General features: G+C 45.9%; 101 protein-coding genes, 1 tRNA gene and 1 riboswitch (2 of these 103 cut by a window edge). Of the genes, 81 read left to right on the plus strand and 21 right to left on the minus strand.

Annotated features, from left to right (window positions below; genetic code table 11):
• A protein-coding gene (gene odhB / locus CXK86_RS00295) for a 2-oxoglutarate dehydrogenase complex dihydrolipoyllysine-residue succinyltransferase (protein WP_076252469.1) crosses the window boundary here: on the plus strand, positions 1–1,089 show its 3' portion. The gene continues 183 nt to the left of window position 1, outside the view; 1,089 of the gene's 1,272 nt are visible here — the last part of the coding sequence; its start codon lies off the left edge, out of view; its stop codon occupies positions 1,087–1,089.
• Between the two features lie 126 nt (positions 1,090–1,215).
• Here the strand turns inward: odhB and CXK86_RS00300 are convergent, their stop codons facing one another.
• From CXK86_RS00300 to mnmL, 4 genes are all read right to left on the minus strand, one after another.
• Positions 1,216–2,196, minus strand: coding sequence for an alpha/beta fold hydrolase (locus CXK86_RS00300; protein ID WP_101313293.1), 981 nt, complete (start codon positions 2,194–2,196; stop codon positions 1,216–1,218).
• Between the two features lie 41 nt (positions 2,197–2,237).
• Positions 2,238–3,215 carry a type I phosphomannose isomerase catalytic subunit gene (locus CXK86_RS00305; RefSeq protein ID WP_076252465.1) on the minus strand — a complete coding sequence of 326 codons (978 nt, stop codon included), beginning with the start codon at positions 3,213–3,215 and terminating at the stop codon, positions 2,238–2,240.
• A 189-nt stretch (positions 3,216–3,404) separates the two neighbouring features.
• Complete coding sequence (gene mnmM, locus CXK86_RS00310) at positions 3,405–3,989, minus strand: tRNA 5-(aminomethyl)-2-thiouridylate-methyltransferase MnmM (RefSeq protein WP_036610195.1); 585 nt, start codon at positions 3,987–3,989, stop codon at positions 3,405–3,407.
• Positions 3,990–4,943, minus strand: a complete 954-nt coding sequence (mnmL, locus tag CXK86_RS00315; RefSeq protein ID WP_036669734.1) for a tRNA modification radical SAM protein MnmL/YtqA — start codon at positions 4,941–4,943, stop codon at positions 3,990–3,992.
• A gap of 439 nt (positions 4,944–5,382) precedes the next feature.
• On the opposite strand from mnmL, the gene CXK86_RS00320 reads away from it, so the two are divergent.
• Both CXK86_RS00320 and trmB read left to right on the plus strand, forming a co-directional pair.
• Entirely contained in the window at positions 5,383–5,583 is a 201-nt protein-coding gene (locus CXK86_RS00320; RefSeq protein WP_036610190.1) for a hypothetical protein, read from the plus strand.
• Positions 5,584–5,735: 152 nt separating this feature from the next.
• The gene (trmB, locus tag CXK86_RS00325; protein WP_076252463.1) at positions 5,736–6,491 is read left to right on the plus strand and encodes a tRNA (guanosine(46)-N7)-methyltransferase TrmB; all 756 of its coding nucleotides are present in this window, start codon (positions 5,736–5,738) and stop codon (positions 6,489–6,491) included.
• 129 nt (positions 6,492–6,620) lie between these two features.
• On the opposite strand, the gene CXK86_RS00330 is transcribed toward trmB, so the two are convergent.
• Positions 6,621–8,873: an AraC family transcriptional regulator gene (locus CXK86_RS00330; RefSeq protein WP_076252461.1), complete on the minus strand. Its 2,253-nt coding sequence runs from the start codon at positions 8,871–8,873 to the stop codon at positions 6,621–6,623.
• A 408-nt stretch (positions 8,874–9,281) separates the two neighbouring features.
• Here CXK86_RS00330 and CXK86_RS00335 point away from each other — a divergent pair, with 408 nt between their 5' ends.
• From CXK86_RS00335 to CXK86_RS00345, 3 genes are all read left to right on the plus strand, one after another.
• A complete protein-coding gene (locus CXK86_RS00335; protein ID WP_017689672.1) occupies positions 9,282–10,187 on the plus strand; it encodes an ABC transporter permease in 906 nt (301 codons plus the stop codon).
• Positions 10,188–10,283: 96 nt separating this feature from the next.
• Entirely contained in the window at positions 10,284–11,147 is an 864-nt protein-coding gene (locus CXK86_RS00340) for a carbohydrate ABC transporter permease (RefSeq protein ID WP_370511436.1), read from the plus strand.
• Between the two features lie 100 nt (positions 11,148–11,247).
• Complete coding sequence (locus tag CXK86_RS00345; RefSeq protein ID WP_076252459.1) at positions 11,248–12,801, plus strand: ABC transporter substrate-binding protein; 1,554 nt, start codon at positions 11,248–11,250, stop codon at positions 12,799–12,801.
• A gap of 140 nt (positions 12,802–12,941) precedes the next feature.
• Here the strand turns inward: CXK86_RS00345 and CXK86_RS00350 are convergent, their stop codons facing one another.
• Complete coding sequence (locus CXK86_RS00350; RefSeq protein ID WP_036669745.1) at positions 12,942–14,093, minus strand: UDP-N-acetylglucosamine--LPS N-acetylglucosamine transferase; 1,152 nt, start codon at positions 14,091–14,093, stop codon at positions 12,942–12,944.
• Between the two features lie 50 nt (positions 14,094–14,143).
• A complete protein-coding gene (locus tag CXK86_RS00355; protein ID WP_017689668.1) occupies positions 14,144–14,671 on the minus strand; it encodes a phosphatase PAP2 family protein in 528 nt (175 codons plus the stop codon).
• A gap of 711 nt (positions 14,672–15,382) precedes the next feature.
• On the opposite strand from CXK86_RS00355, the gene CXK86_RS00360 reads away from it, so the two are divergent.
• The 9 genes from CXK86_RS00360 to CXK86_RS31935 all read left to right on the plus strand — a co-directional run bounded on the left by CXK86_RS00360 (position 15,383) and on the right by CXK86_RS31935 (position 24,227).
• Positions 15,383–16,621, plus strand: coding sequence for a glycosyltransferase family 2 protein (locus CXK86_RS00360; protein ID WP_036610177.1), 1,239 nt, complete (start codon positions 15,383–15,385; stop codon positions 16,619–16,621).
• A gap of 336 nt (positions 16,622–16,957) precedes the next feature.
• Positions 16,958–17,452, plus strand: coding sequence for a translation initiation factor IF-3 (gene infC, locus CXK86_RS00365; protein WP_017689666.1), 495 nt, complete (start codon positions 16,958–16,960; stop codon positions 17,450–17,452).
• A 24-nt stretch (positions 17,453–17,476) separates the two neighbouring features.
• A complete protein-coding gene (rpmI, locus tag CXK86_RS00370) occupies positions 17,477–17,680 on the plus strand; it encodes a 50S ribosomal protein L35 (RefSeq protein WP_017689665.1) in 204 nt (67 codons plus the stop codon).
• Positions 17,681–17,768: 88 nt separating this feature from the next.
• A complete protein-coding gene (gene rplT, locus CXK86_RS00375) occupies positions 17,769–18,128 on the plus strand; it encodes a 50S ribosomal protein L20 (protein ID WP_017689664.1) in 360 nt (119 codons plus the stop codon).
• Positions 18,129–18,707: 579 nt separating this feature from the next.
• On the plus strand, positions 18,708–19,748 hold the full coding sequence (locus CXK86_RS00380; RefSeq protein WP_076252456.1) for a BMP family lipoprotein: 1,041 nt from the start codon (positions 18,708–18,710) through the stop codon (positions 19,746–19,748).
• A gap of 299 nt (positions 19,749–20,047) precedes the next feature.
• Entirely contained in the window at positions 20,048–21,586 is a 1,539-nt protein-coding gene (locus CXK86_RS00385; protein WP_036610171.1) for an ABC transporter ATP-binding protein, read from the plus strand.
• Positions 21,579–22,658, plus strand: a complete 1,080-nt coding sequence (locus tag CXK86_RS00390) for an ABC transporter permease (protein WP_076252454.1) — start codon at positions 21,579–21,581, stop codon at positions 22,656–22,658. The genes CXK86_RS00385 and CXK86_RS00390 overlap by 8 nt, the downstream gene beginning before the upstream one ends.
• Complete coding sequence (locus CXK86_RS00395; protein ID WP_036610165.1) at positions 22,659–23,621, plus strand: ABC transporter permease; 963 nt, start codon at positions 22,659–22,661, stop codon at positions 23,619–23,621.
• Between the two features lie 216 nt (positions 23,622–23,837).
• Positions 23,838–24,227, plus strand: coding sequence for a hypothetical protein (locus CXK86_RS31935; RefSeq protein WP_076252452.1), 390 nt, complete (start codon positions 23,838–23,840; stop codon positions 24,225–24,227).
• A 6-nt stretch (positions 24,228–24,233) separates the two neighbouring features.
• Here CXK86_RS31935 and CXK86_RS00405 read toward each other — a convergent pair whose 3' ends face one another.
• Positions 24,234–24,677, minus strand: coding sequence for a GNAT family N-acetyltransferase (locus tag CXK86_RS00405; RefSeq protein ID WP_036611020.1), 444 nt, complete (start codon positions 24,675–24,677; stop codon positions 24,234–24,236).
• Positions 24,678–25,281: 604 nt separating this feature from the next.
• Here CXK86_RS00405 and ilvB point away from each other — a divergent pair.
• From ilvB to CXK86_RS00425, 4 genes are all read left to right on the plus strand, one after another.
• The gene (gene ilvB, locus CXK86_RS00410; protein WP_036610160.1) at positions 25,282–27,033 is read left to right on the plus strand and encodes a biosynthetic-type acetolactate synthase large subunit; all 1,752 of its coding nucleotides are present in this window, start codon (positions 25,282–25,284) and stop codon (positions 27,031–27,033) included.
• Entirely contained in the window at positions 27,030–27,512 is a 483-nt protein-coding gene (gene ilvN / locus CXK86_RS00415; protein WP_024628317.1) for an acetolactate synthase small subunit, read from the plus strand. Before ilvB ends, ilvN begins: the two co-directional genes overlap by 4 nt.
• Before the next feature lie 261 nt (positions 27,513–27,773).
• On the plus strand, positions 27,774–28,766 hold the full coding sequence (gene ilvC, locus CXK86_RS00420; RefSeq protein WP_101313295.1) for a ketol-acid reductoisomerase: 993 nt from the start codon (positions 27,774–27,776) through the stop codon (positions 28,764–28,766).
• 139 nt (positions 28,767–28,905) lie between these two features.
• Complete coding sequence (locus CXK86_RS00425) at positions 28,906–30,447, plus strand: 2-isopropylmalate synthase (protein ID WP_017689653.1); 1,542 nt, start codon at positions 28,906–28,908, stop codon at positions 30,445–30,447.
• 261 nt (positions 30,448–30,708) lie between these two features.
• Here CXK86_RS00425 and CXK86_RS00430 read toward each other — a convergent pair whose 3' ends face one another.
• Positions 30,709–31,689 carry an aldo/keto reductase gene (locus tag CXK86_RS00430; RefSeq protein WP_036669756.1) on the minus strand — a complete coding sequence of 327 codons (981 nt, stop codon included), beginning with the start codon at positions 31,687–31,689 and terminating at the stop codon, positions 30,709–30,711.
• A 233-nt stretch (positions 31,690–31,922) separates the two neighbouring features.
• On the opposite strand from CXK86_RS00430, the gene leuB reads away from it, so the two are divergent.
• The 14 genes from leuB (at position 31,923) to CXK86_RS00500 (ending at position 52,597) form a co-directional block, all read left to right on the plus strand.
• The gene (gene leuB, locus CXK86_RS00435; RefSeq protein ID WP_036669759.1) at positions 31,923–33,008 is read left to right on the plus strand and encodes a 3-isopropylmalate dehydrogenase; all 1,086 of its coding nucleotides are present in this window, start codon (positions 31,923–31,925) and stop codon (positions 33,006–33,008) included.
• 277 nt (positions 33,009–33,285) lie between these two features.
• Positions 33,286–33,825, plus strand: a complete 540-nt coding sequence (locus CXK86_RS00440; protein WP_036610146.1) for a peroxiredoxin — start codon at positions 33,286–33,288, stop codon at positions 33,823–33,825.
• Between the two features lie 357 nt (positions 33,826–34,182).
• Positions 34,183–34,599: a hypothetical protein gene (locus CXK86_RS00445; RefSeq protein WP_017689649.1), complete on the plus strand. Its 417-nt coding sequence runs from the start codon at positions 34,183–34,185 to the stop codon at positions 34,597–34,599.
• A 447-nt stretch (positions 34,600–35,046) separates the two neighbouring features.
• Entirely contained in the window at positions 35,047–36,153 is a 1,107-nt protein-coding gene (locus CXK86_RS00450; protein ID WP_036610143.1) for a PAS domain-containing sensor histidine kinase, read from the plus strand.
• A 121-nt stretch (positions 36,154–36,274) separates the two neighbouring features.
• Positions 36,275–37,240: an AAA family ATPase gene (locus CXK86_RS00455; RefSeq protein WP_017689647.1), complete on the plus strand. Its 966-nt coding sequence runs from the start codon at positions 36,275–36,277 to the stop codon at positions 37,238–37,240.
• Between the two features lie 4 nt (positions 37,241–37,244).
• Positions 37,245–38,360 (plus strand): DUF58 domain-containing protein, encoded by a 1,116-nt coding sequence (locus tag CXK86_RS00460; RefSeq protein ID WP_047842250.1) that lies wholly within the window; start codon positions 37,245–37,247, stop codon positions 38,358–38,360.
• Entirely contained in the window at positions 38,357–39,670 is a 1,314-nt protein-coding gene (locus CXK86_RS00465) for a DUF4129 domain-containing protein (RefSeq protein ID WP_101313296.1), read from the plus strand. The genes CXK86_RS00460 and CXK86_RS00465 overlap by 4 nt, the downstream gene beginning before the upstream one ends.
• An 83-nt stretch (positions 39,671–39,753) precedes the next feature.
• Positions 39,754–40,710, plus strand: coding sequence for an aldolase catalytic domain-containing protein (locus tag CXK86_RS00470; protein ID WP_036610133.1), 957 nt, complete (start codon positions 39,754–39,756; stop codon positions 40,708–40,710).
• A 289-nt stretch (positions 40,711–40,999) separates the two neighbouring features.
• Complete coding sequence (locus CXK86_RS00475) at positions 41,000–43,126, plus strand: bifunctional diguanylate cyclase/phosphodiesterase (RefSeq protein WP_076252446.1); 2,127 nt, start codon at positions 41,000–41,002, stop codon at positions 43,124–43,126.
• 160 nt (positions 43,127–43,286) lie between these two features.
• Positions 43,287–43,357 (plus strand) — tRNA-Gly (locus CXK86_RS00480).
• A gap of 519 nt (positions 43,358–43,876) precedes the next feature.
• Entirely contained in the window at positions 43,877–45,769 is a 1,893-nt protein-coding gene (abc-f, locus tag CXK86_RS00485) for a ribosomal protection-like ABC-F family protein (protein ID WP_076252444.1), read from the plus strand.
• A 410-nt stretch (positions 45,770–46,179) separates the two neighbouring features.
• Positions 46,180–47,214, plus strand: a complete 1,035-nt coding sequence (pheS, locus tag CXK86_RS00490) for a phenylalanine--tRNA ligase subunit alpha (protein WP_017689641.1) — start codon at positions 46,180–46,182, stop codon at positions 47,212–47,214.
• Between the two features lie 82 nt (positions 47,215–47,296).
• A complete protein-coding gene (pheT, locus tag CXK86_RS00495; protein WP_076252442.1) occupies positions 47,297–49,750 on the plus strand; it encodes a phenylalanine--tRNA ligase subunit beta in 2,454 nt (817 codons plus the stop codon).
• A gap of 138 nt (positions 49,751–49,888) precedes the next feature.
• Positions 49,889–52,597 (plus strand): hypothetical protein, encoded by a 2,709-nt coding sequence (locus CXK86_RS00500; protein WP_076252440.1) that lies wholly within the window; start codon positions 49,889–49,891, stop codon positions 52,595–52,597.
• A gap of 104 nt (positions 52,598–52,701) precedes the next feature.
• On the opposite strand, the gene CXK86_RS00505 is transcribed toward CXK86_RS00500, so the two are convergent.
• Together CXK86_RS00505 and CXK86_RS00510 are read right to left on the minus strand one after the other, a co-directional pair.
• Positions 52,702–53,094: a cupredoxin domain-containing protein gene (locus tag CXK86_RS00505; RefSeq protein ID WP_036669784.1), complete on the minus strand. Its 393-nt coding sequence runs from the start codon at positions 53,092–53,094 to the stop codon at positions 52,702–52,704.
• Between the two features lie 220 nt (positions 53,095–53,314).
• Positions 53,315–53,674 carry a phage holin family protein gene (locus CXK86_RS00510; protein ID WP_036610114.1) on the minus strand — a complete coding sequence of 120 codons (360 nt, stop codon included), beginning with the start codon at positions 53,672–53,674 and terminating at the stop codon, positions 53,315–53,317.
• Positions 53,675–53,861: 187 nt separating this feature from the next.
• Here CXK86_RS00510 and CXK86_RS00515 point away from each other — a divergent pair, with 187 nt between their 5' ends.
• The 4 genes from CXK86_RS00515 (at position 53,862) to CXK86_RS00530 (ending at position 58,749) form a co-directional block, all read left to right on the plus strand.
• Positions 53,862–56,228 (plus strand): endonuclease MutS2, encoded by a 2,367-nt coding sequence (locus tag CXK86_RS00515; RefSeq protein ID WP_076252437.1) that lies wholly within the window; start codon positions 53,862–53,864, stop codon positions 56,226–56,228.
• Between the two features lie 50 nt (positions 56,229–56,278).
• Positions 56,279–56,719 carry a DUF350 domain-containing protein gene (locus CXK86_RS00520; RefSeq protein ID WP_082219034.1) on the plus strand — a complete coding sequence of 147 codons (441 nt, stop codon included), beginning with the start codon at positions 56,279–56,281 and terminating at the stop codon, positions 56,717–56,719.
• 119 nt (positions 56,720–56,838) lie between these two features.
• Entirely contained in the window at positions 56,839–57,405 is a 567-nt protein-coding gene (locus CXK86_RS00525) for a hypothetical protein (protein ID WP_036669791.1), read from the plus strand.
• Between the two features lie 129 nt (positions 57,406–57,534).
• Positions 57,535–58,749, plus strand: coding sequence for an MFS transporter (locus CXK86_RS00530; protein ID WP_076252435.1), 1,215 nt, complete (start codon positions 57,535–57,537; stop codon positions 58,747–58,749).
• Positions 58,750–58,844: 95 nt separating this feature from the next.
• Here CXK86_RS00530 and CXK86_RS00535 read toward each other — a convergent pair whose 3' ends face one another.
• Entirely contained in the window at positions 58,845–60,065 is a 1,221-nt protein-coding gene (locus CXK86_RS00535; protein ID WP_076252433.1) for an NAD(P)/FAD-dependent oxidoreductase, read from the minus strand.
• Between the two features lie 97 nt (positions 60,066–60,162).
• Between CXK86_RS00535 and CXK86_RS00540 the strand changes: the two genes are divergently transcribed.
• The 7 genes from CXK86_RS00540 to CXK86_RS00570 all read left to right on the plus strand — a co-directional run bounded on the left by CXK86_RS00540 (position 60,163) and on the right by CXK86_RS00570 (position 64,428).
• On the plus strand, positions 60,163–60,399 hold the full coding sequence (locus tag CXK86_RS00540; protein WP_036610100.1) for a hypothetical protein: 237 nt from the start codon (positions 60,163–60,165) through the stop codon (positions 60,397–60,399).
• A 31-nt stretch (positions 60,400–60,430) separates the two neighbouring features.
• On the plus strand, positions 60,431–60,826 hold the full coding sequence (locus CXK86_RS00545; protein ID WP_017689630.1) for a spore coat protein: 396 nt from the start codon (positions 60,431–60,433) through the stop codon (positions 60,824–60,826).
• A 160-nt stretch (positions 60,827–60,986) separates the two neighbouring features.
• A complete protein-coding gene (locus CXK86_RS00550) occupies positions 60,987–61,487 on the plus strand; it encodes an Lrp/AsnC family transcriptional regulator (RefSeq protein WP_024628343.1) in 501 nt (166 codons plus the stop codon).
• Between the two features lie 13 nt (positions 61,488–61,500).
• A complete protein-coding gene (locus tag CXK86_RS00555; protein WP_036610094.1) occupies positions 61,501–62,709 on the plus strand; it encodes an aminotransferase class I/II-fold pyridoxal phosphate-dependent enzyme in 1,209 nt (402 codons plus the stop codon).
• 188 nt (positions 62,710–62,897) lie between these two features.
• Positions 62,898–63,119, plus strand: a complete 222-nt coding sequence (locus tag CXK86_RS00560; protein WP_179198508.1) for an aspartyl-phosphate phosphatase Spo0E family protein — start codon at positions 62,898–62,900, stop codon at positions 63,117–63,119.
• A gap of 177 nt (positions 63,120–63,296) precedes the next feature.
• Positions 63,297–63,848: a type 2 periplasmic-binding domain-containing protein gene (locus CXK86_RS00565; protein ID WP_076252431.1), complete on the plus strand. Its 552-nt coding sequence runs from the start codon at positions 63,297–63,299 to the stop codon at positions 63,846–63,848.
• 37 nt (positions 63,849–63,885) lie between these two features.
• Positions 63,886–64,428, plus strand: a complete 543-nt coding sequence (locus CXK86_RS00570) for a bifunctional adenosylcobinamide kinase/adenosylcobinamide-phosphate guanylyltransferase (RefSeq protein WP_036610092.1) — start codon at positions 63,886–63,888, stop codon at positions 64,426–64,428.
• 85 nt (positions 64,429–64,513) lie between these two features.
• Here the strand turns inward: CXK86_RS00570 and CXK86_RS00575 are convergent, their stop codons facing one another.
• On the minus strand, positions 64,514–65,125 hold the full coding sequence (locus tag CXK86_RS00575; RefSeq protein WP_036610090.1) for a DedA family protein: 612 nt from the start codon (positions 65,123–65,125) through the stop codon (positions 64,514–64,516).
• Between the two features lie 148 nt (positions 65,126–65,273).
• Between CXK86_RS00575 and CXK86_RS00580 the strand changes: the two genes are divergently transcribed.
• The 8 genes from CXK86_RS00580 to CXK86_RS00615 all read left to right on the plus strand — a co-directional run bounded on the left by CXK86_RS00580 (position 65,274) and on the right by CXK86_RS00615 (position 72,589).
• Entirely contained in the window at positions 65,274–65,849 is a 576-nt protein-coding gene (locus CXK86_RS00580; protein WP_036610088.1) for a cob(I)yrinic acid a,c-diamide adenosyltransferase, read from the plus strand.
• Positions 65,846–66,829 (plus strand): RluA family pseudouridine synthase, encoded by a 984-nt coding sequence (locus CXK86_RS00585; protein WP_076252429.1) that lies wholly within the window; start codon positions 65,846–65,848, stop codon positions 66,827–66,829. The genes CXK86_RS00580 and CXK86_RS00585 overlap by 4 nt, the downstream gene beginning before the upstream one ends.
• Positions 66,830–67,232: 403 nt before the next feature.
• Entirely contained in the window at positions 67,233–67,598 is a 366-nt protein-coding gene (locus CXK86_RS00590; RefSeq protein WP_047842267.1) for an arsenate reductase family protein, read from the plus strand.
• A 139-nt stretch (positions 67,599–67,737) separates the two neighbouring features.
• A complete protein-coding gene (locus CXK86_RS00595; RefSeq protein ID WP_017689620.1) occupies positions 67,738–68,631 on the plus strand; it encodes a 5'-3' exonuclease in 894 nt (297 codons plus the stop codon).
• 5 nt (positions 68,632–68,636) lie between these two features.
• The gene (locus CXK86_RS00600; RefSeq protein ID WP_306068570.1) at positions 68,637–69,743 is read left to right on the plus strand and encodes a phosphodiester glycosidase family protein; all 1,107 of its coding nucleotides are present in this window, start codon (positions 68,637–68,639) and stop codon (positions 69,741–69,743) included.
• Positions 69,744–69,773: 30 nt separating this feature from the next.
• Positions 69,774–70,460 (plus strand): MOSC domain-containing protein, encoded by a 687-nt coding sequence (locus CXK86_RS00605; RefSeq protein WP_076252428.1) that lies wholly within the window; start codon positions 69,774–69,776, stop codon positions 70,458–70,460.
• Between the two features lie 72 nt (positions 70,461–70,532).
• Positions 70,533–71,411, plus strand: a complete 879-nt coding sequence (locus CXK86_RS00610) for an ROK family protein (RefSeq protein ID WP_047842269.1) — start codon at positions 70,533–70,535, stop codon at positions 71,409–71,411.
• A gap of 176 nt (positions 71,412–71,587) precedes the next feature.
• Positions 71,588–72,589, plus strand: a complete 1,002-nt coding sequence (locus CXK86_RS00615; protein ID WP_076252426.1) for an HRDC domain-containing protein — start codon at positions 71,588–71,590, stop codon at positions 72,587–72,589.
• Between the two features lie 70 nt (positions 72,590–72,659).
• On the opposite strand, the gene corA is transcribed toward CXK86_RS00615, so the two are convergent.
• Positions 72,660–73,595 (minus strand): magnesium/cobalt transporter CorA, encoded by a 936-nt coding sequence (gene corA / locus CXK86_RS00620; protein WP_047842270.1) that lies wholly within the window; start codon positions 73,593–73,595, stop codon positions 72,660–72,662.
• Between the two features lie 451 nt (positions 73,596–74,046).
• A riboswitch (SAM riboswitch) is annotated at positions 74,047–74,170 on the plus strand.
• Positions 74,171–74,406: 236 nt separating this feature from the next.
• On the opposite strand from corA, the gene metA reads away from it, so the two are divergent.
• The 6 genes from metA to CXK86_RS00650 all read left to right on the plus strand — a co-directional run bounded on the left by metA (position 74,407) and on the right by CXK86_RS00650 (position 81,304).
• A complete protein-coding gene (gene metA / locus CXK86_RS00625; RefSeq protein ID WP_036610071.1) occupies positions 74,407–75,324 on the plus strand; it encodes a homoserine O-acetyltransferase MetA in 918 nt (305 codons plus the stop codon).
• A gap of 24 nt (positions 75,325–75,348) precedes the next feature.
• On the plus strand, positions 75,349–76,536 hold the full coding sequence (locus tag CXK86_RS00630) for a PLP-dependent transferase (RefSeq protein WP_076252424.1): 1,188 nt from the start codon (positions 75,349–75,351) through the stop codon (positions 76,534–76,536).
• Entirely contained in the window at positions 76,533–77,705 is a 1,173-nt protein-coding gene (locus CXK86_RS00635) for a trans-sulfuration enzyme family protein (protein ID WP_036669808.1), read from the plus strand. The genes CXK86_RS00630 and CXK86_RS00635 overlap by 4 nt, the downstream gene beginning before the upstream one ends.
• A 241-nt stretch (positions 77,706–77,946) precedes the next feature.
• On the plus strand, positions 77,947–79,083 hold the full coding sequence (mqnC, locus tag CXK86_RS00640) for a cyclic dehypoxanthinyl futalosine synthase (RefSeq protein ID WP_047844209.1): 1,137 nt from the start codon (positions 77,947–77,949) through the stop codon (positions 79,081–79,083).
• Between the two features lie 233 nt (positions 79,084–79,316).
• Positions 79,317–80,294: an aldo/keto reductase gene (locus CXK86_RS00645; RefSeq protein ID WP_036610063.1), complete on the plus strand. Its 978-nt coding sequence runs from the start codon at positions 79,317–79,319 to the stop codon at positions 80,292–80,294.
• Positions 80,291–81,304, plus strand: coding sequence for a zinc-binding alcohol dehydrogenase family protein (locus tag CXK86_RS00650; protein ID WP_076252422.1), 1,014 nt, complete (start codon positions 80,291–80,293; stop codon positions 81,302–81,304). Before CXK86_RS00645 ends, CXK86_RS00650 begins: the two co-directional genes overlap by 4 nt.
• A gap of 85 nt (positions 81,305–81,389) precedes the next feature.
• Here CXK86_RS00650 and CXK86_RS00655 read toward each other — a convergent pair whose 3' ends face one another.
• The 4 genes from CXK86_RS00655 to CXK86_RS00670 form a co-directional block, all read right to left on the minus strand.
• Complete coding sequence (locus tag CXK86_RS00655; RefSeq protein WP_051447155.1) at positions 81,390–82,295, minus strand: YitT family protein; 906 nt, start codon at positions 82,293–82,295, stop codon at positions 81,390–81,392.
• Positions 82,296–82,408: 113 nt separating this feature from the next.
• Complete coding sequence (locus CXK86_RS00660; RefSeq protein ID WP_036610060.1) at positions 82,409–83,647, minus strand: cation:proton antiporter; 1,239 nt, start codon at positions 83,645–83,647, stop codon at positions 82,409–82,411.
• A 4-nt stretch (positions 83,648–83,651) separates the two neighbouring features.
• Positions 83,652–84,146, minus strand: coding sequence for a cation:proton antiporter regulatory subunit (locus CXK86_RS00665; RefSeq protein WP_036610059.1), 495 nt, complete (start codon positions 84,144–84,146; stop codon positions 83,652–83,654).
• 294 nt (positions 84,147–84,440) lie between these two features.
• Positions 84,441–84,845, minus strand: a complete 405-nt coding sequence (locus CXK86_RS00670; RefSeq protein WP_051447154.1) for a hypothetical protein — start codon at positions 84,843–84,845, stop codon at positions 84,441–84,443.
• Positions 84,846–85,025: 180 nt separating this feature from the next.
• Between CXK86_RS00670 and CXK86_RS00675 the strand changes: the two genes are divergently transcribed.
• The 16 genes from CXK86_RS00675 (at position 85,026) to CXK86_RS00750 (ending at position 103,379) form a co-directional block, all read left to right on the plus strand.
• The gene (locus CXK86_RS00675; protein ID WP_124113713.1) at positions 85,026–85,970 is read left to right on the plus strand and encodes a putative sporulation protein YtxC; all 945 of its coding nucleotides are present in this window, start codon (positions 85,026–85,028) and stop codon (positions 85,968–85,970) included.
• 415 nt (positions 85,971–86,385) lie between these two features.
• On the plus strand, positions 86,386–88,323 hold the full coding sequence (thrS, locus tag CXK86_RS00680) for a threonine--tRNA ligase (protein ID WP_036610058.1): 1,938 nt from the start codon (positions 86,386–86,388) through the stop codon (positions 88,321–88,323).
• A gap of 428 nt (positions 88,324–88,751) precedes the next feature.
• Positions 88,752–89,291 (plus strand): 3D domain-containing protein, encoded by a 540-nt coding sequence (locus CXK86_RS00685; protein ID WP_081595013.1) that lies wholly within the window; start codon positions 88,752–88,754, stop codon positions 89,289–89,291.
• Positions 89,292–89,403: 112 nt separating this feature from the next.
• Positions 89,404–89,619: a hypothetical protein gene (locus CXK86_RS00690; protein ID WP_036610057.1), complete on the plus strand. Its 216-nt coding sequence runs from the start codon at positions 89,404–89,406 to the stop codon at positions 89,617–89,619.
• A 198-nt stretch (positions 89,620–89,817) separates the two neighbouring features.
• Positions 89,818–90,846, plus strand: coding sequence for a cell wall-active antibiotics response protein LiaF (gene liaF, locus CXK86_RS00695; RefSeq protein WP_036610055.1), 1,029 nt, complete (start codon positions 89,818–89,820; stop codon positions 90,844–90,846).
• 3 nt (positions 90,847–90,849) lie between these two features.
• Positions 90,850–91,875, plus strand: coding sequence for a HAMP domain-containing sensor histidine kinase (locus CXK86_RS00700; protein ID WP_076252420.1), 1,026 nt, complete (start codon positions 90,850–90,852; stop codon positions 91,873–91,875).
• Between the two features lie 18 nt (positions 91,876–91,893).
• The gene (locus CXK86_RS00705) at positions 91,894–92,556 is read left to right on the plus strand and encodes a response regulator (protein ID WP_017689597.1); all 663 of its coding nucleotides are present in this window, start codon (positions 91,894–91,896) and stop codon (positions 92,554–92,556) included.
• Between the two features lie 148 nt (positions 92,557–92,704).
• A complete protein-coding gene (locus CXK86_RS00710) occupies positions 92,705–94,369 on the plus strand; it encodes a S1C family serine protease (protein WP_036610051.1) in 1,665 nt (554 codons plus the stop codon).
• Positions 94,370–94,544: 175 nt separating this feature from the next.
• A complete protein-coding gene (locus CXK86_RS00715; protein WP_036610048.1) occupies positions 94,545–95,234 on the plus strand; it encodes a response regulator transcription factor in 690 nt (229 codons plus the stop codon).
• A 1-nt stretch (position 95,235) separates the two neighbouring features.
• Positions 95,236–96,696, plus strand: a complete 1,461-nt coding sequence (locus CXK86_RS00720; protein WP_036610045.1) for a sensor histidine kinase — start codon at positions 95,236–95,238, stop codon at positions 96,694–96,696.
• A 67-nt stretch (positions 96,697–96,763) separates the two neighbouring features.
• Complete coding sequence (locus CXK86_RS00725; RefSeq protein WP_036669829.1) at positions 96,764–97,717, plus strand: 4-hydroxy-3-methylbut-2-enyl diphosphate reductase; 954 nt, start codon at positions 96,764–96,766, stop codon at positions 97,715–97,717.
• Between the two features lie 286 nt (positions 97,718–98,003).
• Positions 98,004–99,068: a 3-deoxy-7-phosphoheptulonate synthase gene (gene aroF, locus CXK86_RS00730; RefSeq protein WP_036610039.1), complete on the plus strand. Its 1,065-nt coding sequence runs from the start codon at positions 98,004–98,006 to the stop codon at positions 99,066–99,068.
• Positions 99,069–99,481: 413 nt separating this feature from the next.
• Positions 99,482–100,906, plus strand: coding sequence for a type I glutamate--ammonia ligase (gene glnA / locus CXK86_RS00735; protein ID WP_036669830.1), 1,425 nt, complete (start codon positions 99,482–99,484; stop codon positions 100,904–100,906).
• A gap of 397 nt (positions 100,907–101,303) precedes the next feature.
• Positions 101,304–102,392 (plus strand): 3-phosphoserine/phosphohydroxythreonine transaminase, encoded by a 1,089-nt coding sequence (gene serC / locus CXK86_RS00740; RefSeq protein ID WP_076252731.1) that lies wholly within the window; start codon positions 101,304–101,306, stop codon positions 102,390–102,392.
• A gap of 97 nt (positions 102,393–102,489) precedes the next feature.
• Positions 102,490–102,957, plus strand: a complete 468-nt coding sequence (gene trmL / locus CXK86_RS00745) for a tRNA (uridine(34)/cytosine(34)/5-carboxymethylaminomethyluridine(34)-2'-O)-methyltransferase TrmL (protein WP_017689589.1) — start codon at positions 102,490–102,492, stop codon at positions 102,955–102,957.
• A gap of 167 nt (positions 102,958–103,124) precedes the next feature.
• Complete coding sequence (locus CXK86_RS00750) at positions 103,125–103,379, plus strand: AbrB/MazE/SpoVT family DNA-binding domain-containing protein (RefSeq protein WP_036610032.1); 255 nt, start codon at positions 103,125–103,127, stop codon at positions 103,377–103,379.
• Positions 103,380–103,480: 101 nt separating this feature from the next.
• Here CXK86_RS00750 and CXK86_RS00755 read toward each other — a convergent pair whose 3' ends face one another.
• The gene (locus CXK86_RS00755) at positions 103,481–104,398 is read right to left on the minus strand and encodes a serine hydrolase domain-containing protein (RefSeq protein ID WP_076252418.1); all 918 of its coding nucleotides are present in this window, start codon (positions 104,396–104,398) and stop codon (positions 103,481–103,483) included.
• Between the two features lie 515 nt (positions 104,399–104,913).
• Here CXK86_RS00755 and CXK86_RS00760 point away from each other — a divergent pair.
• The 6 genes from CXK86_RS00760 (at position 104,914) to CXK86_RS00785 (ending at position 112,534) form a co-directional block, all read left to right on the plus strand.
• The gene (locus tag CXK86_RS00760) at positions 104,914–105,636 is read left to right on the plus strand and encodes an alpha/beta hydrolase (RefSeq protein ID WP_257467745.1); all 723 of its coding nucleotides are present in this window, start codon (positions 104,914–104,916) and stop codon (positions 105,634–105,636) included.
• 11 nt (positions 105,637–105,647) lie between these two features.
• Positions 105,648–106,607 (plus strand): ABC transporter permease, encoded by a 960-nt coding sequence (locus tag CXK86_RS00765; protein WP_017689585.1) that lies wholly within the window; start codon positions 105,648–105,650, stop codon positions 106,605–106,607.
• A gap of 18 nt (positions 106,608–106,625) precedes the next feature.
• A complete protein-coding gene (locus tag CXK86_RS00770) occupies positions 106,626–107,528 on the plus strand; it encodes a carbohydrate ABC transporter permease (protein WP_036610027.1) in 903 nt (300 codons plus the stop codon).
• A 52-nt stretch (positions 107,529–107,580) separates the two neighbouring features.
• Positions 107,581–109,176 carry a type 2 periplasmic-binding domain-containing protein gene (locus CXK86_RS00775; RefSeq protein ID WP_076252415.1) on the plus strand — a complete coding sequence of 532 codons (1,596 nt, stop codon included), beginning with the start codon at positions 107,581–107,583 and terminating at the stop codon, positions 109,174–109,176.
• A gap of 98 nt (positions 109,177–109,274) precedes the next feature.
• Positions 109,275–111,440, plus strand: coding sequence for a beta-glucosidase BglX (bglX, locus tag CXK86_RS00780; protein ID WP_076252413.1), 2,166 nt, complete (start codon positions 109,275–109,277; stop codon positions 111,438–111,440).
• 77 nt (positions 111,441–111,517) lie between these two features.
• The gene (locus CXK86_RS00785; protein ID WP_076252411.1) at positions 111,518–112,534 is read left to right on the plus strand and encodes a LacI family DNA-binding transcriptional regulator; all 1,017 of its coding nucleotides are present in this window, start codon (positions 111,518–111,520) and stop codon (positions 112,532–112,534) included.
• A gap of 298 nt (positions 112,535–112,832) precedes the next feature.
• Here the strand turns inward: CXK86_RS00785 and CXK86_RS00790 are convergent, their stop codons facing one another.
• Positions 112,833–113,897, minus strand: a complete 1,065-nt coding sequence (locus CXK86_RS00790) for a phosphodiester glycosidase family protein (RefSeq protein WP_076252409.1) — start codon at positions 113,895–113,897, stop codon at positions 112,833–112,835.
• Positions 113,894–114,304: a uroporphyrinogen-III C-methyltransferase gene (locus CXK86_RS00795; protein ID WP_051447152.1), complete on the minus strand. Its 411-nt coding sequence runs from the start codon at positions 114,302–114,304 to the stop codon at positions 113,894–113,896. The genes CXK86_RS00790 and CXK86_RS00795 overlap by 4 nt, the downstream gene beginning before the upstream one ends.
• A gap of 439 nt (positions 114,305–114,743) precedes the next feature.
• Between CXK86_RS00795 and CXK86_RS00800 the strand changes: the two genes are divergently transcribed.
• On the plus strand, positions 114,744–115,343 hold the 5' portion of the coding sequence (locus tag CXK86_RS00800; RefSeq protein WP_017689577.1) for a response regulator transcription factor. Its footprint extends 57 nt past the window's final position; the window shows 600 of its 657 coding nt (coding positions 1–600); it begins with the start codon at positions 114,744–114,746; its stop codon lies beyond the right edge, outside the window.

The following is a 115,343-nucleotide window of genomic DNA, read 5'->3' on the forward strand; positions in this document are numbered from 1 at the left end:
GAAGGAGAGACGGTCGTGATCGGTGAAACGATCGGTACACTCTCAGCTGGTTCTGGAGGAGGAAGCGGTGCACCCGCTTCCGAACCAGCAGCTGAAGAGAAAAAGGCCGTTACTCCTGCACCTGAAGCTCCAACACCACCACCAGCACCTGTTGCGGCAGCACCGGAGTCATCCGATAGTGCCAAGACGGCTTCACCGTCTGCCCGTAAGCTTGCACGTGAACGTGGTATCGAACTGGATCAGGTTCAGAGCAAAGATCCGATTGGACGGGTATACCAGGATGATGTGAAGAGCCATAACAATCAGGCGCCTGCACCTGCTGCTCCACCTGCGAGTAAAGCTCCAGCAACACCAAGTGCGCCGGCAGCTGGAAGTTCTACCTATACCAAACCAGTGGAGCGTCAGCGGATGTCTCGCCGTCGTGCAACCATTGCGAAACGTCTGGTAGAGGCTCAGCAGACAGCAGCCATGTTGACTACGTTTAATGAAGTTGATATGACTGCCATCATGGATGTACGTAAACGCCGTAAGGACAAGTTTAAAGAGAAACATGAGATTAACCTGGGCTTCATGTCCTTCTTCACTAAAGCGGTTGTGGGGGCTCTGAAAAAGTTCCCTACAATTAACGCAGAGATTGATGGCGAAGATGTTGTACTCAAAAAGTATTATGATATCGGCATCGCCGTATCTGCGAAGGAAGGACTGGTTGTACCGGTTGTGCGTGATGCAGATCGTCTGGGCTTTGCCGAGATCGAGAAGAGCATTGCGGATCTGGCATCCAAAGCTCGTTCCAACACGCTGGCGTTATCTGATCTGCAAGGTGGAACGTTCACCATCACCAATGGTGGAACATTTGGTTCCTTGTTGTCTACGCCAATTCTGAATACACCTCAAGTGGGTATTCTGGGGATGCATAAGATCCAGCTTCGTCCAGTGGCGATTGATGCAGAACGGATGGAGAACCGTCCAATGATGTACATCGCGTTGTCCTACGATCACCGGATTATCGACGGTAGTGAGGCTGTTCGCTTCCTCGTAACCGTGAAAGAACTGCTTGAAGACCCGGAATCCCTGTTAATTGAAGGTTAATCCATAACGTTTGATTATAGCTATTATTCATATCGCTTAACAAGAAAACCCCTGAACTGGTGCGCAGCGTGAGCTGTACATCCGATTCAGGGGTTTCTTTTTGCTCTTGATATGTCTCCGACTCTATTATATAGAGTCAGCCGTCTCAGTCAGGTTCAACGGACTAGAGTGTGTATTCGGGCCAGAGGTATTCCGCTCTAACCAGTTCACAACATGCTGAGCCACTTCTGTCCGGTTGATCTCATGCAGCATTTCATGCCGTCCATCCGGATACAGGCGATACTCAATGTTCTCCAGCCGAAGCTTCTTATACTGCGAGACCAGATTAAGAACGCCTTTGCCATGAAGTCCGACAGGGTCCTTCTCACCTGAGAACAGGTATACGGGTTTGTGTTTGGGTATGCGCTCCATATTGTGTGGAAGATGGACTTCAAGCAGCAATTTGAAGAAGTCGCGGAAAAAGCCTGCTGTACAGACTGCTCCGCACAGGGGGTCATCAATGAATCGCTGAACCTCTTGTGAGTCCCGGGACAACCAATCAAACGGTGTCGTTGCAGGGCGGAAAGAGCGATTAAATCCACCAAATACAATCGCGTTGAGCAGCATGCTGGGGTGGGTAGCCCCCTGAATGCCGCATTGTAAAAAGGCGAGTTTCTCTCCAAACCGGAGCAGACCGCGTCTGCCGTTTGTCCCGGATAAAATAAAGGCATGGTACTGCTCATGACCAGCGTACATGAGATGTTGTACCAAGAATGAGCCCATGCTATGTCCCATTAGAAATAGGGGCACCCCAGGATTCTCTTTGGCGGCTACTTCGCCCAGATTGATCATATCACTCGCCATCCAGCGGAAGGCATCGATACCAGCATTACCAAGCAACTTGGCATTCTCCACAGTTTTGCCATGACCCCGATGGTCATTGGCATAAACCGCATAGCCATTTTGGGTAAGGATGTCGGCAAATTCGGCGTATCGGGCTGCTGTCTCGCCCATGCCGTGTGCAATTTGCACTACACCTTTAACGTTGCATTCCGGATCGGGAAGCCAGCGGTACACATGAATACGGGTACCTTCACTAGCGACCAAGGCAAAGGTAGATTCCTGCATCTCGTGTAATTCCTCCTTCACAGGTTACATATAAGCTTGATTTAGGGCAGATAAGAGCGAAGAACAGTGGTATTCCCGTTCAATGTATAAGAACCCAGATTGGCTGGCAAGAGATAACATTGTCCAGCTTTCAATTCAATGCTGTCTGATTCAGCATGTGCCCACTCCAAAGTTCCTTCTCCTTCACAGACAACGAGAATCGTGAAGCTGTCAGGATTGGTGGAGAGTTCCCAACGTTTATTCACAATACCTTTTTCAACTACAAAATAAGGGCATTCCGCAAGCTTGAGCCATTCACCAGGAGTAGCGTTATTTGTTTTCATCGTTGAGGCACCTGCGCCCTCATAGGCGGTGACATTTAATGAGTCTTCAACATGCAACTCACGTGGTTTACCATCCAGCCCTGGACGATTATAATCGTATATGCGGTACGTCGTATCCGAGTTTTGCTGAATCTCAGCGACAACGACACCTGCACAGAGCGCATGCACTGTTCCGGCAGGGATAAAGAACGTATCGCCGGCCTCTACAGGTACCTGACGAAGGGTATCCATCACCGTGCCGTTTTCCAATGCTTCTTTTAATGTTGCCCGATCAACGCCTTCGTTCAAGCCATAGATGATGTGTGCGCCCGGTTTTGCGTCGAGTACATACCACATTTCTGTTTTGCCAAGCTCGCCTGGAGGAAGTGCCTCATAATCGTCTGTTGGATGAACCTGAACGGACAGGTCATCGTTGCAGTCAAGCAGCTTAATCAGAAGGGGGAAACGGCCGCCTTTTTCAGAGACACCTTTGGTTCCAAGCCATTCGGTGCCCAGTTGTTCACGAACTTCATCCAGACCCTTGCCAGCCAGTGCTCCATTTAATACCTTGGTTGTACCGTTGGGATGATCTGCAATCATCCATCCTTCTCCGATATGTCCTTCAGGGGGCGTAAGGCCGAATTGCTCCAGCGCACGACCGCCCCACACACGTTCTTTGAACTCAGGTTGGAATTGTAATGGGTATGGCGTAGACATCAGTAATCTCTCCTCTAGTATATGAAATGGTGGATCGCTTTAATCAGTCATGGGCATGTAGTCGCCATGAGCAAACAAGTGAATACGTTTGCATATGTAGATGTAGAACACAGATCGCAGTAAGAAAAAGCCGTTAATAGCTCGCCTTGCGATTGTGTCTAGTTTATTGTATTTGGTGAACAAAGGAAATTATTTTTTCTCGATTCCGATCAGAAAAGGAGAAGTTTCTCGCTGCAATTGGCGATAGATCACAACCTGTGCCTGTTCCACCGGCAGCGCAGAGGACCAGTCCAATACAGCTTCTGCTTCCTGTGCCCCTCCGTCATGACCGGGGTAGAGCACAACCGTAATAATTCCGCGAGGACGTAATAAAGCGAGTGCAGCCTCGAGTGCAGCGATCGTGCTGTCAGTCTCGGTGATGATGGAGGAATCTGCACTTTCTGAAGGCAGGTACCCCAGATTGAACATAACTGCACCAACCGTACCAAGCCATGACTCAGGAACTGCTTCTGCCATTCGATCATGGCTTAGTTGAAGCATGGAGATGGAGCCAAGCTTGGCTTCATCATTTTGTTTTCGAATCCGGGCCTGTGCCAGCGTGAGGGCTTCACTTTGAATATCGAATCCAATGACTTGACCACGCCTGCCTACTTGTTGTGCCAAAAATAGTGTGTCTGCTCCTGTACCCACCGTTGCATCTATCGCCAGATCACCTGGCTGCAGACGGGAAGCAATCCACTGATGCGCACAGCTGAGAACCGAAAGAAAGCCCATCTATGCTCGCCTCCAATACTTACCTTGCCATGAATCCCGCTCTCGCAGCTCACGATCAATGGAGTTTAACACTTCCCATTTGTTCATGGACCACATCGGTCCAATCAACAGATCACGTGGTGCGTCGCCTGTAAGACGGTGTACGATCATTTCCGGTGGAAGCATCTCCAGTGTATCTACGATCAGCTTGATATACTCGTCCTGATCCAGAAAACGTAAAAGACCAGCTTCGTATTGTTTCACCATTGGTGTTTTGCGCATCAGATGCAGCAGGTGAATCTTGATTCCCTGTACATCCATATTGGCAACTGCCCGTCCAGTGTCCAGCATCATCTCATGTGTCTCTTGAGGCAGACCATATATGATATGTGTGCACACACGTATATTCCGTTTGCGCAGTTTCTCAACCGCTTCTTCATAACACTTCGTGTCGTGCGCGCGATTAATCAATGTTGATGTGGAATCATGGATGGTTTGAAGCCCCATCTCAACCCACAGGTAGGTGCGCTCGTTCAGTTCAGCCAAATAATCAACAACGTCATCTGGCAAACAGTCCGGGCGAGTGGCGATGGACAAACCAACAACACCGGGTTGCTCAAGAATTTCTTCAAAATATTCGCGCAGCTCCTCAACCGGAGCATACGTATTCGTATAGGCTTGGAAGTAGCCAATATAATGGGCTTTAGGCCACTTGAGGTGCTGTTTATCTCGAATTGTATTGAATTGGGTGACCAGATCTTCACGTCTGCTGCCAGCAAAATCGCCTGATCCACGCGCACTGCAGAATGTGCAACCACCTTTGGCAATGGAACCGTCGCGGTTGGGACAGGTGAATCCAGCATCCAGCATCACTTTGAAAACCTTATTGTTAAATTGATCTCGCATCTCATAATTCCAGGTATGGAATCGTTTATCTCCCCACAGGAGAGGGGACTGTAATGCAGGTGCATTCATCTTCAGGGTACTCCTTTGGCTGTCGAATTACCGTAATCATACGTGAACAAAAGAAGAAGCGCTATGCGATTTCCGTCATAGACGATGGATAGCGATTATAGGTGTCTTCATGAACTTTAGCATTTTGCATTATTCGATTTCAATCGCTCACGGGTACAAGATATGGACAGGAAAAAGCATCCTGATCCATATCTTGCTGATTGGAAGACGCTTATGGGATTTATGCAAAATGCTCACTTTATCATTGTATCAAAAAACTAAAAAAAAAGGGAATCGAAACGCAAAAATAGGCCGTAAAATCAAGGTTTTCTCCTTGCTATAGTTTACACCTTATGTTATATTTAAATCAGCGTCAGACACCATCTAATGGGTATTATTCATCATAGCATTTGAATCAACGTTGACGTCATGGACCATACTATACCGTGAGGTGATATGAATGAATTCCCAAGTTAAAAACAATGAGTTGAATCATGTGTCTGTTGAATTGACGGCAGAAGAAGCACTGGCTTTAACAGGTGTTCGTTTTAATGGAAATCCGAAAGTGAAAGCGGCTGCAAGACAAAAAGTTCGCGATGCTTTCGAAAAGACATTTGATTTTTCACACCAAGATAAGGTAGACTATGAACTACTAAAGTAGTTGGACCCCAATTCCAAATAAATCGAAGAGGGAATCTTTGAGATTTGCCCAAAGTGGCAGATCCGAAGATTCCCTTTTCATTGCTCTTTACAATTTGCCAGTTCTTCGGCAAAATAAGTCTGAGACAAGTATGGGACAAACGGAGGAATAAAATGCGTTTACGTGGCAGAAAAGGGATAAGAGAAAATCTGGAGCAACAAGTTGATCTTGTTGTACTGGACCCCAAGCAACATAAAGGAAAATGGTCTGAACTGTTTGGCAATGATCACCCGATCTTCGTGGAATTTGGTATGGGTAAAGGTCAATTTATCAGCCAAATGAGTTATAAATATCCGGAATTTAATTTCATCGGTATTGATATGTATGATGAACTGGTGCGTCGTGCCAGTGAGAAAGCTCGTAATGCGTGGAGTCAGGCTGATGTGGAGACACCCCCTAACCTGAAGCTTGCGCTGGCAAATATCGAACAGATCGAAGAAGTTTTTGAACCGGAAGAACTGGAGCGCATTTATTTGAACTTCAGTGATCCTTGGCCAAAAGCAAAGCATGCACGTCGTCGGTTGACGCATCCGCGCTTCCTGAAGAAATACACGGAATTGCTTAATCCCAAAGGTCAGATTCATTTCAAAACCGATTCGGAGACGCTGTTTGATTTCTCACTCAACGCCATTGCCGACTTCGGCCTACAAATGACCAATATTTCTTTGAATCTGCATCGTGATGGTTTGAATGAAGAACATGTGATGACGGAGTACGAGCAGAAATTCATGGGTAAAGGTATGAACATTCACCGGGTTGAAGTGATTGTGGGTGAAGAGGCCCTGCGTGAGTATCAGCAGACACGTCTGGACAAGTATAAAGTTCGTGAAGCTTCGGATGAGTCTGGTGAAGATCAGGAACAGGAATAAATCGAAATCTAACTTAAACTCATTAAATAAGAGCGACACATGAGGTGAATGATTCATTCTCATAGGTCGCTCTTTTTCTGCATTAACAATCGATGTGCATTACTCCATAAACTCAAGTCTGGGATGATTTCAAAAGTTTTCTGAATGAAATTCTTTGCGGCGATAATCGTTTGGTGTAACCCCATTGAACTTTTTGAACATGCGATAGAAGTATGAACTGTTGGTGAATCCGGTCCTCTCGGCAATGTCGGCAACGGAGTTTTCTGTCTCCACCAGCAGATGCTGGGCCTTGGCTATGCGGGTTTCGTTAATTACGTCCGTGAGCCCTTTCAGGGTGAGCTGTTTGTAGAGCCTGCTTACATAGATGGGCGACATGCCCAACTCATCTGCGATAGAAGTTAGACATAGATTGGGGTCCGCATAGTCCCGCTCAATAATGCCATTGATTTTACGAATCAACTCTTCGTGCTTCAGTGTACGTTTCTCCTCGACTTTGGAACCAAGCTCATCAAACATCCGATAGAAGTGTTCATGTACTTCACTGATGTCTTCCGCGTCTTTGACAGGCAGCATTAGACCATCCGAGACTGAATCAAGCGTGAGTTGATTATTCTTCTTGAGGGTATTTCGTACATGGTTCAGTGTCATCGTCAGATGGGATAAGGCTAGCTGGAAGACGGTAAATGGATATGCAGCTGTTTCGCCCACGATATCTGCATAGACTTGTTTTGCTTCTTGCGTCTTACCTGTCATTAGATGATCAACAAGTTGTCTTTCCTTACCTGCTGGGAATGCGTACTCCTTGGCGTGATAAGCCATGATGTCAGAGGTATAGATCAGACAGCCCGGTCCCATGAACAAACGATGCAGTGAGGCTTCGGCTGATCTGGTGTAGGATGCAATACTGTCTTCCAATGAATCTTCTTCCGTGCCGATCGTACAGGAGATGGAGCATTTCAAATGGGTCATTACAGCTGCCTGCATCATACGTAGCAGCTCTTCGATCCGGTTATGAGCAGGTTGCTCAAGTTCATGGCTTTCCGCTTTTTCATTGAAGATGAGTGTGATCAGATCACCGCCCATGTCCACAGCTTCCGCATTGTAGTGGAGATCGGCTGTCTCGGTGCAGATGTTCATCATGGCGTATTTTACAAGTTGGGTCTCATCACGATACGTTTCGCTGAATTCGGTAAAATGGTCAATACGCAGCAATACCAGTCTGGATGCACGCTGAACATCAATGGAGGAACCATAGAACTTCATCCGTTCTTCCAGCATACCTCCAGTTACTGTTTCGCGGCCCTGTAGGGCCCCTCGTAGAAAATCCTGCCGTAACAAATGAAGACTGCCACGTCGCTCTGCTTCCATTACACGTAAACGAACAAGCACCTTATCAATAGGGTGATATAGTTTTCGGGACACAAGGTAAGAGAGCAGTAACCCTGCGAAGAAAAGTCCAACACAAAACAGAACGGTATGTGTGCGCATACTCCGTATATCTGAGGTAATCAGATCATAAGGTGTTATTCTTACATAACGCCAACCTAGGTCATCGGGAGCGGTATAGGTGATGAGAGATTTTTCTCCGTCGACCTTCTCGGTAAAGTAAGCTGATTGCCCCGTATCCTGCAAAATTGGCTTCATAAAAGCTTCGCTGGAGAGATTTTTCATCAATGCACGGTCGCCAAAGTCAGATAAAAGGTCTCCATTCTCATTCACGATAAAGGTTTTGCCGGGTTGATCCACAGCATTCATATTTGGACTGAGCCAATCATCCTTGATATTAACGATGACAGCATAGTTTAGCTTCGCGTTATCATTAATTGTGTCATAACAGAGATAGGTGTAGCTGTTAACCTCTGTTGCTTCGGTAGAGCCGACCTGATATGTACGCGGGATGGGCACAAAAGGTTTATAGTCATGGAAGCGTTGGAGGATGCTTGTAATCCCCTGATCATCGATCTCCGAGACGGACTGCTGCCCATTGCGCACGTCGGAACTGATAAAGAATTCATTGCTTTTGGAGTTATATACATAGATGGATTCGATAAAGGGAAGGGACATACGGTAGTTGTCTAGCTGCTCCATCGCCGATGTGATCTCATAAATATTTGGTTTGGAATAGAGCAGTAATGAAGAGATGGTGTAGTCCTGATAAATCTGATATGACAATGATTTTGCAGTCTCGGTCATTTTGGCCACTTCACGGCTGGTTTGAGTAAGACTGTTCATATCTGTACGATACACCTGACGAAGAGCAATCCGATTATAGTTGACGTACAAAATAGAAGAAACCACAAGTAAGGTAGCGACGGTACTGATAATAATGCCGATCAGAATCCGTGTGAAGACCTTTTGACTGTCCTCTGAACGTTTACGCATTCTTCTTCCCCCTCGAACCTCCTGTTTTGGGTGAACAACATAGAATTTCATATACATACGTGAGGCTTCATAGTTGGATGAGCAGAAGAGCAAGAGTAACTTGAATTATATATTATGTATGCGTTTACATCAATGATGGACAGGTTGTTTTGCCTGTTTTCTCTACATAAAGTTCAGCTTTCGCTGGATTGTTCACTAGGTGTAGCCTATGCACGATATCAACATTTGTGAACAGATGTGTGTCGATGTCTGTTCATTTCATGGTTCGTTCGTTTTGTTCATAGTTCATTTCGCAGAATCGTTCATTTTCTGACGGGAAGCTTCAGTATTCGTGAGTGAAGAGAGCATCTACAATAAAAAGAGAGCTCCACCACGCAGCACCGCAAGAAATTCGGGAGGGATCGAGCCATGCTCAAAGAATTGAACAAAAACAAAATCATGTTTCTGATGCTGTTGCCCACGCTGATCTTTTTTCTGATTAACTCGTATTTTCCGATGGTCGGCATCTATTATGCGTTCACCCGGTATGATTTTGAAGGCGGATTATTTGGTAGTCCATTTGTCGGTCTGGAGAACTTTAAGTTCCTGTGGCAATCCGGAATGCTGCTGAAGCTCACAACCAACACTGTGGGTTACAATCTCGCCTTCATTATATTAGGAAACGGTCTGGCGATCTTCTGTGCGATCATGCTTAGCGAAATCCGGGGCAGGTTATTCAAAAAAATCACGCAATCCGTCATGTTTTTGCCGTATTTCATCTCATTTGTACTATTAAGTGTAATCGCTTACAACATGTTCAACTACGAGTCGGGTTTTGTGAACACGGTGCTCAAACGTTTTGAGGCCGGCCCGGTCGACATTTATAACACACCCTGGATCTGGGTGTTCCTGATCATCATCTTTTATCTGTGGAAAAATCTTGGATACAGCATGGTCATCTATCTGGCCGCCATAACGGGTATCAGTGATGAGTATTATGAGGCTGCCCGAATCGACGGGGCCAATATATTTCAGCGGATCTGGTACATTACAGTACCGATGCTGAAGCCAACCTTTGTCATCCTGTTGTTGTTCTCACTCGGCAGCATTATGAAGGGGCAGTTTGACCTGTTCTATCAACTGATCGGCAACAACGGGGTGTTGTACAACGCTACAGATATTATTGATACGTATGTGTATCGTTCACTGAAAGTAACGTTTGATATCGGGATGGCAACGGCTGCTGGTCTGTATCAGTCCTTGTTTGGATTCATTTTGATCATGACCGTCAACTATATTATCCGCAAAGTAAATGAGGATTACGCCTTGTTCTAGAACGCCCGCAGGGCAGGAGGGAGAACGATCATGAACACGCCAATGAATACTCACACTCGTACGAATACTCGTCTCAGAGATTCGGAATTCACTTTCATGTTTCAACTGATTTCCTACAGCTTCATCATCATTTTATCAATCATGTGCTTGCTACCGTTCCTGCTGATTCTATCCGGTTCATTCAGCAGCAACGAGTCCATTGTGAGGGATGGTTATCACCTCTTTCCAACGGACTTTTCCCTGGAAGGTTACAAAATGGTGTTCAAATTCCCGACTCAGGTACTCAAGGCTTATGGAGTAACGGTCTTTACAACGGTGGTGGGGACTACGCTAGGGCTGTTCCTCATCACGATGGCCGGATTTGTGCTCCAGCGTAAGGATTTTAAATATCGGAACACGTTCTCGTTTTTTATCTACTTCACAACCCTGTTTGGTGGGGGACTTGTGCCTTGGTACATTATGCTGGCGAACTACTTCAATCTCACAGATACGTACACCGTACTTATTTTCCCGGGGTTGATGACGCCATTCCTCATTATCCTGATGAAAAACTTCATTCGCTCGGCAGTGCCGGATGAATTGATTGAGTCCGCCAAAATTGATGGAGCGAATGACTTCCGCATCTATTTCAGCATTGTGTTGAAACTGGCGATGCCTGGTATCGCCACCGTAGGGCTGTTTTTGGCACTGGGTTACTGGAATGACTGGTTTACCTCATCCCTCTTCATTAACAACCCGGATATGTACCAACTTCAATTTTATCTCTACAACACGATGAACACGATTACATTCATTGACCAGATGGCGATTGGCACAGGGATCACACTCAGTCAGGATGTGCCTACCGAATCAACCAAGATGGCAATGGCTATCGTTGTAACGGGACCGATTTTGTTCCTGTATCCGTTTGTACAACGTTATTTTGTTAAAGGACTCACCATTGGTGCAGTGAAAGGTTAGAACGTGAACGCGCTGTGGGCGTCAGGCCACTGATATCATTTCAGGTCTGAAACATGGCGAGTCTGCGCTAACATATAAAGGTTCACCACAAAAAGGGAGGATGCGTATGCGTAACAAAACAATTCGGCACCTGTCTCTGGTACTTGCCCTGATGTTGTTCGCCGGGGTACTTGCCGCATGTAATAACGATTCGGGGGGATCGACGCAAGGAAGCGAGCAGGGAGGAACATCCGGGAACAAAGGCGAGAAAGTCACGCTCCAATTTTACATGCTTGGGGATGCTCCGAAAGATCTACCTGTTATTGAATCCGAGATCAATAAGCTGGCGGAGGCTGATCTGAACGTCAATGTGAAATTCAACTACACCTCATGGACCGACTGGGATCAAAAATATAAACTGCTGCTGTCTTCCGGACAGCCGATCGATCTGATCTTCACAGCGGATTGGACATTCTACCAGTCCTATGCCAAGAAGGGCGCGTTCCTGCCACTGGATGAAATGCTGCCTACGGCAGCGCCGGCGCTGAAAGCTCATGTACCTGATGACATGTGGAATGCTGTCAAAATCAATGACAAAATCTATACTGTTCCATCAACTTGGATTGAGTATGTAACCGAGGGAATTGCGTACCGTGAGGACTTGCGCGAGAAGTACAATCTTCCAAAACCGGAATCCTTGGAGACGCTAGAAGCGTATCTGGAGGGCATCAAAGCCAACGAACCCAATATGATTCCGATTGCGGATAGCAATGCCAACCATACCCATGGTATTCGTCAATTGACATCCAAGCTGGTTAATACAGCAGGTCAACTTCCATATGGACTGGATATTATGTATGAAACACCAACAACCGTGACGTCCTACTGGGGATCGGCGCAACATCTGGAAGACCTGAAAACATACAAACGCTGGATGGATAAAGGCTTTTTCCCGAAAAACGTACTGAATGTAAAGGATACTTCCAACTCATTGCTGCAAAATGGAAAAGCGGCTGTTGTTCTGTCCGGGGAGAACCCGAACAAATTTAATGCAGATGTTATCAAGGTGCAGTCTACTCATCCAGATTGGAAACTGGCTTATTTCCCGTACCCGAATGCGAAAGGGTTTGCACAACCGGTTCACCCGATCCACAATGGTTTTGCGATTCCGCGTAGCAGTAAAAACCCGGAAAAAGCATTGGCATTTTATGAGAAACTGGTGACAGACAAACGATATAATTGGTTGACTGAATACGGCGTTGAAGGCAAAAACTTCGAGGTAGATAATGGATACTACAAAATGGTCGGAGATGCACAAACCAACGGCTTCCCGCGTGAAGGCATGAATGGCTGGGCTTGGCGTAATCCGGAATTCATGCTCTATGACAAAACCTTTGATGACGTGCTGACCATGTTTGAAGATCTCGACAAAATCAAGAAGCCGGATATTTATACCGGATTTGCTGAAGACTGGACACCGTACCAAGCCGAGAAGGCTGCATTGGAACAAGTGGAAAAACAATATCTGTATCCGCTTAATGTAGGTTTGGTGGCAGACGTAGAGGCTGGATTGAACACATTTATGGAGAAGGCTAAACAAGCAGGATTGGAAAAAATTCAGACAGAATACACCAAGCAGTGGCAGGAGTATTTGAAGTCAGCAGGCACTCAATAGTTTGTACTTTCCTTCATAAAGAAAAGGTGCCTTCAGGTTCGAAGGCACCTTTTCAATGTGGTTGCAGGCTTGTTTGAAGCCGTTGGTTAGAGGCATGATTGGACGAAGAATACGGGAAGCGACATCCTAATGGGATAAATTCATAAACGGGCCTCTTCTGCGGATGAAGGACGAACGTCCTCCAGCAGATCGATAATACTTTGAGCGCTCTGCATTGGATGAACCTTGGCGATTTCCGCCAGATGACGTTTGCGTTTACGTACAACATCCGGGTAGTGATGCAACAGCTTGTTCATCCATTTAACCACTACGTCGGGCGAAGTTATGGGTTCTCCCAACCCTCTTGCCGTAAAATAATGGACGTTTTCTTCTTCCTGACCAGGTATAGGATTGTGGAACAACATGGGAATTCCTTTGGCCAAGCCTTCACTGCATGTCATTCCCCCAGGTTTGGTAATCAGAAGGTCGGATACTTCCATTAATTTGTCCACTTCGTTGGTGTATCCCATAATGTGAATGTTTTCTTTGCGATACATGGGGTTCTGTTCCATGCTGATCCGTGTTTTATCGTTGCGACCGAGACAAAAAATGATCTGAATATCTTCATGCCAGCGTGTCAGCAGCGGATGGACCAGCTTGTCGCTGAGCATTCCCCAACCGCCGCCCATCACCAGTACAGTAGGCATGTTCTTGAGGTTAAATCTGCTTCGGATCTCTTCTCGCCCGGGATGCTCCCAAAAATTTGGATGCACCGGAATGCCCGTGACTCGAATGTTGTCTGCAGGTACGCCTCGTAGCATTAGTTTGGACTTAACCTCATCTGAAGAAACCAGATAAAGGTCTACTTCACGGTTAATCCACGTCCCATGTGCATCATAGTCGGTGATGACTGTGCATAGGGGAACCTGTACACCCAGACGTTTCAGTCTGGATATGACAGCACTTGGAATCGGATGTGTACAGACAATCGCATCGGGACGTAACTGGCGCACAACGCTGCGTGTGTGTGTATAGAACAGTTTATGCAACGCCAGTGTGGTCAGCCTGTTCAATGATTTTTTATATTGGTGTCTGTATACGTATCCGAAAAGTTTGGGTTGGTTGGTAACCGTTTTTTTGTATGCTGTTATAATCAGAGGTGCAACCTTTGGATTTAAGAAACTTCCCAATTCAAGCACTTTTGTCTGCACGTCTGGCGAGAGCTTTCGCAAATTGCTGGACAGTGCATAGGCGGCTTGAGTATGACCCGTACCAAAGCCTTCAGATAATAGTAATACTCTTTTTTTCTCCACGCTTACTTCACCTGTTCCTGCTAGGTTTTTCTGAGTCTAACATATCGGCTTTAAGACCAGAATGCAACTGTTGCAAGTGCGACTAAAGTACCTATTGTGGCACCCGCCAGAACATCGGAAGGATAGTGTAACCCCAGATAAATTCGAGAGAATCCGACAATAAGGGCCACAGGCAACAATATTAGCAATAAGATTGGATCAGTGGTCATAAAGGGAACTGTGACCGAAAAAATGGCAGTTGTGTGCCCTGAAGGAAACGAGTGATCCGTCAGGGGATTACGGAACGTAATTGTATCCGGCAAGGCCAGATAAGGTCGAATGCGGGGATACAATTTTTTCGCGATGGCTACAGGGATGTGGCTGACCGCAAGGGCGATACATGCCTGGAGTCCTGTTGTGCTCCATGGAGCTGGAGCAAGCAGCCAGATTAACAACGATATTGCAATAGATGAAGTTGCTCCACCCAGATGGGTGAAATAATACAGCCAAAAATTCATAAAACGATTATGAAGTCGGCCGTTGATCCACATAAAAACATTTCGATCATAATCTTGAAACTTTAAGAATAAACGGCTCATATTGGCCTCCTGCCAGTCAGGCCGCCCGTAATGGCGGCATTATTTCCGGTGATTTTCTGCATCCGGTTTCGTCCTGATTAGTATATAACCGTTTTTCATGAACTTGAGGTTATTTCAGGTATATGTTTATCATATTTTTAAATGTTGTCCTTTTCAAGAAGAACCCATGTAAAGAAAGTGAAATTCATGTTAAAGAGTGGATATATACCCATCTTAACTTTTTGACTTGGGTCAGCCAAAAAAGATACAATGATTCAACATGGCTGAAATGAGGTAAAAAAAATGTGAGTTCTGTTTCAAACTTTTTGAGGTCTGTTTGCGTTATTTGTTATAGAGCCTCTGACGAAGAATAACATGCTGATGAAAAAAGCAGGGACTTTAGAAATAAAAATCAAGTAAACGGCTGAAAATAAGATATAACAGGCATGAATGCGAGGTTGTGGTATCACGAAGTGTCTATTCAGCGTTTAAAGATCACATTTCTGCTTCAAAAAGTGGAATTGGGGTTTTGACAAATGACTGAAAAGGATACAGAATCGATAAAGCAGCCAACTGATAGCAACCAAGCTTTGAAACATTGCCTGATATATTCACGTAGTACACAAAAGAACAGGGTCATATTCTGCAGATCAAAAAAAAATAAATTGCAGAATCAGGAAGAGAAATGCTTGAGTAAACTGGGTTTTGAAAAAAAGGGGGTAACAGAGAACGATGTTGGACGCTATATTCGTCACGATGCAGGTCATTCTGGCACTGCTAGCCGTGTACCAATTCACGTTTTCGCTGTTCGGTCTGATTAAGAAAAAGAAAAAGAAACATTATCCGGCGACAAAATCATTCGCTGTACTCGTCGCAGCACACAATGAGGAACAAGTCATTGGTGCCTTGATGGAGAACTTGAAACAACTTGATTATCCGGAAGATCTGTACGATGTGTTTGTCATCTGTGACAACTGTACGGATGGAACGGCTCAAATTGTCAGAGAGCATGGATTAAACGCCTGTGTACGTACCAATGCCGATTTAAGAGGTAAAGGGTACGCCATCGAATGGATGCTTAAGTACCTGTGGAAATTGCCACGTCAGTATGACGCAGTTGTTATGTTTGACGCGGATAACCTGGTTGACCGTAACTTCTTGCTTGAGATGAATGATGACTTGAACAATGGTTCGCGTGTTATCCAAGGATACATTGATACGAAAAATCCGGAGGATTCCTGGATTACAGCAGCTTACGGTGTATCTTACTGGTACATCAACCGTCTGTGGCAGTTGTCTCGTCATAACTTGAATATGGCGAATTTCCTCGGAGGAACCGGAATGTGCTTTGAGACCAACCTGTTGAAGGAAATTGGTTGGGGTGCAACAAGTCTGGTTGAGGATCTGGAGTTTACGATGCGCAGTGTGCAACGTAATGTGTATCCTGTTTTCAACTATGACGCCAAAGTATTTGATGAGAAGCCATTAACATTTAAAGCTTCAGCGAGACAACGTCTGCGCTGGATGCAAGGTCACTTTACAGTTGCACGTAGATACTTCTTCCCGCTGTTATGGCAGTCCATTAAGGAAAGAAGCCTGGTGAAATTTGACCTTGCTATCTACGGAGCCAATGTCTATGTGGTGTTGCTTACGTTCCTGATGACGGCTGTGATGTGGGTAGACATGGCTATATTCAGTGGTCCGCACATTGCTAATATTTATGGATACTTCCCGTTATGGGTTGGGTTCGTGGCTATTGGTTTGAACATTCTGACGTTCCTGTTGTCCATGGCGCTGGAGAAGGTTACCTTTGCCAAAGTTTATCTATATCTGATTTTGTTCCCGATCTACCTGCTGTCTTGGTACCCGATTACGTTCTACGCTTTCTTTACGCAGAACAACAAACAGTGGAGCCACACTCAACATACACGTGTTGTACGGTTGGATGAGGTACAGAGCAAGCAAGGGTAAGGAACATGCGTGCGATACTTTGTTGACATCTGATATAACAAATGTATAATTTGCGAAAAAAAAGTTGTGAAAAATGTTGACAATGTGTTTCATGGGTGATATAGTATTCAAGTGCCTTAAAACGAATAGTAATGGAATCACAAGCAGAAGTCCGACTTCTCACCTGATCAACAAACATGTTGGCTGGTCAACGATCCCAATAATTTATGAAGTGTATACTCATGAAGAATTGTGTTGATTACAGGGATGTCGGTAGCTTGACCGGCATCCCTTTTATTTTTGTGTAACTGGATATTCAAAATGACCTGGAGGTGGACGATTATTAGTAAAGATCACATGATTAATGATGAGATTCGGGCGAAGGAAGTACGCCTTGTCGGAGCTGAAGGAGAACAAATTGGGATTACGCCCATTCGCGAAGCACTGCAAATGGCGATTGACCTGAATTTGGATCTGGTCAATGTGGCACCACAGGCTAAACCGCCGGTGTGTCGTATTATGGACTATGGCAAATTCCGCTATGAGCAACAAAAGAAAGATAAAGAAGCCCGTAAGAACCAGAAAATTGTTGATATTAAAGAAGTATGGTTCCGTTCCAATATTGAGGAGCACGATTATCAAACGAAGCTTCGTAATGTAGTTAAGTTTTTGAACGAAGGCGACAAAGTGAAATGTTCTGTTCGTTATCGCGGACGTGAAATTGCACATGCCGCGATTGGTCAACGGATTTTGGAGCGCGTTAAGGTAGAAGTTGCAGAACTTTGTACTGTTGAACGTCAACCGAAATTGGAAGGCCGCAGTATGATCATGATTTTGGCTCCTAAAGCCTGATAACATTGGAGGAGGAAACACAAAATGCCTAAAATGAAAACACACAGCAGTTTGAAAGGACGCTTCAAAATTACCGGTTCCGGTAAGGTCCTTCGTTACAAAGCTCACAAAAACCACTTGCTTTCCCACAAATCCAAACGTGCTAAGCGCGTTCTGAACGGTAACCCAGTTATGGCTGCCGGGGATGTTAGACGTTTGAAACAAGGCTTGGCTAACTTGAAAGGCTAATTTTAATTAGTACATTCCGTATGGGGGATCGGCTACGGCCGTACACATACCACGGATACATTTATATTTATTTGGGAGGTTCTTTAATATGGCAAGAGTAAAAGGCGGTTTTGTAGTACGTCGTCGTCATAAAAAGGTTTTGAAACTGGCAAGAGGTTATTTCGGTTCCAAACACCGTATTTTTAAAACAGCTAACGAGCAAGTAATGAAATCCCTGGTATACGCATACCGTGACCGTCGCAACACGAAACGTAACTTCCGCAGACTGTGGATCGTTCGTATCAATGCTGCAGCACGTATGAATGGTTTGTCTTACAACAAACTGATCCATGGTTTGAAACTTGCTGGAGTAGACATGAACCGCAAAATGTTGGCTGATCTGGCCGTTAACGACATCAATGCGTTCAACTCTTTGGCTACTGTAGCTAAAGGCAAAATCAACGCTTAAATTGTATGATACAAGCCGCCGTACCTATATGGCGGCTTTTTTTACGGCTTGGAAGAAATTAGAAGATGAATCTCTGAATGAGTAGAGCGAATAGGCTGTAGTCTGGAAGGGAACAATGAAACCAGATAACTGGTGAATAACGGTCCATTGGAATACATAAAATACGAACGGTGAAATAATACAAATAAAAACAGGTAAATCCCTCTCATCACTAAAGTTCACGATATGTTTTTGTTATATAACATCACATCGTTGTAACGTTAGTGTGTTAAATCGCTAAATTATTAAGCGTTTTCAATAAAAAAAGAACAAAAATATGTGATTTTTGGTGATGAAACATCTGGATTTTAACACTGGTTGATTGTATAATCACCTCTAGTAGGCTAGTCCTAGATTTTTCTCTCCATGTCATAATGTTCGGTTTTTCGACAGATGATAGGATGCTTCAAGGGTGAGAATGCGCTTTTAATGTCGAAGAAACCATACATTCTGCATAAAAGTCATTCCTGCTATCTGTTAACCGTTCAATTGTAGGCTGGATTGGAATGAGGGATATATCATTAAGGGGGAAAAAGAGAAATGAAAAAGATGCTCAGCTTGTCTTTGGTAATGTTGCTGGCGGTATCGGTTATGCTCGCAGGTTGCGGTAGCAAACCGAAAGAAGAAACAAATGCCGGAGGAGATACAGGTGGCACATCCACTGAAGCGAAATCCGACCTCAAAATCGGTATGGTTACTGACGTAGGTGGAGTTAATGACAAATCCTTTAACCAATCCGCTTGGGAAGCTCTGCAAGCGACTGAAACAGAAACAGGTACTGCTGTTAAATACCTGCAAAGTAAATCCGATGAAGAGTACATTCCTAACCTGAACGAATTCGTTAAAGGCGGATATGATCTGACTTGGGGTATCGGTTTCCAATTGGCTGATGCAATCAAAACTGTAGCTGAGCAAAACCCTGATGCTAAACTCGCGATCATCGACAGTGTTGTTGATGCTCCTAACGTTAAATCCGTAACATTTGCTGAAGAAGAAGGATCTTACCTGGTTGGTGTTGTGGCTGGTCTGACAACAAAATCCAACAAAATTGGTTTTGTAGGCGGTATGGAAAGCCCACTGATCAAAAAGTTTGAAGTAGGATTCAGAGAAGGCGTTAAAGCAGTTAACCCTGATGCTCAATTCATTTCTAACTACACAGGTGCATTTGATAAACCTGACTTGGGTAAAGCAGCAGCAGCAACACTTTACAATGAAGGCGTAGATATTATTTTCCACGCTTCTGGCGCAACAGGTAACGGTGTGTTTAACGAAGCAAGTGCTCGTAAGAAACAAGGTCAAGATGTATGGGTTATCGGTGTAGACAAAGATCAATCTCTTGAGTTTGGTGATGAGATCACTTTGACTTCCATGATCAAAAAAGTTGACGAAGCAGTTAAGCGCGTTAACAAAGAAGTAGTTGATGGTACATTCGCTGGTGGTTCCGAGAACCTGACTTTGAAAGAAAACGGCGTAGGTATTGCTGATACCTCTACTGCCAATGTATCTGCTGATACACTTGCAAAAGTAGAAGAGTACAAAGAAAAAATCATCAGCGGCGAAATCAAAGTTCCTACAGAGTAATTTTGATCTAAGTCGCAAATGAATAATCATTGGGGCCGGTCTTGACCGGCCTTATGATTGCAAGAACAGGAACATTTGATCAAGTCATCATAACAATTGTACAAGGTCACTGTGCACCAACGCTCCGGTAGGAGCTTTTCTTAAGATAATGGAATTGAGTTGTTCTTAATGAGCTGAACCATTCGATTATCGCAAGAAAAACTTCAGCTAAGCGCGGTCTGTCTTCTTTGAAAGTACGTCGATAGACGTTTTTTTTTACGTTTGCGGAACCACACTATATCAGTTATAAGGGTGATTACATGGGTGCAGCAACCCCCGTCGTTGAGTTAAAACAAATTACGAAGCGTTTCCCAGGCATTGTTGCCAACGACGCCATCAGCCTTCAGCTTCGTAAGGGCGAGATCCATGCGCTACTGGGCGAAAACGGCGCTGGTAAGTCAACGTTGATGAATATTGTATTTGGTCTCTATCAGCCAGATGAAGGTTCCATTGAAGTGAATGGCAAGCCTGTCATCATCGACAGCCCTAACCGAGCGATCGATCTTGGCATAGGCATGGTGCATCAGCATTTTAAACTTGTACAGCCGTTCACGGTAACAGAGAACATTATTTTGGGATCTGAACCAACGAAGGGTCTCAATATTAACTATAAAAAAGCAGCCGCTGAAGTTCAGCGTCTTTCCGAACAGTATGGACTGAAGGTGAATCCTCATGCCAAAATTCATGATATTTCTGTCGGAATGCAGCAACGTGTAGAGATTGTTAAAACGTTGTATCGCGGTGCAGACATTCTGATATTTGACGAGCCTACAGCCGTATTGACTCCTCAAGAGATCAAAGAACTGATGATCATCATGAAGAAGCTTGTAGCTGAAGGAAAGTCCATTATTTTGATCACGCACAAACTGAAAGAAATCATGGAAATCTCCGATACGGTAACGATTATTCGTCGGGGTAAAGTGATTGATTCGGTCAAAACTTCGGAAACAAATCCGAATGAGCTGGCAGAGAAAATGGTGGGGCGGAATGTCACATTCAAAGTGGACAAAAAACCGGCTACACCTGGAGCCAATGTGCTCGAAGTCAGTAAATTAACGGCCAAGAATAAAGAAGGTATTTCGGTTCTGAACCAACTTAACCTAAACGTACGTGCAGGAGAGATTGTCGGAATCGCAGGCGTGGATGGTAACGGGCAAAGTGAACTGATTGAAGCTCTTACCGGACTTCGTAAAGTAGAGAGCGGTTCGATTCTTTTGGAAGGCAAGGAGCTGTCCAATCATTCTCCGCGCCATATCTCGGAGTCGGGTGTAGCCCACATTCCGGAAGATCGCCATAAACACGGACTTGTACTTGATTTTTCAGTGAGCGAAAATATCGTTCTGGAATCGTATTATAAAGCACCATACACCCGTAAAGGGTTCCTTAACTTCGATGCCATCAAACAGCAGGCGAAGCGGCTTGTTGAGGCATTTGACGTGCGTACACCAAGCATCGAGACCAAAGCTCGGTCCTTGTCCGGAGGAAACCAGCAAAAGGCCATTATCGCCCGTGAGGTAGATAAAAACCCTGAACTGCTTATCGCTGCGCAACCAACACGTGGTTTGGATGTAGGGGCTATTGAGTTCGTGCAAAAGCAACTGATTGCACAGCGCGACCAAGGGAAGGCTGTTCTGCTGATTTCATTTGAGCTTGATGAGATTATCAATGTATCTGACCGAATTGCAGTTATTTATGAAGGACAGATCGTTGGCGAGGTGCTGCCGGAAGAAACCAATGACAGGGAGCTCGGCTTGATGATGGCGGGCAGCACCCAAAAGAGAGGTACTGCGCATGAATAACGTATTGAGATGGTTTACCCGAGATTCATTTATTTTGCCTGTAGTAGCTATTATTATGGGTCTTATTCTCGGTGGAGTTGTCATGCTGATTGGTGGTTACAATCCAATTGAAGCCTATGGTGCATTGTTCACCAAGGTATTTGGCGACATGTACAACTTTGGTGAAGCAGTACGGGAAATGACGCCACTGATCATGACTGGACTCGCATTTGCATTTGCATCACGTGCAGGGTTGTTTAACATTGGTGGAGAAGGTCAATTTCTCGTTGGTATGACCGCTGCAACATTTGTTGGTGTTAAGTTTGCAGGTTTGCCGATCTACCTTCATGCGCCACTGGCTTTGATTGCCGGTGCATTGTTTGGTGGTCTGTGGGCCGCGATTGCTGGTTATCTGAAAGCAGCGCGTGGGGTCAATGAAGTTATCAGTAGTATCATGTTGAACTGGATTGGTCTATATCTCGCCAACCTTATCGTTCGCCAATTCTTGCTGTTGAAGGGCGAGAATCGTTCCGTGGATATCAGCGAATCGGCTTCGATTAGTTTGACATGGCTCTCTGAGCTGATGGGCAATTCCCGTGTACACATGGGGACGTTGATTGCCCTTGTGATGGCTGTGCTCTTTTATATCTATATGTGGAAAACAAAACAAGGTTATGAAATCCGCGCGGTAGGTTACAACCCTAATGCCGCTGAATATGCAGGTATGCATGTTAACCGGAATATCGTAAAAGCGATGTTTATCAGTGGTATGCTAGCCGGTCTTGGTGGTGCATTCCAGGTTCTTGGTGTGTTCCAATACCAAACCGTAATGTCGGGTTCACCGGGAACAGGCTTTGACGGAATTGCAGTTGCCCTGATTGGTTTGAATCATCCGTTTGGGGTGTTATTGGGGGCAGTGTTGTTTGGTACCCTCACGTACGGATCTGCAGGTATGAGTTTTGCTGCGGATGTTCCGCCTGAGATTATTCGGATTGTGATCGGTTCGATTATCTTCTTCATTGCGGCACAAGGCATCGTGCGCTGGATACTTAAACCGTTCTATTCGAAGCGTAAGAAAGAGAAGGTGTTGTAGATGGACTTGTTGACAATTGGGCAAATTATCAATACGACGCTTGTCTTTGCTACGGCATTGATTTTTGCATCACTCGGCGGAATTTTTTCGGAAAAATCAGGTGTAACCAACCTTGGACTTGAAGGTTTTATGGTCTTTGGTGCCTTTGCAGCTGGAATCGGGGCGCATTATGCTCAAGAAGCGGGCATGGGCGGAACGACATCGGCCTGGATGGGGGTTTTGCTCGCGATTGTATTGGGCGTAATGGTATCTCTGATTCATGCCGTTGCGTCTATCACATTTAAGGCAGACCAGATTATCAGTGGTATCGTCATTAACTTTTTGGCAGCAGGAAGTACGTTGTACTTGGTTAAACTGTTGTTTGAAGGTTCTGGTGATTCACCGTTGGTTCAAGGCTTCAGCAAGTTTGATGTGCCATTGTTGAAAGACATTCCTTTGCTTGGAGAAGCCTTCTTCAAGAACGTATATCCAACAACATATCTGGCCATTCTGTTCGTATTCCTGACGTATTACATCATGTTCAAAACGCCATTTGGTCTGCGCCTTCGTTCTGTAGGTGAACATCCAAGTGCGGCTGATACGGTTGGTGTTAAAGTGCTTCGTTATCGCTATATTGGCGTTATGATCAGTGGTGCGCTTGCGGCTATTGGTGGAGCTGCGATTACGTTGACGACTACGGGTACATTCTCACACAATACGGTTTCCGGCCAAGGTTATATTGCCATTGCAGCTATGATTTTTGGTAAGTGGAATCCGATTGGTGCCTTTGGTGCGGCTGTCTTCTTTGGATTCTCACAAGCGATCCGAAACTATGTACAGTTGTTTGAATGGTCACAAAGTATTCCCCAGGAAATTATTTTCATGTTGCCTTACCTGCTTACCATCATCGTTCTCGTTGCAGCGGTTGGACGTTCTTCGGCTCCGTCTGCACTCGGTGAAGCATATGATCCGGGGAAAAGGTAACAACCTTTTCTATATCAGTTTAGCTATTCAGAGTTTTGATAAAGGGTCCGCCTTGTGCGGGCCTTTTTTGTTTTTTTGAGCGTCACCAAGCCACTTTTTCACGTTTAACTTGGTTCTCGTGCAGATACCCATATTTTCAGGTAGGGACAAAGAAACAGGCGAATTCAGTGATGGACGAATACACTGTTTTGAACGATCCGAGGAGGAGGGGAAAGTATGAAACAACAAGTTACGCGTGATGAAGCGATGAAATTAATAGGCAAAAATATTGTTGCAATCAAAAAAGACGGCACTCGGGTTACGGGAAAGCTGTTGAAAGTATCGGGCAACAAACTGGTACTCAAGCGTTTGAATGGCAAAAAAGTACGTACAAAAGCGATTCTGCCACTGGTATTGTTTGATCTGCTCGCTATTGCCACACTGCCTTATGCTTATGGAGGTGGTCCCGGCTTCGGTCCCGGATATGGACCTGGACCAAAACCAGGCCCTGGATATGGTCCAGGCTACGGACCGGGATATGGACCTGGAGGATCTGGTGGCGGATATGGACCTGGTCCTGGATTCGGCCCTTATGGTCCAGGTCCACGCCCACCAGGATTTTTCTAGGACATTCTATAATGTTTTTTCCAATTCGTAGCAGCGGCTTATCATGATGTATCGAATCGCGCTGTATCCATTTTTTTGATAAAACTGAAGCCCTTTGGTATTTCCCTCATCCACCATCACTTTAGATCTTCGACAACCCCGAGATACCGCAAAGCTCTCTGCTTTGAGCAACAAAGTTTGCCCGTAACGTTTGCGTTGTTCTTTCGGACTAACGGCCATCATATCGACATAGAGCAATTCCCCATGCATGAGAAAATGGATGAATGCCACAGCAGCTTTGTCTGGCTCCGGCGAGACAACAAAGGTCATGCCCCTGTTCATTCGCAGGGGTATTTCTTTGCGGATTTTATTAATTTCCTTTTCGCTCATATGGGATAAAGGAACAAGTTGAGTGTCAATCAGCTTCATGATGGCGCCATCATCCAGCTTGGATGTGCGTTGCCGAATCACCATGCGGAGCCTCCTTTCAGGACCAGTCGTGCTGCTCGTATATCCTATGCCTGAAGTAAGATAAAAGGTGACTGAATGAAGCGCTAGGATTAGGGCAACCTTATAGGCTGAAGAGGGAGGAAGGAAGGTTCTCTGAATTTTTATGCAAAACAGGTATTGACTTATCGGTTGGAGGAATCATATAATGTTCCTAACATTTAACGAGAATATTTCATCGGCTATGAAGAGGACGAAGTTTTAAGGGCTCTTTTGCTCAGAGAGTGGCTGGAATTGCTGAAACCACCACCATTATCCCTTATATACGAGCTCACCTCGGAGCTGTTTTCCTGAAAAGCACTGGATGTCACTCCTTTCGCGTATTAGGGAAAATCGTATGTCTGCGTTACAGACAACAGGTATGGGAAACGACTATGTTCGTTTGAGCTATTCGTTTTGTTGTACCTGGTAAGGTCCGTTATTGCGAAATTTCGGGCAAAGTTGGGTGGTACCACGGAAGCGATAACCTTTCGTCCCTCGCAAGCATGAACTTGTTTGCAGGGGATGGAAGGTTTTTTTTGTAACTTTAAATGTCAGAATGGTGTAAATTCCGAGAGGAGGATGACTAATGGGAGCTCAAATTCCAGAAGTACGATCGACAGATGAATTACGTGAAAAATGGATGAAGCCGGAGGTCATTAGCGGTTCCGAGATTCTGCTGAGAAGTTTGTTGCTTGAAGGTGTGGATTGCGTATTTGGTTACCCGGGTGGCGCAGTGTTGTACATTTACGATGCAATGTATGGTTTCGAGGATTTCAAACACGTCTTAACCCGTCACGAACAAGGTGCAATTCATGCAGCTGACGGATATGCACGTGCAAGCGGCAAAGTTGGTGTTTGTATCGCTACCTCCGGGCCGGGAGCAACCAATCTGGTTACTGGAATAGCCACGGCATATATGGATTCTGTGCCGCTGGTTGTCATTACGGGAAATGTTAATTCCAGCCTGATCGGCTCGGATGCTTTCCAGGAAGCGGATATTACCGGGATTACAATGCCGATCACCAAACACAGCTATCTGGTAAAAGATGTTAAGGATTTGTCGAGTATCATTCATGAGGCATTCCATATTGCCAACACCGGCCGTAAAGGTCCTGTACTGATCGACATTCCGAAAGATGTCTCAGCCAACAAAACCTTGTTTGAACCAAGTACTGAACCTGTTACATTAAGAGGGTACAATCCACGGACAGTACCAAACAAACTGCAGGTTGACCGTTTGGCTCAGGCCATTCAGGAAGCAGAACGTCCAATGATTCTGGCCGGTGGCGGTGTGGTATACTCGGGAGGACATGAAGAACTGTTCGAGTTTGTTGAGAAGACAGGTATTCCGATTACGACAACCCTTCTGGGGCTTGGTGCATTCCCAAGTGGGCATGAACTATGGACAGGGATGCCAGGAATGCACGGAACATACACATCCAACCTGGCCATCCAACAGTCGGATCTGCTGATTAATATCGGCGCACGATTCGATGATCGGGTAACAGGTAAGCTGGACGGATTCGCTCCACATGCCAAAATCGTTCATATCGATATTGATCCGGCTGAGATTGGTAAAAACATTGCAACCGATATTCCAATCGTTGGTGATGTGAAGACCGTACTTGAAATAGCCAACAAAGAAGTTGGACGTGCAGAGCGTGCAGATGCATGGAGAGACCAGATCAAACAGTGGAAACAAGAGAAGCCATACAGCTATACGGATTCAGACGAAGTGCTGAAACCGCAGTGGGTTGTTGAAATGTTGAATGATACAACCAAAGGTGAAGCGATTGTGACTACGGATGTGGGACAACATCAGATGTGGGCGGCACAATATTACAAGTTTAATCAACCACGTTCATGGGTAACTTCGGGTGGTCTAGGAACGATGGGCTTTGGATTCCCTTCTGCAATTGGTGCTCAGATGGCCAATCCGGACAGACTCGTTATCTCCATTAACGGTGACGGCGGAATGCAGATGTGTTCCCAAGAACTCGCAATCTGTGCCATTAACAATATACCGGTAAAAATTGTGATCATTAACAATCAGGTACTTGGAATGGTTCGCCAATGGCAGGAACTCATCTATGAGAACCGTTACAGCCACATTGATTTGGCAGGAAGCCCGGATTTTGTAAAACTGGCTGAAGCATATGGCGTGAAAGGATTGCGTGCAACGAATAAGGAAGAAGCAGCGCGTGCTTGGCAGGAAGCTTTGGATACACCAGGACCAGTCGTTGTAGAATTCGTAGTACGCAAGGATGAAAATGTGTATCCAATGGTTCCGCAGGGAGCAACAATTGATCAAATGCTGATGGGGGATGCTGACGAATGATTAGACATACGATTTCAATATTGGTAAACGATCAGCCAGGCGTCCTTCAGCGTGTGTCAGGGTTGTTCGGTCGACGCGGATTTAACATTGAGAGTATTACCGTAGGTCAATCGGAAGAACCAGGACTCTCCCGGATGGTTATTGTCACCATTGGTGACGATAAAACGCTGGAGCAGATTGAGAAACAATTGTATAAAATCATCGATGTTATTAAAGTGGTTGATTTCAGCCTGAAACCGATGGTAGCCCGTGAACTCGCTTTGATTAAAGTGAAAGCAGAGCCTTCCGAGCGTCCTGAAATTCTGGGTGTGGTAGAAACATTCCGCGCATCCGTTGTAGATGTTGGTCCAGGCAGCCTGATTGTGCAGGTAGTCGGAGATACGGACAAAATTGATGCTATGATTGAATTGCTCAAGCCATATGGCATTCGCGAATTGTCCCGTACAGGCATAACTGCATTGGTACGCGGCAACGTATAAAGTTATAATGAATGAAGAGGGACGACGGTTAGCTAACATATACAGTTGATCTTATGTGAGTGTCAGTCCCTTAACAGTTGTAATTTAACATTTTAGTGATGTAACGCTTGAAAATATAGCTACATTCCCGCATTAATGGGCGGGTGTCTGAACGGATCGGATCAGACCAGAGATGCTTTTGACACTCCAAGCGAGGCGGTCCCTTGAGACACCCGCTCATTAATGAAGGGTTCTTTACAATACAAAGGAGGACTTATAAACATGCCAGTAACTACTTATTATGAACAGGATGCAGAGCTTAACGTATTGAAAGGAAAAACGATCGCGGTAATCGGTTATGGTAGCCAGGGCCACGCCCAAGCTCAAAACCTTCGTGATAGTGGATTGAACGTAGTCATCGGACTTCGTGAAGGTAAATCCTTCGACACTGCAAAAAATGACGGATTTGAAGTTCTGTCCCCGGCTGAAGCAACAAGCCGCGCAGATATAGTTCAAATCTTGCTGCCAGATGAAACTCAAGCTTCTGTATACAAAAACGAAATCGAACCAAACCTGAAAGAAGGCGCTGCATTGCTCTTCTCACACGGTTTCAACGTTCATTTCGGTCAAATCGTTGCTCCAAAAAACAGCGATGTATTGCTGGTAGCTCCTAAGTCCCCTGGTCACATGGTACGTCGTACTTATGTGGAAGGTTTTGGTGTACCGGGCCTGATCGCGATTGAGCAAGATGCAACGGGTAAAGCTAAAGAAATCGGTTTGGCTTATGCTAAAGGTATCGGTTGTACACGCGCAGGGGTTATCGAAACTTCCTTCCGTGAAGAAACAGAAACAGATCTGTTCGGTGAGCAAGCTGTTCTGTGTGGTGGCGTGAGTGCATTGGTAAAAGCTGGATTCGAAACATTGACAGAAGCGGGTTACGCTCCTGAAATGGCATACTTCGAATGTCTGCACGAACTGAAGCTGATCGTTGACATGATGTATGAAGGCGGACTTTCAAGCATGCGTGATTCCATCAGTAACACAGCTGAGTACGGTGACTATGTAACTGGACCTCGCGTTGTAACTGAAGATACGAAGAAAGCAATGAAAGAAGTCCTGACAGATATCCAACAAGGTAAATTCGCACGCGACTTCATTCTGGAAAACCAATCCGGACGTGCATTCTTGACAGCAACTCGTCGTAACGAAGCTGAACACCCAATCGAAGTGGTTGGCGGACAATTGCGTGAGATGATGCACTGGATCAAGAAGTAAGCATTAACTTCTAGAGCATGCACTTTAAGGTAATCAAGTAAACTTAGAGCTTTAACTGGGAATAGCGGCCGTGCTTATGCGTGAGCCGCTATTGCTGGTTCAGAGAAACATATAATAACAAGTACAGGAGGTGCGAAGCGTGCGTAAAATCTATGTATTTGACACAACGCTGCGTGATGGAGAGCAATCCCCGGGAGTCAATCTGAACACTCGTGAAAAGGTGGAAATTGCCCATCAGCTCGAGCGGCTTGGCATTGACCGGATGGAAGCGGGTTTCCCGGCGGCATCTCCAGGTGATCTGGCAGCTGTCAATGCAGTAGCAAATGCGGTCAAAAATGTGACTGTAATTGGCTTGTCCCGTTCCAGAGAGCAAGACATTGATGCGGTTAAGGAAGCACTTAAAGGTGCACAGGACCCGTGCATTCACGTTTTCCTGGCAACTTCACCTATTCACCGCCAACATAAATTGCGTATGGACAAAGCGCAGGTACTGGATACAGCTCGTTCCGCGATTCGTTATGCAAAGAAAACATTCTCGAAGATCGAATTCTCCCTTGAGGATGCAGGTCGTACCGAGTATGATTTCCTCGTGGAAATGGTGAATATGGCTGTTGAAGAAGGTGCAGCTGTCGTGAATATTCCGGATACGGTTGGTTACCTGAGCCCATATGAATACGGAAACATTTTCAAACATCTCAAGGAGAATGTACACGGTATTGAAAAGGTACAGCTGAGTGCCCACTGCCATAATGACTTGGGTATGGCGACGGCCAATACACTTGCAGCCATTCTCAACGGAGCCGATCAGATCGAAGGTACGATCAATGGCATTGGTGAACGTGCCGGAAACACGGCGATCGAGGAAATTGCTATGGCGCTGGAGACACGTCAGGAATTTTTCCAGGCGAAAACATCGCTGCAGTTGTCTGAGATTGCACGGACCAGTCGTTTGGTTAGCCGTTTGACAGGTATGGTTGTGCCTGGAAACAAAGCCATTGTTGGGGCAAATGCCTTCGCACATGAATCCGGCATTCACCAGGATGGTATGCTGAAGGAAAAAACCACGTACGAGATCATGACCCCAGAGTCCATCGGTCTGAAGGAAAGTAAACTTGTACTGGGTAAACATTCTGGTCGTCATGCCTTCCGTGAACGGTTGATTGATCTGGGATATGAGCTGGAAGAAGAAGCATTGAATCGGGCTTTCGCCCAGTTCAAAGATCTGGCTGATAAGAAAAAAGAAGTTACTGACGAAGATCTGCTTGCCGTAATTGAAGAGAAATTGCAGGATGCACCTGAGGTGTATAAACTGGAATCCATCTTCGTAACGTACGGAGATGAATCGGTACCAACGGCCAAAGTCCGCATTGCAACGCTTGACGGGGATACGCTTGAGAAGCAAGCAGAAGGTAACGGATCGGTAGATGCGATCTACAATGCGATTGACCAAGTGAGTGGGGAAGATGTAACGTTGTCTGACTACTCCATCAAATCGGTAACGCACGGTAAAGATGCATTGGGTGAAGTACATGTTGTGCTGACTCAGAATCAGGTTTCGGTACAAGGACGTGGCGTAAGCACAGATATATTGGGTGCAAGTGCACGTGCCTATGTAGACGGCCTGAATCAATTGATTGAGAAGCGCAAGACATATACGAACCGTGTAAACGTTAATCTGTAGGCTCCAATGCAAGAAGCACGCACCCTTCATTGAACTGAACTTTAAGCTGAGATACATGTATGCTGCTAGAATGATATATCTTTAATTTAATGGATATAGAAGATAGTTCGGCTTGCTTTGTTACGTTTAGTGAGGTACGTAAAGAGTCTGACTCTCCTGTGGAGGGTCAGACTCTTTTGCTTATTATTTATATAATTATGGAAGTAAAACACAGTACATTTTCTACAATTACCTATTGTATTGGCTTACGCTATCAAGCTATTACCACGCGTATGCATTAGGTGCATGTCCACCTGGACCCGGGAAAATCTCATCCAGACGTTTGAGCACGGCTTCATCCAAAGTCACGTCCAGACATTTGAGTGCGGTCTCAAACTGCTCCAGCGTACGTGGTCCGATAATCGGGGCGGTCACTGCCGGATTGGCTGCAACCCATGCCAAAGCCACCGTATCCTGTGGTTCACCGAGATCACGACACAGTGCGGCAAAGTCTTCAAGCTGAGTTTGCTGCTGCTCGATCCGTCCAGCGATGCCCCCGCTGCGTGTTCCTTCCAGTTTCTGCAGAGCGTTACGTCCCAGTAATCCACCATCCAGTGGACTCCATGGAATGACGCCGAGGCCCAGCTCTTTGGCTGCGGGCAGTACTTCTAACTCAGGCAAACGACAGTTGAGACTATATTTATGTTGTTCGGAAACCAGGCCGAGGAAATGACGATTCTTGGCTTCACTTTGAGCGATTGCAATCTGCCATGCAGCAAAGTTACTCGATCCTACATAACCGATTTTACCCTGATGAACGGCATTCTCGAACGAACCCCACAGCTCGTCCCACGATATGGCAGGGTCTACATGATGCATCTGGTATAGCTCGATATGATCGGTCTGTAAGCGGCGGAGGGAGCCCTCCAGATGCCGTCTGATTTTGTAGGCGGAGAGGCCAGCTTCGTTGTTGGGGCCATCTGTATCATCATGCATGGAGCCATAGACTTTGGTGGCCAGAACTACTTTTTCACGTCTGCCCCCACCCTGGTTGAACCAGCGTCCGATAATTTCTTCGGTAAGGCCGGAATTTTCACCCCAGCCGTAGATGTTAGCGGTATCAAAAAAATTCACGCCTGCATCGAGTGCTGCGTCCATAATGCGGAAAGCTTCTTTTTCATCTGTAGCAGGCCCGAAATTCATGGTACCGAGACAGATTCGGCTGACCTTGAGGCCTGATTTACCCAAATACGAATATTGCATGTTGCTTATCCCTCCTACGTACCTGATTTGAATTCAGCTATATTTTAACCCAGCCGGGAGGTCAGAACAACTTGGAAAGGCCAATCTCTATTGGCTTATAGGTAAAATCTATTAAAGTCATAGATTGTATATCTTGGTCAAATGACCTTGGAATATGATACAAAGGAGAGAGTTAATATGAGACGTTACTTTATGAATAATTAATGAATGAAATATAAGGAGTGGACAACCCAATGGCAGACGTGAAAAAAATTGCAGTTATTGCAGGTGACGGAATTGGCCCTGAAGTCGTAGCTGAGGCTGAGAAAGTTCTTAAACGTACGGAGGAAGTATTCGGTTATCGTTTTGAAACAGAGCATGCGTTGTTTGGCGGAATCGCGATTGATGAGAAGGGTACACCTCTTCCTGAAGAAACACTGACTGTATGTAAAAGTGCAGATGCAGTCCTGCTTGGAGCGGTTGGTGGTCCAAAATGGGATAACAACAGCAAGGAGCTTCGCCCGGAAACAGGCCTGCTGGGTATTCGCAAAGCACTTGGATTGTTCTCCAACCTGCGTCCGGCTGTTGTATTTGATTGCTTGAAGGATGCTTCAACTCTGAAGCCTGAAGTACTGGAAGGTACAGATCTGATGGTGGTACGTGAGTTGACAGGTGGGATCTACTTCGGTGAGAAATTCAGACGTGAAAGTGCACAGGGCGAAGAGGCAGTAGATACGTGTGCATATAATGTAACAGAAGTGGAGCGGATCGTTCGTCAGGCATTCGAAATTGCGCAAGGACGTCGCAAAAAGCTGGCTTCTGTAGACAAAGCCAACGTATTGGAAACTTCCCGTCTCTGGCGTGAAGTCGTGAACCGGGTAGCACCGGATTATCCGGATGTTGAACTGGAGCATGTACTGGTAGACAACTGCGCGATGCAATTGCTGCGTCGTCCGTCCAGCTTCGATGTCATCGTAACGGAAAACATGTTTGGAGATATCTTGAGTGATGAAGCAGCGATGTTGACAGGTTCCATCGGTATGCTCGCATCTGCATCACTGGGAGAGGGCAGCTTCGGACTCTATGAGCCGGTACACGGTTCTGCACCGGATATCGCAGGTCAAGGCCTCGCTAATCCGATTGCAACCATTCTCTCTTTGGCATTGATGTTCCGTACAACCTTTGGTTATACAGAAGGTGCGGATGCCATTGAAGCGGCTGTATCGGATGTATTGAACGCAGGACACCGCACAAGTGATATTGCTGTAGACAAGAGCACAGCGATCAGCACGACCGAAATGGGCGATTTGATCGTGGCGGCTATTCAGAAACAGGCGTAATTATATTACCAACTACAGGCAGCCCTTTGTTTCCAGTTATGGAATGTACAGAGGGCTGTTCCTTTATCATTTTTGCCACGAAAAATCCTTATTTATAATGATTATAAAAAAATAATGTTTATAATCTTGACTTTGGGAAGTCCGGATGATAACATTTTACTTGTACTTGTTATCAAGTATCAAATCATTTTAATTACAGGAAAAGCGTACGCGTTTTTCTTGATGATGAGCAATCCGCAAGGATGCTTACATAATCCCAAAGGAGGAATTTTTAGTTATGGCAGAACGTTTGGTAGGTAGACCAGCACCGGATTTCGCAATGGAAACAGTATCGGGAGACGGACAAGACTTTGGTTCCGTTAAACTGTCCGATTATCGTGGCAAATGGCTTGTATTCTTCTTTTATCCTTTGGACTTCACATTTGTGTGCCCAACTGAAATTACAGCTTTGAGCGTTGCTTCCGAGCAATTCAAAGCTTTGGATACAGAAATTCTTGGCGTGAGCGTAGACTCCGTACACAGCCACAAAGCATGGATCAATACACCTGTAGACAGCAATGGTCTGGGTCAATTGAACTTCCCGCTGGCTTCCGATATCACGAAGCAAGTGGCTAAAGATTACGGCGTTCTGATCGAAGAAGAAGGCGTAGCATTGCGCGGTCTGTTCATCATCGATCCAGAAGGCGAATTGAAATATCAAGTGGTTAACCACAACGATGTAGGCCGTAGTGTTGAAGAAACACTTCGCGTACTGCAAGCACTGCAATCCGGCGGATTGTGTGCAATGAACTGGAAACCAGGCGACACTAACCTGTAAGCCAGATTAACTTGAACGGTTTTTGTTCAAGCCCTCATCCCGTTAGGGATTGAGGGCTTTTTGCACCCTTTTGACGGAAGTTATCACGAAGTTAATCAAAAGTGTTTGAACAAGCAGCTAAGCGTGTTAATAATATATTAGAAGAAAGTCTTCTTTTTATCTGTTGAAAGAGGAATTGATGGCCTTCAAGGCGAATAGGGTATGGAAACCCGGTAAATATTCCGGTGCTCTGCATTTATAATCTGTACATGAATGTGATACACTGATGGAACTATTCCTTTTTGGAAGTGCTGTAAGTGTACGGGATGGCATTTTAACAAAAAAAGTCCCGGCACGTAATAAGGAGGGTGAACAAAAATGAGTTACTGTTGTGGGGCAAGTATGGTTGGAACGAAGGGCACGCTGAAGCATTACCGCACCCAGGTTCATAATGTTCCCCTGCTGTTTTGCCCGGTGTGTCACCGGGTTGAGGTGCATTATAAAGTGGAAAACGAATACGAAATTCTGGCTGAATATGCGCATGGAGACGGTGCATCCGAGATTGACTTTCAAGATTATGTTACAGAAGATGAGGATGCGATTTTTGAAAACTGTGTAAACCGTGAGAGCGAGGATGCCATGGTCATTGTGCAGCGCCAGATTGATATGGCTCTGGATTTGCTCAGGCTCGCGAAGGAAACCAAAGACGAGAAGTGGGAAAGCGAACTTAAACGTCGATTAGCTGTGATGAGTCAGCGCAGACTGAAAATTCAGCATAATAAGACCGGACTATAGATGATCTCGGATATATCACCAATTAAAGATATTAAAAACGAAGCTGATTTGCCTACTGGGTGAAACGGCTTCGTTTTTGTGCTGTGTTCTGGAACTAATTCGAGGTTTTTTTTAAAATAATTTCCATTCGACACTTTCTCCGATTGACTCTCTTCTATAAACTTGTCTATGATAAAAACAGACTTGCAAAAGAGGCGGAGCAAAAAATGTTCGTGTTTGGGAATAGGAGAAGGTCAGAATGGGACAAACGTATATGATTTTCCGGATCGACTGTTGGTTACCGGGAATAGACCAGCTTGAGTTCCGGCCATGCCATCCATATTTTCGGCTCAGCCCCCCAACGAAAGGGCACCGGTAATGAAAAATAAAATCGGCCCTTCCTGTTTCTGTGATGATATGATGTCCGAATGGCAAGTTTATCATTTACGTGAAAAGGAGGAACCTGACATGATTAGTGAATTTCAGGATACAGTGCCTCAACCAACGGATGGTTTCCCGCCTGTGCATCTGGATAACAACAAGTACGAGAATGTACTGGAACATCTGGATAGCGGTATTATGTTGTTTGACAGTCACGGTGTATTGACGTTTATTAACGTTCAGATGGCAAAGTTGTTGGAACTTCCAAGAAGTCTGTTGAGCGGCTGCACCCTGATGCAAATGCTGCATCATCCGCAGATGAGCCGATTCAAGAAAAAGAAAATTTTACGTATCTATCGGGAAACTATTTTTCATCGTAAGCGCTATCATGAGTTGATTGATGAATACGGAAGGCATTGGCTGGTTACTGTGACGTACGGTGATCAGATGGATGGCGACTTCTTGTTCAGCGTCAAAGATGTATCTGATTATAAACAAATTGAACAGACCGCTTATCAAAATGACAAACTTGCGATGCTGGGGCGAATTTCAGCATCTATTGCTCATGAAATTCGTAATCCGTTGACTGCAATCCGTGGGTTCATTCAACTGCTCAGGCCCCATTTGCTGCAGCTCGGCAAAGACGAGTACGCTCGAATCATACTGACGGAGATTGATCGGGCGAATGACATCATCTACGAATTTTTGAATTCTTCCAAACCGTCAGCTCCACAGAAGACCGTGATATCCGTCGACTCTTTGCTCAAAGAGGTGGTCTTGCTGACCGAAAGCGAAGGGTTGATGAAGGGATGCGAGATCGTACTGGATGAAGGGGATGCCCCGCTGAATGTGTCCATTGATGTCAAACAGATTAAGCAGGTTATTTTGAATATGGTGAAAAACGCAATGGATGCCATTGAGGAAGTTGGCGAAGAACATACGGGTCTAATTCGAATATCTACCGCCACGGAAAACAAATTCGTGCAGATCTCCATCGCGGATAACGGTCATGGGATGGACCATAACACGCTTGTACGTCTGTTTGATCCATTCTTCACGACCAAGGAGAGCGGAACGGGGCTTGGACTTTCGGTGAGTTACCGGATCATCAAGAACCATGGAGGCACTATCTCTGTGGATAGCAAAAAGGGCGAAGGCACGCGGTTTATAATTATGTTACCCTTGGTATATTGAGAAAAGCGGGGAGTTAAGGAGTTGGCCATTTGCCAACTCCTTTGTTTTATGTTGCCAATAACGGTTATAGTTAGTAATGAATGCGAATACATAAGCTCCATAACGGAAGGATGAGATGCAGATGGAAATCCAAGGAATGGAACGAATGAATCAACAACTGATGGATCACGTGGGAAAAGTGATTGTGGGAAAAGAGCATACGATAGAGCTGGTGATGACAGCGATCATAGCGTCAGGACATGTGCTGCTGGAGGATGTACCGGGTACTGGGAAAACGATGCTCGCCAAATCGGTAGCCTCTTCATTGGACTGCACATTCCAACGGATACAGTTTACACCGGACTTGCTGCCCTCTGACTTAACAGGGATTCATTTTTTTAATCAAAAAGAAGGGGATTTTGAATTCCGACCCGGCCCCTTGTTTGCCAATCTTGTACTAGCCGATGAGATTAACCGGGCTACACCGCGTACACAATCAAGCTTGCTGGAGTGTATGGAAGAGCGCCAGATCAGTATCGACGGTTCAACGAGACAGTTGGAACGGCCATTCATCGTTATCGCCACCCAGAATCCTGTAGATAACCAGGGAACTTTTCCACTACCTGAAGCGCAGATGGATCGTTTTATGATGAAAATTCGCATGGGTTATCCAAGCAGTGAAGAGAGTGTAGAAATTTTGAGACGTACGGTAGCCAGTCGTTCTGTTGATGATCTCTCGGCAGTGATCAGTCGTGAAGAACTTTTGAAGGCGCAGGATACGTATAAAACAGTGCAAATCAACGAAGATTTGCTACGATATATCATTCAGTTAACCGAAGCGACAAGGCAACATCCTGAGCTTTCGCTTGGCGTAAGTCCACGAGGGGCTCAGGCATTACTCAAGGCAAGTCAGGCATGGGCTGCACTGCATGGCAGAGACTTTGTTTTGCCTGATGATATTAAAGTACTGGCGGAACCTGTGCTGGCGCACCGACTGGTATTCCGTAACCGGATCAGACAACAAGAGGGCTTGGCGGAGCGTATCATCCAGGAACTTCTGAATCAGACAGAAGTGCCTACGGAGAATCTCGCTACAAGCGGGCGTTAATCTTATGGCATTATTATGGCTTGTCCTTGTTGGAGGCATTGTCGTTGTTATACATGGTGTGTGGTTTGGACGACCTGCACTGCGAAAACTCAAGTACAGCAGACAATTCAGCAAGCTACGTTGTTACGCTGGAGATGAACTTGAGATGGTGGAGACGATATCGAATGAGAAACGAGTCTCCGTACCGTGGCTCAGACTTGAATCGATGATGCCAGTGTCGTTTGTATTTCGTTCCGGCTCAGGTATGGATATTAGTCAAGGCGAGATCTATCAGAACCATAAGAGTATTTTTACGTTAAAACCGTTTACTCGTATTACGCGCAAGCATCCTTTCACATGTACTCAGCGTGGAATTTATCCATTAAATACAGCAACGATGACAGGTGGGGATCTCTTTGGCGTGTGGCGTTCCACCAAACCGATTCCTTTGCAAATGTCTATGATTGTGTATCCCTCATTAGTGAATGCAGAGGATCTTCCTGCAATTTATCAGGTATGGCAGGGAGAAGTGGAAGTATCACGATGGATCGTTGAAGATCCTTTCTTGATTCTGGGTGTTCGGCCTTATGGTGCAGGCGACCCCATGAATCGTATTCACTGGAAAGCGAGTGCACGTACAGGTGAATTACAAGTCTACAAACAGGGATGGACGGCTGATCCGCAATCCTGGATTGTAGTCAATATTCAGGAATCTGCAGATATGTGGAGTGTTGTTACTCGACCGGAAAAGATTGAACGGGCACTTCGTTACGCTGCCACGGCTGCAGTGGATGCCATCGGGAGAGGGTTGCCGGCAGGCTTCGCCCATAATGGTTATCATGTGGGTGGAGGCCGCGATACACTTCGGATTGAGCCGGATTATGGCACGCCCCATCTGGAACGGTTACTGGAAGCTATGGCCGAGACAGAGTTAAAATGTATGGTGCCCATGGAGCAATTCCTGAATGATGAAGTACGTCTGAATGAAGAAGCACAGCAAATCCGCAGCTATCTGCTGATTACATCCTATGTATCTGCCGCTATGGAGCACGAGATTGCACGTCTGCACGAACAAGGACATCGTGTAACGATTCTCCCGGTAGAGGACGTGAAGGGTAATACGAAGGCGGTGAGTGCATGAGGAACAGACCGGTAGCGACGACCACAGGACTCATAGCAATGCTTGCCGTCTTGATGGCTGGTATATACCTTTTTCCGATATTTACGCTTGCTTCATTCTACGCAATGGAACATTTGCCGTACACATTATTCATCTTGGTTGTTCTTGTAGGTTGGTTGGGACAGTTCATTCAGCATAAAATTCCAGGTTTTAGCGAGAAAAGTACACTCATTCGTGGACTAGCGGCACTAGTCATAGGATTTCTCTTCGCACTCGTTGTTGGGATGAGCCTTATTCTCCCGTTGCCGGATATCATCACATTGGTACTGTGTGGAGTCATCTCGGCTTATGCAGGTCTGACCCTCCAGCCAGTCTTTCATTCTGTATTGTTATGGCGCTTGCAGATTATGGGTGTAATCAGTGCGATCGTGCTTATGATTGCTTCGAACTCGTTGGAATTCATGCAGCCGATACGAACCTATACCCTATGGATCTATATTGCCGGAGTGATCAGCTTTGCCTTTTGGCTAGTTGGACGATATATGCTACAACTGGATCAGGCAATACTCAATGACGGCAAGAGAAGATTGGTATTAAGAGATTTTGCACGTGCGAATCATCAGCGGTTCATGTGGATGTTTATTGTTATCGTCGCGATTGGTGCTTTCCCAAGTCTGGCTGCCTGGCTGGGACCGCTACGTGATCGCTTGCTTGCATGGATCAGGGGATGGTTTGGTCCGATTTCCGGCGAGGAGCCACGATTACCAATGGACAACCCCAATCAGCAGTTAAATATACCGAATGACTGGAGAGAGCCGCCATCCGAGCCCTCAGTCTTCTGGAACATCCTCGGATGGGTAGTGATGTGTGCTGTAGCAGGAGTAATTCTGTGGCTGCTTCTGAGGTTGGGACAAAAAACGATAAACAGACTTATGGACCGATTCAAGGGGATGTTACAACCAGGTGAAAAGAAGGCAGAACCACGGACGGAGTATATCGATGTCAGTGAGACGCTTGATGCGCCAGCAAAAGTCCGAAAGAATTGGTTTCGCAAGAAAGAGGCGCCACCTGCACAGGATGCCGAACGTGTTCGGTATTACTATCGGACTTGGATTGAAAGAGCCGCTCATCGAGGCGTGGAAATACAGCGGACACACACTCCGCTGGAGGCTGCACATACCATTATTCAGAATGGTATGAAGGTAGAAGAAGATGAGCTGTCTGCGAGACTGCCAGATACGTATAATGCCGTCCGTTATGGAGAGAAAGCTCCCGATCGTTCCGATATGGTTGAGATTGACCGAATCTGGAGATCTTATCGAAGTAAATAAGTCCGGAATCCCTTTACTTTTCTTGTCACGTTCAAGTATCATGAGAGGAATACACAAGTTGGTCAGAAAAGGAGCAGACATTAATGAAGACAAATCATTGCAAAATTGTAGATTGTACGATCCGTGATGGCGGATTGGTGAATAATTGGGACTTTAGCGTGGACTTTGTTCAACAGCTATATGCTGGATTGAATGAAGCTGGCGTTGATTATATGGAAATTGGATATAAGAACTCTCCAAAGTTGCTTAAAGGTGCCGAGGAAGCAGGACCATGGCGTTTCCTGAACGATGATTTCCTGCGTAAAGTTATTCCTCAAAAAGGCAATACCAAACTGTCTGCACTGGTTGACGTTGGGCGTGTGGACGAAAATGATATCTTGCCTCGCAGTGAGAGCATGCTGGATCTGATCCGGGTTGCCTGCTACAGCAAAGATGTAGACAAGGCACTTGCACTGGTTCAAACATTCCATGATCGTGGATATGAAACTACACTTAATATTATGGCACTCTCCAATGTTATGGAGAATGAATTGCTGGAAGCATTTGAATTGATCAAAGAAAGCGCTGTGGATGTTGTTTACATTGTAGACTCCTACGGTAGCTTGGACCATAATGATGTGAAATATCTGGTAGAGAAGTTCAAGACTCACTTGCCTAACAAACGTCTTGGTGTTCACACACATAATAATATGCAACTTGCGTTTTCTAACACATTGGTTGCGGCAGAACTTGGCGTCGAACTGCTTGATGCTTCTGTGTATGGTATGGGACGTGCGGCAGGAAACTGTCCAACCGAATTGCTCGTAGCTCATCTGAAAGGAACAAAATACAATCTGCGTCCAGTACTTGGTGTGTTGGAACAGTTGATGGTTCCACTCAGAGAAAAAGAAGAATGGGGTTACATTCTGCCTTACATGATTACAGGCGCGTTGGACGAGCATCCACGTTCAGCAATGGCGATTCGCTCATCGGAAGACAAGGATAAGGTTGTTGATTTCTATGATAAATTAACAACACCAGAAGTGAATTTTGAGAAGTAATATAGTCTGAAATACAGTTGCAAAATAGGAAAACATGGACTCTAACTGGAGATCCATGTTTTTTTAGTTCTTAATGCCTTGTTTTTCTATATATTTGTGAATAAATATTCCTAGGAGTAACTATTTTTTAGTTCACGTATACAAAATTAAATGTTATTATGTACCAGATAGCATGTGTATGCATGTGAATTGAACGTTGGTTAATATGTTTTTTGTCGAATCGTGTAGTAAGTTGTTAAGTTTGGTTAATGTAATTCAGGATAGGTGATCCCGGGAAGGAAAACACGGCATGAAGGTTAATCTGCAAGATCAGAGAAAAATAATTTGGGTCGCTGTGGGCGGCTTATTATGTTTCCTCGCAAGTCAATGGTTTCGTTCTTCTTCAAGCTCTGATCTGATCATATCGGGTTACCCGGTTTTGACACTCTTGGGTGGATTTGCTGCGGTAGCGGCTTGTATCGGCATCTATAATCAAAGCTGGTTGTTTCGGACACAGAAGCTAACGCTTCGGAGGACATTATTGACAACACTCTTTTTATTGATTGGACTATTTGAACTGGTTCATATCGTTTCATTTGCAGAAGAGATTCCAAATGGAGCCATGATGGAATCGGAGTTTTCCTTAATGATGTCAACCATGGGATCTTTGGTATGTTCCGTAGGTTTACTGCTCGTGTATACCTTAAATGAGAAAGAGTTTGCATTACCACGCAAATTCTTACTGTTAAGTGGGACATTGGGTACCTTTGTTATTTTGTACATACTGGCTATTCAGGAATGGAGCATGTTGCCGAGTATGCTTGATGGGGAAGTGCTTGGTGGTATCTTCACTCGAGTTCATCTTATGGTTGGATTGCTCTATGGCATTATTGCAGTTCTTTTGTTTGTACAATGGAAAAAAACCAAAGACAGTGATTTACCAACCATTCTATGTGGCATTCTGTGTTTCTTTTTTGGTGAATGTTATTTTGTTTCAGCAACTGGGGTGAACGATCTCAATCTGTTATTAGGATTGCTGAGTAATTGTATGGCATATTTTTTCATCCAAAAAGGACTGTATACGTCCGTAGTGGACACACCTTTCCTGCAACAGCAGGTCGCGGAAGCCAAGATGAACTATATTGCTCATCATGATGATGTAACGGGACTTCCAAACCGTCGTCGCCTTTCACAGCAGCTGAAAAAGATGATGGATGACGCCGTGGTGCAGGAACAGCTTGTTGGTGTATTGGTCCTGAATATTAATCGGTTCAAAACCATAAATGATTCGCTTGGACAGCAAGCAGCTAACCGTGTTTTGCGTCAGGTAGGTCAACGACTGAAACAATTGTCCCTTCCAGGAGAAGAAGTCTTTGGATTGGGAAGAGATGAGTTTGCATTAACGATGACAGATTTCAGTTCAACCGATACAGCGTTGCGTCGGACAAGATCCATTTTGCAACTTTTTGAGAAGCCCGTCTTGGTTGATGGCAATGAGTATCATCTGACACTTGGAATTGGGATGGCCATTTTCCCACATGATGGGGAGTCACCACTGGAGATTATTCAGAATGCCGATACGGCTTTGCACAGTGCAAAGGAACAAGGAATGGAACTGAATCGTTTTGCCCATGCGATGCAGATGAAGGCACAGGAGCGTTTGCAGCTTGAGAATGATCTGCGCAAGGCGTTGGATCGAGGTCAGTTCTACCTGGTCTACCAGCCGCAGGTTAATCTGCAAAGTGGGCTAATCGTTGGCATGGAAGCCTTGGTGCGTTGGCAGCATCCGCAACGAGGCTCGGTATCTCCGGCGGACTTTATTCCTCTGGCAGAAGAGAGTGGGCTCATTGTGCCACTTGGAGAATGGGTGCTTCGTGAAGCGTGTGCACAGAACAAACAGTGGCAGGAAGCCGGTTATCGTAAACTGTGTGTTTCGGTGAATCTGTCGATGAGACAATTCAGGCACTCCCATTTGTTGGACAATATCAATGGCATTCTCAAAGAGACGGGACTAGAGCCTGTATGGCTTGAACTGGAGATTACAGAGAGCATGACATTTGATAAAGACCGGTCATTCGAACAGTTGCGCAAAATCAAAGAAATTGGTGTGCATATCAGTATTGATGATTTTGGAACGGGATACAGCTCGTTGCACTATCTGAAGGATCTGCCGATTGATCGGCTTAAGATTGACCGTTCATTTGTGAATGAAGTCATGGAGGACAGCAATAACGCAGCGATCGTATCTACCATCACCTCAATGGCGCATCATTTACAACTGAAAGTCACAGCTGAGGGTGTGGAGAACGAAGATCAGATGGTCTTTCTTCGCAATCAACACTGTCACGAGGCTCAGGGTTATTTCTTCAGCAAACCGATTAAAGCCGCTGAATTTGAAAAGCAGTTTTTGAGAGATGTGGATAAGCCTACAGGATAGGGAACAGCGGGGGCGCGAGGGTGCTCCTGCTTTTTTTTGATGGATGCGTAATGAAAAAAATGGAAAATATGACTTGCATGCTATAGAGGATCATGGTATATTATTATTTGTAAAATCACTGTTAAATTCCTAAGGAACTTAACAATAAATCTTCAATCATGCGGGTGTAGTTCAATGGTAGAACTTTAGCCTTCCAAGCTAATAGCGTGGGTTCGATTCCCATCACCCGCTTAACGAAGTAGTACCGGAGTCCTTGCGATGCAGGGGCTTTTTCTATTACCTTAAAAGAAATCTCGTGGTAACAGCGATCAGAAGATTGTTCTGTTTTCGGAGTGGCGAGTAAGTAAGTATTCTTTAGTTTAATGTATATACCCTTTGCTTTTTTCCAATGATCTGGTACAATAACGGAGAAATTGATACTACACATGAATGAGAGGTAACCATACGTCCCATGAAGTAAAACACATGAATTGAACCCCAGTTAACTGCAGACGGTTTTATGACGCAGTCAGCCAGAGCGGCTGAGCAATGAGGGGATTCGTGTGTCCAAATTCAGCTATGGGAAAAGGTATGGAGCAAGTAAGCCATTGAGGTTTACGTGTACCCTGTATTTTGGGTTTCTTTGTTCATGCCGTAGCTTACCTTAGATCTGTCTTTGAATGCTTGATCCAACCCTGAATTGCCAAACCGCCGGCTGATGCCAGCGGTTTTTTTTGTTCAGCAAAAAGGATGCAGGAAGGATGAGGCCTCATGATGACATTGGTACGCTTACATGAAGTATCAAAAGAATGGAACGGTATTGAATTGTTTACAGGATTAAATTTGGAGATTAATGAGGGCGAACGACTCGCCATTTTGGGTCGCAACGGATGTGGCAAGACAACGTTGTTACGTATCATTTTGGGTGAGGAGCATGGTGGAGGACGGATTGAACGTCATATCCCTCAGCAGGAATGGGGGTTCATGCGCCAGCGCTCGGAGATTGAGACCGGGATGAATGTACTGGATGCGGTCCGCCGTGAGAGCGGTCAGATCTATGAAGTGAAACGGAACTTGGAAGAACTGGAACAACGGTTGAGCATGAGCACTGAAGCGGATGAAGAGCTGCTTGCAGCTTATACACAAGTGATGGAGCAATATGAACAGTTGAACGGTTATATGTGGGAGACTGAGGTAGAGAAAGTACTGACTCGCCTTGGATTATCCGCAGAGCATTGGAACAGACCCTATCATTCCTTGAGCGGTGGACAAAAAACAAAGGCTCGTTTGGCGGGGCTGCTTGTCAGCAAACCCAAGTTCCTGATCCTGGATGAACCGACAAATCATCTGGATGAGGGAAGCATGCGCTGGCTGGAAGAGTGGTTATCCTCATATGAAGGTACGTTGTTATTTGTATCACACGATCGTACGTTTATTGATCAGGTAGCAACAGGAGTCATTGAGTTCAGTCCAGATGCCCTGACCAAATACAAGGGAGGTTACTCCGACTACAAGATCCACAAAGAGCGTGAATTACGCGAACAGGAAACGATCTACCGCAGGCAGGAATTGGAACGTAAGGCGTTGGAAGAAACGATTCGAAATTATCAGGAATGGTTCCATAAAGCGCATAATTCGGCGACTGATGTGGAGGTGAAGATCACCCAGAGTTTCTACAAAGCCAAAGCCAACAAAAATATTTCACGTTACCATGCGAAACAAAAACAGCTGGAACGTTTGGAGCGGGAACGGGTGGATAAACCTCGTGAAGCTGCAAAGTTGAACATGGAATTACAGATGAATCCACTGGCTGCACGCCAGCTGATTGCGCTGGAAGAAGTGAGTTTTTCATATACGGGAGACAAACCATTGCTGCGCGATCTTCGGATTGCTGTGGAACGTGGAGATCGGCTTGCTGTACGAGGTCCTAATGGAACGGGCAAGACAACACTGCTGAAGTTGATGATTGGTGAACTGGAACCTTCGCAAGGCAAGGTCACACGGCATCCACAGCTGAAAATCGGTTACTTTTCACAGGAGCTGGAAGGGCTCCCCGAAAATCAGACGCTGCTGGACAGCTTGCTTACTCTTCCATCCATGACACAAAGTGCGGCACGTACCATTCTGGGATGTTTCCTATTTTCCAGAGATGATGTATTCAAGCGCATTGGGGATTTGAGCATGGGGGAAAAGTGCAGAGTGGCATTTCTGAGACTGTACTTTGGCGGAGCCAATCTGCTGGTGCTGGACGAACCGACCAACTATCTGGACATCGATACCCAGGAAGTCATGGAAAATGTATTAAAACAAGCTTCAGGTGCTTTGGTGCTTGTATCCCATGACCGGATGCTGACGAAGTCACTCGCGAATCGGTTATGCGATCTGGAGGCTGGTGGCACAGCAACTCTGTTTGAAGGAGGTGTGTCGGATTGGGAGCAGTCCACCAAACTTCGGGAGGTGGCGCTGGAGACCCGGGAATCCGATGACGAGCGGTTACGATTGGAGATGCGCCTATCGGAGTTGCTGTCTCCTGTGAGCACTGCTGGGAAAGACAGTCTGACACAGCCCGAGCATTCGAATGAGCGAGCAGTCGAGGCAGCTGAGATTCGCGAAATCCAGCAGCGCCTGAAACAATTGAAAGATAATGGTGCAAGCATAAATTAGAACATGGACGGCTTGCTATTTCGATCTATTTTGCATATAATTATGAACGATCATCGATGATTACATCGATATAGGTAAACTAAGCAAACGTGATGATGGAGATAAGTAAGCAGTGCCTCTGGACAGGGAGGAAGCGCCGTAGATTGAGAGCGTTTCTGTAGAACAAGGCTGCCGAAATTCACTCCGAAGCGGTTCCCTGAACCTGTTTGTGTGCAGACACAGAGGCAACAGTAGGGGCAAACGGTTAACGGTCGTTATTCCGTACAAAGTGAGACAGAACCAGTTGCAGGCCATAAGGGCCACGCAGCAATGGATGTCTAACAAGGGTGGTACCACGGTCTTTTCGTCCCTTCAGGGGAGAGAAGGCCTTTTTTTGTTGCAAAAACACCACAAAAAGGGGGCAATTACACATGAAAGAACGTTTAGAGGCATTGAAGATCGAAGCGCTGGAGCAGTTGTCTGGTGTGAATGATCCGCAGACGCTCGGTGATCTGCGTGTAAAGTATTTGGGGAAAAAGGGTGCATTAACTGAGATTTTGCGTGGTATGGGTGCGCTTAGTGCGGAGGAACGTCCAGTTATTGGTCAAGTCGCCAATGATGTTCGGGCTGCCATTGAGGAAGTCATCGACAGCAAGCAGGATCAGTTCCAGAAGGAAGAGACGGCGAAGCGTCTGCAATCCGAGAAAATTGATGTGACCCTGCCAGGACGTCGCGGACGTCAAGGCGGGCTGCATCCACTGACCAAAGTGGTACAGGAGATCGAAGATATTTTCATCGGTATGGGATACCGCGTTGCGGAAGGTCCTGAAGTCGAAATGGATTATTACAACTTTGAAGCATTGAATCTGCCGAAGAATCACCCGGCGCGCGATATGCAGGATTCTTTCTATGTTACCGAAGACTTGTTGATGCGTACCCATACATCTCCGGTTCAAGTACGTACCATGCAGAGCATGAAGGGCGAAGTGCCTGTCAAAGTCATCTGCCCAGGTAAAGTATACCGCCGTGATGATGACGATGCGACACACTCTTTCCAATTCAACCAGGTTGAAGGATTGGTCATTAGCGAAAACATTCGTATGAGCGATCTGAAAGGAACCCTACTGCAATTCGTACGCGAAATGTTCGGTTCCCACACAGAAATTCGTCTGCGCCCAAGTTTCTTCCCATTCACAGAGCCAAGTGCGGAAGTGGATGTAACTTGTGTACAATGTGGCGGCAGCGGCTGTCGCGTATGTAAGCAAACAGGCTGGCTTGAAATTTTGGGCGGCGGTATGGTTCACCCGAAAGTACTGGAAATGGGTGGATACGATCCGGAGAAATACAGTGGTTTTGCATTTGGAATGGGCGTAGAACGTATTGCGATGCTGAAGTATGGTGTCGATGATATCCGTCATTTCTACAATAGCGATCTGACCTTCCTGAAGCAATTTGGACGGCTGTAACTTTAAGACAAGAAAGATTAACCATATAGAGCAAGCGAATGAACCGGGAACACCAATTTATAGATGAAGGAAGTGAACGTCCATGAGAGTATCGACAGATTGGCTGTCTGATTATATTTCCCTTGAAGGTGTGACGCCACAGGAATTGGCTGAGAAAATCACCCGTGCGGGTGTCGAAATTGATGTAGTGGAGAACCGCAACAAGGGCGTCAATAAAGTTGTTGTAGGTTATGTGAAGAGCAAGGAGAAACACCCCGATGCAGACAAACTGAATGTATGTGTCATCGATGCTGGTCAGGAAGAAGATCTGCAGATCGTGTGTGGTGCGAAAAATGTGGATGCAGGCCAAAAAGTAGTCGTAGCCCTGGTTGGAGCAAAGCTCCCTGGTGGATTGGATATCAAAAAAGCCAAACTGCGCGGTGTTGTCTCCCTTGGCATGATCTGTTCCGCCAAAGAGCTGGGCATGAACGACAAATTGTTGCCGAAAGATCAGCAGGAAGGTATTCTCGTTCTGCCGGAACAAACAGAGGTTGGCACGCCAATCAGCCAGGTTCTTGGTCTTGACGATCATGTTCTTGAACTGGACCTGACACCGAACCGTTCCGACTGTCTCAGCATGCGTGGTGCAGCTTATGAAGTGGGTGCCATCCTGGGTCGTGAAGTGAAGCTGCCAAGTCCCAAAGACCAACTGGTTGAAATTGGTGATGCAGCCGCGAATCATATCTCTGTAGAGATCAAGGCACAGGAGCAATGCATTCACTATGCAGCTCGTTATGTAACCGGCATTAAGCTGGGTGCTTCCCCGCTGTGGATGCAAAACCGTCTCATGGCGGCAGGTGTTCGCCCAATCAATAACATCGTTGATATCACGAACTATGTCATGCTGGAATACGGTCAACCGCTACATGCATTCGATGCGGATAAGCTGGAAAAGGGCCATATTGAAGTGCGGATGGCCAACGAAGGCGAAACGATTGTTACGCTGGATGGACAAGAGCGTAAGCTGGAGCCACACATGTTGCTCATCACGGATGGCGTGAAACCAGTAGCCATCGCTGGGGTTATGGGTGGCGAGAATTCCGAGGTATCGGAAGACACGGTGAATCTGTTGCTGGAGTCCGCCAAGTTCGACGGCGGAACCGTTCGGAAAACGTCACGCCAACTGGGGCTACGTTCCGAAGCAAGCATGCGTTTTGAGAAGGAAGTAGACCCGGGTGCGGTGATTACGGCTTTGGATCGTGCGGCTGAACTGATTCAGCGTTATGCTGAAGGTGAAGTGCACCAGGGAATCGTGGAAGCTGGAGCAGAAGTTGCGGAGAAACGTGTAATTCAATTGTCGCTGGACAGACTGAATCGTTATCTGGGAACTGATCTGTCTTTGCTTGAGGTAAAAACGATCTTCGCTCGCTTGCACTTTGCATGTGGTGATGCTGATCAAGGATTGCTGGATGTGGAAGTGCCAACACGCAGAGGGGATATTACGCTTGATGTAGACTTGTTTGAAGAGATTGCACGCCTGTACGGATACGACAACATTCCAACCACATGGATTGAAGGGCCGACGACTCCAGGGGCATATACACGCTCTCAAGCAATGCGCCGCACGATTCGTGGATTGCTCTCAGGCAGTGGCTGGCAGGAAATGATCAGTTACTCCTTTGTACACCCGGATAAAGCGACATTGTTTCCGGCATTGACACAAGGCAGTAAAGCCGTGAAACTCGCGATGCCTATGAGTGAGGACCGCAGTGTGCTTCGTACGAGCATTTTGCCGCAAATGCTGGATGCAGCGGTGTATAACATGAACCGTAAACAGGATTCACTGGCTGTATTCGAAGTGGGCAATGTGTTCTTCACCGAAGAAGATCAATTGACCAAGCAACCACATGAGATTCCGGTACTGGGCTTGCTGCTCACCGGGAATCGTGCAAGCCAGCAGTGGAATGTTGGAGCGGAGAAAGTAGACTTCTTTGATCTGAAAGGTGCTCTTGAGCATCTGTTCGCCTATGTGGGACTTGAACAACGCATTCGCTTGGTAGCAAACAGCCCTGAAGGATTCCACCCGGGACGTTCCGCATCGGTTTACCTGGAAGGTAAGGATGGCGGGGAAGGTACATTGATCGGTACAGTGGGTCAATTGCATCCGGAACTGCAACAGCAGTATGATCTGAATGATGTGTACATCGCAGAGATTGCACTTGAATCGATCTATAATGAAGCAGACGCTGACATTCGTTATCGTGAGCTTCCGCGTTTCCCGGCCATGGAACGTGATATCGCGGTTGTTGTGAATGAGGATATTGAAGCAGGAGATATGCTGCGCGCCATTCGTGAATCGGCGGGTGAATTGTTACAAAACGTACAGGTATTCGATGTGTTTACTGGCAGTAAACTGGGCGAAAACAAGAAAAGCGTGGCAATGGCACTGGTGTACCGGAATCGTGAACGTACACTGACCGATGAGGAAGTTACTGAAGTTCATGCCCGTGTAGTGGCTCGTCTGGAAGAGCAATTCGGAGCGGAATTGCGTAAATAGGACAAAAGAAGATTTTTTGAACAAAGATTAGCAGGAATTGTTTGAAGTCACATCGAATCCTTAGCATTAGAGGATCGATGTGACTTTTTTGTGATTACAGCTTAGAATCAACATACAGACTTGAAGGAGGGCACAACTGTGACTACACCTGATCGTACACGCGTCACCGTAGAGATCTACGGGACTTCCTATAAACTGGTTGGCAGCAGTGCCGACTATATGAAACAAGTAGCTAACCTGGTGGATGAGCGTATGGGCGCAATCTCCAAGCAAAATTCCCGTCTGGATACTCCGCGTATTGCGGTACTGGCGGCTGTACATATGGCTGAACAGTCTCTTCAGACTCAGGAAATCCGTAATGAACTGAAGATGCTCACTGGAGAACGTACAGAACTGAGAAACGAATTGAATCGGTTAAACGCCATACAAAATGAACATCAACAAGAATTGGAACGGCGTGACCAGGCTCTTGCTGATTTGCAACAGCTGAAGATTGAAGCAGAGCAGGCGTTGCAAAAGTCCGAATCGGACAAAAATTCAGAGATAGCCAAGTTGAATAAGCTGCTGGAGCAAGAACGCGCTCAAGCAACGGAGCGAGTGCAGAAATTGCAGGCCCAAGCGACAGCACAACTGAAGGAAGCAGAAGCCAAGGGAACGAAACAGCTGAAGGAAATGGAAGAGAAAGCGGCTAACCAGCTTAAAAATGCACAGGCACAGGCTGCTTCCCAGCTCAAAGAAGCTCAGAACCGTTCTGTAGCCGAATTGCAGCAGGCGCAGGCCAAAGCTGCGGCGCAATATAAAGAGTTGCAGGACAAGACTGCAGCTCAATTAAAAGAAGCCGAAAGCCGTGCCGTTGCAGAACGTCAACAGATTGAAGCCAAGGCTGCGCAGCAGGTCCAGACAGCCAAGGAAGAAGCCGAGTCGGCCATTTTGTCCGAGTTGGAGCAGGCAGAGAGCAATCTGAAGAAAGCTCAGGAAGAGGCAGCGCTGCAATATAACGAACTTCAGCAACAGATGGAACTTCGTCTTCAACAGGCTGAAGAAAAAGCGCTACAACAGACACAAGAGCTCACGGATCAGGCGAATCAGGAACGGGCTGACTTGCAGGAACAAGCGGAGCAGAAGCGCCTGACTGAGATAAATCAGTTGAATGCGGAGTTCAAGGCGTTATCCGAGCAGTTGGAACTCGAATGGATGGAAAAAGAAGCAACCCTCGAGGAACAATTGCAGCAAGCCAAGGAAGCAGCAACGTCCCAGGCAAAAGAAGCCGAAGCGGCGGCAGAGGCCTTGTTGCAAGAAGAACAGGGCAAGCTCAAGCAGCAACTTGAGGACCAACGTAAACAGGCGGAGACTCGACTATTAGATGTCGAAGAGCAATTAGAAGAAGTGATGACCCAGCTCATCAGTGCACAGGACATGGTTGCAGAGCAAGAACAGCAGCTTCAGCACGAGCGTGGTCAATTGGAATCGTTACGTCATGAGCATGGGGTCCGTAAACAGGAGCAGGAAGTTCAGACTCGCCGAATTACGGAACTGGAGCAACAACTGGAGCAGTTGAAAGAGGACCGTTCCCAGTTGCAGGAGCTACTGCGTGAAACGGAACAGGCTGCCCAGCAATCCCGTGATTCACAGGAACAATGGAAGCAGAAGTATAATGAAACTGTGGATAGAGAAACCTCTCTCACAGCACAGCTACGCAAACTTCAGGAGCAACATGCACAGCTTGAACAGGAAGTTCAGAAGCTTCGTGAGGCTGAAGTGAAGTCGGAAGAGGAACAGCGCAGGTTGCATAAGGTGCTTGAACAGGCTCATGCTGCGGTGCGTACATTGCAGCATGAGATCGGCACGCTTACGGAACGTGAGCAGTCCTGGAAGGACCTTGCTGAGCAGCGATTGGCTGAGATCGGAGACCTGGAGAATCAGATTCTTGAAGTTGCTGAACAAAATGAAACGTTGGAGTCTGGTGTGCAATCCCTTCATGATGAATTGTCCGTGGTGAAGGAAGAGTCTCGTTTCAACCATGAAGAGGCTGTGCAATACCAGAAGGATGCAGAGCTTTTGGAAGAGAAACGCAATCAGCTTGAAGTTGAGCTAAATGTTGTTCGGGAAGAGCTGAACCGACTTCAGGATAACTATAAACAAATCCGTAATGATTACAGTGATGCATTACAACGGGAAGAGAATTACAGTTCCAAGCTGGATGAATTGAGCAAGGAGAAACAAGAGATTGTGAGCTCACTTGAAGAAGCGAGACAGTCTTCGGCTAAACTTTCCGAGCGTTACTCTGAGCAAGAGAGCCGGCTAGCCCAGACTGAGGAAGAAGCGTTGGAATGGCAGATCAAATACGAAGAACTGTCAGCCAAACAGACCGAGTTGGCATCCCGTCTGGAGCAGTTGACAAGACGTGAAGAAGAACTTCGCTCAAGTGTTGAACAAGCAGAGCAGAACGACCAGGTGTGGCAACGCCGTGCAGATGAATGGGCGGCTCAGGAACAATCCTGGCAGGAACGCTGGGCTACACTTGAGAATGAACTGACGGTTTGGAAGAGAGAAAGTGCTGCAAGTAGTGAGTTGCTGGAGGGACTGGAGCAAGAACGACAGCAACTGGACAAGTTACGTGCAGAAGCGACCCAAGAGAAAGAGATCATGGAAACTGAACTGCTTGAGATGGGGGAGCGTTACGAACTAGCGGCCAATCAATTACGTTTGTTACAGGTTGAACGTGAAATGGAGCAGGAGAAGGCAGAGCAGCTGAACACGGAATATCGTCAGTTGCATGATGAATATACGAAATTGCAGACGGAATATAACGAATGGATTGAATTGATTGAACAGGACCAGGCCTAGCGGAATGAATGTAGCAGAACTGGCTCGTGGGCAACGTACTCTGGTACAATTTGTTATACTAAAGAAGGAGCTCCCGTCGCTGCGGGGGCTCCTTGTCTTGAATACTATTCTTCAACGATAATTTTGGAGATCATGCTGCTGTGTCCTGAACCACAGAAGACAGAACAGGACATTTCAAACTCACCAACTTTGTCCGGGGTTATGACTTTGGAGCTATTTCTGGTATCCAGTTGAAGATTCAGCTCAGGCACAAGGATACCGTGATTTCCGTTTTCATTTTTATAAACAATGTTAACGGGAACGCCTTTTTTAAGATGGTACTCAGGTTGATCGAATTCATAGTTACTCGCCTTGATGACCAATTCTTCACTGGCTGTAACTCCAGCATCAGCATCGGATCCATTGCTGCCAGATTCTGCGGACTGTTTTGCTCCTCCACATGCAGTGAGGACCAGAATTAACATACAGGCAGCAAGCCATGTTATGCCTTTCTTCATCATGTGCCTCCTTAAAGCGTGATATGGATAAAATTTGAATGATTGCTCCAGTCATCATACCGCAATATGTGGATGCCTGTACACGCTGCGTATGTCGTTTTCTTGAAAATTGTACATGTACGGCAGAGCGTGTGTACTGCCCGAATGAAATAAACCCCTTCCGGCACAGGGCCTTCAGAGGTTTAGGAGAATACATGGGGACGTTAGGGTGAAGTGGAGATTAACTTTTGGAGCTTCGTCCGGCATCAAAAGGGGTGGATACCGGGATGAAGAGATCGATAATCCCGATAACCAGCGCAGCGAGAATGGCACCGAGCAGGCTGACTTCAACATGATCTACAACATATTGACCAAGCCAAATCACCAGTGCGCTAACGATAAATCCGACAATACCGCGACCAAACGGGTTGACTCTTTTGCCGAAGATACCTTCAACGATCCAGCCGAGCAGGGCAATGACAAGAGCAAGCAACAGAGCGCTCCAGAAGCCACCAACGGCGAATCCGGGAACGATCCAGCTGACCACCATTAATACAATTGCAGCGATGACAAATCGCACGACATGTCCCAGGAAATTCATGGTGTTTACCTCCTTTTATTCGGATTGAACTGAGCAGGGCAACTCCAAGGGGATGGAGAGGTTGCACAATCCTGACACCTGTAGTTTGTGGTGTTATGGTTGAAGTTATGTGTGGAAGGATTCGTTAAATAGCGTAAGAAAGTTTCTTTCGTTATAATACAGATATAGTTTGGAAGGAGTTGTACACTTGGACACGAAAATTTTACACACACTGGAATATCGCAAAATTTTAAATACATTGCTCAGCTTTGCCCAGACGACCATGGGAAAAAAGAAAGCGGAGCAACTTGAACCAAGCAGTGAACTTGAAGAAGTGAAGCGATTGCTGCAGCAAACCGATGAAGCCTTCACATTTGATCGCCTGAAAGGCTCACCGTCGTTTGGAGGAATTGTAGATATTACGGCTTCCATCAAACGTGCTGAAATTGGAGGCACACTTAACCCTCACGAACTTTTGGGAATATCCAATACAACCTTTGCGGCGCGGCGATTGAAACGTCAGATTGGTACTTTGCATGAAGATGAGCCCATCGAATCATTGTTCTATATCAGTGATCAACTGTCAGAGCAAAAAACGCTTGAGGATGCCATCAAAATCTGTATTGACGATAATGCAGAGGTTGCCGATAGTGCAAGCGTAACGTTGGCGCAGATTCGTCGTGAGCTGCGAGGCGGAGAAGCGCGAATTCGCGAAAAACTGGATTCCATGATTCGATCCTCTACCGTATCCAAGATGCTTCAGGATCAGCTCATCACCATCAGAGGAGACCGTTTTGTTATCCCGGTGAAAGCTGAATATCGTTCATACTTTGGCGGGATTGTGCACGATCAATCTGGTTCGGGTGCGACATTGTTCATTGAGCCGGAATCGATTGTTGCAATGAACAACAAATTACGTGAAACCCGGATTCGGGAAGAACGCGAAATAGAAATTATTTTGCAGAAATTGACGGCACTTGTCAGTGAGCAGGGAGAGTGGCTGTTGTATGATGTCGACTTGCTGGGATCACTTGATTTTATCTTTGCCAAAGCACGTCTGGCTCGTGAACTGAAAGCAACATTGCCTCGCATGAATGACCGCGGGTTCCTGAAGCTCAAGAAAGGCCGTCATCCACTGATTCCGATTGAAAACGTGGTTCCAATTGACATAGAGTTGGGCAATGATTACACATCCATTATCGTGACAGGTCCGAATACGGGTGGTAAAACGGTAACGCTCAAAACAATTGGATTGCTGAGCCTGATGGCCATGTCCGGTTTATTTGTTCCGGCTGAGGATGGCAGTCAGTTATGTGTATTTGATGCGATCTATGCAGACATTGGGGACGAGCAGAGTATCGAGCAGAATCTGAGTACTTTCTCCAGTCATATGACCAACATCATTCGCATTCTGAAAAACATGACACCAAAAAGTTTGGTATTGCTTGATGAACTTGGCGCAGGGACAGATCCGGCTGAAGGTTCCGCACTGGCGATCTCCATGCTGGAGCATATGCACCGGACGGGATGTCGCATGGTTGCAACCACTCACTACAGTGAACTGAAAGCATACGCATATGAGCGTAAAGGTGTTATTAATGCCAGCATGGAATTTGACATCAACACACTGAGTCCAACCTATCGCCTTCTGGTGGGTGTACCTGGACGAAGTAATGCATTTGCCATTGCAGAGCGACTGGGATTGCCGGGTTACATTCTCGACTACGCCCGTGGCGAAGTGAAGGAAGAGGATCAACGGATTGAGCACATGATTGCTTCTCTTGAAGAGAACCGTCTTACGGCTGAACAAGAGCGTGAGAAGGCAGAGAGCTTGCGCCAGGATATGGAGAAATTACGCAGTCGTCACCAGACCGAACTGGAGAAACTGGAACAGCAACGTGATCGCCGGATTGAAAAAGCAGAAGAAGATGCACGCAGTATTGTGGACAAGGCTCGCGCGGAAGCGGAGAAGATTATAGCAGATCTTCGCCTGTTGGCTATGGAAGAAGGTGCTTCCGTGAAGGAGCACAAACTCATTGCTGCCCGCAAACAGCTGGACAAGGCTGAACCGGAGAAACGCAGAAAAACGGTTAAGAAAACGGCAACAGCGCCGAAGACTCGTGCTATCGGTCCTGGTGATGAAGTGCTTGTCTACAGTTTGAATCAAAAAGGCCATGTTGTAGAGATGGCGGGCAGCAAAGACGCTATGGTACAACTGGGGATTATGAAAATGAAAGTGTCCCTGGATGACTTGGAACTGCAGCAATCGGCTCCCGCAGCCAAACCAAAGCAAAAACCGGTAACGGGTATGAAGCGCACACGTGATGACAATGTGAAAAGTGAATTGGATCTGCGTGGTACCAACCTGGAAGAAGCCCTGATGGAGACAGACCGGTTCATTGATGAAGCTTTCCTTGCCAACCTGGGCCAAGTTTATATTATTCATGGTAAAGGTACAGGAATTTTACGTTCCGGTATTCAGGATTACCTGCGTAAGCATAAACATATAAAAAGCTACCGGCTGGGCAATTACGGAGAAGGCGGTAACGGTGTGACCGTCGCAGAATTGGAATAGCCGGTCCATGAATCAATGATATTCTGCGACCTTATTCATGAAGGTCGCAGATGGGGAGAGGGGAACGGTGCGTGATAGAAAGCATTGACCAATTGCTGTCTCATCCCTTGGGGATGGTACTCGGTTTTTTCTCGGTAGCGATTATGGAGCTGCTCGTATTTCTGGCTTGTTTCGAACTGGTGACTAAGTATAAATGCTGGACGGAGATCAAGAAGGGCAATGTGGCCGTTGCGATGGCTACAGGAGGTAAGATCTTCGGGATCTGCAACGTATTGCGGTTCTGCATACAAGCGAAATCTTCGGTGTATGAAGCCATGACGTGGTCATTTGTAGGGTTTATCCTTCTGCTCATTGCCTACTTTTTGTTCGAATTCCTGACACCCGTGTTCTCCATTGATAAGGAGATCGAATCGGATAACCGAGCTGTCGGATTGATATCCATGATTATTTCAGTCTCGCTGTCGTTTGTAATTGGCGCGAGCATTATCTAGGGGGATCGGTCATGAAGATATTGATACGAATTCTGTTTGCGGCATCGATCGTGTTTTTTGCCATCGGTGTCATCTATGTAATGAATACATGATTATATGAAAGAGAAAGGTTGATCAATATGGAAACAACAGTATGCCCTTGGTGTCAGACGGAGATTGTATGGGATGAGGAGCTCGGTCCTGAAGAAGAGTGTCCTTATTGCCACAATGAGTTAAAAGGATACCGTACACTCAACATTAACATCGATGATGAAGAGAACGATGAAGCTGAGGACGACATCTATGATGTAGACGATGTAACGAACGAGAAACAGACTACGGATCTTTCGGATCTGTGGGGGGATGAAGTTGAACTCAAATTGCCGGAGTTGCGAACGTTAACCAAATACGCGGATGAAGGTAATGATCTCATTCAGTATGAACAAGGTGTACAGAAGCAACTTGATCATCAGGAAGAAGTACCAGAGTGCCCGAATTGCCGCGAATTCATGATTCTCGCAGGTACACAAGCTGCAACGCAGGATAACTTCACACCAGTTGCTAACGCAGCTTCAGGCGAAGGGTCACTATTGGCATCACCGTTTAAAGTATTGACCTATGTATGCTCGGGATGTTTCCAAGTTCAATACAGTCTGTCTGAGGAAGATCGTCTGCGTCTGATCAAGAACCTGAGTACGCAGGAATAAACATTTCGGAGATTCTAACCAATTTCATAGCAATCCTGAAGATTCATCATGTTTTCCTCTTGCTTGGGGCACGTTAACCCTAAGACCTACCTGTACATAGTTCACTTCAGGTGGATGAAGGAGGAGCAGATGAAGATTACTTTAGGCCGACAATCCATTCTGCTTTTGGGCGTGAATGGATTGTTTGCGTTAGCCGGAGCGCTGTCGGGAACCTTTTTGAATGTGTTTCTGTGGAAAAGCCGTCCGGATTATGCCATGTTGGGGTGGTTCACTCTCAGCCAGCAATTGGCCATTGGACTGACATTCTGGCTTGCTGGCAAATGGGTCAAGGAACACAATAAAATGAGTGCACTACGACTAGGTACTGCGCTGTCCGGCATATTTTATATGATAGTCCTCTGGGCTGGGTCCAAAGCTGTAGACTGGATATGGCCTCTGGGTATGCTACTAGGTTGTTCCTTGGGGTTATTCTGGATTGCATTTAATGTTGTGTATTTTGAAATAACGGATCGGGAAAACAGGGATCTATTCAATGGCTGGGTCGGGTTACTTGGTTCGATGACAGGAATTATAGGTCCATGGTTCTCCGGTCTGATTATTACTCGCATGACAGACAACACAGGATATCGGCTCATCTTCACGGTATCACTCGTTATTTATGTCATAGCAGTAGTTTTTAGTTTTTTTCTGAAAAAAAGAAAGGTGAGCGGTACATACCGCTGGTCGGAACCTTGGATACAGCTATCCAAGCGGGATAGTCCCTGGAGGACCTTAGGTTTGGGTTTATTCGCTCAGGGTGCACGTGAAGGTGTCTTTGCCTTCCTGATTGCACTGCTTGTATATTTGGCTACCGCACAGGAGTACAAATTGGGGCAGTTCTCACTCATCACTTCTGCTGTGGCACTAGTAAGTTATTGGGCAGCCGGGAAATGGTTCAAACCACAGTATAGATCAAAAGGCATGTTCATTGGAGCCCTCATTCTGCTTGTTGTGCTTCTTCCTCTTCTCTGGAAAGTGACCTATGGGACGCTGTTAATCATGGGGATTGGGAGTGCTGTTGCGATGCCGTTATATGTATTACCGATGATATCAGCGGGATTCGACATGATGGGCACAAGTGGCGAAAATGTGGAGAAAAGGGTTGAACTTGTCGTTTTGAGAGAGTTATGCCTGATGCTTGGCAGACTATGTGGGTTGGCCATATTTATTGTGACGGTCTTAAATGCTCCGTCTCTACGCATGTTAACCTGGCTTATTATTGTCCTCGGTGCTTCTCCGCTAATTGGATGGATCTTTATGCGCAAGTTATTGAACCGAACGGAAGGGCAAGAGCCCACGGCTTAGCAGGCTTCCCAATATATAAACAGGGTACAGCGACGGGAAAAGAGAACTTTCCGTGTGCTGTACCCTATTTGTAGTTGTATTGATTCAGTTGTTGGTTATACAGGAGATGGTTTACTTGTACGTGTGAGAGAGAACAGATCCATATCAGGGTTTTGTTTGCCAGTAATAGCATCCACAATTAAAGAAGCAGCAATCATGCTGTATACGGTCCCGTTACCTCCATATCCTTCTACAAAATATGAATGCGGATAATCGGGATGTGTACCGATCAGGGGGAGGCCATCATTCGTATTACCAAACACAGCGCCCCAGGCATAATCGACTTCAAGATCATCTAAAGGGAAATAGGAACGGACCTCTTCCAGGAGTGTATCTCCCCGGTGTTTTGAACGTATTTCACGTTGATCCTCTCGAGGTGTTTCTTCATCCAAACCGCCTGCGATGATTCTTCCGTCCGGTGTTGTTCGCATATACAAATATGGGCGAGCTGTCTCCCAAATCATGCTGTGTTCAAACCATTCACTAAGATCAGACAACGGTTTGGTAGCAATCGCGTAGGTCGTTTTCAGATAGGCTCCGCGATCCTTTTTGATGTCCTGTGTCTCGTAACCGGCAGCAAATATGACTTTCTTGGCACGGATTTTACCGTTGGCAGTGTGGCAGACTACACCATCTTCATCGTATTCACAGTGTATCATCTCCGTCTGACCATAGATTCGAGCGCCACGCTTATTGGCGGATTCAAACAAGGCATGAACAAAACGATAGGGGTTCACTTCCGCATCTCCCATGGTGTACAGTGCAGCGGGTTTGCTGAAGGGGAAATGCTGGCTTATTTTGTCGGCATCCCACAGTTCAGCTTCAAAACCATAACGCTTCAAGGTCTGATATTCTTCCTCCAATAGGGCCACATCATCTTCACTGCTCGCAAAACAAAGACTTGTTCGTGGGATAAACCAAGGGTCTGTATCCAGGCTGTCTGCAATTTGAGCAAGTTGTTTCATGGCTTCACGACAAAGCTCATAAAAACGTACGCCTGTGGCTTCACCAAAAGTGTGGATACATGAGGTTAGTGTCTTGTCATTGGTGTATTGTAAAAGACCTGTATTGGCAGAACTGCTGCCGTTGGCAATGTCTCGCTTATCAATCACAACAGTGTTAACACCCTGTTCCGTGAGTAGTTTAGATGTCAATGCGCCCCCCATGCCCCCACCAATGATGAGGCAGTCACAAGAGATGTCTTCTTGCAGAGCAGAATAATTAAATGTTGAATTGAAAGTGGAGGGCCAGAAAGGTGTGCCATAGACCAGATCCATTAGAAACATCTCCTTTATAATTTAAATTTGTATACTTTTGTGTGACCGGGTTAACAATAATTGCGCATAAACTTTATGCCGAGGAGGCCATCGAAACATGCAGAATCATACTATGCAAGCGCTGAGTCCCAAGGAATTGAACTACATTGCGGACTCTATCACCAATGAAGAACTGCTGATTAAGCAGTGTGCAGCCACAGCTTCCATCACACATAATCCACAAATTCAACAAGCTCTGAATCACTATGTTCGCTCACATGAACAACATCTGAACACGCTTGTCAATGCACTGCAGCAACATCAGTCTCTTGCACCGGCGCAAGTCAGTAATTGAAGACAACTCTAACTGTATAGGAGGAAAACGCATGTATTCTCAATCTTTATCATCTAATGGCGCTTTTATGCAGGAGCAGGATCTGCTGAAGTCGATTCTTGCAGATTTAAGACGAACCTCGCGCGAATATACGACTGCGACAACGGAAGCTTCCTGCCCCATGACACGTCGAATGTTCACAGACCTGACGAACGATACCCTAAGATTACAAGGGGAACTGTTCAATCTGATGCAGCAAAACAACATGTATTCTGTCTCGTCCAAGGCACTTCGTCAGGACGTGGACAAGCAAATTCAGTCCGCCCACCAGACCCAACAAAAGTGTCAGCAATTCATTCAGGAAAAGAATACGCAGAACAGTTCATATAGCCAAGCTCCTAATGTGTCTCAGCATCAACCGAATTACGGTAACCCTTATTACATGTAACCTTTGCAAAAGAGGTTTGAAGCACCTAACGTTACAGGACCATACCACCGCTTGCCTGAATTCAGGGCAGGCGGTCTTTTGTCTATGCATCAACGTCAAATTCATGTAATATAAGTATTAATTCATTTTCAGGAACCTGGATGACGCTGGAGGGAAAACCATGAAAGATTTGAACGATCTGCAATTAAAAGTTCTGGATCTGCTGAAGGAAGACGCGAGAAGGACTCCCGCACTGCTGTCGACGCTGCTGGGGGAGTCGGAAGACAAGATCAAGAACGCCGTGGCACAGCTAGAACAAGACCACGTCATCGTGAAATACGCAACCGTCGTGAACTGGAGCAAAATAGATGATGAAAAAGTAACGGCCCTGATTGAAGTGCAGATCACGCCGGAGCGTGGTCGTGGTTTTGAAGGGATTGCCGAACGTATTTATCTCTATCCGCAAGTAAAGTCCGTATATCTCATGTCCGGTGCATACGATCTGCTCGTTGAAGTGGAAGGTGGCAACCTGCGTGAAGTCGCTAATTTTGTGTCGGAGAAACTGTCTCCGATAGACTCTGTACTTTCAACCAAAACGAATTTTATTCTTAAAAAATATAAGCAGGACGGGATTATCTTTGAAGACCATCAGGAAGACAACCGTCTCATGATCTCGCCGTAAAGGAAGATGTGTCATGATAGTGAATGAACAGACAACCGGGAACAACAAGAAAATGACATCTTATCTGGCACCCCTCGTGCAGCAGATACCTCCATCCGGAATTCGTAAATTTTTTGATCTGGTTGGAGACAACAAGGATATTATCACATTGGGTGTGGGTGAACCTGATTTTGTTACCCCTTGGCATATGCGTGAAGCTTGTGTATACTCGCTGGAAAGAGGTATGACCAGTTACACATCCAACGCAGGTATGCCGAAGTTGAGAGAAGCCATCAGTGAATATTTGGATACTCAGTTTGATACCAAATACGATCCCAAGGATGAGATTATTGTTACCGTGGGTGGCAGTGAAGCGATTGACTTGGCTTTGCGCGCATTAATCGTACCTGGCGACGAGATTCTCATTCCTGAACCTTCGTACGTGGCGTATTCACCAATCGCTTCTATCGGTGGCGGTATACCAGTTGGTGTTGAAACCTACGCGAAAGATCAGTTCAAGTTAACGGCCGAAGCACTTGAAGCTGGTATCACACCGAAGTCGAAAGTGGTTATTCTGTGTTATCCGAGTAATCCCACTGGAGCCATCATGACGTATGAAGAGTGGTTGCCTATTGCTGAAGTGATTAAAAAGCATGATCTGATTGTGATCGCGGATGAAATTTACGCTGAATTGACGTATACGCAAAAACATGTTAGTTTTGCAGCTATCCCTGACATGAAGGAGCGGACTATTCTCGTAAGCGGATTTTCGAAGGCTTTTGCAATGACAGGTTGGCGGATCGGTTACATGTGTGGTCATCCTGAGCTTATTGCAGCCATGCTCAAAATCCATCAGTATACGGTAATGTGTGCGCCGGCCATGGGTCAGGTTGCTGCACTTGAGGCGTTGACGAATGGTTTGGGTGAGAAAGATCGGATGGTAGAATCGTATAATCAGCGTAGACGTTTAATTGTGCAGGGCTTCAGAGATATTGGACTTGATTGTCATGAACCTCAGGGAGCATTCTATGCATTCCCGAGCATTCAAAAGACGGGTATGAGTTCAGACCTGTTTGCTGAGCGATTGTTAACGGAGAATAAAGTGGCTGCTGTTCCGGGCAATGTTTTTGGCCCTCAGGGTGAAGGCTTCTTGCGTTGTTCTTATGCTACTTCTGTAACTCAATTAAATGAAGCTTTGGAACGAATCGGAAACTTTGTTTACAAACTGCAAAAAGAGGGTTAATACTAAAGTAGAATCTTTTTACAAATGTGACATTTTTATCATTGGAAAAAAATAACTTTCTTTTACAAAATAATGTGATATAATTTCAATTTGAAATAAGTTTTCATAAATTTGGAAACCATTTTTCCAAGGAGGGGTTAGCTTTGTTTTGTGTTGAATATGATTTACCGACGAATCGTGGGCACTATCTGGCAGAAGGCGATCATGGCGACCGATGGTCGGTGAAACCCGATAACGCATCTTTGCATGACATTTCCTTGGAAGATGAAATTCATATGCTTCGTCGCAAGATGGAACAGATCTTCCTCGAAGAGAAATCATTCACATCCGATATTGTAATTGAAATCAGCAGTTTGCTGGATTTAAAGATTAATGAATATATGAAGGCTAACCCGATTAAAGCAAAATAACGTTTATGCTGGATTGAAACGTTTCATTAATCGAATTAGAAAGTAAAGAAAGGGAGACCTGAGAAGGTCTTCTTTTTTTGTGTGAAAAGGCAGGGTGATCCCCCGATAAGCCAGGTTATTTTTTTGCGTGGAACAATTGTGATATATTGGACATAGGAGACTAAAGGGGGAACTGGAATGAAGAGATTTTGGGGGCTTACTGCAATCATTTCTATCGTTTTTCTGCTTGCTGGTTGTGGAGGTAAAGATGGTTTTTCCATATTCATCATTGATAACCAAGGAAATCCATCTGTAATCTCAGAGCAGTTACAGGCCAATCTGCAACAGAAACTGGGCGAGGAACCCAAGGTAGAAGTGATCACCAGTGCGATGTATGATGTTCAGAAAATTATGGTAGAATATGCGGCTGGAGGACATGATATCTTCATATTGCCTGAAACCGACATGAAACAATACGGAAGTAATGGCTCCAATGTTCCGCTGGATGATACTTTTGATCCCAAGAAGTTTGAACGGGGTGTATTTGAGGGTGGAGTATTGGTAGAGAAGGGTGAAGGAGATGGAGGTTCAGATCTCAAGCAAGAATCACATCTTTACGGCATTCCACTCGAAGATATGAAAATGTTTAAAGATGTAGAATATGCTGCGAGCAATTTGTTCGCTACCATTCCAGTGTCATCTTCTAATGTCGAAGAATCCAAAAAAGTGCTGAAGGCGCTGACAGAGTAAAGAAAATTCAGAATGGCTATGGAAGGAGGGAAGCGGATTGCTGATTACGGTCACAGGCGGCATAGGTAGTGGTAAAACCCGGTTTGCCCTCAAGTACGCAGCCGGGATTAGCCGGGAGGGTGTATATTTATCCACCGGTGATCATGATCCCGTTATTCCCGAATTGCCATCCGCTCATTATCGTGCCATTCATGCCGGGAACGGTCAGCATCTGACAGAGGTGATCACCCAGATTAATCGGGAATCCAATCTGTTTTTGGCGGATCAGCGAATTGTAATTGTAGACAGTCTGACCTCCTGGATGGCTGCCGGTTTCAGGGCAACAAAGGATCTGGATCATCAGCGTTCAGAGACACAGCTTTTGCTTGATGCATTATTGTCTTATCAGGGGAAGTTGCTTGTGATTACCAATGAAATGCATGGCACATTGCATCCTACCGAGGAAGAACGAATATTTACAGCGAGAATGGCTTCGGTTAATCGGATGCTGCAGATACATGCTGAAAAGATGTACTTGCTGGTATCTGGTCTGGCTATCGATCTTAAAAGTCAGGGCATGCGAAATGAAGATGAACGATAGCGAGATGACATAAACGGGTGACATAAAGAAGCCTCCTTAACCACGAATTGGTGGCGAGGAGGCTTTATTTATTAAGCTATTCTTTTTATTTCTGCTTTTTGCTACGTCTGATCCACCAGATGATACATCCGATGAGAATGATGGCCAGAATGACATACACTACAATGGAATAGACGTCCATAAAGTGCAAAATGCTCTCCCATGATGCGCCAAGCGCAGCACCAACGCAGACAAGAATGACATTCCAGATTAATGTACCAATGGTTGTAAAGAGAAGGAATAAACCAAATTTCATATTGGACATGCCTGCGGGAATGGAGATAAGACTACGGACGAGGGGAACCATTCGGCAGAATAATACGGTCCACATGCCATATTTGTCAAACCATGCATCGACACGGTGAATATCCTCTTTTTTGATGCGCAGAACATGTCCCCAGCGTTCCACAATTTTCTCAAGGCGTTCGACGTCAATGAGTAAACCAATACCATACAGGATCACAGCACCAAAGACAGAACCAATAGTTGCGGCGATAATAACTCCTGGAAGAGTGAGACTGGTATAGGTGGTCATGAATCCGCCAAACGGCAAGATGATTTCGGATGGAATTGGGGGAAATACGTTCTCAAGAGCAATGATGAGTGCAATGCCTATGTAGCCGTATTGTTCCATGAAATCGGTTATCCAGTTTTGCATAATCGTCTCCTTTACTTTTGGTTTCCTTTGATTTGTCGTATACTCGGCAGAGCACACCAATTCTTATATACGTGTAAAGCGATAGACGGGTTTCTGAAAAAATGGCATTCCCGTATTCATTATTATATTACCAATTGGAGGGATAACGATGGGCATATATACACGAACAGGTGACGAAGGACAGACTTCGGTCATCGGTGGACGCGTCATCAAGGATGATGACCGAGTTGAGGCTTATGGCACGATTGATGAATTGAACTGTTTTGTAGGCCAGGCGATCAGCCTTATTGACTCTGCTCAAGGGGAATTTGAAGATCTGCGTGAACATCTGCTGGAAGTTCAGCAGGAACTGTTTGATTGCGGGTCGGATCTGGCCTTTGTGAAGATTAGTGAGACCAAATATAAGGTGAGAGATGAAATGGTCACACGTCTGGAACAATGGATCGACCAGTATGATGCAGAGAACCCAAAAGTGGAACGGTTCATTATTCCTGGTGGCAGTCAGCTGTCTTCTGCTCTTCATGTGTGCCGTACTGTATGTCGTCGCGCAGAGCGTCGCACGGTAACACTTGGACAACATACAGATATTAATCCGTCTGTACGACGGTATCTAAACCGACTGTCTGATTATTTCTTCGTGGTTGCACGGACGGCCAACGCGAGACAACAGGTGGCCGATATTGAATATGTGCGGAGCAAAAAAGTCTTCCGCCGCAAAGAATGAGCCAGTACTATTCGCCGATTGTCTACACGGTGACCGAACAAGAAGATGGCTGGCTGCTGAAGACCGTGCTTCAGCGGCGGCTGCTGGTGTCGCGTAAGCTTTTGTCCAAAATTAAGCTGACGGAGCAAGGTGTCATGCTTAATGGAGAGCGCGTGTACATTAGCGTCAAGGTAGCTACGGGTGATGTCGTTGAAGTTCGGATGGAGCAAGAGGAATCGGATGATATTTTGCCCGAGCCTATTCCATTTACCGTTCTGTATGAAGATGAGCACTTGCTTATTGTCAACAAGGATGCGGGCATCATCGTTCATCCAACACATGGACATTACACGGGGACTTTGGCAAATGGCATTGTTCATTACTGGAAAACCAAGGGTGAGCGTTTCCGGTTCAGACCGATTCATCGACTTGATCAGGAAACGTCAGGTGTGCTCGCAATAGCCAAGAACCCTTATGTGCATCAGCATGTTTCTGAACAGATGATCGCTGGAACAGTAGACAAGAAATATATTGCACTTGTGCACGGCAGCCCTGTCCCGGAACAAGGGGCAGTAGATGGCCCGATCGATCGCGATCCTGAAGAGCCACACCGCCGAATCGTAACACCTGATGGTTACGCTGCAAGAACGTTGTACACAACCTTAACACGTTGGTCAGGGGGTAGCGCCAGTGCGATAAGCCTCAAGCTGGAAAGTGGCAGAACCCATCAGATCAGGGTACATATGACGTCCATCGGCTGCCCGTTGATAGGTGATCGAATGTACAAGACACTACCTGTGCATGAGATCGATGAGCAGACCATGGCTGTTCGAGAAGAACGGGATACCTGGATCGAACGCCAGGCATTACACGCTTGTGAATTGACGTTTGAACATCCAATTCTAAAGGAACGCATAACGTTCCAAGCTCCTTTTCCAGCAGATATGGCCGCGCTAGAGAAGCGTTTGAATGATGAGGCAGCTCCCAGAGAAGAACTGTAGGAAGCTGCGAAGGGGCTCTTAGTTTTGCACCTCGTATCGCAGTTTCCTGCACAGCCTGTCCTGTTTGGAGTTCAACGCTGTTTGTCTTACCCTTGTGAGGGATGCTTAATGCACCCGAACAACATGCCGTAGGCTAATCTTTATGGTTCTATGGTTAATGTATTGATGTTTACCAATTTGATGTTAAATATTTCAAGAATTCAAATCTCAAAAGCTTTTAAGGATACAAAAGCTGTAAGATTTTGATCCGAAAAAATATAGACGAATGTGAGTTTTTGATCTCATTCGCAAAAGTCAGTAAAATTACATGGCGATGGTATCGATTTGGAGCGACTTTTGGATTTGCGAAGCAAACCAAGGGAAGCGAGAAGTCGAAACCGGAGCATTTGGAGGAACACATACCATGAGTAACTTAAAAATATATCAATATGCCAAATGCGGCACATGCCGCAAAGCTGTAAAATGGCTTGAAGCTCAAGGACATGAGCTGGAGTTAATCCCTATTTTTGACTCACCGCCTTCAGAATCTGAACTAACAGAACTCATCCAAAAGAGCGGGCTGGAAGTGAAAAAGTTCTTTAATACGAGTGGGGAAGTATACAAAGAACAACAATTGAAGGACAAGCTTCCAGGCATGTCCGCTGATGAACAGATTCGTTTACTGGCTTCCAATGGTCGACTGATCAAACGTCCGATCGTTACGGATGGAGAAAAGGTGACGGTTGGATTCAAGGAAGAAACGTACGAGCAGGAATGGAATAACGCATAAACGCGCTGAATATCAGCCTTGAATTGTTCAAAATTCAGGGCTTTTTTGGCTGAACGATGGTTGGCGGAACTATGCTATAATGATAGAATTAGTTTCGATATTTTATATGCTAGATTTAGATAGGAGAGAACAAATTCAAGTGAATCAACGTAATGAACCTACTTTGTTGCTGGTAGACGGTATGGCGGTGTTGTTCCGTGCTTTTTATGCGACATCTGCAAGCGGATATATCAGACGTACAAAGGCAGGATTGCCTACCAACGCAGTCTACGGATTTATCCGTTATTTCTGGGATGCGGTTCAGACTTTTGGGCCAAGTCATGTCGTATGTTGTTGGGATATGGGCGGTAAGACGTTCCGCGGTGAAGAATATGCAGCCTACAAAGGCAACCGGGCCGAAGCTCCGGATGACCTGATTCCCCAATTTGCTCTGATTCGTGAAGTGATGGATAGCCTGGGTATTCCGAATATAGGTGCACAAGGATTCGAAGCCGACGATTGCATCGGGACGCTTGCGAAGTATTATACCGAAGAGACCGATATGAATGTTATGGTACTGACGGGTGACCACGACATGTTGCAACTGATCAATGACCGCACAAGTATCATTATTATGAAAAAAGGCCATGGCAACTACATGGTGTACAACCCTGAAACGCTCATGGCTGAGAAACAACTGACACCTCGTCAAGTGATTGACATGAAGGGTCTGATGGGAGATGCCAGCGACAATTATCCCGGAGTAAGGGGAATTGGTGAGAAAACAGCGTTGAAGCTTGTACAGGAATACGGCTCCATTGAGGGGATTCTGAGCAACATGGATAAACTGACCCCTTCGGTGCGTAACAAGATTGAGAATGATTTGGACATGCTTCATCTGTCCCGCAAACTGGCAGAGATTCATTGTGCTGTTCCGGTTGCCTGTGCACTGGATATCTGTGAATTGCGTCTTGATCCGGATATGGTGATGGACAAGTTTGAACAACTTGAGATGAAGAGCCTTGGCTCTTGGATGGGAGTGGCAATAGGGTGAGCAACATGAATAACGTACGAACAGGCAAAAAGTGGTGGACAGGGGCTATGGCCCTCGTCCTGGCCTTGCCCGTAATACTTTCGGGAGCAGTAAGTGCACCACAGACAGTGGATGCCAAAGCAGCAATTAACACCAAAGTACAGAAAGTAAAAGCAGCAGGACGTAATTTTACCGTACAGACCGTTTCGATTCCAAAGGGAACACCGGTTACCGTGGGACTCGCGAAGAAGCAAGTTGGTCAGACGGCAACATTGCCATCGATTGTGAAAGCCTATGGTGCGCAAGCAGCCATTAACGGAGCATTTTTTGAAGCATATAACGGAGCACCAGATCCATACGGTATGTTAATAGCAAATGGTAAGGTCATACATATTGGAAGATACGGAACATCCATCGGATTTAAGGAAGACGGCTCGGCGATCATGGATTCACTTCAGGTGAGTTTGACAGGTAAAGTAACGGATACAAAAGGTAAATCACGGAGTTGGTATGCAACCTTTATTAATCGAACACCTTCAGCGAACGCAAGCATTACGATGCTGTATACGCCTGAACGAGGTGCCACAGTTGGATTCAAAGGTGGCACTGCGGTTGTCATGGAGAAAGGTATCGTGACCAAAAAAGTGCCCAATACAAATGTAGCGATTCCTAAGAATGGCTCGGTACTGGTTTTCACAGGTAATCAGAAGTCTTCTTCGGACCGTTTCACCGTTGGTTCGACCGTAGAAATGAATTATAAGTATACGAACGCAGCAGGCAAAGAGATCCCTTGGCAAGATGTAGTGACTGCTGTTGGGGCAGGACCCCGTCTGGTAAAAGACGGCAAGGTAGCTGTCAATCCGACGAGCGAAGGTTTCAAGGATGCCAAGATTCTTAATGCTTCCGGAGCCAGAAGTGGTATTGCGATCATGGCGGACGGTTCTGTTATGCTGGCTACCGTTTCCGGAGCAACAATCAAGGAGTGGGCAGCGGTGATGCAGAAGCTTGGTGCCAAACAGGCCATGAATCTGGATGGCGGTGCTTCCTCGGGTATGTATGCCGGTGGCAAAATGCTGACTTCTCCAGGCCGGCTCTTGAGTAATACACTCGTATTTGGCGGCTCCGTGCGTTAAAAGAAAGTGATTATGGGAGGTATGACGCAAATGACACTCACATCTGATCGAAAGCCAGGGAAGGGCAATACAGCTGTTCTGGCCATTAATGTAGGACTGCCGCAACCGCTCCCTGGGCAGAAGCGTGAAGTGCTGAGCGGCATTGTGAAACATCCTGTATCCGACGCGGTTTTCCTGTCATTCACTGGAATGACAGGGGACGCTCAGGCGGATCTGGTGCATCATGGCGGCCCTGACAAAGCCGTTTGTGTATACGATTACAGTCGTTATCTGGTGCTCGAACAACTGATGGATCGTAAGCTGGATTGGGGAGCTTGTGGAGAAAATCTGACGGTTGAAGGCTGTGCCGAAGAAGACGTACGGATTGGTGATGTGTACGAGTTGGGCGAAGCCACAGTACAGGTCAGTCAGCCCAGACAACCTTGCTTCAAGCTGGGTGCGAGGTATGACTATAAGGAGCTGCCTGTTTATTTTCAGGAGAGTGGATATACCGGCTTTTACTTTCGTGTACTGCAAGAAGGTGAGGTAAGGCCTTCATCGATATTTCGACGGATCAGCACCGATCCAGCCTCAATGACGGTTCTTGAAGCCAATCGAATCATGCATCAGGGGAAAGAAAATGTCGAAGGTATTCAGGCGTTGCTGGCCATTCCTGCGCTGTCAGACAGCTGGAGGCAAACGTTAATGAAACGATTGTCCAAGCTGGAGAACAAGTAGCAGGCTAATTATCGTGTCATCAAGTAAAGCAATTCGAATTCCTTTTTAAACTAACTTGGGAGTGTGACTAACATGACGATCTTAGGCGCAATTGAAGCAGGCGGAACCAAATTTGTATGTGGTATTGGCACAGAAAACGGAGAAGTTCTGGAACGCGTAAGTTTTCCAACAACAACACCGGAAGAGACCATGGCTCAAGTGATTTCATTTTTTGAAGGCAAAGGCATTGAAGCTCTGGGTGTAGGTTCATTCGGTCCGATTGATCCGATTGAAGGAAGCCCAACATATGGCTATATCACAACAACACCGAAACCACATTGGGGACAGTATAACGTGATTGGCAAGCTCAAGGAGCATTTTGATGTGCCGATGACATTTGATACGGATGTGAATGGTGCGGCACTTGGAGAAGCAACCTGGGGCGCTGCACAAGGTCTTGAGAGCTGTCTGTATATCACTGTGGGTACAGGTATTGGTGCAGGTGCTGTGGTTGGCGGTAAAATGGTCCATGGATTGTCACATCCAGAGATGGGACATATCATTGTACGCAGACATCCGGAGGATACATACGAGGGTTTCTGTCCGTATCATGGTGACTGCCTCGAAGGCCTTGCAGCAGGACCGGCCATTAACAAACGTTGGGAGCAACCGGCTTATGAACTGCCTGCAGATCATAAAGCTTGGGAGATCGAAGCACATTATCTGGCACATGCACTGATGAATTATGTTCTCATTCTCTCTCCGCAGAAAATCGTCATGGGTGGCGGAGTAATGAAGCAGGAGCACCTGTTCCCGATGGTCCGTAGCAAACTGCAGGAGTTGCTGGCTGGATACGTTCAGCATCCGGCACTTCAATCCGACATTGACCAGTATGTTGTTTCACCAGGACTTGGTGACAATGCGGGTCTGTGTGGTTCACTGGCGCTTGCCAAGTTGGCATTGAATAAGTAGGTCATTAAGGGATTGACGAATTTTACCATTGTGGTATGATATGGGCAACAGCATAGTACGGTTAATGAGGAAGCACCTCTCTTGCATGGATTTTGCAGGAGGGGTGTTTTTTTGTGCTGCCTATAGGTAGCATCTTTAACTCGTATAAGCTGAATATTCAAAGGGAGGGAACGAAAATGGAAGTCATTTTCATGAACAGATTGTCCAGAATGTCAGATCAGAATGCAGAGTATGCACAGTTATGGATTGGGGAAGAGGAAGATAGTTGGCAGCTGGGATGGAGTCGCTACGAGGAAGGAGAGCGTGAGGACAGCATCTGGTATGAGGGGACTTCTTGGGAGGAGCTGCTTCATATTTACCGTCATCAGCTTGCCATACAGATGAGTGAGGGGTACCGACCGCAGTTGCAGGGGTTATTTCATGAGAATGATGATCTGAAGTCACGCAGTTATGGTGGACAGCGGCTCCATTGTTACAGTGAGTTATACGGCAATGAGCAATTATATACGGATCTGTGCACATGGCGCAGGAAGAGAGCTGTGTCTGACCGGAAGGCACCGTATTTTATTGCAACAAATCGTCTGCTGCGTTTGATCAGTGCCTTTGTTCCGCAATCGCTGGATGAACTGATGCAACTTCCGGGCGTAGGAGAGAGCAAAGCAACTGAGTATGGTACGGAATGGATGGAGATTACAACCGGACTGGAGCGTTCAACGACATTCCCGCTGGACTGGGTATACACGGCGCTGAAGGAAGAAGAGTATGAGAGTTGGTTATACAAGCAGAGAGAGCAGAAGTACAAGCAGGAACTTGATAAGTTCACCACACGTAAGCAGGTGCTTGAAGGCATGAAGGAAGGGTATACGTTAGAGGAGATTGTTAATCGATCCGGATTATCCCGACGCGAGTTGGTTGAGCTGTTAGAGGCACTGGATCACGAAGGTTATGACACCGATTGTCTTCTTGATGTGGAGCTGGCAGTGATGCCAGAGAACGAACAAGAGGCCGTATGGAGTGCGTATGAGGAGCTGGGAGATACGTTCCTGAAGCCAGTATTACATAAGGTGTATGGAGGAGAGAAACCCGATGGAGGAAGTCTGGAGCAGGTCTATGAAAGACTGCGCATGATTCGAATCCGCTTCCGTCGGCACGCAGAGACAGAGAAGAATGTTGGTTAATAATCAGAAATGAAAAAAGACGAGGCGTTTCTCCCGGAGGAGCGCTTCGTCTTTGTTATTTCATAAAAGTTCATACCCAGTCTTTCTTGCGGAAAATGAAGAACATGCTCAGGCCCAGTGTAACCATCAGACCAATCACAACAAAATAGCTGTATTTCCAGTTAAGCTCTGGCATATTCGTAAAGTTCATGCCGTATATACCGGTAATGACTGTCAGCGGCATGAAGACCGTGGTAATGGCGGTAAATACACGCATGATCTCATTCGCCCGGTTCGCAATACTGGATTGGTAGGCTTCTCGCAAGTTGCCCATCAGGTCGCGATAAGTCTCAAAGGTTTCAGATATTTTTACAGCATTCTCATAGATGTCACTGAAATACTTTTGCAGTTGATCATCGATGAGACGCAGATCTTTTTTATTCAAGGTGTTAATAACCTCTTTCTGAGGTCCAAGGACTTTTTTCAGCCACAGAATCTCACTGCGTAGCCCGATGATTTCATTCAGATGTGACTTTTTGGTGTGCATCAGAATGTCTTCCTCAAGCTTCTCGATCCGTGCTTCAATTCGGTCACCTACGGTGAAATAATTATCAACAATCAAGTCAACCAGCAAATACAGCAGACGATCCGGTGTACTGATTTCCTGTTCCCACAGGATGGGTTTCAGTGTACGCAATTCGCTGACCTTGTGCTTGGTAACACTAATAATGAAATGTCTGCCGAGAAACAGGTTGACCGCACGTAGAAATATCTCTTCATCATCAAAACGGATGCTATTAATCACAATAAAATAATGGTTCTCATAAATTTCAATCTTCGGACGTTGTTCTTCGTCACTAAGACAGTCTTCCACAGCCAGATCATGCATCAAGAACAGCGGCTGAAGTACCGCCAAATCGTCTACGTCTGCATCAATCCAGTAAAATCCTTCCGCTGGTGGAGTCAGCGCCTGCTGAATGTCGTCCACCGGAATAAATACACCGTTGTTAACCAACCGGATTTTCATCGTTAATCTACTCCTTCTGCACCCGCCAACTTGGCGGATATTATCATTATGGGCGCAAAAAGAACAAATCAGCCGGTCGGCAGCGGAGCCTGGAGATCAGGGCTGCGTTCACTATATAATCAAACGGAAGTCACGTCCCGCTGCCGGCATGCTGATGTCAATTCTCTATGCAGTTTGTCGGAATTCGGCTGCCAGTCAGGCCTCGGGTCGCCATCCATTTAATATGTCACCTCTCACATAAGGGTTTATAACACCTTGTTTAGTATACCGCTGGTACAAGGTGCTTTCAAGCGCAAAAATGTGTCTATTTCGCGCCCTGAGGCAGTGTATGACAACGGATGATGAACGGTTCCGATCTGGGAAGCAGACATCGAACTGCATCTTGACGTGAGGGCATTAATGTAATAAAGTAGACGGTGAACCATATTTAATTACAATCTAATACAGCGAAATCTTATCAAGAGTAGGTGGAGGGACTGGCCCGATGAAACCCGGCAACCGGCGGTATACCGCACGGTGCTAATTCTTGCAGTGACTAAGTGTCAAGTGGCACTGTTGTAACTGAGAGATGAGAGAGGCGCATATCTTTTTTACATATGACCTTTCTCGAAATCCGAGGAAGGTCTTTGTTATATGCCCCGACTTCTCAGCAGTGATTTTCGCTAAGGAACTTGAGGTTGTTTGTAACGTTGGATGAAAGAGCAATTCAATGTTTTTACAAGCTCAAGGCAGTCTATAACTGTATTGATGTGAAGACATCAAGCCAAGGGTGGCTGCATCTATCTATGCACAAGGAGGAGTTAGACTTACTATGCCAATCAAAATACCCGATACTCTACCAGCAAAAGAAGTACTTGAAGGAGAGAATATCTTCGTCATGGATGAAACTTCTGCATATCAGCAGGATATTCGTCCACTCCGTATCGCTATATTAAACCTGATGCCCACAAAGGAAACGACCGAAACACAATTGCTTCGTCTGGTGGGAAACACGCCTATTCAGGTGGATGTCGTTCTTGTACATCCCAAATCCCATACGTCGAAGAATACGTCTCAAGAGTATTTGGATCTGTTCTATAAAACCTTTGATGAGATTGAGCACCGTCGTTTCGATGGAATGATCATTACGGGTGCCCCGGTGGAACAGATGGATTTCGAAGACGTGAACTATTGGAATGAAATCCAGGAGATCTTCGAATGGACCAAAACCAATGTGACTTCAACCCTCCACATATGTTGGGCTTCTCAGGCAGGTTTATACCATCATTTTGACGTACCCAAGGTTGCACTTGATGAAAAGTGTTTTGGCGTTTTCCCACATACCATCAATAAACCACATGTTCCGTTGTTGCGTGGATTCGATGAAGTATTCAACGTTCCACATTCCCGTCATACGGAAGTGAGACGCGAAGATATTGAAAAGAATGAGAATTTAGAGATTTTGGCTGAATCCGAGGAAGCGGGGATCTTCCTGGTTGCTACCAAAGACGGCAAACAGATTTTTGCCACAGGACATGCCGAGTATGACCCGTTCTCATTAAAGTGGGAGTATGACCGGGATGCAGCCAAAGGGTTGGATATCGCATTGCCTAGGCATTATTATCCGAATGACGACCCTTCCCGTGTGCCACCAGCTACTTGGCGCGCTCATGCCAACTTATTATTCTCTAACTGGCTCAATTACTATGTGTATCAAGAAACACCTTACGATATTGGCCCGCAAATCTAATCGAGATTACAGGAGGATGCAGCAATGGAAGACAACAACAAGTTGAAAATCGAAAGCCGCTTAGCACAAATTGGGTCCATCAATGAACCGGTAACAGGCGCCATTAACTTTCCGATCTATCAATCCACTGCGTTTCGCCACCCTAAGCTTGGACAAAGCACGGGGTTTGATTATATTCGTACGACTAATCCAACCCGTAAAGTATTGGAAGAAGCCGCCGCAGCGCTGGAGTCCGGTGATGCAGGGTTTGCCTGTAGCTCGGGAATGGCTGCGCTGCAAACGATTTTTGCCATGTTTGGTCAAGGGGATCATCTGATTGTATCGCTGGATCTGTATGGTGGAACCTATCGTCTGCTGGAACGTATTCTGTCCCGTTTCGGCGTAACTGCTAGTTATGTGGACACGAATGACCTTGTAGCACTGGAGAAGGTTCGTCAGCCGAATACCAAAGCTGTATTTATTGAGACACCAACCAATCCACTGATGATGATCACCGATGTGGAAGCCGTTGCTTCCTGGGCGAAAAGTTACAACCTGTTGACCATTGTTGACAACACGTTGTTGACTCCATTTTTCCAACGTCCGATTGAACTGGGTGCCGATATCATCATTCATAGCGCTACCAAATATCTGGGCGGACATAATGATGTGCTCGCCGGACTAATTATTACCAAAGGTGAGGCGTTATCTGCTGAGATGGCGTTCCTGCATAATTCCATTGGAGCGGTATTATCTCCAAGTGACTCCTACCAGTTGATGAAAGGTATGAAAACGCTGGCTCTTCGCATGGAGCGTCATGAGCACAATGCACTTACTATTGCCAAATACTTGCTTGAGCACCCAGCGGTGGTTGAAGTGTATCATCCAGGTCTATCCGATCATCCGGGGTATGAGATACAGAACAAACAATCTACCGGTAACACAGGTATCTTCTCTTTCAAAGTGAAGGATGCACGTTATGTTGAACCGTTGCTGCGTCATATCAAACTCATTGCTTTTGCCGAAAGTCTCGGCGGAGTCGAATCACTTATGACTTATCCCGCAGTACAGACTCATGCGGATATTCCGCTTGAAATTCGTGAAGCCGTAGGTGTGGATGACCGTCTGCTCCGGTTCTCTGTAGGCATTGAACATGCGGACGATCTGATTGCAGATCTCGGCAATGCTCTGACAGCTGCACAACAGGAAGTGGAAGGAGGCGTGCACTCATGAGTGAGTCCAACAACAAGCCCAATTCCGAGTTGAAATTTGATACCAAATTGCTCCATTTTGGCGATGAGATTGACAAAACGACTGGAGCCTCCAGTGTACCGATCTACCAAGCATCAACATTCCATCATTTTGATATCTTCAATCCGCCTCAACATGATTACAGTCGTTCGGGTAATCCGACACGTCAGGCTTTGGAAGATTACATCACATTGCTGGAGGGCGGCGCACGAGGCTTTGCCTATTCTTCGGGGATGGCTGCGATCTCAAGCGTGTTCATGATGTTCTCCGCAGGGGACCACATGATTGTAACGGAAGACGTATATGGAGGTACGTATCGTTTGCTTACTTCCATATTAAGCCGTATGCAGATCGAGACAACCTTTGTAGACATGACCAATATAGATGAAGTGAAAGCGGCACTCAAGCCAAACACCAAGGCAGTTTATATGGAAACACCGTCCAACCCTACACTGCGAATTACGGATATCGCTGCCGTAACTGACTGGTCGAAGGAACATGACCTGATCACGATTCTGGATAACACCTTTATGACACCTTACTATCAGCGTCCAATTGAGCTTGGTGTGGACATCGTCGTACATAGTGCTACGAAGTTTCTCGGAGGTCACAGTGATGTACTTGCAGGGTTAGCTGTTGCTCGCACGGAATCACTTGGCGTACAACTGAAACAGCTGCAAAATGGACTTGGAACTGTACTCGGGGCACAAGAATCCTGGCTTTTGATGCGCGGGATGAAAACCTTGGGGGCTCGCATGGCTCATAGTGAACGGAGCACAGCCAAACTGGCGGCATGGCTTAATGAGCGCAGTGATATTACCGCTGTCTTTTATCCTGGACTGGAGGATCATCCGGGCCGTGAGGCACATGAGCGCCAGTCCACAGGATATGGAGCTGTCGTTTCTTTTGACGTCGGTTCAGGTGATCGTGCAAAAGCAGTTCTTAACCGGGTGAAGCTACCTATTGTTGCTGTAAGCTTGGGAGCTGTGGAGAGTATTCTGTCCTACCCAGCGATGATGTCTCATGCGGCAATGCCGGCTGAGGTTCGCCGTGACCGTGGCATTACAGATGGATTGCTGCGCTTCTCCGTAGGTCTGGAAGATATCGAAGATCTGATTGTAGATTTGGAGCAAGCACTTCAGGAATCCTAACAAAAAAGGATGCCCGAATACGCCGATGTGTATCACTTAAGTTCGAACTAATTCTTTTCCATATGTAAAAATTTTTACTTATTTTTAAAGCACCTGTACATAAGGTGCTTTTTTTCACATGTAACCTGTGTTACGATATGTGGAGTACAGAAATACGATGTTGCCACCAGAACTTGCTTCTCTTGAACAAGTTGGGACGGATCGTTATATAATTTCTCTTCATGAGGGAGGCTTTTTTACGATGAGTACGGTAGACCGTATCTTAGATAAAGCCCTTCGGGGCGAACGTTTGGACTTGGAAGACACGATTGAGCTATTTGAATCGAATGAAGTGGACAAAATCGGGGCAGCTGCTAATGTCATTATGAAACGCATGCACCCTGAACCATACAGAACATTTGTAATTGGGCGTAACGTCAACTACACAAACGTGTGTGATGTGTACTGCCGTTTTTGTGCTTTCTACCGCAGACCTGGTTCGGATGAAGGTTATGTGCTTCCGGACGAAGTTATTTTCCAGAAGATTCAGGAAACGGAAGATGTGAATGGTACCGAGATTTTGATGCAAGGTGGAACGAATCCAAACTTGCCTTTCAGCTATTATACAGACCTGTTGAAAGCCATCAAAGAGCGTTTCCCAAACATCACGATGCACTCTTTCTCCCCAGCGGAGATTATGAAAATGGTTGAAGTATCCGATGGCCTTACATTGGAAGAAGTTGTTCGTGCCATTCACGAAGCTGGACTGGATTCCTTGCCTGGCGGTGGCGCTGAAATTCTGGATGACCGCACACGTCGGAAAATTAGCCGCTTGAAAGGTTCATGGCGCGATTGGATGGACGTTATGCAAACTGCACACCGCATCGGTATGAACACCACGGCAACGATGGTTATCGGACTTGGTGAATCGATGGAAGAGCGTGCATTACACTTGCTCCGTGTACGTGAAGCTCAGGACGAATGTATTGCGAACAAGTATGACTCCGAAGGTTTCCTGGCGTTTATTCCTTGGACTTTCCAGCCGGATAATACAAACCTCAAGCTGGAGCGTCAGACTCCAGAAGAGTACTTGAAGACTGTAGCCATCAGCCGCCTGGTACTTGATAATATCAAGAACATTCAATCCTCTTGGGTAACGATGGGTCCTGAGATCGGTAAGAAGTCGCTTGAATTTGGCTGTAATGACTTCGGTAGCACGATGATTGAAGAGAACGTTGTATCTGCTGCTGGTGCAACTTACAAAGTTAACATTGAATCCATTCTCCGTTTGATTCGGGAGTCCGGTTATATCCCGGCACAACGTAACACCCGATACGAGATTGTGCGCATGTTCGACGAAGAAAATGCCGTACATGAAGATTTCGTAATGCAGAACTAATTCTAATTAATTCAATACTACTCTTTATAAACTTTGATCGTTAGATAAGTATTTATGAAGCCATGCCCGCTGACTACTCCGTTTGGAGAGACGGCGGGCTTTTTGATTTCTTTCTGCGGTTCGAGGTCATCAAACAGTACATGTTACGCAATTGCCGATATTTTATATTGAAATTGAACTGTTACAATGAAAGGGAACTTGTGTAGTCAGACACGCTGGAAGGGGTTAAACCGATGAAGAGAAGAATACTTGGCAAGACGGAACTGGACGTACCTGTATTGAGTTTTGGAGCATCCTCACTCGGTTCTGTATTTCGTAACATTGACCGGGACGAAGGGATTCGCACTGTACATGCGGCCGTAGATGCGGGGATGAATTACATAGACGTTTCGCCTTACTACGGGCTGACAAAAGCGGAGTCCGTGTTGGGTGAAGCCATCCGTAGCTTGCCGCGCAGTTCATATATGTTATCAACCAAAGCCGGACGGTATGGGGAAAATGAGTTTGATTTTTCACGTCAGCGGATTCTGGATAGCGTGCAAGAGAGCCTGGATCGACTGCATACAGACTATATCGACATTCTGTTCCTGCATGATATTGAATTTGTGCCAGCAGAGATCATCGTAGAAGAAGCCTTTCCAACGTTGCTGCGTCTGAAAGAGCAGGGAGTTATACGACATGCGGGCATTTGTGGATTGCCCTTGCCGTTGTTCGAGAAGGTTCTGCCACAGATCGATGCGGATGCGATCATCTCGTATTGTCATTATTCATTGAATGATACCTCATTATTATCGTTATTGCCCCTGTTGGAAAAAAAAGAAATTGGCCTCGTCAATGCTTCGCCTCTTTCTATGGGCTTGTTGAGTACCCGAGGGGCTCCTGCCTGGCATCCGGCAGATGATCGGGTGAAAGAGCTCTGCCTAAAGGCTGCCCGCTTCTGTGCAGAACAAGGCAGTGACATTACCAAGTTGGCCGTGCAATTCTCCACGTCGAATGAACGAATTCCGACAACACTGGTGAGCAGTGCCAGCCAGCGCAATATCCTCAATAATGCAGCCTGGATAGAGGAACCGATGGATCAGAGCCTGCTGGATGAAGTGCTGCGCATTCTGGCTCCATTGCATAACGAGACATGGTCAAGCGGAAGACCTGAATATAATACGAAGCCAAGCAACACGACAGCAGAAGCATCCAAGGGGGAACTACGATGAGAGCCATTGTATGTGAAGAAATAGATCAATTAAAGCTCCAGGACCTGCCTCAACCGGAACGAGCAGAAGGAGAGGCGTTGGTTGCCATTCGGCGGATTGGGATCTGTGGAACGGATCTGCATGCGTACAAAGGCAACCAGCCATTCTTTACCTATCCTCGTGTTCTGGGCCATGAACTGGCGGCTGTTATTGAAGAAATCGGTCCGAACGAGGCTGGGTTACAGCCTGGGGATCAGGTAAGTATTATTCCGTATCTGCACTGCGGTCACTGTATTGCATGTCGCAGTGGAAAAACCAATTGTTGTGCGTCCATGCAAGTCATGGGTGTGCACGTAGACGGAGGCATGAGAGAAAAAATCAACGTGCCTGTCTCACATCTGCTCTCAGCAGAGGGTTTGACACTGGATGAGACGGCAATGGTAGAACCATTAAGCATTGGAGCCCATGCTGTCAGAAGAGCAGGAATTAAACCTGGTGAGCATGTGGTTGTGATTGGAGCTGGACCCATTGGATTGGGTGTGATGGCATTTGCCAAACAGGCGGGGGCGCGTGTTATTGCCGTTGATCGTAATCTGGACAGGCTGGAGCTTAGCCGGACTTGGGCTGGAGCGGATGACCTGGTACAGGCCAATGAACATGCTGTACAACAAGTAGCTGAAATTACTGGTGGCGACTATGCTACAGCTGTCTTCGATGCAACAGGTAACGTGAATTCCATGAATGGGGCCATTCAATATGTGGCGCATAGTGGTCAACTCATTTTTGTAGGACTGGTGAAAGCGGATATTACCTTTCATGACCCCGAATTTCACAAGCGGGAGATGAGCATCCTGGGCAGTCGAAACGCAACCTGTGAAGATTTTGAACAAGTCCTGTCGACCTTGCGTCAAAAGAAATTAAGCATGGATGGGTATATCACACACCGAGTGGAATTTGATGAGTTACCTACTGCAATAGATCAATGGCTTTTGCCAGATTCACATGTAGTCAAAGCTATCGTTGAACTATAATATCAATTAATTATAATAACAGAAAAAAACGCTCTCTGACCTTGGTGGACAATACTGTCCATCCATAGGGGAAGAGAGCGTTTTTTTATTTTTCCGGATTCGTTACAATACCCGCATGTGGATCAATGTGACGCACAATGGACTTCAACCAGATCATCTCCAGCACATGTACCTCATAATAAAGTGCACCCGGGATTTGCCTGATCCATCCTTCCGCCATCGCGAGTTGTGTTGAGTCAGAAGTGGCTTCCAGAATTCCAGGTTCACGGCGTAGCCGTTTGCGTACAGCTTTTTCAACTTGAGAGCTTTGTGTGGTCAATATGCATACTTTGCGTTTGGAAGAGAAGCCCCTGAACGCAATGTACACCATTTCATAAGCAATAAGGTAGGCGATTACGGAATACATCGCTTGGTCCCAGCCAAAGACAACACCAGCGGCTGTCAGTATCAACAAGTTAAGAAGCATGATTATTTTTTCGATAAGCATCCGTTTTCCGCTAAACACACGTTCAGGTGGGCGGGAAGACGGATCACCGATTTCCAGCGTATCCAGTGTCCCGCCATACCGCACGACGAGTCCAATTCCGAGTCCGAGGCATAATCCGCCAAACATGGCAGCAGCCAGCGGATGCTCTACAAGTGGCGGCATGGGATGAAGCACAATGGCACCGATCGAAAAGACAACCAGACCTAGAACAGTAACCAGTACAAATTTCTTCTGCACAATCTTGTAAGACAGAAATATAAACGGCACATTGAATAAAAATAGGAACAAACCAATCCTCATTTCGGTCCAGTGGGCGAAGAGTGAGGAAATACCTGTAATGCCTCCAATAATAATCTTATTGGGGTGTAAGAACAATTCGAGTCCCACGGAGGCCAGAATTCCGCCCGCAATAACGAGAAACAGGTTTAACCAGCGGCGGGTAGACGATATCCTGGTCTTGGCGGTGTTTGGCACCGGATTAGCCGATATCAGAGGTGCTTTCATAGGTCATCCTCCTTAGTGCGGCTTTCGAGCCATTCTCCCTGGGTTAGTCACAGAAAGATCGGCGTAAGAGCCGCGAAGTACGTTAGTATGTCTGTTCTGTACAGACATAGGGATTATCCTTCTTTCTGCAGAACCTTTGGTTCTTCTTTCTTTTTCCGAGGATCTTTGAACTTGAATATTTTATCCAATAAACGGAATACATGTTTGGACTCTTTGGTTAATAAAGGACCCAGAATGGCCAGAATTAGGACATACAGCGCGGCAAACGGTTGAATCATTGGCAACAGTCCCCCGGCTTTACCCATGTTGGCCAAGATGATGGAAAACTCACCCCGTGACACAATGGTTAATCCAATATTCGCCGATGCTTTGGGTGATAGTCCTGCACTGCGCCCGGCCAGCATACCCGCTAGGAAGTTACCGAACAATGTAATAACAACTGCAATCAGAGCTAACCATACGGCATCGCCACCCAAGGACAACGGATCAATGGACAATCCAAAGCTGAAGAAGAAGATGGCTCCGAAGAAGTCACGGAACGGTAGAATCAAGTGCTCAATCCGTTTTGCGTGCTCTGTTTCAGCAAGCACCAGACCAACCAGTAATGCACCAATCGCTTCGGCAACATGAATGGTTTCAGAGAAACCAGCTACCAGGAACAAGGCTCCAAATACAACGAGAGAGAATAGCTCATTCGATCGAATTTTAAGCAATTTGTTTAGTAGCGGTGTTGCTTTGCGTCCAAGGATAATCACGATAAGCATGAATCCGAGGGCAATAAGTGCGGACATGATGACGCCTCCGATGGAGGATGAATCACTAAGCACAAGTCCGGACAAGATCGAGATATATACAGCGAGGAATACATCTTCGAACATAATAATACCCAATATCATCTCTGTTTCCGGATTGGCCGTTCGTTTCAAATCGACGAGTACCTTGGCCACAATGGCACTGGAAGAGATGGTAGTTATACCTGCGATAATAAGTGCTTCTGCAACTGGGAAACCGGACACAAAACCGAATATTAATCCCAGCGTAAAGTTAATGCCGATGTAGATCGAGCCGCCTACTGCAATGGAGCGACCCGATTTAATTAAACGACCTACCGAGAATTCAAGTCCAAGGTAGAAGAGAAGGAACAGGATACCGATCCGACCCATAAATTCAATAAAAGGCTGACTCTCAATAAAACGGAAGTCCAGATGCCAGATTTTCATGGCATGTGGCCCAACGGCCATCCCGATCAGAATATAAAATGGAACGACCGAAAATCTTAGTTTTGCCGATAAAAGGCCGGCTGCTGCAATGAGCACAAGGGCCAGACCTACTTCGAATATCAAATGATCCATCTATTTACCCCCTTCCAGTCAGGAGGAGGGATTTAAACAGTTTCTGCTGATTGCGTTCGCCAACGGCTACCACCGTGGATTCTGCACTGATAACTACCTCCGGACCTGGGCTGATATGTTTTTTGTGATTTTTCTCTACAACGGCGATAACCGTTGCCCCAGAGTTTTGACGTACGTCCAATTCACCGATGGATTTACCGATACTTCCGAAGGATGGTTCGATTTTGTACCACTCGATAATCAGGTCGTCAAACGTTACTTCAATATTTTCAAGCTGTTTTGGTTTGTAAGTTAATCCGCCAACAATAGCAGCAATCTGTCGTGCTTCGTAATCGTCAAGTGTGATCATCGAGATGCTTTGATCGGGATCATCATACTCGAAGTGGTACATTTCCCGGCGACCGTCATCGTGAATAATTATGACAATTTTATCACCGCTGCTTGTTTCAATCTGAAATTTTTTGCCGATTCCCGGCAAGTCTGTTTCGCGTACATCCATGGATTGTTGCCTCCTTATAATTAGGGGCTGGCCATAGAAGACAGGCTTATTTCCCGAAAATGATTAATCTGCTGCTCAAGGGAACATCAAAAGATGCGGGTAAACAGAGCCAGAAATTCCTGACACAGCCATATGATTTGAATTTGTCGGTGTGGGTACAACAAAAATAGGTACTGTCATAAACATGGGTTTATCTAACGTGTGCTAAAAGGGTTATAAGTTATGCACAAGCGCACCGTCTTAAATTACAGAGGTGTCTTCATGCAAAAGCAACCTGTAAATACGTCGTAACGGCTAGTGAAGAGCGTTCACGTATTTTGGTGCTATAGGGGTGAGGGATACATACATGCTGGTAAACTTAATAGGTAGCAGAAATAATCTGCGTTTAAACAGACAATACCACGGTTTAAAGGACAGACCCGTTGTAGGGATTCGCAGCATCAATAACAATGCGAGGACAAGAAAGACAGGCTTATTATGCGTAACCGCAATCAGCTTGGACATAACTTGTGGATATTTGCGAATGACAGGTTTCTGCTGGGATTCGGGTATTTGCAACAGCACTTCCTTGTTGGAAGTTGCTTCTACAGACACCCCAACGGCAGATTCGGACTGCATCGGAATAGGGAAGCACAAGGCTTGGAAAACGCACAAAATGATAATGATAGTGTAGTGGAGTATTCTAGGTTGTTGTCTCATTTTGGCTTCCCTCCTTTCCCGTGAAATATACTGTTATTAAAATAATAACACATTTTTGTCTTAACTCCAAACCTCTTTATAATATACTGAGAAATCATGACACGCTTTCCATCAATCCGCTTCGTATATCCCCATCGGCCTTGCCATATACTTTGAACAGGAAGGAAAGGAGTGATTCTTGTGGAACTGTTTGCTGTATGGACCGATGTATCGGGGCAAGAGGAAGCGGATCAATTTTATCGTTGTGTCAAGGAAAAAACCAAAGGTTTACATATAAGTAAAAGAGGATTTCGGCTCACCTTCAAACATAATGATGGAAGAGCAACCTGGGTGTGCAGAGGGAATGAGAATCACGAAGACTTCCAGCAATGGCTTCCCCGGATCAGTGATCTGCTCTCCCTTGGACTCGCCGACTTCATTATGGAGACACAAGAACGGAGCATGGTGGAGGATATGATCGCCAAGGCGTGTTCTGTCATGGATGAGCATGAGGTGGAAAAGGTCAATCGAATCTGCATGCCACTTCTATTAAATGGTGATCTGGATCAGCCCGGACTTCGAGAGCGCCGTCGTACTACGTTAGCCAGTGGACTACGGCAGGACCTAGAGGATGTTCACTTTTTTCACCTTGAAGGCATTATCAACTTCCGCATACGGCCATATAAGCAGGAGCTTCAGGAATTAGTGGAGTATGCGCTGGATGAGTTCTGGATGGATCGGCAGTATGAAGAGTTTATGGGGTTGTTAAAATATTTTGTGTTTTTTCAAGAAGCCAAAGTACCTCTGGTTCATCTTGTACACAAGGGAATGCATGAATTTCAGGTCCTGGATGCTGGACTTAATCTGTTACCCGTGCAAAAGGATGAACAGGTCGTTGTGGAAATGCCGGGTCTTGAACTGGAGATGGATATTGAAGATATGATTGTAAGTACACTCATCTCAATCTCTCCTGAGAAGGTCATGCTCCATACACGCACCCCGGATCTGCCAATCATCTCGACCATATGCCAGATCTTTGAAGACAAAGTGCAAATATGTCATCATTGCCCGGAATGCGAAGTGCTGCGCTCAGGATTGTTGACAGGTCTTGACGCAAGTGATCTCGGCAATTATAATAACTGTTGATCCATGAATTTTTCATGTGAACCATTGAACCAAAAGCGTTGACAAAGACAACAACCACACGCAAGATCGGTGCAGAGAGAGGAACCAAGGCTGAAATTTCCTCCGGATATCCCGTATGGTTTACCCCTTTGTAGCTGCAATTTTGAAAGTGGAGTTAGAATATCGCCTTTATTGGGGATTATCCGCGAGTAAGGATCTGCCGGGTCATGCCCGTTATCGTCATGCCAATGAGGGCTGTATTTCCGAATATGGATGAATCAGCTGAATTAGGGTGGAACCACGAGTATATATCACTCGTCCCTTTGCCGGGACGGGTGTTTTTTGCGTTCCTTTGCAAAATGACTGGAATAGCAATAGATAATCAGTCCATAAATATCTGGACACAAAGGTTACATTAACAGGAGGAATGAGACAAATGGCAGTGAACATTAAATTACCGGATGGTTCGGTACGTGAGTACGCGGATGGCAGTAGCATTGAGGACGTAGCCGCTTCAATTAGCAGCGGATTGCGCAAAAATGCCGTAGCCGGCAAGCTGGATGGTATCGTGGTGGACTTGTCCACAACACTTCATGAGGGAGCATTGGTGGAGATCGTAACTCTGGATTCACCAGAAGGACTTGAAGTGATGCGTCATAGTACAGCTCACTTGATGGCTCAAGCAGTGAAACGTTTATATGGTAACAAAGAGGTACGCCTCGGTATCGGCCCTGTCATTGAAGATGGTTTCTACTATGATATGGACCTTGAACATGCGCTCAATCCTGAAGATCTGCAAAAGATCGAGAAGGAAATGGAACGTATTGTGAATGAGAACTTGCCAATTGTACGTAAGGAAGTTAGCCGCGAGGACGCGATCAAAACGTTCGAAGAAGTGGGCGATCCTTACAAACTTGAGTTGATTCGTGATTTGCCAGCAGACAGCGTGATTACGATTTATGAGCAAGGTGAATTCTTCGACTTGTGTCGTGGCCCTCACGTACCATCAACTAGCAAAATCAAAGTGTTCAAACTGATGAATGTCGCGGGTGCTTACTGGCGTGGAGATAGCAAAAACAAAATGCTTCAACGTATCTATGGTACGGCTTTTGTGAAAAAAGCACAGCTGGACGAGCATTTGCACTTCCTCGAAGAAGCTAAAAAACGGGATCACCGTAAGTTGGGTAAAGAGCTGGAAATGTTCACATTCTCCCAACTGGTCGGTCAAGGCTTGCCAATCTGGTTGCCTAACGGTGCGAAGCTGCGCCGTACTCTGGAGCGTTATATTGTGGATCTGGAAGAAAGCCTGGGATACCAGCATGTATACACACCAGTTCTGGGTAACGTGGAATTGTATAAAACATCTGGACACTGGGAGCACTACCAGGAAGATATGTTCCCGAAAATGGTAATGGATAACGAGGAACTTGTTCTCCGTCCAATGAACTGTCCTCACCATATGATGGTGTACAAGTCCAGCATGCACAGCTACCGTGATCTGCCAATCCGTATTGCAGAGCTTGGTATGATGCACCGTTATGAAATGTCGGGGGCATTAACAGGTCTGCATCGTGTACGTGCAATGACACTGAACGACTCACACATTTTTGCACGGCCGGATCAGATCAAAGAAGAGTTCGCTCGTGTTATCGAGTTGATTCAAACAGTCTATAAGGATTTCGGTATTAACGAATACCGTTTCCGTCTGTCCTATCGTGATCCGCAGGATACCGAGAAATACTTCCAGAACGACGAGATGTGGGAGATGTCCCAACGCATGCTGCGTGAAGTTGTGGAAGAACTTGACCTTCCATTCTATGAAGCTGAAGGTGAAGCGGCGTTCTACGGTCCGAAGCTGGATGTACAGATCAAAACAGCTCTGGGCAAAGAAGAGACATTGTCTACGGTTCAACTGGACTTCCTGTTGCCTGAGCGCTTTGAACTTGAATATGTGGGCGATGACGGACAGAAACATCGTCCAGTCGTTATTCACCGCGGTGTAATTAGTACAATGGAACGTTTCACAGCATTCTTGCTGGAGAACTTTGCAGGAGCTTTCCCATTGTGGTTGTCTCCGGTACAGGCAAAAGTGATCCCGGTATCCGGAAACTTCGACGATTATGCGCGTGAAGTGGAAGCGAAACTGAAACGTGCGGGAATCTCTGCTGAAGCCGATCTGCGGAACGAGAAGCTTGGATATAAAATCCGTGAGGCGCAGCTTGAGAAAATGCCTTATATGTTTGTTGTTGGTGAGAATGAGCGTAATGCAGAAGCCGTATCCGTGCGTAAGCGTGGAGAAGGCGATCTGGGCATGAAACCGGTCGATGAAATTATCGCTCAATTGAAAGAAGAAATTGCAACACGTTTGGTATAAATGAACAAATGATCTATCAGATAACCAGTGCATAAGTTGCGCTGATCACTCTGAATAACGTCTGAATAACATGGGATTGACCTATGTTATTCAGGCGTTTTTTCGTAGTGTTTGCAGTAAAAAGTATAGATTAATTGCTTTTTGGAAAACCTTTGCAGTGAGGGGGAGGTTATACAATGAAAAAGCAATTCTCAATTCAAAAGGAACATATACGGGGTTTATTGGTTGGCTGTGTAATATTCGCCGGGATGATGATCAACCTGAATCAGGCGGATGCCTATACATTTGAAGAGGAAAGTACAGTACTGCATGTCGAGAGTCAGAGCAGCGGCATTGAAGGTCCAATTATTGAAACTTCGAGCAAGTCTGATCAAGAATTTCCGGAACAGGTTAGCCATCAATACAGCGATGAGGCTCAGTTGACGACCATGGTGTATATGGCTTTATTGTGGTCACCACAACCAATGGTCATTCCAAGACCTGAGCTTCCAGAGAAACAAGTGGCAGATCCGTCTATGCCTGTGCTTGCTCCGCGTTCAGAACAAATCCTGGGTACACAAAAGGTTACAGCAACGGGATATACGGCAGGTGTTGAGTCTACAGGAAAAGGACCCAAACATCCTCAATACGGAATTACGTATTCCGGTGTCAAAGTACGTCGTGATAAAGAAACAGTTTCCACGATTGCAGCTGATCCAAAATTGTTCCCAATGGGTTCCATTCTGTACATTCCAGGCTATGGTTACGGAATTGTTGCAGATACGGGTTCAGCGATCAAAGGTAATAAAATCGATCTGTATTTCCCGACAACCAAGCAAGTGTACAAAGAGTGGGGCAAAAAGGATGTGGAGGTACAGGTGATCAGGCAAGGAGCTGGGAAATGCACAGAAAAGATGCTCAGCGAGTTGGCCGATGCAATCGATGTGTACAAATCTGTACCTGATTCGTGGTTGGACAAGGCCATTTAATTTCACATGTTGAACATGAATAACTGAAGTGCTCTCTTCACATAATACTGACTGGGGACGAACCCCGCGGTGTAGCAATGCATCGTAAATATGAAGAGAGAGGTGATTCGTTGTGGCTAAAAAATCACAAGGGTACCAAACGCCAAACGAGAAGTACAATGCAGAGTTTGGAGAAGAGAATGCAGCAGCAAAAGTGAAGCAATCCGCTCAAAACAAAGTACAAGATAATTTCCAAACACCTGATGAAAAATACAATGCCGAGTTCGGTGTAGAAAACACAGGCCAAACTGGCCAAGGTCAAGGCAAAGCATCGAAATACAAAAAATAATTGAAGATTCATTAATCAAATGAAGATTCAGCACCCTGGAGCTGCAGCTCCGGGGTGTTTTACATATGCGAAGTTTTTTACATTAATATCCTCCCATCTCAGTCTCAAGACCGAGATGAATTCCACCTGCCGCCGCTGTTCTCATTGTCTTGTCTGAGTTACACTGATTACATAATACAGACAAAGGAGACATGAGCGATGAAACGATCGACGCGTGACCGCTGGTGGGTTGGCATACCTCTTATTGCTATTGGTGCGATGATCTTGTTCAGACAATTGGGATATGACATTGATGTAGGATATATTTTCAGAACATATTGGCCGTTATTTCTAATCTGGTGGGGGGTCAAAGGAATCTCCGAGATTCGTCGCAACGGGGGTTACGCCTTTATAGGACCGGTAATTGTACTGGCAATTGGTGGTTACTTTCTTGCCCGTAACCTGGGATGGATTGATTACTCCATGGGGGAGTTCATTCGTTATCTGATCCCGGTTATGCTGATTGGCGGAGGATTGTTCGTACTGATCGGGCCACGACGTCGTGATCGGAAACATCATGACAAGATGCAGCCACCTCCAGCACCTGAGCAACCTTATAAACCGTTGGCTCCGGAGGATCTGGAGATGCCGTCATCGTTTGACGAACAGTTCGAGAAAACATTTGGCAAACCAAAACAGGAACAGAAAAACGATGCACATGGCCCTCACTTCACAGGATCAACGGATTCATCATCACAAGGGCATCAATATAAGAAGAAACATCAATCGTATAACTCTAACGATACCGGATACGGAGAACATTATGATGATGGCTACGGAAATGGTTATGGGGATTATGGCAGTGGCAATACCATTAATAAATCGGCGTTCATCGGTGATCTGTACATGGGGCAGGAAGTGTTCTCGTTGAAACCAATGAACATCTCGGCTTTTATCGGAGATACTGTAATTGATTTGACGAAGGCACAGATTCCTTATGGGGAGACGAAGATTGTCATTTCTTCATTTATTGGGGATGTGAAAGTATTTGTTCCGGAAGATATGGATCTGGGTGTGACGGTGACGACAAATTCCTTCATTGGAGATATGTCACTGTTGAATCAGAAACGCGGCGGATTCCTGAGTAGTGCCCAGGCTGAAACTGCCCATTACCATGAAGCAAGCAAAAAGGTACGGATTATTGTAAGTGTGTTTATCGGAGACGTCAAAGTGAATAAGGTGGGTTAATGCATGATTCGAACAATTCTCAAGGCCAATAAATGGGAACTGATGATGTATTTTGCGCTAACTGGTCTGATTACACTGGGCGGATTCTATCTATTGTATGGAGAGGTGTTGATGGGGGCTGGTCGTCAGCGGGCATGGACCTATGTTGCCGTTGTTGTGCTGGCCACCGCTATAACCGGATATATCGCTGCATTACGACTCCAACGCAAGATCGACCTGCTTGATCTCAACATGTTGAAAGTATCCAAGGGTAATCTGGCGGTGCGCATGCCTGAAGCGGATGACGCTTCGTTTGGTCGTGTCTATCAGGAGTTCAATGTCATGATGGATTCGATTGAGAAAAAGATGAGACTGCTTCAGCGCCTCGGTGAGCAGGAAGTCATTGAGAAGGAGCAAGCCTCGGAGCGGGCTGTGCTTGAAGAGCGCAAACGAATGGCAAGGGACCTCCATGACACGGTTAGCCAGCAGCTGTTTGCCATGCATATGTCGGCTTCGTCCTTACCGCGACTGCTGGAGATGAATCCGGAACATGGCGGTAAAGTACTGGACCAGTTAATCCAGATGTCGCATATTGCACAGCGTCAGATGCGAGGACTTATTGCCCAACTTCGACCGGTGGAGCTGGAAGGGCGTGACCTCACCGCAGCACTGGATAGTTGGTTTCCTGATTATTGCAGGCAGAATGGTCTTAAAGGTGTGAAAGAGCTGGAACTGGATGGCGGAATCTCGGATGCCATTGAGCACCAGCTGTTTCTTGTTATTCAGGAGGCGGTTGCCAATGTTGTGAAGCATGCAGAGGCTGGAGTGGTTAGTCTGTCCATACGGGAGAGTGAACATCAGATCAGTATGAGCATCAGCGATGATGGTCAGGGATTTTTACAGCAAGCGGAGCGTCCGGGTTCATACGGGTTATCTACCATGCGTGAACGGGCGGAGAAGCTTGGGGGGCAAGTTCAGATTATATCGAAACCGGGAGCGGGAACGACGGTGCGGGTATTGATCCCGAAATTCCCGAACGTTCCTGAGTGAACCAGAGGGGGAGACGCAATGAGTGGTAAAGTAAACGTGATGATTGTGGATGACCATGATATGGTGCGCATGGGCTTGAAAACATATCTGATGCTGGAACCTACTTTTCATGTGATGGGAGAAGCGGGCCATGGGCAGGATGCGCTTGATCAGTTACGTAAGTTAAATGATAGTGAAATGCCGGACCTGATTCTGATGGATCTGATGATGCCTGTAATGAATGGCGCTGAAGCAACAAAAGCCATCATGACTGAATTTCCAGGGATGAAAATTGTGATGCTCACCAGTTTCCTGGAGGATGATCTGGTTGTACAAGCGATTGAAGCGGGTGCGGTAAGTTATGTACTGAAGACAGTCTCTGCTGAAGAACTGATCTATGCTCTGCAAGGGGCATATAGAGGCATGCCTGTTATGACAGGTGATGTTTCGCAGGCGTTAACCCGGGGAATCAGACAACGTACAGCGAGAGAGAGTGAATCGGGACTGACTGAACGGGAGAAGGAAGTGCTGCTGCTTATTGCAGAGGGAAAGACCAACAAAGATATCGGAGAAGAATTACATATCAGTATCAAAACCGTCAAAACACATGTAAGTAACCTGCTGATGAAATGTGAGATGGACGATCGTACACAGTTGGCCATCTATGCGCATCGTCAGGGATGGGTGAAAACGAAAGGGTAAAATGCTGTCGTGACGGGGAAAAGAGTCTATTCTTATGTGCTTTTATCTCCTTTTTAATTGTTTTTAAGGTACGGTTAAGGTTTAAAGTACAAAATAAGGACAGTTAAAGAATATCTCTTGCGAATAAGAGATTGGGAGGTAGAGAGGTATGGACGAACGCAACTATAGATCGAACCGTCAAGACGAGGAAAACGAAACCAAACAAACGGAGAATCGCAATTCTTCCGGAACGGACGAATCCTCCTATTATTATTCTTATGGACCTTTTCAGTCCGTGAATCAGGAAGATACAGCAAATCACATGGGAAGCACTAATCAGCGTGAAGAAGGAAATGTAGAGATTACAAAACCTGATCCGGTGAGACCCGTACCTACTTACTATAATAGTGAACCATCCGAACAAGCGAAAAGATCATCAGCAGGCGGCGGAAACGGCTCAGGTAACGGTGGAGATCAAGGGAATGGCGGCAAAGGCAACTGGAACTATAATAACCGCAAGCCACGTTCTTCCGTAAGATCACTTCTATTTTCCTTTATTGCCGGGATGCTGGTCATCACCGTTCTCATGTACACAGCTGATAGAACAAACATGTTCACACCGGAGACGGCACTTACGAACACAGACAATCAAAGTTCAGGACAGGAAGCGTCCACAAACACAGGCGGAGGCAACAATGTCACAGCGTCGTTACTGCCAACAGGCAAAGAAGATGTGTCTTCCGTAGTAACAAGTACAAGTCCGGCTGTCGTCAAAATCGAAACACTCGCGAAGCAGTCCTCACGTACAGGATTGGGTCAGGGTGGATCAAATACAAGTGATCCGCTGTACCAATACTTCTTTGGTAATGGGGGCGGAACGGAAGGCAATCAAGGCCAAAGCCAGCAACCACAAAGCGGTAATCAGCTTGTGCCTATGGGCATTGGTTCCGGGTTCATTTTTGACAAAGAAGGATATATCCTGACGAACCAACACGTTGTTCAGGGTGCAGATGTAATCCAGGTAACCCTGGAGAACAACAGCAAGCCTTATGAGGCTAAATTGCTGGGAAGCAGCTTTGATCTGGATTTGGCTGTATTGAAAATTGAGAAAAATAGTGGTGACGATGCGTTCCCTGTAGCTCCACTGGGTGATTCCAACAGTACTCAAGTCGGTGAATGGCTTGTAGCTATTGGTAACCCTGAAGGATTCGAACACACGGTTACAGCAGGTGTACTGAGTGCCAAAGAACGTACGATCAGCATTCCAGATGAAGAAACAGGAAAAACACGTGAGTACAGCCATTTGCTGCAAACAGATGCTTCGATTAATCCGGGTAACTCCGGTGGTCCGTTGCTTAACCTGAATGGGGAAGTTATCGGAATGAACGTTGCAGTAAGCGCAGATGCACAGGGAATTGGTTTTGCAATCCCGTCGAGCGTCATCTCTGAAGCCGTTAAATATCTTAAAGAGAACAAAGAAGTTCCCAAAGAGCCAGTACCCTTTATCGGTGCGTCTCTGATGGCTCTCACGCCTGAAGTTGCTAAACAAATGGGAACAGACGTTACCGAAGGTTCAGTTGTAGCCAGCACGATCTTCCAATCACCGGCTTACCAAGCAGATCTTCGTGCATATGACATCATCACAGGTGCCAATGGTACGCCGTACGCGACAAGTCAAGATCTGATTGATTTTATCAAGAAACAGGAAATCGGTAGTGAAGTTACACTGAACGTGGTGCGTGATGGTAAGAAGATGGATCTGAAAATCAAAATCGGCAACAAAAATGATTTTGATACTTCACAAACAACAGATACACAACAGCAGCAACCATAAATATTAGGTAAGGATTGACAGAACGGAAGGGTTTGAAGGCCCTTCCGTTTTTTTGCCCTGATGAAGCAGAGTTACAATGGACCAGGACGAATTGGAGACGCCTACTTGAAGATGCAGATTGTGCTTCTGCCTGTTACAATGGGATAAAACGTTAGGATAAAGGAGAAAGACCACCATGCGCTCAACTATTTTGATTGTGGATGATGACGAAAAAATTGTATCCATGCTCCGCCGGGGGCTGGCTTTTGAAGGATATGAGGTACAGACGGCTTCCAATGGAGCTGAAGGCCTCAGCAAACTGATGGACAAGGAGCCGGACATCGTTGTGCTGGATGTGATGATGCCGCAGATTGACGGATTTGAGGTATGTCGCAGATTGAGAGAAGCAGGCAGTAAAGTGCCTGTGCTGATGCTGACGGCCAAGGATGAAGTACAGAGCCGGGTGACCGGACTGGACACAGGAGCCGATGACTACCTTGTAAAACCTTTTGCGCTGGAAGAATTATTGGCACGTGTCCGTGCATTGCTGCGCCGCAAGTCAGATAGTGCGGGTACGCCGGACAACCGCTTAATGTATGAAGATATCATTTTGGACAATGACTCACGTGAAGTATTGCGAGATGGGCAGCGTCTGGAGCTGACTGCCAAAGAATTTGAACTGTTGAATCTGTTCATGCAAAATCCAAGACGGGTACTGTCCCGTGATCTGATTATGGATAAAATCTGGGGTTATGATTACAGCGGTGAGTCTAACGTGCTTGAAGTATACATTGCCATGCTCAGACAGAAGACTGAAGAATACGGTGGCAAACGTCTAATCCAGACCATCCGGGGAGCCGGTTATATTCTGAGAGGTGACTCCTGACATGTCCATTCGGTTAAGACTAACCGCATGGTATTCTGGTATTCTGGCCGCCGTGCTTATTTTTTGGGGCGTTGTCATCTATGCCTTTGTTTATTTTAATTCCTATCAGGAAGTCGAACAGCAATTAAAGGTGAAAAGTGCCCGGATTACGGATCAAATTGGTGTAAATCCTCTTTCGCAGTCGTTGGATCTGGACCCATTTACAGAGAGCCAGCTTCAGGAGGCACAAATTTACATTCAACTCTGGGATTATCAGAGTCGCTCAGGCATAATTTCCGGCAATATGAAAAAACTGGAGATTCAGTTTCCGGTATTAAAAGCCAATGAAATTCTTGAAAAGCGAGGCATATCCAAGATCTATGTGGATGGTACACCGTTTCTGGTGAATCAGCTTCCCCTTTCTCTTCAGGGAACCAATGAAGTACGTGGGATTCTTCAGGTTGGTGCCAATGTAAGTTCACAGGAGCGCTTGCTGGAAGCGTTGCTTAATATTTTGGTTTTTGGCTGGCTGGTAGCGATGGCATTGGCTATTACCTCAGGTCTCGTCTTGGCTCGCAAGTCGATGCGTCCGCTCGTGACTGTCATTGATGCCGCCAATCAGATTCAATCTGGAGATGACTTAAGTGTACGTATTCAATATGCTGGGCCGAAGGATGAGATCGGGCGTCTGATTGAAACGGTGAATAATATGCTTGAACGTACAGAATTGTCATTCCGTGGTTTGGAGGAAACGAATGCTGCCCAGCGCCGCTTTGTATCCGATGCATCGCATGAACTGCGTACGCCGCTGACCACCATTCGCGGGAACGTAGACTTCTTGAAGAAGCTGTGGGATCAGGAAGGAAGCGACCGACCGAATCTGGATGAGGAGACTGTCAAACAAATGTCGCTGGAAGCCATTGAAGATATGGCGGACGAGGGAAAACGTATGAGCAGGCTGATCAGCGACATGTTATCGCTGGCGAGAGCGGATACGGGTCAGAAAATTGAACTGAATCCGATCCCGCTGCAGATACTCGTACAGGAAGTAGCACGCAGAGCACAATTTCTGGATCGTCAGGCAGACTGGCTTCCAGGAGATTTTTCCATCCTGAACGGCATTTATGTGAATGGTAGCAAGGACTATCTGCAACAGATGCTGTTTATTTTCATCGAAAATGCGTTTAAATACACACCTGAAGGCTCTGTGACGCTGGATGCCGTATTATACAAGGGCCAGGTGGGACTACGCATTAGCGACACCGGTATTGGGATGGATCGGGACGAAGTGCCGTTCATCTTTGATCGTTTTTATCGGGCAGATGAATCCCGCGGGGCTACACCGGGCATAGGTCTGGGACTTTCGATTGCGAAGTGGATTATTGAGGAACACCATGGATCGGTTGAGGTTGTGACCAGACGTGGAGAAGGAACCACCTTTATTATCTGGTTGCCGGTTGTCTTTGCTCCGCCTATCGAATAAAGGTATAATAGACAGGACTGCAATTACATCGGCAACGTTGCCGAGAAAGAAAGCGGGTGGCAACCAAGTGGAAGTACTACGAATTTCGCCGCGGGGATATTGTTACGGCGTTGTGGATGCGATGGTGCTCGCGCGTCAAGCGGCACGCAATCTGGATTTACCACGACCTATTTATATATTGGGTATGATTGTGCATAACCAACATGTGACGGATTCCTTTGAAGATGAAGGTATTATTACATTGGATGGTCCGAACCGGATGGATATTTTGAGCCAAGTGGAGAGTGGCACGATTATTTTCACAGCTCACGGTGTATCTCCTGAAGTGCGCAAGTTGGCACGGGACAAAGGATTGACAACAGTGGATGCAACATGCCCTGATGTCACCAAGACCCATGATCTCATTCGGGAGAAGACGGCAGAAGGTTATCAGATCATCTATATCGGCAAAAAGAATCACCCTGAACCAGAAGGTGCCGTTGGTGTTGCACCAGATCTCGTTCATCTGATCGAGAAGGAAGAAGAGATCGAAGAGCTGAACGTATCTCCAGGCAAAATCCTTATTACAAATCAGACAACGATGAGCCAGTGGGATATCAAGCACATTATGAGCCGTCTGCTGGAGAAGTTTCCGGGCGCAGAGATTCATAATGAGATTTGCCTTGCAACTCAGGTTCGTCAGGAAGCTGTTGCGGAACAGGCAGGTCAGTCGGACCTGGTTATCGTGGTGGGTGATCCTCGCAGCAATAACTCTAACCGTCTGGCACAAGTGTCGGAGGAGATTGCGGGTGTTACGGCCTACCGTGTATCTGATGTTTCCGAGATTCAGCAAGAATGGCTGAAAGGTGTAAATAAGGTGGCGGTTACTTCGGGTGCATCAACACCAACACCGATCACGAAAGAAGTCATCCTTTACCTGGAACAGTATGAACATGACAAGCCGGAGACGTGGGAGATCAAACGTACCGTGAACATGAGCAAACTGTTGCCTCCAGTTAGAGAAAAAACACGTACACCTTAGGAAATGTAAAAGTAAGTCTAAGTGTATGTGAATTAAAAACGAGATGTGAATGAGAAGAATCCTGTTATGCAGATCCGAATGTCGGAGCCTGTGGAGCAGGATTCTTTTTTTGTATATGGATAAGGAATGTGTACCTTGACGCAATCAGATAACTATGGTATATTCACTTTAACGGATAAAAGCTTAAAAGCGAACAAGCGTTTAAGCACGACAGAATTTTTATATTTAATCAGACGCACGTTAAGGAAATTATTGTGCTCTCATACAAGGAAGGATGGGAATTAATATGATCGTTATTGCAGGCAAAGCTACACCGGAGGAACAGATTCAGGATATCGTTGCAGTTATTGAAAAAGAAGGGCTTCAGGTGCATATCTCTCGCGGAGAGGATCGTACTATCATTGGTTTGATTGGTAAAGTTGAACCTAAAATGCAAGAGCATCTTCGCCAAATGAAAGGTGTCGAGAATGTCGTTAAAATCTCGAAGTCTTACAAATTGGCAAGTCGTGACTTCCATCCGGAAGATACGGTGATCTCCATCAAAGGTGTAGATATCGGCGGAAAAGAACTTGTTGTCATGGGCGGACCATGTGCGGTTGAATCCGCTGCACAGATTGATGAGATTGCCGGGCTTGTGAAAGCTGCTGGTGGGCAAGTGTTACGTGGGGGAGCATTTAAGCCTCGTACGGGTCCTTACAGCTTCCAGGGAACGGGTGTAGAGGGATTGATCATGATGGCGGAAGCAGGCAAGAAACATGACCTGCTGACCATTACTGAAGTCATGACACCTGAGTATGTGGATATTTGCGCCGAGTACGCAGATATTCTGCAAGTAGGTACACGTAACATGCAGAACTTTGACCTGCTCCGCAAATTGGGCGAGTGTGGTAAACCCGTATTGTTGAAACGTGGTTTCAGTGCGACATACGATGAATTGTTGAATGCGGCTGAATACATTCTTGCGGGTGGTAACCCAAATGTTATGCTGTGTGAACGTGGTATTCGTACGTTTGAATCCTACACACGGAATACGTTGGATCTGTCAGCGATCCCTGTTCTGCAGTCTCTGAGCCATTTGCCGGTTATTTCTGACCCGAGCCATGGTACTGGACGACGTGAACTGGTGGAACCGATGACAAAAGCTTCCGTTGCTGCGGGTGCCAATGGCCTGATCATTGAAATGCATACCGATCCGGATAACTCCATGACAGGAGATGGTGTGCAATCCTTGTTCCCTGACCAATTCGCTAACCTGTTGCAGGATCTGGAGAAATTGGCACCAATCGTGGGTAAATCATTCAGCACAGCCAAACAACCGGCAGAATTTTTCCCGGCACGTGTAGGCGTGTAATAAGAATTTCATAGTCAAGGTCTGGATCATCATCCGGGCATCTCCTCTGATCTCGTTCATTGTAACGGAATCAGATAGATGCTCGGTTTTTTGCATATTTTGCAGTTTTGAACGTATTTATTAATCAATAGTGATAAGAAACATTTATGATGTGAAGTTTTTCCCATGATTTAGGTTAAAATAGAGGGCGCTTTACCGCATTAAACCAGTTAAATGTATATAAAACTAGTTGTTATATGAATTTATGTTATTTATAAAGTGTGAGTATATCTAACATCCCTTCAAAAAATACCTTACATAAGTATTGACGATGTCATGTTTTAAAATTTATAATGACGACAGAAAAAAATTCGAATTTAGACATTTTCTTAGTGGGGTTGTTTAATGTTCGGAATATTTGGGAGGACGAATACATGTCGGTTGAAAACGTATTGAAATCAATTCAAGAGAACAACATCGAGTGGGTAGATTTTCGTTTTGTAGATTTAGCTGGTCGTGCACATCACATCTCGTTGCCAGCTTCGGCTGTTGATGCAGACACGTTCGTAAATGGAGTAGCTTTTGACGGTTCTTCTATCCAAGGTTTCCGCGGAATTGAAGAGTCCGATATGGTTATGATGCCAGACCCTGAAGCGACTTATGTCGATCCGTTCACTGCACACCCTACATTGAATGTTATGTGTGATATCTTCACTCCGGATGGCGAGCGTTATGAGCGTGACCCACGCAGCATCGCTGTTAAAGCAGAAGCTTTCCTGCAAGAAAGCGGCGTAGGTACAACAGCATTCTTCGCACCTGAATCCGAGTTCTTCATCTTCGACGATGTTCGTTATGAGAGCGGCACGAACAGCTCTTCCTACTTCGTAGATTCCGAAGAAGCTTCTTGGAATACCAACCGTCAGGAAGAAGGCGGAAACCTGGGCTTCAAAGTTCGTACTAAAGGCGGATATGTTCCAGTAGCACCAGTGGATACACAACAAGATATTCGTAGCGAAATGTGTCGCCTTTTGGAAGAAGCTGGCCTGTCAATCGAGCGTCATCACCATGAAGTGGCGACAGCGGGTCAAGCCGAAATCAACTTCCGTTTTGATACACTGAAGAAAACAGCAGATAACCTGCTTGCATACAAATACATCGTGCACAACACTGCACGTCAATATGGCAAAGTAGCAACATTCATGCCAAAACCATTGTTCGGTGATAATGGTAGCGGAATGCACGTTCACCAATCCATCTTTGATGGCGATTCCCCATTGTTCTATGACAAAGCGGGATATGCTAACCTGAGTGAAATGGCTCTGCACTACATCGGAGGTATCCTGTACCATGCTCCGGCACTGATCGCTTTGACTAACCCTAGTACGAACTCGTTCAAACGTCTCGTACCTGGTTACGAAGCACCAGTTAACTTGGTTTACTCCAAAGGTAACCGTTCCGCAGCAGTTCGTATTCCGGTTGCAGCTGTGACACCAAAAGGTTGTCGTATCGAGTTCCGTACACCAGACTCCACAGCTAACCCATACTTGGCATTCTCCGCAATGTTGATGGCTGGTCTGGATGGAATCAAACGTAAAATCAACCCAACTGAGCTTGGATATGGTCCTCTCGATAAAAACATCTATGACCTGTCTGATGCAGATAAAGAAAACATCCGCAGTGTGCCAGCTTCCCTGGAAGAAGCACTTGATGCTCTGGCAGCTGACAACGAGTTCTTGACTGAAGGCGGCGTATTCACAAAAGACTTCCTTGATAACTACATCAACCTCAAACGTGATGAAGCGAAAGCAGTAGCGATCCGCATTCATCCGCACGAGTACAGCCTTTACTTCGACTGCTAATCTGTCGAGGTCGGAACAGTTCTTGTTCCAACTTAAAGCCTCCGGGACACGCTCTCGGAGGCTTTTCCTTAAATTAAACAATGTAGTGCTTTAACTTTGCAGGGTGATAAAGGAATTTGATAACCTGAATTCAACACTTCAGTGCATATTGCCCTTGAAGCAGATAGAGAATACTGATATCATAGCGATAATATTCACTTTGAGTGCATTTTGCACAAATCCATAGAGCGTCTTTCAATAAGTAAGATATAGATCAAAATGTTTCAATTTGTCTATACGTTGGTTGGATCAGGATGCTTCTTCCTGTCCAACTCTTATACCCGTGAGCGATTCTAATCGAATTGTGCAAAATGCTGTTTGGATGTCAGAGTTACGGATGGAAAGGGCGGGGGATTTTGTGACAAAAAGAGCGTATAACTTTAATGCAGGACCTGCGGCGTTACCACTTGAGGTACTGGAGCGTGCACAGGCGGAATTTGTAGATTTTCGTAATACAGGCATGTCGATTATGGAGATGTCTCACCGTGGAGCGGTGTATGAGTCTGTACATAATGAAGCTCAGGAGCGGTTGTTGTCGCTTCTAGGCAGTCCAAAAGGATACAAGGTTCTCTTTCTGCAGGGCGGTGCAAGCACTCAGTTCGCGATGTTGCCAATGAACCTGCTCGGCGCAGGGCAGACTGCAAGTTACGTGATGACTGGCAGCTGGGCGAAGAAGGCTCTGTCTGAGGCGAAGTTGATCGGCGAGACACATGTTGCTGCATCTTCGGAAGCAGAGAAATTTATGAAATTGCCGGATGTTTCGAATCTGAGTTTGCCAGAACGTACGGCTTATGTGCATCTGACTTCGAACGAAACGATTGAAGGTACGCAATTCAAGTCGTTCCCGGATACCGGTTCAGTACCTCTGATTGCGGACATGTCGAGTGATATTTTCTGTAAACCATTTGATCTTAATCAGTTCGGCATGATCTACGCGGGTGCACAGAAGAACCTGGGTCCATCCGGAATTACGGTTGTAATTGCTCGTGAGGAACTGGTGAGCGAATCGCCTAAAACGATTCCAACCATGCTTCGTTACAGCACACATGTAGATAACAACTCCCTGTACAATACGCCGCCATCCTTCTCGGTATATATGGTGAATGAAGTATTGAAATGGATTGAAGAACAGGGCGGACTGGCTGGTATTGAGCAAAAAAATACGAAAAAAGCGGAATTGCTTTATAACACAATTGATGCTTCCGGTGATTTCTACCGTGGTTGTGTTGAACAAGAAGATCGTTCCCTCATGAATGTAACCTTCCGTCTTGCTTCTGAAGAACTGGAGAAAAAGTTCATCAAGGCTTCGGAGGAAGAAGGATTTGTAGGTCTGAAAGGACATCGCAGTGTGGGTGGTCTCCGTGCCTCCATTTATAATGCTGCTCCTTATGAAAGTGTTAAGGCACTGACAGACTTCATGAGCCACTTCCAGAAGACAAATGGATAATTAAGTATAGGGAGCCTTCCACATTGACGTGTGGAGGGCTTTTCTTTAAGATTAGAGGGTTGTCGTCAACATGAAATGAAAAGGAGATTGAACACATATGGCTTTACACATCGTTCTGGTTGAACCAGAAATTCCGGCGAACACAGGCAATATTTCGCGTACTTGTGCGGCAACCGGTACCCATCTGCATCTCGTACGTCCACTTGGATTTCGAACAGATGATGCTACATTGAAACGTGCAGGGCTGGATTACTGGCATGCTGTCCATATTGAATACCACGACTCATTTGCTGAGGTTCAGGAAAAATATCCGGAAGGTCGTTTCTTCTATGCAACTACGAAGGCCAAGAACCGATATAGTGATTTTAATTTTCAGGATGGGGATTTCCTCGTTTTTGGTAAAGAGACTAAAGGCCTGCCACCTGAATTAATTGCTGCGAATCCCGATACATGCATGAAAATGCCAATGACTGGTGACGTTAGATCATTAAATCTGTCCAATTCGGCAGCAATTATTGTATATGAAGCGTTACGCCAGCTCAATTTCCCCGGGTTAGAAGGATAAATTGAGGTTATAAATGACGGCTAGAATTCGGTAAAAAAACATTTTTCAAAAAAAAGGACAAAAAATGTTTATTTCCAGCAGGATTCGACAAAATCTTGGCGAATCTATAAACATAGTACAAATGTACCTAGAAATTTAGAGTAAGATAGGAGAGGTGTGCCGTAGCTATGAAGCCAGCTGGAGTAGTTCGCAAAGTTGACCAATTAGGTAGGATCGTATTGCCTAAATCTTTGCGTAAAAGGTATCAAATGAATGAGGGAGATCCTGTAGAAATCTTAGTACAAGGGGACCATATTATCTTGGAGAGATATCGTCCAAAATGTATTTTCTGCGGATCCATCGAGGAAGTCAACGAGTTCAAAGAGCGTTACATATGCGCACAATGTTTAGATGAAATGACTCAGCTTCCACAACACGGATAAGAAATAACGTCATGGGGTCCATTGACCCCGTGGCGTTTTTTTTGTTTTATTCTCAATTGAATGGCATAATTGCAATTTGAAAAAAAGATAAAATACGTATACTAACGCTGGGTGTAAAGGGGTAAAACCTCATTCCACACGGCATTCAGGATGCTTTGCATATTTTCTTCCTCACTATTAATACATATGACAGCTTCCTTTGAGGGAATTATGATACACAACTGACCATAGGCACCATCGGCGCGGTAAGCGTCATGAGAACACATCCAGAACTGATACCCGTAACCTTTTCCCCAATCTCCGTCTCCAGTCGTTTCGATCTGCTGGGACGTAGCCTGTCGAATCCAATCCGCAGGTACAATCTGTCTGCCTTCCCAAAAGCCCTCCTGCAACAGTAACTGTCCAAATCGACTCAGTTCCTCATTGCTTATCCAAAGACCTGCACAGCCAAGCGTTACGCCGAGTGGAGAGGTTTCCCACTCTACATCATGGATGCCAAGCGGATCAAATAACCGTGGAGTCAGGTAATCTTTCACGGTTTGGCCGGTAGCAGCCTGTAGCATGGCTGAGATCATAAATGTATCCCCGCTGCTATATGTAAATTGTTCTCCAGGTACCCTGTCCAGAGGCAGAGACATATAATATTTCGCCCAGTCCTTTTCGGTCAATGAAGCTCGTTCATCAGCCCAAAGAGGGGGAGAGTCATGACCCGAAGTCATTCGGAGAAGATCACGCAGTCTCAATTCTTGCGGCGATGGGAGATTGCGTTGTGCAACGGATGCATGATCATAAGAGAAATAATCACCAAGTGTCGCATCCAGATGTATCAGACCTTCTTCAAGAGCAAGACCAACGGCCATACATGTGAAGGATTTACTGATGGAATGTTGTACCCTGCGCTGATCCTTATCCCGGTCCCAATGGGCAAGCAGATGCCCTTTTTGTAATATACGAATGGAAAAAACATTCAATTGTTGCTCCGTAATCGTATGAATGAAACCTTTGAGTTGCTCAGACATATTAACCTCCCTAATATCAGGTGAAACCTGAGTAAAATCGGTTGGTGAAACGTTTCCGTAATTCGAATGCAAAATCAGAACCCATGTTAGTATAAACCTGGTTTGGTGTCAATTAAAGTTGTAATAGCACTTACTAAATTTTCATTTTTTCGTAATAATAGTGTCTTTGGACGCAAATTTAGACTTAAAAGAGCATTTTTTTGAGAAAAAAACGCGAAATTTGTAAAAAGGTTATTGACAGGATTTACTCATCGGGCTTATGATTTATTCGAAACGATTCGAAGAAATCGCTTCCACATTAAAAGTGTTGTAATGAAGTCCATGTGGATCAACGTTGGTTATGTTTTGAAACGATTCGAGAAAATCGTTTCGATAACCCATCGTAATACAAGGGAATCTACAACAGCCTGCAATCCAACGCCAGAGAAACGAATGAGTAAAGACAGCAGGCGATGATGAGAGGGGTTACATTTATGGCACATATAACGATCGAAACTGGATCGCCAACCTTATGCATGAATACCAGCATACATGTTGTGTCCAGTGACTCCGGAGAGACTTCAGGCGGTACACTATATCTGTTGCACGGGGCAGGCGATAATGCGAGTACCTGGCAGCGGTTAACCACAATTGAGATGTATGCAGCGCAATATGGCTGTACGATCATTATGCCGGAAGCGAATCGAAGCTATTACACCGATATGGAATACGGCCTGAATTACTTCCACTACATCACTCAGGAGTTACCTGAAATATGCAAGCGTCTGCTCAATCTGAATCCTGATCCGGAGAAAACATACGTTGCAGGTTTATCCATGGGTGGATATGGTGCACTGAAATGTGGACTAACTTATCCAGAGCGATATCGCAAAGTAGTGTCTCTATCCGGCGTAACGGATATCCAGACACGGCTTCATGATCCCCATATGCCAGCGACAATGATCAAGGAAATGAAAGCGGTTTTTGGAGAACGTTTACAGGTAAAAGCCGATCAGGATATTTACGCACTGTCGGCCAAGCTGCTGGAACAGGGTGTTCCTTTACCGGATATCCTCAGTTGCTGTGGCGATAGTGACCCCTTTGTAGAGATGAATCGCGACTATGCGAGATACATGCAGGGGACTGCCTTTGATTTTCGGTATGTGGAGACGCCGGGGGCTCATGAATGGAGATTTTGGGAGCACCACCTGAGAACGATGTTTGATTTTCTGTACAACGACAAGACCATAGTAGAGTGAGGAGATGCAATGTGAAACCTGCAGCCGAAGGACCTAGCAAAAAGCTGAAGGGAAACGTGAAGGGCAATTCGCTCTGGACTGAAATCTGGAAGCACCGAATGACATACACCCTGCTTATTCCGGGGCTTGTCTGGCTAATTCTGTTTGCCTACATGCCGATGGGTGGCCTGTCTCTGGCATTCAAAGATTACAAGGCCAACCTGGGCATCTGGGGAAGTCCATGGAGCGGATTCGAGAACTTCAAATATGTTTTCCGTGATCCAACCTTTATCGACGCAGTATGGCGTACGCTGTACATCAATATTCTGAAACTGATTATTCAGTTCCCGTTCCCGATCATTCTGGCGCTGTTGCTGAATGAATTGCGGATGCGCAGAGGAAAAAAATTGTTCCAAACCGTTCTTACATTCCCGCACTTCCTTTCCTGGATCATCGTATCCGGGGTAGTCATCAATGTACTGGCATATGACGGACTGGTAAATAGCGCGCTCGGATTACTCGGATTGCCAACGATTAACTTCCTGGGGTCCGAATCCAACTTTGTACCCATGTTGCTGTTGACTGATATTTGGAAATCAAGTGGATGGGGCGCGATTATATTCCTGGCTGCCATTTCCGGTATTGATCAGGATCAGTATGAATCAGCACAGATTGACGGGGCTTCCCGTATGCAACAGATGTTCAAAATTACTTTGCCGAACATCCTTCCAACCATCACAATCATGTTTATTCTCTCGGTTGGTGGATTGATGTCTTCCGGGTTTGACCAGATCTTCAACTTGGCAAATGCCGCTACCAAAAATGTATCGGAAGTACTCGATGTATATATCTATCGGATTACGTTCCAGTCATCTACCGATTTCTCATTCTCGACAGCGGTCAGCTTGTTCCGTTCCCTGGTGAATATGGCCTTGCTGCTTCTTGCTGACAGATTTGCCAAGTGGCTTGGCGGAGACGGTTTGTTCCGATAAGAGAGGAGGAAAAATGAGATGAGCAAGAAAGCTAACAAAAAACCGAGAATTGGTACAGAAAAAATGACACTTCTCGATTACATTATTTTCGCCGTATTACTAGTGCTTGCCCTGATGATCCTGATTCCGTTCTGGAATGTCATCATGATTTCGTTTGCAACACAAAAAGAATATGCTGACAATCCATTTTTGATGTTCCCTAAAGAATGGACATTGGATTCCTACAAGGCATTGTTCGCTGACGGAACGATTCTGACGGGGTACAAAAATACAATTATATTGCTAGTCATCGGCTTGCCACTCAGCTTGTTCCTGACAACAAGCATGGCATATGGCCTTAGTCGCAACAAATTTCCGTTTAAGAAATTTCTCTTTTTCCTGGTACTGTTCACCATGATCTTTAATGGTGGTATCGTACCGCTGTACCTGATCATGAAATCACTTCATCTTACAGGTACGCTGTGGTCCGTTATCCTGGCGGGAAGCTTCAGTGCTTTTAACATGATTCTGATGATGAACTACTTCTACACCTTGCCTGAATCACTCATGGAATCGGCGAGACTGGATGGAGCCGGAGAGTGGAGAATTTTGTTCTCCGTTGTTCTTCCGCTGGCTACACCAATTATGGCTACAATCACGTTGTTCTACGGTGTAGCTTACTGGAACAGTTGGTATGATGCGATGATATTCCTTCGAAAAGCGGATCAGTTACCGCTCCAGAATGTACTCCGAAATATTATCGTGACATCTACGACGAATGCATCCAATGCATCCAGTGTGGATGCTGCTCAAGCAAGCAACTTCTCAATGGGTATGAAGATGGCGGCCGTATTTGTCACCATGGTACCAATTATGTGTTTCTTCCCAATGCTGCAAAAACACTTTGCCAAAGGGGTATTAACAGGGGCAATCAAGACCTGATATACGTATAGGATTTTGCAATAAAATTCTACTAAAAACATGGGGGTAAAACATGAAAACGAAAAAAAAATTGTCAGTAAGAGCTCTCTTTGCCATCACGCTTAGTGTAGTTATGCTGATGGTGACCGCTTGTTCCAGTCAAGGAGCTTCAGGTGGTAACGAAAAAGATGCAGAGGGAAATTACAAAGACAACCTGACCATCTCTGTAGCTAACCTGACAGAAATCAAAAACGGGAACCTGGATAATGATTTCCACAAGTTCTGGACAGACAAATTTAATTTGACATGGGACTACAACTATATCGATTGGGATTCATGGGGCGAGAAGCTTCGTCTGTGGATCAACTCTGGCGACTTGCCGGATGTAGCGGTATGGAACTACGTACATGGCGATGCCATTAACAGCATTGAACAAGGTTTGTTCTACAAATTCCCGGATGACTGGAAAGAACGCTGGCCTAACGTGGCAGCAGCTTACAATTTGACGGGTCTTGGAGACAAGTTGGAAGAATTGACAGGTGGAACATATGTCCTGCCTAGACCAATCTATTTCGAGAACAAACCAGCTGACCCACTCACGAACCAAATTGGTGTCATTGCGCTTCGTAAAGACTGGGCTGAAGCGGTTGGTTTTGAACTGAAAGATGCTTATACAACAACCGAATTGAATGAATATGCTGCGCTAGTGAAAGAAAAAGATCCAGGCAAAGTGGGTAACAAACTTGTACCTCTGTCCTACAATGCGGCAGATGCTATGACAAACATGATTATGCCAAACAGTGTGCATGCCATGACTGACTCTCCGTTCTACAAAGGTGAAGATGGCCAATTCCACTGGGGACCAGCAGATCCTGAAACGCTGACAGGACTTAAATTGATGCAAAAAGCCTATAAAGATGGACTGCTCAATCCTGAGTTCTACACATGGAAAAACAATGAAGGTCAAAACAACTTCAAAGTAACAGGTACAGCTGCTGTAACAAGTCTGGGCGGACTGGCTTCCTACAGACAAGGTCTGGATTCCGATATGAAAAAAAATCTGGGTGTAGATAGTGATGAACTGGTACACACAGCAATCGTAGTAGGCGATGACGGTAAATACCGTAACATGGAACAAGCCAACTTCTGGTCTGCATTGATCTTCAATCCAGACATTAGTGACGAGAAATTCGAACGGATCATGGATCTGATCGATTACTCCGCAACAAAAGAAGGACAGTTGCTCATCAACATGGGCTTTGAAGGAAAAGATTGGAAATATGATGAAAACAACGAACTCGTTAGCTTGTTGCCAGAAGGAACGGTATTGGAAGATAAATATCCAGCTCGTTTCGAAGGTCTTTATCTGCTTGGTGACGACTTCAGTGTTGTAAACCCTGCAATCAAAAAAGATTACCGTGATAGAGCCGTGAAATTGTTCGAAGAAAAAGCAAAACTTGGTACAGAAGGCAAATCGCTTGCACCATACGATTGGGATGTCAACCTGTACGATTCCAAAGCTAAGAGTCAGGCTTCATTCGACTACCAGAATGAATATGCCAACTTGATCCTCAAAAACGGAGATCTAGAGGCAAACTGGAAAGAATGGGTAAACAGTAAAATGTCCCTGGTTCAACCTTATCTGGATGAGCTAAACGATAAATTCTAGTAATCATTCAGTAATTAATTTTGAACCCGGTGCGCGGTCTCTCCCCGAACGCAGCCGGGTTCTTTATTTCAACAACTTATAGTGGAGGATACGATCAGATGAATAACGAGCAGTTGCTAGATCTGGTAAGACAGATGACGTTGGAGGAAAAAACAGCTCAGCTTCTTCAGTTGACTGCAAACTTTTATGAAGGAACAAATGTTGAAGGTCAGATCACAGGGCCGATGGAAGAGATGGGAATTACGGAGCAGTCCGTAGATGCCAGTGGGTCCATTCTGGGGTTGTCCGGTGCGCAGGCCATCATTGATGTACAGCAAGCTTATATGCAAAAAAGTCGTTTGGGCATTCCGCTTTTGTTCATGGCTGACGTAGTTCATGGATTCAAAACCATTTTCCCGATTCCACTGGCGATCGGTTGTTCATGGGACACAGAACTGGCTGAGAAAAGTGCTGAAATTGCAGCACGTGAATCAGCTGTATCCGGTTTGCATGTTACCTTTGCACCTATGGTGGATCTGGTTCGTGACCCGCGCTGGGGCCGTGTGATGGAAACGACAGGAGAAGATCCTTATCTGAACAGTTTGTTCGCGGCTGCGTTTGTACGTGGATATCAGGGCGACAGCTTGAAGGATGAGCCAGATCGTCTTGCAGCCTGTGTTAAACACTTTGCGGCGTATGGAGCGGCTGAGGGTGGTCGGGATTACAATACGGTGGACATGTCTGAGCGTAACCTGCGTGAGTATTATTTGCCAGCGTACAAAGCAGCATTGGATGCGGGCGTGGAGATGGTTATGACTTCGTTCAATACGGTTGACGGTATTCCGGCAAGTGGCAATGAGAAGTTAATGCGTGGCATTTTGCGTGACGAGTGGGGCTTTGATGGTGTGTTAATCTCGGATTGGGCTTCCATTCGCGAGATGATTGCGCATGGTGCTGCAGAAGATGATCGTGAAGCGGCATATCGTGCCATTCGCGCAGGAGTAGATATGGAGATGATGACACCTTGTTATGTGCATCATTTGCCTGAACTGATTGAGAGTGGTGAAGTGGATGAGAAGCTCATTGATGAAGCCGTTCTGCGAATTCTGCAGCTGAAAGAAAAGCTGGGATTGTTCGATAACCCACTTCGTGCAGCTGATCCTGAACGTGAACGTGAGATTGTATTCTCCAAAGAGCACCGTCAGGTATCGTATGAACTGGCAACGAAATCAGCTGTCCTGTTGAAGAATGATGAGAGCGTGCTTCCACTTCAACCTGACGCTAATGTTGCCCTTATTGGTCCTTTTGCACAGAGTCCTGATATTTTGGGCTGGTGGTCCTGCGAAGGAGTTAAGGAAGATGCAGTTAAGTTGGGAACAGCTCTGCAAGAACGCCTGACGGGTGGGAAAGTTCAATTTGCTCAAGGCAGTAATGTTCATACGATTACAGCTGAGCAGATTGCCGAAGCCCTGGAAGTGGCAAGCAAAGCAGACCTGATTGTCCTTGCTCTTGGTGAAGACTCCGAGATGAGTGGAGAAGGTGGCTCGCGCACGGATATTCGTCTGCCAGCAGCCCAATTGGAATTGGTTAAACAGCTCAAAGCAGCGGGAAAACCGATTGCCAGCGTTATTTTTAACGGCCGTCCATTGGATCTGCATGGTGTAATCGATGAATCGGATGCCGTTCTTGAAGCCTGGTTCCCGGGTAGTGAAGGCGGAGCCGCGATTGCAGATGTTCTGACAGGTGTAGTGAATCCATCCGCACGTCTGACGATGTCCTTCCCGCAGTCCGTAGGTCAGATTCCGGTCTATTACAACCATTTCAATACAGGTCGTCCACTGAACCCGGAGAAGACGGAAGAACGTTATGTCTCCAAATACATTGATAGCCCGAATGAACCTTTGCTTCCGTTCGGTTATGGTCTCTCATACACTTCGTTCTCTTATGGTGATCTTGAAGTGTCAAGTAATGAGATGACTACCGAAGAGTCCCTGAGCATTCAAGTACGTGTAACGAACACGGGTGAGCGCGCAGGCGTGGAGACTGTTCAGTTGTACGTTCGTGATGTAACGGGTGAAGTCGTTCGTCCTATGCGTGAGCTGAAAGGATATGTGAAGCTTGCACTGGCGCCAGGCGAGAGTGGTACAGCCACGTTTACGTTAAATGAAGAACAGCTTCGTTATCACCATTCTGACTTAAGCTACCGCAGTGATCGAGGCGAGTTCCATATTCTTGTGGGTGCAAACAGTCGGGATACTCAGAAGAAATCATTCAGACTTGTTTAATCTGATGAATGGAAAGAGTAATGTGTCAGGCCTTTTGTTATGGAAGGCCTGATGAACATAACAGGGGAGCGAAGAATGTGGTCAGTATCAAGGATATCGCCAAACAGGCGGGAGTTTCCATCTCTACTGTGTCATATGCGCTGAATGGCAGCAACAAAGTGACCGATGAGACGAGTTCCAAAATTTTGGCCATTGCCAAAGAACTGAACTATGTTCCAAATGCCGCAGCAAGAACACTGAAGAAGAGGGAATCCAAAATTCTAGGTGTATTCTTGACCGATTTTAGCGGAGATGTGTATGGAGACTTGCTGAGTGGCATGAAAGCCGTATGTAATGCTCAAGGCTATGACCTGATCGTGTGCAGTGGTAAACAATCCCATCGCATGCTTCCAGAGAGGATGATTGATGGTGCAATCATTTTGGATCATACGTTTGCAAGTGAGGAACTAATGCAGTATGCCGATCGTGGGCACAAAATCGTTGTATTGGACCGTGAGATGGACCATCCCAACATTAATCAGGTTCTGCTGGATAATAAAGCCGGGGCGACACTTGCGATGGAACATCTGATTGAACAGGGACATAAGAAAATCTACGTGGTGACAGGACCGGAAGGTTCGTTTGACTCTGTGCAGCGGTTAAAGGCTGTGAGACAGGTTGCAGAACGTGAAGCCGGTGTGGAATGGATTGAGATCACGGGAGATTTTGAGAAGAGTAGTGGAGAACAAGCCGCAGATCAGATTGTGCAGGTGTATGATGGACCCGCAGCGGTATTCTGCCTCAATGATGAGATGGCTATTGGCTTGTGTGATCGTCTGGCAGACAGTGCACTTGGCGTTGGTCAAGAGATTGATGTCATCGGATTCGACAATATTGAATTGAGCAAATACGTCCAGCCGAGATTGGCGAGCATTGATTATTCCAAGCGCAAGTGGGGATCACTCGCTGCTGAACAATTGATCAAAATTATTGCTGGAGAACCCGTTGATCATGAACGAATTTATGTGACATTAGTTGAGGGTGGGTCGGTGAGTGGGCCTATTCCGTCTGATTCTGTTATATCCATGCGGAATGACCGGGCGGTTAGCTATTGATCCCGAATACAGCAAGAGACAAGGCTTAGAAGAATCGAATCATTCTTTTAAGCCTTGTCTCTTGTTATTTAGAGGATGAAGCAATAGAAAAAGCCTCTCCGGAGAGAGGCTTGGCCTTTACAAGCCTTTTGTTTTGTCATTGTTGTAGGATGAAGTGAGAATGCCTGTAATGAAGAGAGTCAATACGATTGCAATAATCCAGAATGTCAGTGAAAATGACATGCCCTTCGCACCTCCTGCACAAGCTCATTTTCTTCTATTATAACCATTATAGGTAGAAAAGAAATGCTTCACCCTATTATTTGTAAAATAAAAAGTGTGTGGGAACCGGTCTGAGGCTGCCATCTGAAGGGTTATTCACAACCCGATTATTCAGAATAAGCGAGGATGATCCACCGCCATCCAGATTATAGGCGTCAATCACCCCAAGCTTGTACAATCGCCCTTGCAACTCTTCAAGGGTAGCACCGGAACTTCCGCCCTCATTATATCCGTCAACTACAATAATCAATAACTGATCATCTTTATAATTGCCAATGACTGTACGTGGTGCTCGTTTGGGTGATACTTTCCACTTGTCGGGAATTGGGGGTTTCCGCCCATTCTGTAGCAGCACCGGAACAAACGTAGCCCCGAATTGTGGTTGCAGGCGATCCAGTGAGTTTTTGTCGAAGAACTTGCCTCCGACCAGTTTACCGGCATCGTTAAGTCCTACAAAAAACAGATCTTTGAAACTGGCCTGAAAACCGTTCACGTACTTCCCGTCCATGACGGTTGTGCTAAGTGGATAACGTTTGCCCCCACTGTCAGCAAATCCACCTGCGTTAATCCCGGCAATTGCGCCGTTACGCTTCACAGCCTGCATGGTCGTCTCAGAACGCCCAGGTTCACTGTCTAGAGCCATCTGCATGGCTGTAGGGTCTTTTAGCTTGATCTTCATGGCATAGCCCTTATAGCTGCCAGGATTCACTCTGTACATTTCAATCGTTAGCCGTTCACTGTCTACCCGTTCAAATGGAACGCCAAGCTTGGATGAAATCCGGTTGTTGTAAATCTTTTCCGGACGATCCGCTTGGGTGGAAGCCTTCTGCACAAGTGTAGACATCGTACTTGTTGTTTTATTATAGAGCTGTGTCGTTCTTTTAATAGAAGAAGAAGTCTGGACAGCAGCATCTTTTGCCCCCGCAAGCTCTTGGCTAATTGCTTGGGTCCGGGGTGTAATCGTATCCTCTGACAGTTCGGTAGGCATCAAACCTCCGGGTTCAAGTGGAGGACGAAGCAGCAGCAGGCATAATATCAATCCAACAAAAGGAGCGAGTGCAAGCATAAAAAAACGATTAACCTGTTTGACGGGTGTAATCATTTGAGCAGGTCCATCTTTTTCTGGAGTGTCTCCAGTTGTTTTTTGACTTCGCTCAGCTGGGTATACAGTTTGTTGCTGTTATCCGTTTTGTCACTTGCATTATCCTTGGTGAAAGTCAGCAATTCATTGAAGGATTGAACCTGTCCCTGCAGGTCTTCTACTTCCTTTGATATCGTTGTTAGCTGATTTTCGTAGTCGGTTTTTAGCGCTGCAATCTGCTGCTGATTATGGGCTTGAAGCTGGTTAATCATCTGTTGCTGGAGATGGTTACTATAATAGTAGGTTCCAACGACTCCTAGTGCAATGAGAACAATCCACATTACCAGAAACAGTTTGATTGAAGATCCAGCCTTGCCTTTGGCGCTCCGGGTGTGATGGATGTCAGAGGACGGGTCAGATGGTTTCATATCATCACTCCTGGTCATTTATAGGTACAAAAAAATTTCCAGTCCTCATTCTATCATGCCCCTATTGATTACGCAAAAATGAAATTCTTTACTTAATAGAGTAAAAAGAGATTGCATCGGAAGGAAGTCCTAGGATACAATTTCTTATAGATGCAATAAGTAGGAACTTTGGGCAGGTTTTTCGACTTTTTTAGATAGAAATGCAGGAAATTTATACTATATTTTGACCTTTCCGGGGATGGAAAGATGGACGTCATGGTGTTTTTATAACAAAATACAGTGAAAATAGAGCTTTTTTATCGGCTTCCTCCTGTATTTTTCTGTTTTTCGACATAATCCGACCTATGCTTCTTCTATACTCGGATTGTCGCATAGACGATGAAATCATCATGACAGAATTTAAAAGTTATTTGTCCAATACATAACAGGGGGAACAACAATGAAAAAAGTATGGCAGGTGGTCATCATAGATATCCACCCCACCAGCATGCTCGGTACAAAATTGATTTTGGAAGAGCAGCAAGATCTGACGGTACGTGGTATGACTTCGACCGGAACAGAAGGGCTCGATCTGGTGAATATTCACCAGCCTGATCTGATTCTGATGGATTATCGTCTTCCGGAGGGTCAGGCAGATCAATATATTGCCCAGATGAAGAATCTGTCAGCTCACAGTCACATCATTATTTTGACGGATGAAGACAATGTGAAGCTGTTTCGTCATCTGATGAGCCTTGGTGCAAGCGGCATGTTATCCAAACAGGCTTCCCCTAGCCAGCTGATTCATCTGATCTCTGGATTGCGTGAGGGCCATGTGTCCATTCCATTGTCGTGGTTAAACAGTGCGGAGTGGGCGCAACCTGTGGAGTCTCCGACAGAAGCACGTGTTATTGAATTAACAGAAACCGAAACTTTTATCATGGAAAGAATTGTTCAGGGTGTAACCTATGATAAAATAGCGAATGAGATCAACGTTAGCAGACGTTCCATTGATAATTACCTGCGTAAAATATACGTGAAGCTGGAAGTGAGCAGTAGA

Source organism: Paenibacillus sp. BGI2013 (assembly GCF_002843485.1).
In the GTDB taxonomy this organism is placed as follows: domain Bacteria; phylum Bacillota; class Bacilli; order Paenibacillales; family Paenibacillaceae; genus Paenibacillus; species Paenibacillus amylolyticus.

Excerpts from the sequence above, each read along its gene's own strand:
- CXK86_RS00755 (WP_076252418.1), bottom strand. The coding sequence starts at position 104,398 with ATGTCTGAGCAACTCAAAGGTTTCATTCATACGATTACGGAGCAACAA.
- CXK86_RS00395 (WP_036610165.1), top strand. The coding sequence starts at position 22,659 with ATGGACTTGTTGACAATTGGGCAAATTATCAATACGACGCTTGTCTTT.
- infC (WP_017689666.1), top strand. The coding sequence starts at position 16,958 with ATGATTAATGATGAGATTCGGGCGAAGGAAGTACGCCTTGTCGGAGCT.
- pheT (WP_076252442.1), top strand. The coding sequence starts at position 47,297 with ATGAGAGTATCGACAGATTGGCTGTCTGATTATATTTCCCTTGAAGGT.
- CXK86_RS00715 (WP_036610048.1), top strand. The coding sequence starts at position 94,545 with ATGCGCTCAACTATTTTGATTGTGGATGATGACGAAAAAATTGTATCC.
- CXK86_RS00700 (WP_076252420.1), top strand. The coding sequence starts at position 90,850 with ATGATTCGAACAATTCTCAAGGCCAATAAATGGGAACTGATGATGTAT.
- CXK86_RS00390 (WP_076252454.1), top strand. The coding sequence starts at position 21,579 with ATGAATAACGTATTGAGATGGTTTACCCGAGATTCATTTATTTTGCCT.
- trmB (WP_076252463.1), top strand. The coding sequence starts at position 5,736 with ATGCGTTTACGTGGCAGAAAAGGGATAAGAGAAAATCTGGAGCAACAA.
- CXK86_RS00565 (WP_076252431.1), top strand. The coding sequence starts at position 63,297 with ATGAAGAGATTTTGGGGGCTTACTGCAATCATTTCTATCGTTTTTCTG.
- CXK86_RS00605 (WP_076252428.1), top strand. The coding sequence starts at position 69,774 with ATGACACTCACATCTGATCGAAAGCCAGGGAAGGGCAATACAGCTGTT.
- bglX (WP_076252413.1), top strand. The coding sequence starts at position 109,275 with ATGAATAACGAGCAGTTGCTAGATCTGGTAAGACAGATGACGTTGGAG.
- CXK86_RS00455 (WP_017689647.1), top strand. The coding sequence starts at position 36,275 with ATGGAAATCCAAGGAATGGAACGAATGAATCAACAACTGATGGATCAC.
- CXK86_RS00580 (WP_036610088.1), top strand. The coding sequence starts at position 65,274 with ATGGGCATATATACACGAACAGGTGACGAAGGACAGACTTCGGTCATC.
- CXK86_RS00300 (WP_101313293.1), bottom strand. The coding sequence starts at position 2,196 with ATGCAGGAATCTACCTTTGCCTTGGTCGCTAGTGAAGGTACCCGTATT.
- pheS (WP_017689641.1), top strand. The coding sequence starts at position 46,180 with ATGAAAGAACGTTTAGAGGCATTGAAGATCGAAGCGCTGGAGCAGTTG.
- CXK86_RS00585 (WP_076252429.1), top strand. The coding sequence starts at position 65,846 with ATGAGCCAGTACTATTCGCCGATTGTCTACACGGTGACCGAACAAGAA.
- CXK86_RS00645 (WP_036610063.1), top strand. The coding sequence starts at position 79,317 with ATGAAGAGAAGAATACTTGGCAAGACGGAACTGGACGTACCTGTATTG.
- CXK86_RS00710 (WP_036610051.1), top strand. The coding sequence starts at position 92,705 with ATGGACGAACGCAACTATAGATCGAACCGTCAAGACGAGGAAAACGAA.
- CXK86_RS00575 (WP_036610090.1), bottom strand. The coding sequence starts at position 65,125 with ATGCAAAACTGGATAACCGATTTCATGGAACAATACGGCTACATAGGC.
- CXK86_RS00705 (WP_017689597.1), top strand. The coding sequence starts at position 91,894 with ATGAGTGGTAAAGTAAACGTGATGATTGTGGATGACCATGATATGGTG.
- CXK86_RS00330 (WP_076252461.1), bottom strand. The coding sequence starts at position 8,873 with ATGCGTAAACGTTCAGAGGACAGTCAAAAGGTCTTCACACGGATTCTG.
- ilvB (WP_036610160.1), top strand. The coding sequence starts at position 25,282 with ATGGGAGCTCAAATTCCAGAAGTACGATCGACAGATGAATTACGTGAA.
- CXK86_RS00630 (WP_076252424.1), top strand. The coding sequence starts at position 75,349 with ATGGAAGACAACAACAAGTTGAAAATCGAAAGCCGCTTAGCACAAATT.
- CXK86_RS00775 (WP_076252415.1), top strand. The coding sequence starts at position 107,581 with ATGAAAACGAAAAAAAAATTGTCAGTAAGAGCTCTCTTTGCCATCACG.
- thrS (WP_036610058.1), top strand. The coding sequence starts at position 86,386 with ATGGCAGTGAACATTAAATTACCGGATGGTTCGGTACGTGAGTACGCG.
- CXK86_RS00305 (WP_076252465.1), bottom strand. The coding sequence starts at position 3,215 with ATGTCTACGCCATACCCATTACAATTCCAACCTGAGTTCAAAGAACGT.
- CXK86_RS00505 (WP_036669784.1), bottom strand. The coding sequence starts at position 53,094 with ATGAAGAAAGGCATAACATGGCTTGCTGCCTGTATGTTAATTCTGGTC.
- CXK86_RS00760 (WP_257467745.1), top strand. The coding sequence starts at position 104,914 with ATGAATACCAGCATACATGTTGTGTCCAGTGACTCCGGAGAGACTTCA.
- CXK86_RS00545 (WP_017689630.1), top strand. The coding sequence starts at position 60,431 with ATGTATTCTCAATCTTTATCATCTAATGGCGCTTTTATGCAGGAGCAG.
- CXK86_RS00665 (WP_036610059.1), bottom strand. The coding sequence starts at position 84,146 with ATGGATGTACGCGAAACAGACTTGCCGGGAATCGGCAAAAAATTTCAG.
- CXK86_RS00475 (WP_076252446.1), top strand. The coding sequence starts at position 41,000 with ATGAAGGTTAATCTGCAAGATCAGAGAAAAATAATTTGGGTCGCTGTG.
- CXK86_RS00655 (WP_051447155.1), bottom strand. The coding sequence starts at position 82,295 with ATGAAAGCACCTCTGATATCGGCTAATCCGGTGCCAAACACCGCCAAG.
- mqnC (WP_047844209.1), top strand. The coding sequence starts at position 77,947 with ATGAGTACGGTAGACCGTATCTTAGATAAAGCCCTTCGGGGCGAACGT.
- CXK86_RS00465 (WP_101313296.1), top strand. The coding sequence starts at position 38,357 with ATGAGGAACAGACCGGTAGCGACGACCACAGGACTCATAGCAATGCTT.
- rplT (WP_017689664.1), top strand. The coding sequence starts at position 17,769 with ATGGCAAGAGTAAAAGGCGGTTTTGTAGTACGTCGTCGTCATAAAAAG.
- mnmM (WP_036610195.1), bottom strand. The coding sequence starts at position 3,989 with ATGGGCTTTCTTTCGGTTCTCAGCTGTGCGCATCAGTGGATTGCTTCC.
- CXK86_RS00510 (WP_036610114.1), bottom strand. The coding sequence starts at position 53,674 with ATGAATTTCCTGGGACATGTCGTGCGATTTGTCATCGCTGCAATTGTA.
- CXK86_RS00440 (WP_036610146.1), top strand. The coding sequence starts at position 33,286 with ATGGCAGAACGTTTGGTAGGTAGACCAGCACCGGATTTCGCAATGGAA.
- rpmI (WP_017689665.1), top strand. The coding sequence starts at position 17,477 with ATGCCTAAAATGAAAACACACAGCAGTTTGAAAGGACGCTTCAAAATT.
- CXK86_RS00525 (WP_036669791.1), top strand. The coding sequence starts at position 56,839 with ATGGAAACAACAGTATGCCCTTGGTGTCAGACGGAGATTGTATGGGAT.
- CXK86_RS00360 (WP_036610177.1), top strand. The coding sequence starts at position 15,383 with ATGTTGGACGCTATATTCGTCACGATGCAGGTCATTCTGGCACTGCTA.
- CXK86_RS00340 (WP_370511436.1), top strand. The coding sequence starts at position 10,284 with ATGTTTCAACTGATTTCCTACAGCTTCATCATCATTTTATCAATCATG.
- CXK86_RS00520 (WP_082219034.1), top strand. The coding sequence starts at position 56,279 with ATGGGGAGAGGGGAACGGTGCGTGATAGAAAGCATTGACCAATTGCTG.
- aroF (WP_036610039.1), top strand. The coding sequence starts at position 98,004 with ATGATCGTTATTGCAGGCAAAGCTACACCGGAGGAACAGATTCAGGAT.
- CXK86_RS00385 (WP_036610171.1), top strand. The coding sequence starts at position 20,048 with ATGGGTGCAGCAACCCCCGTCGTTGAGTTAAAACAAATTACGAAGCGT.
- liaF (WP_036610055.1), top strand. The coding sequence starts at position 89,818 with ATGAAACGATCGACGCGTGACCGCTGGTGGGTTGGCATACCTCTTATT.
- CXK86_RS00795 (WP_051447152.1), bottom strand. The coding sequence starts at position 114,304 with ATGAAACCATCTGACCCGTCCTCTGACATCCATCACACCCGGAGCGCC.
- CXK86_RS00750 (WP_036610032.1), top strand. The coding sequence starts at position 103,125 with ATGAAGCCAGCTGGAGTAGTTCGCAAAGTTGACCAATTAGGTAGGATC.
- mnmL (WP_036669734.1), bottom strand. The coding sequence starts at position 4,943 with ATGAATGCACCTGCATTACAGTCCCCTCTCCTGTGGGGAGATAAACGA.
- CXK86_RS00335 (WP_017689672.1), top strand. The coding sequence starts at position 9,282 with ATGCTCAAAGAATTGAACAAAAACAAAATCATGTTTCTGATGCTGTTG.
- CXK86_RS00685 (WP_081595013.1), top strand. The coding sequence starts at position 88,752 with ATGGTGTATATGGCTTTATTGTGGTCACCACAACCAATGGTCATTCCA.
- CXK86_RS00430 (WP_036669756.1), bottom strand. The coding sequence starts at position 31,689 with ATGCAATATTCGTATTTGGGTAAATCAGGCCTCAAGGTCAGCCGAATC.
- CXK86_RS00790 (WP_076252409.1), bottom strand. The coding sequence starts at position 113,897 with ATGATTACACCCGTCAAACAGGTTAATCGTTTTTTTATGCTTGCACTC.
- CXK86_RS00610 (WP_047842269.1), top strand. The coding sequence starts at position 70,533 with ATGACGATCTTAGGCGCAATTGAAGCAGGCGGAACCAAATTTGTATGT.
- CXK86_RS31935 (WP_076252452.1), top strand. The coding sequence starts at position 23,838 with ATGAAACAACAAGTTACGCGTGATGAAGCGATGAAATTAATAGGCAAA.
- CXK86_RS00670 (WP_051447154.1), bottom strand. The coding sequence starts at position 84,845 with ATGAGACAACAACCTAGAATACTCCACTACACTATCATTATCATTTTG.
- ilvN (WP_024628317.1), top strand. The coding sequence starts at position 27,030 with ATGATTAGACATACGATTTCAATATTGGTAAACGATCAGCCAGGCGTC.
- CXK86_RS00470 (WP_036610133.1), top strand. The coding sequence starts at position 39,754 with ATGAAGACAAATCATTGCAAAATTGTAGATTGTACGATCCGTGATGGC.
- CXK86_RS00600 (WP_306068570.1), top strand. The coding sequence starts at position 68,637 with ATGAATAACGTACGAACAGGCAAAAAGTGGTGGACAGGGGCTATGGCC.
- CXK86_RS00550 (WP_024628343.1), top strand. The coding sequence starts at position 60,987 with ATGAAAGATTTGAACGATCTGCAATTAAAAGTTCTGGATCTGCTGAAG.
- CXK86_RS00460 (WP_047842250.1), top strand. The coding sequence starts at position 37,245 with ATGGCATTATTATGGCTTGTCCTTGTTGGAGGCATTGTCGTTGTTATA.
- CXK86_RS00590 (WP_047842267.1), top strand. The coding sequence starts at position 67,233 with ATGAGTAACTTAAAAATATATCAATATGCCAAATGCGGCACATGCCGC.
- corA (WP_047842270.1), bottom strand. The coding sequence starts at position 73,595 with ATGAAAATCCGGTTGGTTAACAACGGTGTATTTATTCCGGTGGACGAC.
- CXK86_RS00650 (WP_076252422.1), top strand. The coding sequence starts at position 80,291 with ATGAGAGCCATTGTATGTGAAGAAATAGATCAATTAAAGCTCCAGGAC.
- CXK86_RS00355 (WP_017689668.1), bottom strand. The coding sequence starts at position 14,671 with ATGAGCCGTTTATTCTTAAAGTTTCAAGATTATGATCGAAATGTTTTT.
- abc-f (WP_076252444.1), top strand. The coding sequence starts at position 43,877 with ATGATGACATTGGTACGCTTACATGAAGTATCAAAAGAATGGAACGGT.
- CXK86_RS00555 (WP_036610094.1), top strand. The coding sequence starts at position 61,501 with ATGATAGTGAATGAACAGACAACCGGGAACAACAAGAAAATGACATCT.
- CXK86_RS00635 (WP_036669808.1), top strand. The coding sequence starts at position 76,533 with ATGAGTGAGTCCAACAACAAGCCCAATTCCGAGTTGAAATTTGATACC.
- trmL (WP_017689589.1), top strand. The coding sequence starts at position 102,490 with ATGGCTTTACACATCGTTCTGGTTGAACCAGAAATTCCGGCGAACACA.
- metA (WP_036610071.1), top strand. The coding sequence starts at position 74,407 with ATGCCAATCAAAATACCCGATACTCTACCAGCAAAAGAAGTACTTGAA.
- ilvC (WP_101313295.1), top strand. The coding sequence starts at position 27,774 with ATGCCAGTAACTACTTATTATGAACAGGATGCAGAGCTTAACGTATTG.
- CXK86_RS00380 (WP_076252456.1), top strand. The coding sequence starts at position 18,708 with ATGAAAAAGATGCTCAGCTTGTCTTTGGTAATGTTGCTGGCGGTATCG.
- CXK86_RS00345 (WP_076252459.1), top strand. The coding sequence starts at position 11,248 with ATGCGTATGCGTAACAAAACAATTCGGCACCTGTCTCTGGTACTTGCC.
- CXK86_RS00320 (WP_036610190.1), top strand. The coding sequence starts at position 5,383 with ATGAATTCCCAAGTTAAAAACAATGAGTTGAATCATGTGTCTGTTGAA.
- CXK86_RS00770 (WP_036610027.1), top strand. The coding sequence starts at position 106,626 with ATGAGCAAGAAAGCTAACAAAAAACCGAGAATTGGTACAGAAAAAATG.
- CXK86_RS00720 (WP_036610045.1), top strand. The coding sequence starts at position 95,236 with ATGTCCATTCGGTTAAGACTAACCGCATGGTATTCTGGTATTCTGGCC.
- leuB (WP_036669759.1), top strand. The coding sequence starts at position 31,923 with ATGGCAGACGTGAAAAAAATTGCAGTTATTGCAGGTGACGGAATTGGC.
- CXK86_RS00530 (WP_076252435.1), top strand. The coding sequence starts at position 57,535 with ATGAAGATTACTTTAGGCCGACAATCCATTCTGCTTTTGGGCGTGAAT.
- CXK86_RS00450 (WP_036610143.1), top strand. The coding sequence starts at position 35,047 with ATGATTAGTGAATTTCAGGATACAGTGCCTCAACCAACGGATGGTTTC.
- CXK86_RS00445 (WP_017689649.1), top strand. The coding sequence starts at position 34,183 with ATGAGTTACTGTTGTGGGGCAAGTATGGTTGGAACGAAGGGCACGCTG.
- CXK86_RS00660 (WP_036610060.1), bottom strand. The coding sequence starts at position 83,647 with ATGGATCATTTGATATTCGAAGTAGGTCTGGCCCTTGTGCTCATTGCA.
- CXK86_RS00535 (WP_076252433.1), bottom strand. The coding sequence starts at position 60,065 with ATGGATCTGGTCTATGGCACACCTTTCTGGCCCTCCACTTTCAATTCA.
- glnA (WP_036669830.1), top strand. The coding sequence starts at position 99,482 with ATGTCGGTTGAAAACGTATTGAAATCAATTCAAGAGAACAACATCGAG.
- CXK86_RS00615 (WP_076252426.1), top strand. The coding sequence starts at position 71,588 with ATGGAAGTCATTTTCATGAACAGATTGTCCAGAATGTCAGATCAGAAT.
- CXK86_RS00540 (WP_036610100.1), top strand. The coding sequence starts at position 60,163 with ATGCAGAATCATACTATGCAAGCGCTGAGTCCCAAGGAATTGAACTAC.